This window comes from Kitasatospora sp. NPDC092948, assembly GCF_044754805.1.
GTDB lineage: Bacteria > Actinomycetota > Actinomycetes > Streptomycetales > Streptomycetaceae > Kitasatospora.
Window position 1 is genome coordinate 177,539 of record NZ_JBIVPU010000010.1, and the last position, 103,128, is coordinate 280,666.

The following is a 103,128-nucleotide window of genomic DNA, read 5'->3' on the forward strand; positions in this document are numbered from 1 at the left end:
CGCCCGAACGCCCGTACCGGCGAACGCCGAGCAAAATGCCCACCCGCCCACGGTGCCGCGCAGACACTTCGGCGCCGGCCGAACGGTCCCCGGCCACCGGCCCACCCGGCCGACCTTGCCGGACCAGCCCGCACCCCCAGCCCCAGCGGGCCACACGGCACCCCCACTTCGCGCCCGAACGCCCGTACCGGCGAACGCCGAGCAAAATGCCCACCCGCCCACGGTGCCGCGCAGACACTTCGGCGCCGGCCGAACGGTCCCCGGCCTACGGTCGGTGCCATGAACAACGGCAGCACGTCCCTGGCACACCGCGTGGTGGAGCCGCACATCCTCTACTTCGGCACCCCGGTGGTGCTGCTGAGCACGGTCGACGGCGACGGCGCGGTCAACCTGGCGCCGATCTCCTCCGCGTGGGCACTGGACCGCACCGTGGTGCTGGGCCTCGGGCCGAGCGGCCAGAGCTCCCGTAACCTCGCCGCCTGCCCGGAGCTGGTGCTCAACGTGCCGGGGCCGGAGCTGTGGCGGCAGGTGGAGCTGCTCGGAGGCGCCACCGGCCGGCCGGACGCGGCGCACTTCGTCCGCGACAAGTTCGGGTACGCGGGGCTGACGCCGCAGCCCGCGGAGCTGGTCGCGCCGCCGCGGGTCGCCGAGTGCCCGCTCCAGCTGGAGGCCCGGGTCGCGGACCTGCGGCGGGACGCCACCGGCGAGTTCCTGGTGGCCGAGGTGCAGGTGCTGCGGGTGCACGCGGCCGAGTCGATCACCGTGCCCGGCACCGACTACGTGGAGCCGGCCGCGTGGAGCCCGCTGGTGTACAACTTCCGGCACTACTTCGGGCTGGGCTCGGAACTCGGCCACTCCGCGCGCAGCCGCACCCCGCGCACCGCCTGACGGACGGTCAGCGCCCGGCCTGCTCGCCGGCCGCCCACAGGTGGCGGATGTGGCCGAGGTGGCGGGTCATGCACTCCTCGGCGGCCTTGGCGTCGCCGGTGAGCAGCACGTCCAGCAGTTCGAGGTGCTCCTCGGCGGAGGAGACCAGTTCGCCGCGCTGGTCGAGCCGGTTGAGGCCGTACAGGCGGGAGCGCTTGCGCAGGTCGCCGACGGTCTCCACCAGGCGGGTGTTACCGGCGAGCGAGAGCAGGTCCAGGTGGAACTGGCGGTCGGCCTCCAGGTAGCCGATCAGGTCGTGCTTGCGGGCGGCGGCGACGATCGCCTCGGCCTGCGGGCGCAGCGCCTCCAGTTGTTCGGCGGTAGCGGTGCGGGCGACCCGGCCGACGGTCGGGACCTCGATCAGCGCGCGGATCTCGGTGAACTCGTCGAGGTCGCGGTCGCTCAGCTCGGTGACCCGGAAGCCCTTGTTACGGACGGCCTCGACCAGGCCCTCGCGGGCCAGGTCGAGCATCGCCTCCCGGACGGGGGTCGCGGAGACTCCGAAGTCGGCGGCCAGCGCCGGCGCGGAGTAGACCACGCCGGGGCGCAGCTCACCGGAGATCAGGGCGGCGCGCAGGGCGTGGGCGACCTGGTCGCGCAGCCGCTCCTGGACGGAGATGAGGTTGCGGGGCTTCAGGTCGGACATGGCGGTTCCTCCGGGGGTTTCAGCAGAACCCCATTGTACAATGTCACGTTGCGGAGAGTGAACGCCTTGATCCGCTTTCGCCGGAATCCGCGAGTCCGTACTGGGCCGCCGCCACTGCCAGATCCTGCCAGGCCATGCCGACGCTCTTGAAGAACCTGGGCCGATCATGGCGGACAACCGCCCTGCCGGTCACCAGTTCCGACAGATTGACCATCCGGTTCTCCGCCGCCCCGGCCATCAGCAGGTCCCCGGCCTCCCGCCGGGCCACCGCCCGCGCCTCCACGAAAAGGTCGGCGCGGCCCACCAGGTGGGCGTCCACCTCGCGGGCGTCCGGCTCGTGCGAGCCGACCGCCGCGACCACCGCGCCGTCCGGCACCGACCGCCCGTCGAACAGCGGGGTGCGCGCCGTGGTGCAGCACACCACCAGGTCCGCCCCGGCCACCTCGGCCGCGCCGCCGACCGCCGCGTCCAGGCCCAACCCGTCGGCGTACCGCACCAGTTCGGCCGCCGGGCCGGGTCGGCGGGCGACCACCGTCAGGCGTTCCAGCGGCAGCACCGCGCGCAGCGCCGCGACGTGCCCGAACGCCTGCGGGCCCGCGCCGAACACCACCAGGTGCGCGGCTTTCGGCCCCGCGAGGGCGCGCAGCGCGAGCGCGGTGACGGCGGGCGTGCGCAGCGCGGTGAGCGCCGCACCGTCCAGCAGGGCCAGCGGTTGCAGGGTCGGCCCGTCCAGCAGCAGATAGCTGCCGGTGATCCGGGGCAGGCCGACGGCCGGGTTGGCGGGCGCCACCCCGGCGATCTTCACGCCCGCGTACCCGCCGGTGGCGGCGGGCATCAGCAGCAACTCCCCCGCCGGCACGGGCACCGCGGACCGCTGCGGGCAGTTCTCCACGTCCAGCCCGTCCAGCAGCGCGCGCTCCAGCGCCTCGACGGCGGCAAGGTGGTCGAGCGTCAACTCCAAGGCACCCTTCACGGCAGGCTCGGTCACAGCAGGCTCGGTCACAGCAGGCTCGGTCACAGCAAGAACCCCGCACCGAGGGTGTCGTCACTGTCCAGCACGAACCGGTGCTCGCCGGTACGGTGCGCACTGCCGGTGACTTCGGTGATCGCGCCGTCCGGCCGCTGCTCGCGGACCCGGCCGGTGAAGACCGTGCCGATGATCGAGTCGTGCCGCAGCGTCTGCTCCGGGCGGAGCGTCCCCTCGTCGGCGAGCAGTGCCAGCCGGGCGGAGGTGCCGGACCCGCACGGCGAGCGGTCGATCTGGCCGTCCGCGAACACGGTGACGTTCCGCTGGTGCGGGCCTGCCGGCGTGTCGGGCAGTTCGTCGTACAGGATGACGCCGTAGACGCCGTCCCGGTACTCGGCGAGCTCCGGGTGCTCCTCCAGCGCGGCCCTGATCTCCCGCCCGGCGGCGGTCAGTTCGGGCAGCTGCTCCGGGGCGACGGCCAGGCCGAGGGCGCCGGCCGGCAGCGAGGCGTAGACCGCGCCGGAGTGCGCGAGGTCGACCGCCACCGGCCCGCGGGAGGTGGCCAGTTCGACCTTCCGCGCCAGCACCCGGGTGGGCACGTTCCGGAACGTCACGGCGGTGGTGCGGCCGCCGCGCCGGTGCACCGTCGCGGTCACCCGCCCCGACGGGACGTCGATCCGCACCAGCGCCGTCCCGTCCTCGGGCGCCGGCACCTGCCCGGTGTCCACCGCCCATGCCCCGAGCGCCATCGTCCCGTGCCCGCACGCCGTCGAGTACCCGTCCTTGTGCCAGAACAGCACCCCGAAGTCCGCCTCCCCGTCGTCGGCCGGAACGACGAACCCGCCGTACATCCCCGCGTGCCCCCGCGGCTCCCGGGTCAACAGCCGCCGCACATCGTCCAACGCGCTGCGCCGCGGCGACGTCGCCGTCCCACCCGCGCCAATGGCGATCGCCCGCCGCTCGGCGACGCTGTCCCCGGGGACGGGCGGCAGGCCTCCGGTGACGATCCGGAACGGCTCACCGGCGGTGTGGTAGTCGGTGGTGGTGATGTTCATCAGGACTCCATGACGAGACGCACGCTGACAGAGGAACAGAACGAGGACGCCGCACCGGCGGTACGAGACTTCGCGGCTGACGGAGAACCGGACGACCCGCACCGGCGCGACGCCACCCCGTCACCGCCCCACCGCCCCGCCGCCGCCCCGCCGGGGCTCAGTACGCCTCGGCCGGCAGCACGCTGACGGTCCGGGAGGCGGTGTAGAAGTCCAGCACCGCCTGGCCCTGCTCCCGGGAACCGTACGACGCGGCCTTCGCCCCGCCGAACGGCAGGTGGTAGTCCACGCCGCTGGAGGGCGCGTTGATCCGGATCATGCCCGCGTCCAGCCGGTCCGCGGCGGCCAGGGCGGTGTCCAGGCTGCGCGAGTGGACGGAGGTGGAGAGGCTGTGCCGGGTCCCGTTGGCCAGGGCGATCGCCTCGTCCAGGTCGGCGGCGGGCAGCAGCACCGCGACCGGGCCGAAGAACTCCTCGTTCGCCAGCGGGTGTTCGGCCGGGACGCCGGCCAGCAGGGTCGGTTCCAGGTACCAGCCGGCCAGGTCCGCGGGCCGGGCGCCGCCGGCCAGCACCGTCGCGCCGGCGGCCGTCGCCCCGGAGATCGCCTCGGTGAGCCGGGTCAGCGCCTGACGGTTGATCACCGGCCCGCACGCGGTGGCCGCCAGCGCCGGATCGGCGGCCGGGAGCTGCGCGAGCGCCTTGGCCAGGGCCTCCGCGAGCGGCTGGTACGCGTCGCCGACGGCGATCACCCGGCTGGTCGCGGTGCACTTCTGCCCCGCGTAGCCGGCGATCGCCGAGGCCAGGTGGGCGGCGGCCTGCGCGATGTCGGCGTCGGGGAGCACGAGCGCGGCGTTCAGGCCGCCCATCTCGGCCTGCACGGGGACGCCCCGCCCGGCGGCCGCCGCGACCACCTGCCGGCCGACGGCGGTCGAGCCGGTGAAGGACACCACGTCGGTGCCCGCGACCAGCGCCGCGCCCTCCTCGCCGCCGCCGGGAACCACCGTCAGCACCCCGTCCGGCAGGCCGGCCAGCTCGGCGAGGCGCAGCGCGCACGCGGTCGCCTCGGGGGCGGGCTTGAGCACCACGGTGTTGCCGACGGCCAGCGCGGGCGCGGCCTTCCAGGTCGGGATCGCCAGCGGGAAGTTCCACGGCGTCACCAGCCCGGCGACGCCGTACGGCCGGCGCCGGGTCAGCAGCAGGCCCTGCCCGGCGGCCGGTTCGTGCACCTCGCCGGACGCGGCGAACGGCGCCTGCGCGTAGTACCGCCAGATCGCGACGGTCCGCGCGACCTCGCCGCGCGCCTCCGCGAGCGGCTTGCCGACCTCACGCACCGTCAGCGCGACCAGTTCCTCGGCCGCCGCCTCCACGGCCGCCGCGGCCCGCCCGAGCGCCGCCGACCGCCCCGCCGCTCCGAGCGCCCACCACTCCCGCTGCGCGACCCGCGCCCGCGCGATCGCCTCCTCGACCCCGCCGGCCCCCGCGGCGGGGGCGGAGACCACCAGGTCGTCGGGGTCGGCAGGGTTGTACGAGTCGACAGTGACCACGAGCAAAACACCTTTCACAACAACAGGATTGACGGACAGTCAGAGTTGAAACCCGGCCGGGAACGGATCCGTCGGGTCGAGGAAGTACTGCGCCGTCCCGGTCAGCCAGGCCCGCCCGGTGACGGTCGGCACCACGGCGGGCAGGCCGGCCACCGAAGTCTCCTCCACCAGGCGGCCGATGAACGTCGTGCCCAGGAAGGAGTCGTTGCGGAAGTCCGCGCCGAGCGCCAGCTCGCCCCGCGCGTGCAGCTGGGCCATCCGCGCCGAGGTGCCCGTCCCGCACGGGGAGCGGTCGAACCAGCCGGGGTGGATGGCCATCGCGTGCCGGGAGTGGGCGGCGTCGGAGCCGGGGGCGAGCAGCTGGACGTGGTGGCAGCTGTGGATGGACGGGTTCTCGGGGTGCACGGGGCGGTGCTCCGGCGAGGCGTTGATCGCGTCCATCATGGCGAGCCCGGCCGCCAGGATGTCGTCCTTGCGCTCCCGTTCGAACGGCAGCCCGAACTGTTCCAGCGGCAGGATCGCGTAGTAGTTGCCGCCGTACGCCAGGTCGTACGTCACCGTGCCGTACCCGGGTACGTCGAGCTTGCGGTCGAGGGCGACCGCGTACGAGGCGACGTTGCGGATGGTGACGCCGACCGCCGCGCCGTCCTGCACCTGGACGTCCGCGACGACCAGGCCGGCGGGGGTGTCCAGGCGGACGGTGGTGACGGGTTCGACCACCGGGACCATGCCGGTCTCGACCAGGACGGTGGCGACGCCGATGGTGCCGTGGCCGCACATCGGCAGCAGGCCGGACACCTCGATGTACAGCACGCCGAAGTCGGCGTCCGGCCGGGTGGGCGGCTGGAGGATGGCGCCGCTCATCGCGGCGTGGCCGCGCGGTTCGTACATCAGCAGGGTGCGGAAGTGGTCCAGGTGCTGCTGGAAGTGGGTGCGCCGCTCGGCCATGGTGGCGCCGGGGACGGTGCCGAAGCCGCCGGTGATCACCCGGGTGGGCATGCCCTCGGTGTGCGAGTCGACGGCGTGGAAGACGTGGCGGGTCCGCATCGCGGGTCCTCTCCTGACGGCTGGTGGTCCGGCCCCGGACCGGGCGCCCCCGAGGTCGCCGGTCCGGGGCCGGGGCTTTTTCGGACTACCGGTGGCCCTCGGCGAGCGCCTTCTCGGTGGCGGCGCGCACCGCGGCGTCGATCCCGGGGCGCAGCGGCAGGCGCGGCGCGCGGGTGGGTCCGCCGGTGCGGCCGGCCAGGTCCATGGAGAGCTTGATGGCCTGGACGAACTCGGTCTTGGAGTCCCAGCGCAGCAGCGGGTGCAGCGACTTGTAGAGCGGCAGCGCGGTGGCCAGGTCGCCGGCGACGGCGGCGTGGTACAGCTCGGCGCTGGTGGCGGGCAGCGCGTTGGGGTACCCGGCGATCCAGCCGACCGCGCCGGCGAGGGCGAGCTCCAGCAGGACGTCGTCGGCGCCGATCAGCAGGTCGAGGCCGGGGGCGAGTTCGGCGATCTCGTAGGCGCGGCGGACGTCGCCGGAGAACTCCTTGACGGCGACGATGTGCCCGGCGGCGTGCAGGTCGGCGAGCAGCGCGGGGACCAGGTCGACCTTGGTGTCGATCGGGTTGTTGTACGCGACGATCGGCAGGCCGGCCCGGGCGACCTCGGCGTAGTGGGCGCGGACGGCGTCCTGGTCGGCGCGGTAGGCGTTCGGCGGGAGCAGCAGCACGGAGCCGGCGCCGGCCTCGGCGGCCTGTTCGGCCCAGCGGCGGGATTCGGCGCTGCCGTACGCGGCGACGCCGGGCATCACGCGCGCACCGTCGCCGGCGGCCTCGACGGCGGTGGTGACCACCTTGGCGCGCTCTTCGGGGGTGAGGGTCTGGTACTCGCCGAGCGAGCCGTTGGGGACGACGCCGTCGCAGCCGTTGTCGATCAGCCACCGGACGTGCTCGGCGTAGGCGTCGTAGTCCACGCTGCCGTCCTGGTGGAACGGCAGGGTGGTGGCGACCATGATGCCGCGCCAGGGGCGGGCGGGGTCGTGGGCGGTGCGAGTCACGGGGATCTCCCTCGATATGATGTGTGACATTTTATAAGTGGTCGACGGGGGCGCACAAGGCCCCACCGGGCTCTACTCGGAGAGCCCCACCGCCTCGTCCTGCTGCGCCAGTTGGGCCAGCGGGACGGGGCAGGACAGCGGCCGGCTGTCGGGCCGGCCGAGCGGCCCGCCGGACAGGCAGGCCACCGCGGGCCCGCACATCCGGCCCTGGCACCAGCCCATGCCGGCCCGGGTCAGCAGTTTGACGGTCCGCGCGTCGGTCGCACCGAGCTCGGTGACGGCCTCCCGGACGGCCCGCGCCGGGACTTCCTCGCACCGGCAGACGTCGGTGTCGTCGGTCACCCAGCCCGTCCAGTCCGGCCCGGGCGCGTGCGCGGCGGCCATCAGCCCGGCGAACCTCCGCCGCTGCCGACGCACCGTCAACTGCCGTGCCGGAGCGGCCTTCCCGGCCACCGAGTGGGCGGCCAGCACGCCCTCGGCGAGCGCCAGGTCCGCGCCGCCGACACCGCAGGTCTCCCCCGCCGCCCACAGCCCGGGCACGCTGGTGCGCTGCTGGGCGTCCACCCGCAGCGCGGCCGTGCCGTCGGCGGTGGCGACGGTCTCCGCGCCGAGCTCGACGGCCAGGTCGATCTGCGGGACCAGCCCGTGGCCGACGGCCAGCGCATCGCAGGCGATCCGCCGCTCCGTCCCCGGCACCGGCTTCCACCGGGCGTCCAGCCGGGCCACGGTGACGGCCGTGATCCGGTCGGTGCCGTGCGCCTCGACGACCGCGGCACGGCGGCGCAGCCGCACCCCGTGCCGCAGCAGCCGGGCCGCGTGCTCGGCGCCCTCGGCCAGCTTCGCGGCGTTGCCGGCCAGCACCGGCAGCCCACGGGCGTACCCGAGGTAGTCGGTCGCCTCCACGATCGCGGGAATCCGCGCCCCGGCGGCGGCCAGCGAGGACGCGGCGGCCAGCAGCAGCGGGCCGCTGCCCGCCACCACGACCCGCCGGCCCGGCAGCACCAGCCCGGACTTCAGCATCGCCTGCGCCCCGCCTGCGGTCACCACCCCGGGCAACGTCCAGCCGGGGAAAGGCAGTTGACGCTCGTACGCGCCGGTGGCCAGCAGCAGGCAGCGGGCCACGACGGTGGCCCGGTCGCCGGCCTCCGGGCCACGGGTCGCGTGCAGGGTCCAGTCCTCGCCCCGCTCCACCGCCCACACGTGGTGCCCGGACAGGTGGTCGACCAGCGGCGCCGACGCCAGCCGCTCGCGCAGCCCGGCGAACGCCCGCCACCCGTGGTGCAGTTTCTCCGGCCGCGCCGCACCCAGTTCGGGCGCCGGGTGCCGGTAGTACTGCCCACCGGGCCTCGCCCCCGCGTCCACCAGCGCGACCCGCAGGCCGAACCCGGCTGCGGCGTCCGCGGCAGCCAGCCCGGCGGGGCCCGCACCGATCACCGCGAGGTCGTACCGCACCTGCTCAGACCGCGAGTTCGTCATGCCCGTGCCCCTCCTGGGTGGTGACGACGTCGCCGTCCTCGGCGACCACCAGACACAGCCGCTGATTGGGACGCCCGTTGACGGTCGCCAGGCAGTCGAAGCACTGCCCGATCCCGCAGAACGCCCCGCGCGGCCGCCCACCCACCCGGGTCGTACGCCACGCCACCACGCCGTCGGCCCACAGCGCCGCCGCCAACGTCTGCCCGGGCAACGCGGACACCGCCCGCCCGTCGAACACGATCACCCGCGCCGGGCCGGGCTCGGCCCCCACCAGATCGAGCGGATCCACGCTCACACCTCCCTGACAACACTGACCAGCCACATCCGAGACCCCCGACCGAACACCGCACACGCACCCCGCAGCACCGAAGCCGCGCGCGCCCGGCGCGAAGCGCCGACGGGCACACCCGCCGGCCACCAGCTGCCCCGACCGGCACCGCCCCGGCAGCGGGCCACACACCGTCGGCCGACACCCCGCGCCGCACCGCACCGCAGGCCCGACGCACAGCGCCGATACTCGTCGCCCGGCCGCCGAAGGACCGATCGACCCGCCACCCGCCCGCTGCCCTCGCGCGCACCCGACCCACAGCACCGACTGCCCCACCGAAGCCGCGCGCCCGGCGCGAAGCGCCGACGGGCCCACCGCACTTCCCGCCACCGCCCGGGCAGCAGTCCCACCGACAGCCGCAGGCTGCCTCGACCGGCATCGCGCCGCAGGCCCGGCAACGGACCCAACCACCGTCCCGCCACCCGCCGCCGCCCTCGCGCGCACCCGACCCACAGCACGGCCCGACCCCCGCACCTACTCCTCGCCCGTCTCGTCGAACCGCTCCGGCCGGAACGGCGACAGGTCGAACTCCGCCTCTGCACCCACCAGTTGACGGGCGATCAACATCCCGGTGGCCGGCGCCAGCCCGATCCCCGCCCCCTCGTGGCCGCACGCGTGGTACAGACCGGGTACCCGAGCGTCGTGGCCGATCGCGGGCAGGTGGTCGGGCAGATACGGGCGAAAGCCCCGGTACGCGCGTTGGACGAGGGTCGTCCGCAGCACCGGGAACAGCGCCGCGGCCTGCGCGGCCAACCGGTGCAGCACCTCGGGCCGCAGCGTCCGGTCGAAGCCGACCCGCTCCCGGCTGGCGCCGATCAGCACCGGACCGGCGGGGGTGCCCTCGACGACCGCGGAGGACTGGAGGTCCGCCGAGCCGGAGGCGACGTCGGCGACGTAGTCGGCGGCGTACACCTTGCGGCGGACGATGCGCGGCAGCGGCTCGGTGACCAGCACGAAGCCGCGCCGCGGGAGCACCGGCAGCCGGACCCCGGCCAGCTCGGCCACCGCGCCGCCCCAGGTGCCGGCCGCGTTGACGACCGCGGGCGCGGCCAGCTCCCGGCGCGTGGTGACCACACCCGTGACCGCCCCGTCGGAGCCTCGTCGCACCGCCGTGACGGCCTCGTCCAGGTACCGCTCGGCGCCGGAGGCGCGCAGCAGGTGGGCGGCGGCCAGCGCGGGCTGGACCTGCGCGTCCTGCGGGTACAGCACGCCGCCGGGCAGACCCTCGGCGAGGTGCGGCTCCAGCTCGCGCAACGCCTCCGCGGCGACCGGAACGGCCTCCACCCCGGCCGCCCGCTGCTTCCGCGCGAAGCCGTTCAGGGCGTCCAGCCCGGCCGGCGCGGAGGCGACCACCAGCCCGCCCTTGGGCTCGTACTCGACGCGGTCGCCGAACTCCTCGGCCAGCTCCCGCCACAGCGCGGTGGACAGCAGCGCCAGCTCCAGCTCGGGCCCGGGTTCCTTGTCGGAGACCAGCAGGTTGCCCTCGCCGGCGCCGGTGGTCCCGCCGGCCACCGGGCCGCGGTCGACGACGGCGACCCGCAGTCCGGCCCGGGCCGCGTAGTAGGCGCACGCGGCGCCGACCACGCCGGCGCCGACCACCACGACGTCGTAGGAGGTTCGCTTCAGCACCTCAGTAATATGTCACATGTCCAGAAGCACCGACAAGCCCCCCACCAGCCCCGATCCCCCGCACCCAAAGAACCGGACGACCCCCGCACCCGAAGAACCGGACAGCCCCCCACGCCCGAAGTGCCGGACAGCCCCGATCCCCCGCACCCGAAGAACCGGACCGCACCGGAACCGTCGCACCGCCCGGCACCGAGAACGCCGAACGGCCCCGGACCGTCAGGTCCGGGGCCGTCGACAGAGCGGCGGTTCCCGCGAATCAGGTGATGTCGTCGATCTGGTCGCGACGTCCGGCCTGCACCGGCTCGACCGCGCCCACCGTCTCGGCGTCCTCGACGGCATCCACCGTCAGGTCGACCTGGGAGGCCTCCTCGTCGTCCAGCAGGGCGTCCGGGTTGCGGGCCAGCTTGCGCCGGTCGTTGAGCAGCGCGATCCCGGCCGCCAGGAAGTACAGCAGCCAGAGCGGCGCGGCCAGCGCCAGCATCGACAGCGGGTCGGTGGACGGGGTGGCGAACGCCGCGAACACGGTGATGCCCATCACGAAGCCCCGCCACCAGCCCAGCAGCCGCTTGCCGGAGAGGATGCCGATCAGGTTCAGCATCACCAGGAACAGCGGCAGCTCGAAGCCCAGGCCGAACACCAGCACCATGCGGGTGATCAGGTCGAGGTACGTCTCCACCGGCACGATCGCCTTGACGCCGTCCGCGATGAAGCTGATCAGCATCATCGCCGTGGTCGGCATGATCACGTACGCGAGCACCGCGCCGGCCAGGAACAGCGGCGTGCCGAGCGCCAGGAACGTGACCGAGTAGCGCTTCTCGTGCTGGTGCAGGCCGGGTGCCACGAACTTCCACAGCTGGTACAGCCAGACCGGGGTGGCGGCCACCACACCGGCGGTGAGGCTGACCTTCAGCGCGACGGTGAACGGCGTCGTCAGACCGATGGTGGAGATCTCCACGCAGTGCTTGAGGCCGGCGGGCAGCGTCCCGCCCGGCTCGCACGCCGGCAGCGGCTTGATCAGGAAGTCCACCAGCTGCCGGTGGTAGAACGCCGCGACGATCGTGAGCACGATGATCGCCAGCACCGATTTGACCAGCCGGTTGCGCAGCTCGCGCAGATGGTCGGCCAGCGCCATCCGCCCCTCAGGGTCCTTGGGCGCTTTGGTCGTCTTGCTCAACCCGGTCCTCGAATCGTGCGCTCGTCGGTAGTGGTCGAAGTGGTGCAGGCCGTACGGTTCAGCCGGCCCGGTCGGTGCGGGAGGATCCGGAGGCGCCGGGAGCGGACTTGACCACCCGCTCCGGCTCCGTGGCGGGGGCCGCGGGCGGAGCCGCCGGAGCCTGGGCGCCGGCCGCGAACTCGCCGCGCAGCGCCTTGCCCTCGCTCTTGAGAATCCGCAGGGACCGCCCGATCCCCCGTGCCACGTCGGGCAGCCGCTTGCCGCCGAACAGCAGCACGGCGAACACCACGACGATCAGCAGCGAGGCGGGAGACAGAATCCGCATCGGAGCACCGCCTTCCTTGTCCGGGACGTCCGGGAGGTCCGGGAGGCAGAGCTCCCCCCTGCGGGCGATGGTAGCCGCTCGGAGTGTCGCGGCGGGAACCCGGTCCCCGACGATCGGCGACCGGGCCCGCACGCTCAGCTCTTCTCGGCCGCCCGCTGCAACGCGGCGACCGCGCCGTCCACCTCGCGGGTCAGCGCCCGGGCGTCCAGCCAGAGCCGGACGGCGAGCACGCCGAGCACCAGCAGCCCGGCGGTGGACAGCAGGACGGCGCCGACCAGGGTCCAGTTCATGTGCGTGCGGAACCTTTCAGAACTCCGACTACCCCTCGACCGGCAGCAGCCGCATGGTGTGCACGCCGGCTGCGGTGAGCGCGGCGACGATCCGCTCCCCGGCGATCTTGCGGACGGACGCGCCGCAGGCCGGGCAGGTGAAGCTGTAGAAGGTGCGCTCCCGGCTGGCGCCGAGCGCCAGCCGGAACTCGGGGGCCGGGAGCTCGACCTTCTCCCGGCACTGCGAGCAGTACACCTTGAATCTGGTGCCCTCGGTCACGTGGTTCAGACCTGTCCGTCCCGGTAGTGCTCCAGCGCGGCCAGCGCGGCGGTGCGGGCCTGTTCGGCGAGCTGCGGCGGCGCGGTGATCCGGCCGTCCCGGCCGAGCCGCAGCGCGAGGGTGCGCAGGCCGGACGGCTCGGCGGAGCGCAGGGTGATCCGCAGGCCGCCGTCGGGCAGCTCCTCGGCGCTGTCGTGGGTGTAGTACTCGGCGACCCAGCGGCCGCCGGGGCCGACCTCGACCACCACCTGCGGGTCGTCCGCGTCGGGCGCGACCATGCCTGCGGACAGGTCGCGCGGCTGGAGGCGGGGCGGGTTGGCGGGCTCCTCGAGGACCTTGATCTCGGCGATCCGGTCGAGCCGGAAGGTGCGCCGGTCCTCGGAGGTGCGGCACCAGCCCTCCAGGTACGTGTGGCCCTCGGTGACCAGCCGGATCGGGTCGACCTCGCGCTCGGTGAGCTCGCCGCGGCCGTGCGACCAGTAGCGCAGCCAGATCAGCCGGCCCTCGCTGAGCGCCCGGTCGATGTCGGCGAAGACGGTGCCCTCGGCCTCGAAGGTGACGCCGATCCGGGCGGCGGACTCGGCGCTCTCGCCGGCCGCGTCCTCGATCTTGGCGACGGCCCGGGTGAGCGCCTGCCGGTCCCGTTCGCGCAGGCCGGGCAGGCCGGCCACGGCGCGGGCGGCGACCAGCAGCGCGGTGGCCTCGTCGGCGGCCAGCCGCAGCGGCTGGGCGACGTCGTCCACGTTGTGCCACCAGATCCGCTCGCCGTCGGTGTCGATGTCGAGCAGGTCGCCGCCGCGGAACGACGTGCCGCACATCGGCAGCACGTTGAGGTCGCCGATCAGTTCGCGCTCGGTGATCCCGAACGCCCGGGCCACCTCGGCGACCTCGGCCCCGGGCCGCTCGCGCAGGTAGGTGACCAGCGACAGCATCCGCCGCGTCTGGTCGATCGCATTACTCACGCCTGCACCTCCGCGAGACCGGCGACGGCGCGCAGCCGGTCGATGACGTCGGCCCGCAGGTCCTCGGGGCCGATCACGATGACGTCGGGACCGTACTCGGCCAGGTCGGCGCCCAGGCCGTTGCCGTACGGGATGTCCAGCTCGTCCCAGTCGGCGTCCACCGGCCGGGTGTCCAGCGCACGCTGGCGCAGCGGGTAGGCGGCGCCCCGGCGGACCCGGACGGCGGCGACGGCGGTCGCGCCCTCGCCGGCGAACCGGGCGACCACCGCGCGCACGTCGACGTGCTCGGGGACGTCGCCGGTGAACGCGCCGGCCCGGGAGCGGACCTTGCCGGTGATCCGGGACAGCCGGAACACCCGGGCGGAGCCGCGGTCGCGGTCGAAGCCGGCCAGGTACCAGTGGCCGCGCCAGCACTCCAGCGCCCACGGCTCGACCGAGCGCGGCCCGGCGGTCGCGGCGCCGGCCTTGCGGTAGTCGAAGGTGACGGGCCGCCGGTCGCGGGCGGCGACCAGCAGCGGCTCGAACGCGGCCTCCCGGCCGGGGATCCGCGGCTCCAGCGCGCCGTGCTCGCGCTCCTCGGCGAACGGGACGCCGGCGGCCCGCAGCTTCTGCAGGGCGCCGCTGGCCGCGCCGGACATCTTGGCCTGCTGCCAGACCCGGGCGGCGAGGGTGAGCGCGGCGGCCTCCTCGGCGTCCAGGGCGATCTCGGGGAGGCGGTTGCGGTCGCGGCGGGCGAGGTAGCCCACTTCGCCGTCGAGCGCGTTCTCGTCCACGTCGATGATCAGGCCGAGTTCGCGCAGGTCGTCCTTGTCGCGCTCGAACATCCGGTTGAAGGCGTCCTCGGAGCCCTGTTGCCAGGCCTCCCGGTACGCCTCGACGGACTCGCGCAGCTCTTTCTTGGAGAGCGGACGCCTGGTGTTCATCAGGCACAGGGCGAGGTTCATCAGCCGCTCTGCCTTGGCGATCGCCATCGCTGACCTTTCCTCCGATCGGGGGTGACCCGCCTGACCGTACCGGTCCGGACACGCTGGGCGAAAGCCGAACCCCCGGCTCCGAGCGGAACCGGGGGTTCGGTGGTGCGTCCGAGGTCAGACGCCCAGCAGGTCCACCACGAAGATCAGGGTGGAGCCGGCCGGGATCAGCGGGCTCGGGGACTGGTTCCCGTAGGCCAGGGCCGGCGGGATGATCAGCTCGCGGCGGCCGCCGACGCGCATGCCCTCGACGCCCCGGTCCCAGCCCTTGATGACGCGGCCCGCGCCCAGCGGGAAGCGGAAGGTCTGGCCGCGGTTCCAGGACGCGTCGAACTCCTCGCCGGAGGCGAAGGTGACACCGACGTAGTGGACCTCGACGACCGCTCCGGCCTTGGCCTCGGCGCCGTCGCCGACCACGATGTCGCGGATCTGGAGCTCGGTCGGGGCGTCGCCGCCCGGGAAGTCGATCTCCGGCTTGGTCAGGCTCACTGTTGCTCTTCTCGTTCGGTTGCGTGAACGCTGCTCATCCTAGACAACGGCGGCAGCCGGTCAGTCCTCGCCGCCGACGCCGGCGTCCAGGATGTCGATCACGAACACCAGGGTGGAGTTCGCCGGAATGCCGTTGCTGGCCTGGTCCTTGTACGCCAGCGAGGCGGGGATGACCAGTTCGATGCGGCTGCCGATGTTCTGGCCGACGACGCCCTTGTCCCAGCCCTCGATGACGCTGCCGGCGCCGGTGGCGAAGGTGAACGCCTGGCCGCGGTCGAGCGAGGAGTCGAACTTCTTGCCGTCCTTGTACAGCGCGCCGGTGTACTGGACGACGACCTTCTCACCGGTCTCGACCTTGCGGCCCTTGCCCTGGATCAGGACGTGCGACTTCAGCTCGGTCGGGTCGGCGACGCCGGGGACGGGCGTGATGTCGAACGGCTTCTTGCCGTTGTCCTTGACCTGCGGCATGTCGGCCGGCGGGGCGGTCATCTCGCCGCTGAGCACCGCGTCGGGCGCGGTGGCCTGCCGGATGTCGAGCACGAAGACCAGGCTGTCGGTGGCGGCGATGCCGAGCTGGCTGTTGCCCTGCGCGCCGAACGCGGCGGCGGGCGGGGCGACCACCAGCACCCGGCTGCCGGCCTTGTGGCCGGAGACGGCCTTGTCCAGCGCGGGGATCAGCTTGCCGGCCTCGGCCTGGTACAGCTGCGGCTTGCCGCCCTGGTCGCCGTACGAGCCGGGGATCTCCTTACCGGTGTTCCAGTCCATCGCGGTGTAGTCGACGGACACCCAGTTGCCCTTTTCGACCTTCGGGCCGGTGCCCGCGGACAGCTCCTTGACCACGAACGTGCCGTCCGGCTGGTCCTGCGGCACGGTGATGGTCGCCTTGGAGCCGAAGTCGCCGGCCACCGTGGGCAGCGCCTTGGCGCTGTCCTTGATCGGCGGCACCGGGTCCTGGGTGGGCGTGTCGGTGGCGGCGGGCTTCGCCGCGTCCGACTTGGAGGCGGGCTTGCCGCTGTCCTTGTTGACCTCGTACATGGTGATCCCGGAACCGATCAGCAGGACCACGAGGATCGTGCCGAGGATCGCACCGAGGCGGCCGGAGCTGCCCGGGTCCTCGTTGTAGCCGGCCTCCGACGGGTCGACCTTGCGCTGCGTGGAGGCGAAGACCTGCTGCGCCTCGGTGCTGCCGACCGCCGGGGTGGGCTCGTACGCGGGCGCGTCCCCGTACCCGGGGGCCGTGCCCGCGGTGGCCGGCGGCGTCCAGCCGGCCTGGGACAGCACCTCCGGGGACACCACGATCGACTCGCGGCCTCCCGGACGCTGCTGCCCGGTGTTGTCGGCCTCGCCCGGGCTCGACGGCTTCTCAGACATGACTCCCCAATTCATCTCGCCCGACGACGCGTGTACCACTGGTTGCGGGGCAGCAGTATGTCAGGTCGGCATGAGAGCCGGTCGGTCCGGTACTGGCCCCGCGTCCAGGCAGTGATCAGACAGCTTCCAGGATGTCGATCACGAACACCAGGGTGGAGTTCGCCGGGATCGCGCCACTGGCCTTGTCGCCGTAGCCCAGCGACGGCGGGACGACCAGCATCACCCGGCTGCCGACGGTCTTGCCGACCAGCCCCTGGTCCCAGCCCTTGATCAGACTTCCGGTGCCGACCTGCAGCGCCTGCGCCCCGCCGTGGTTCCACGAGGAGTCGAACTGCTTGCCGTCGGCCCAGGTCACGCCGGTGTACTGGACCACCAGGGTCTGGCCGGACTTCACCTCGGGCCCGTTGCCCTTGATCAGCACGTACTGCTGCAGGTCCGCGGGCGGCTGCTCGCCGGAGGGGACGGTGATGGTGGGCGCGGCCTTGCCGTTGTCCTTGACCTGCGGGGCGTTCGACGGCGGCTCGGTGACCTGCCCGGAGACGGTCGAGTCCTGCGGCACCGACTGCATGAGGTCGAGCACGAACACCACGGTGTCGTCCTTGCCGACGCCGAGCGCCGTCGAGCCCTGGCTGCCGAACCCGGCGGCCGGCGGGGCCACCACCACCAGCCGGCTGCCGACCTTCTTGCCCTCCACGCTCACGTCGAACGCCGGCACCAGCTGCCCGCTGCCCGCCTGGTACAGCTGCGGCTTGCCGCCGGAGTCGTAGGAACTGGTCAGGTCCTTGCCGCTGGTCCAGTCCTTGGCGGTGTAGTTGACGGTCACCCAGTCGTTCTTGTTGACCGTCGCCCCGGTGCCCTCGGTCTCGGTGTTCACCACGAACTGCCCGCTCGGCTGGCCGCCGGGCAGCGTGATCGTCGCCTTCGAGCCGAACTCCCCACTGATCGTGGGCATCGGCGAGGCGGACGCCACCGGGCTCGGCACCTCCATCGGCGAGGCGGTCGACGAGGGCGTCTCCCCGGCGGACTTGCCGGAACCGCCGCCGCACGCGGTCAGCAGCACGGCAGCGAGGGGCACGGAGAGCAGGCAGGCGATTCGACGCATGAGGTCAGCGTATGGCCGGATTCGTCCGGTCCGTCGGAGGCACTCGGGCGCGCCTCCGACGGACCGTCAACGCGTCGCTCACATTCCGGCGATCAGCTTCTCCACCCGCTCGTCCACCGACCGGAACGGGTCCTTGCACAGCACGGTGCGCTGCGCCTGGTCGTTCAGCTTCAGGTGCACCCAGTCGACGGTGAAGTCGCGGCGCTGCTCCTGGGCGCGCCGGATGAAGTCGCCGCGCAGCCGGGCCCGGGTGGTCTGCGGGGGCACCGACTTGCCCTGGAAGGTGAGCAGGTCGTTGGTGACCCGCTGCGCCTTGCCGTTCTTCTGCAGCAGGTAGAACAGCCCGCGGCGGCGGTGGATGTCGTGGTACGCGAGGTCGATCTGGGCGACCCGCGGGTTGGACATGGTCATCTGGTGCTTGGCGCGGTACTTCTCGATCAGCTGGTACTTCATGATCCAGTCGATTTCGGTGCCGACCTTGCCGAGATCCTCGGTGCGCACCGCCTCCAGGGTGCGGCCCCACAGGTCGAGGACGCGGGCCACGGTGCCCTCGTTGAGGCCCTTGCGGTCGGCGAACTCCAGCGCCTTGGTGTAGTACTCCTCCTGGATCTCCAGGGCGCTGGCCTCCCGGCCGTTGGCGAGCCGGACCTGGTGGGTGCCCGTCAGGTCGTGGCTGACCTCGCGGATCGCCCGGATCGGGTTCTCCAGCGTCAGGTCGCGCATCACCACGCCGGCCTCGATCAGCCTCAGCACCAGGTCGGTGGCGCCGACCTTGAGCAGCGTGGTGGTCTCCGACATGTTGGAGTCGCCGACGATGACGTGCAGGCGGCGGTAGCGCTCGGCGTCGGCGTGCGGCTCGTCGCGGGTGTTGATGATGGGGCGGGAGCGGGTGGTCGCGGAGCTGACGCCCTCCCAGATGTGCTCGGCGCGCTGGCTGACGCAGTAGACCGCCCCGCGCGGGGTCTGCAGGACCTTGCCGGCGCCGCAGATCAGCTGGCGCGTCACCAGGAACGGGATCAGCACGTCCGCCAGCCGGGAGAACTCGCCGTGCCGGGCCACCAGGTAGTTCTCGTGGCAGCCGTAGGAGTTCCCGGCGGAGTCGGTGTTGTTCTTGAAGAGGTAGACGTCGCCGGCGATGCCTTCCTCGTGCAGCCGCCGCTCGGCGTCCACCAGCAGCCCTTCGAGGATCCGCTCGCCGGACTTGTCGTGGGTGACCAGCTCGACCACGTCGTCGCACTCGGGGGTGGCGTACTCGGGGTGGGAGCCGACGTCGAGGTAGAGGCGGGCGCCGTTCTTCAGGAAGACGTTGCTGCTGCGGCCCCAGGAGACGACACGGCGGAAGAGGTAGCGGGCGACTTCGTCCGGCGACAGGCGGCGCTGGCCGCGGAAGGTGCAGGTGACGCCGTACTCGTTCTCGATCCCGAAAATTCGGCGGTCCATATGGCGACTCTTCTCTGTGGGAAGCTCCGTGAAACCCTTCGGTGCGGTGATGGATCGTCAGGCGGCCCGCCCGGCAGGGGGCGGGCCGTCGGACGCGGTCATTCGGTGTCGGACGCCTCGTCCTCGTCCGCGGCGGCGCTCTCGTCGCCGCTGAGCAGCCTGGTCAGCTGGCTGCCCAGGATGCGCTTGAACTTGCGCTGCTGGACCCGCTGGCGGTCGAGGACGGCGACCTCCAGCTGTTCGGGCGTCAGGGTGCGCGGGGTGCCGCCGTTGGGGTCGCGGGCCAGGCCGTCGACGGCCAGCTTCAGCGCCTCGGCGAGGGACAGGCCGGCCCGGTGGCGCTGGCCGAGGTAGTTGCCGATGGAGTCGGCGTTGCCGCCGACCACGACGGCGTTCTTCTCGTCGACCACCGAGCCGTCGGGGGTGAGCCGGTAGATCTGGTCGTCGGCGTCGGTGCGGCCGACCTCGGCGACGATCAGCTCGACCTCGTAGGGCTTCTCCCCGACCGAGGAGAAGATGGTGCCCAGGGTCTGGGCGTACACGTTGGCCAGGCCGCGGGCGGTGACGTCGGCCCGGTCGTAGGAGTAGCCGCGCAGGTCGGCGTAGCGCACGCCGCCGATCCGCAGGTTCTCGAACTCGTTGTAGCGGCCGACCGCGGCGAACGCGATCTTGTCGTAGATCTCGGAGACCTTGTGCAGGGCGCGGGAGGTGTTCTCCGCGACGAACACGATGCCGTCGGCGTAGGTGAGCACGACCACGCTGCGTCCGCGGGCGATGCCCTTGCGGGCGTACTCCGCGCGGTCCGCCATGGCCTGCTGGGGCGAGACGTAGAACGGCGTGGACACCGCCGGTCTCCCTTCGGGTGGTTGAGGCGGATTCAGAGCAGCGGGGCCTGCGGGCCGTTGGGGTTCTCGCGCCGCTGGTCGGTGATGGAGACCGCGATCGCGGTGACCTCTTCCTCGCCGAGCCGGCGGAAGCCGTCCTCGGTGATCAGCGTGACGATCGGGAAGATCTTGCGGGCGAGGTCCGGGCCGCCGGTCGCCGAGTCGTCGTCGGCGGCGTCGTACAGCGCCTGGACGGTGAGGGTGGCGGCCTGTTCGGCGGTCATCCCCTCCCGGTAGAGCTTCTTCATCGCGCCGCGGGCGAAGACCGAGCCGGAGCCGGTGGCGGCGAAGCCCGCCCGCTCCTCGGAGCGGCCGCCGGTGACGTCGTAGGTGAAGATCCGGCCGCGGCCGAGGTCGAGGTCGTAGCCGGCGAAGACCGGGACCACGGCGAGGCCCTGCATGGCCATCGCCAGGTTGGACCGGATCATGGTGGTGAGCCGGTTGGCCTTGCCCTCGAAGGAGAGCACGGTGCCCTCGATCTTCTCGTAGTGCTCCAGTTCCAGCTGGAACAGGCGCACCATCTCGATCGCCAGGCCGGCGGTGCCGGCGATGCCGACCGCGCTGTACTCGTCGGCCGGGAAGACCTTCTCCATGTCGCGCTGGGCGATGACGTTGCCCATGGTGGCCCGGCGGTCGCCGGCGAGCACCACGCCGCCGTCGAAGACCGCGGACACGATGGTGGTGCCGTGCGGCGCCTCGATCGTCAGGCCCTCGGGCAGCTGCCGCCGGCCGGGGAGCAGCTGCGGCGCGTGGCTGTCGAGGAAGTCGATGAACGAGGAGGAACCGGGGGTGAGGAAGGCAGCCGGTAGACGCCCGGTGCCACTGAGGTTGGCTTCCACACGTGTCCTTCCAGATCGAAGATCCAAAGTTGGAGTTGTGCCCCGGACCCTACCCGTTCCGGGGGCCGGATCCACGTTTTCGGTCCCGGAGGACAGAGAAGGCGAGGCCGCAGGCGCGCTCAGGGCACACCTGCGGCGCTCGCCGTGCTCTATTCCGGTGGAAAGGGGTTGCCCCCTCTCACTCGCCGCCCTTCTGCACGAATCCGCGCACGAAATCCTCGGCGTTGGATTCCAGGACTTCGTCGATTTCGTCCAGTACTGCGTCGACGTCGTCGCTGAGCTTTTCCTGACGCTCCTTGAGGTCGTCCGAGGCCTGGGTTTCCGCGGCCTGCTCCTCGACCTCCTCGGAGGAGCGGCTGGCCCGCTGCTGGCCGCCGCCGGTGTCCTTCTCCGCCATTTTCCTCACCCCGCTCGCTCGGTGTTCCCGTACAACGCTCGCTGCTCACCTGAATGATTCCCCGTCCGGGAATGTTCACCCGTGGTGATCGAAAAGTTACCCGCCGGAGAGGACCCGCACCAGGTCTTCCGCGGTGCGGCACCGGTCGAGCAGTTCCTTGACGTGCGCCTTGGTGCCGCGCAGCGGCTCCATGGTGGGCACGCGCTGGAGGCTGTCGTGCCCGGGCAGGTCGAAGATGACCGAGTCCCAGGACGCGGCGGCCACGTGGTCGGCGTACTGCTCCAGGCAGCGGCCGCGGAAGTAGGCCCGGGTGTCGTCGGGCGGCTGGGAGACGGCGCGGCGGACTTCGTCCTCGGTGAGCAGGCGCTCCATCCGGCCGCGGGCCTCCAGGCGGTTGTACAGGCCCTTGTCGGGGCGTACGTCGCTGTACTGGAGGTCGACCAGCTGGAGGCGCGGGCTGTCCCAGTTCAGGGCGTCGCGCTGGCGGTAGCCCTCCAGGATCTCCTTCTTGGCGACCCAGTCGAGCTGTCGGGACAGGCTCATCGGGTCGCGCTCCAGCCGGCCGAGCACGTCCTCCCAGCGGGCCAGCACGTCCGTGGTCTGGTCGTCGGCGTCCTGCCCGAAGCGGTCCTCGACGTACTTGCGGGCCAGTTCGTAGTACTCCATCTGCAACTGGACGGCGGTGAGCTTGCGCCCGGAGCGCAGCGACACCAGGTGCTTCAGGTCCGGGTCGTGGGAGATCCGGTGCAGGGTGCGCACCGGCTGGTCGACGGCGAGGTCGACGGCGATGAAGCCGTCCTCGATCATCGACAGGACCAGCGCGGTGGTGCCGAGCTTGAGGTAGGTGGAGATCTCGGAGAGGTTGGCGTCGCCGATGATGACGTGCAGCCGGCGGTACTTCTCGGCGTCGGCGTGCGGCTCGTCGCGGGTGTTGATGATGGGGCGCTTGAGGGTGGTCTCCAGGCCGACCTCGACCTCGAAGTAGTCGGCGCGCTGGCTGATCTGGAAGCCGTGCCCGCCGCCCTCCTGCCCGATCCCGACCCGGCCGGCGCCGCACACCACCTGGCGGGAGACGAAGAACGGCGTGAGGTGGCGGACGATGTCGGCGAACGGGGTGGCCCGCTGCATCAGGTAGTTCTCGTGGGTGCCGTAGGAGGCGCCCTTGTTGTCGGTGTTGTTCTTGTAGAGCAGGATCCGCTGCCCGTTGGGCAGCTCCAGCGCGCGGGCGGCGGCCTCGGCCATGATGCGCTCGCCGGCCTTGTCCCAGAGCACCGCGTCGCGCGGGTTGGTGACTTCGGGTGACGAGTACTCGGGGTGGGCGTGGTCGACGTAGAACCGGGCGCCGTTGGTGAGGATGACGTTGGCCAGGCCGATGTCCTCGTCGGTGAGCTGGCTGGCGTCCGCCACGTCCCGGGCCAGGTCGAAGCCCCGGGCGTCGCGCAGCGGATTCTCCTCCTCGAAGTCCCAGCGGGCGCGGCGCGCCCGGTGCATCGCCGCCGCGTAGGCGTTGACGATCTGGGACGAGGTGAGCATGGCGTTGGCGTTGGGGTGCCCGGGTACGGAGATTCCGTACTCGGTCTCGATCCCCATCACGCGCCGTACGGTCATGCGGCCCTCCAGACCCTGTCGGTACTGCCGGTGCAGACGCGCCGTCCGGCTGCGGAACTGTGCCGAGCACCGCAGCCGGACGGGTGGTTCGCGTACTACAGGTACTGCCCCGTGTTGGCGACAGTGTCGATGGAGCGACCGGACTCGGCGCCCTGCTTGCCGGTGACCAGGGTGCGGATGAACACGATCCGCTCGCCCTTCTTGCCGGAGATGCGGGCCCAGTCGTCCGGGTTGGTGGTGTTGGGCAGGTCCTCGTTCTCCTTGAACTCGTCCACGCAGGCGGCGAGCAGGTGGGAGACCCGCAGGCCGCGCTGGCCGTGGTCGAGGAAGTCCTTGATCGCCATCTTCTTCGCCCGGTCGACGATGTTCTGGATCATCGCGCCGGAGTTGAAGTCCTTGAAGAACAGCACTTCCTTGTCGCCGTTGGCGTAGGTGACCTCCAGGAAGCGGTTCTCCTCCGTCTCGGAGTACATCCGCTCGACCACCGACTGGATCATGGCGTCGACGGTGGCGGGCACCGAGCCGTCGTGCTCCTTGAGGTCGTCGGGGTGGAAGGGCAGCGAGTCCTTGAGGTACTTGGAGAAGATGTCCTTCGCCGCCTCGGCGTCCGGCCGCTCGATCTTGATCTTGACGTCCAGGCGGCCGGGCCGCAGGATCGCCGGGTCGATCATGTCCTCGCGGTTGGAGGCGCCGATCACGATGACGTTCTCCAGGCCCTCCACGCCGTCGATCTCCGCCAGCAGCTGCGGGACGATGGTGTTCTCCACGTCCGAGCTGACGCCGGAGCCGCGGGTGCGGAACAGCGACTCCATCTCGTCGAAGAACACGATGACCGGCGTGCCCTCGCCGGCCTTCTCCCGGGCCCGCTGGAAAACCAGGCGGATCTGCCGCTCGGTCTCGCCCACGTACTTGTTGAGCAGCTCGGGGCCCTTGATGTTCAGGAAGTAGCTCTTGCCCTGCGGCCGGCCCGTCACCTCGGCGACCTTCTTGGCCAGCGAGTTGGCCACCGCCTTGGCGATCAACGTCTTGCCGCAGCCGGGCGGGCCGTACAGCAGCACGCCCTTGGGCGGACGCAGCTCGAACTCCTTGAACAGGTCGGCGTGCAGGTAGGGCAGCTCCACCGCGTCCCGGATCTGCTCGATCTGGTTGGACAGGCCGCCGATCTGCCGGTAGTCGATGTCCGGGACCTCCTCGAGGACCAGTTCCTCGACCTCGGACTTCGGAACCACCTCGTACACGTACCCGGAGCGCGGCTCCAGCAGCAGCGCGTCGCCGGCCCGCAGCGTCAGCTCGCGGAGCGGCTCGGCGAGGCGCACCACCCGTTCCTCGTCGGTGTGCCCGACCACCAGTGCCCGGTCGCCGCCCTCCAGCACCTCCTTGAGCGTGACGATCTCGCCGATCCGCTCGAACTCCATCGCCTCGACGACGTTCAGCGCCTCGTTGAGCATCACCTCCTGGCCGCGGCGCAGCTCGTCCAGCTCCACGCCGGGGCTGACGTTGACCCGGAGCTTGCGGCCGCCGGTGAAGATGTCGGCGGTGCCGTCCTCGTTCTTCTCGAGGAAGACGCCGAACCCGGCGGGCGGCTGGGCGAGCCGGTCCACCTCCTCCTTGAGGGCCACGATCTGGTCGCGGGCCTCGCGCAGGGTGGCGACGAGCCTCTCGTTCTGGGCGGTCACACCGGCCAGGTTGGTCTGCAGCTCGACGATCCGCTCCTCAAGCACCCTTGAGCTGCGCGGAGAATCGGCGAGCCGGCGTCGAAGCACAGCGATCTCCTGCTCGAGGTAGGAGACCTGCGCGGCCTCGTCGGACCCCCGTGCGGGCCTGCCGGCGCTGCGGTCGTAGTCGTCATCGTGGGCTGCCACGGTCCTCACCTCCTCCTGGGGGAGCTGGACGACCCAAACCTACCTGGGACCAGGGTCATGTAAACCCCTAGATCAGAAAGATGGATCGGGCGTGTCCGATGTTCGCCCTGCGCGCTTCCCCTCTGACAGAGGAGATGCCCACCGCTCAACGGTTCAAAGCAGCGCGCATGTATCGTGACAGGAATGTCCCCGAATGCGGGGCAACCGGAGCAGAAACGGCAGGGGCAATGGCGGGGACGGGCGAGGCACTCGAAGTCTGGATCGACCAGGATCTGTGCACCGGTGACGGGATCTGCGCGCAGTACGCGCCCGAGGTCTTCGAACTCGACATCGACGGGCTCGCCTATGTGAAGGGCGAGGACGACGAGTTGCGCCAGCAGCCCGGCGAGACGGTGCCCGTTCCGCTGACGCTCCTGAAGGACGTGGTCGACTCGGTGAAGGACTGCCCGGGCGACTGCATCCACGTCCGCCGGGCCGCCGACGGCGTCGAGGTGTACGGCCCGGACGCGGACTGACGATCCGTCAGGCGGTGTGGGCGGGAGTCCGGGTCTCGGTCTTCGCCCACCCGCGGGCGGACTGCGTCCACACCAGCTCCACCGCGACGTCCGGCGAGAACCGCGGCACGTCGTCGGAGGAGTAGCCGCGAGCCGCTCCGCGGATCGACCCGTCGGAACGGATCGCCAACTCGGTGAGCGTGTAGCCGTCCCGGTCCGCGAGCAACTCGACCGGCTTGCCGGCGCCCTCCACCACGAACACCTGGTCCGGCGGCGTCCCCATGTCGGCCTGACAGTGCGCGGCGAGAACCCCCAGCGCCTTCCCGTTCACCACCGCCGACGCCTTCAGGCTCACCGCGGTCGGGAACGGCCCGCACTCCATGGGCAGTTGGACCTTCTCCAGGTCCACCTCCGGCACCACGGCGTCAACTTCCTGATGCGCCGTCACCACCGCCCCGGTCGCCGACGTCGCCCCCAACGCCCCACCCACCACAGCGGCGCACCCCGCCGCGACCAGCACCCAGTGCTTCAACCCCGACCCTGCATGCACCACAGACTCCCCTTCCGGTGTGGGCATTTTCGCACACGGGGGAACAGTGGCTCGCTGGCGGGTGGGCCCGAAAACAGGGGCGCGGGAAATCGGCAGCGGATGCACAAACAGGGGCGCGGGGAACTGCGCGAAGCGGAAGGCGCCCATCCGCAAGGTCGCGTCGCGGGCAATGACTTGCCGTTGATCGCGACCTTGCTGAAGTGCACTTCTTGCTCGCGCAGTTCCCCGCGCCCCTGCTTTCGCGCCCACCTGCCGGCGCTACGAATCAGCTCAGGTCGCGACCATCGTGCGAAGCCGCTTCCCGCTGGGCCTTGCGCACGGCGGCCCGCTCCGCGAGCGTCAGCTCGGGCTCGGCCACGTCGTAGTCCTCGCCGTAGGCGCCCTTCGCGGGGCGGCGGCGGCGCAGCGGGGGCTCGACTCCGTCGGCCAGGCGGCGGGCGGTGAGGAGGAAGCCGGTGTGGCCGATCATGCGGTGGTCGGGGCGGACCGCGAGGCCTTCGAGGTGCCAGGTGCGGACCATGGTCTCCCAGGCCTGCGGCTCGGTGAAGGTGCCGTGTTCGCGCAGCGCCTCGACGGTGCGGGACATCTGCGTGGTGGTGGCCACGTAGCAGCAGATGAGGCCGCCGGGGACGAGCGCCTTGGAGGCGACGTCCAGGCACTCCCAGGGGGCGAGCATGTCGAGGATGACGCGGTCGACGTCGGTCTCGACCAGGTTGTCCTGGAGGTCGCCGACGGTGAGCTTCCACGCGGGGTGCGGGCCGCCGAAGTAGCGTTCGACGTTGCCGCGGGCGATGTCCGCGAAGTCCTCACGCCGCTCGTAGGAGGCGAGCATGCCGGTGTCGCCGACGGCGCGCAGCAGGTAGGTGGACAGGGCGCCGGATCCGACGCCCGCCTCCACCACCCTCGCGCCGGCGAAGATGTCGGCCATGGCCAGGATCTGCCCCGCGTCCTTGGGGTAGATCACGGCTGCGCCGCGCGGCATGGAGAGGACGTAGTCGGGGAGCAGGGGGCGCAGCGCGAGGTACGGGACGTTGCCCGTCGTGCGGACGACCGTGCCCTCGGGAGCGCCGATCAGCTCGTCGTGCGGGAACGCACCCTTGTGGGTGTGGAACTGGTTCCCGGCCTGGAGCGTGAACGTGTAGTGGCGGCCCTTGGGGTCGGTCAGCTGGACCTGGTCCCCGACCTTGAAGGGCCCGCGTCGGCGGGCGGCACCGGTCGGTTCGGACATGGGGGCCATCCTACGGGAGCCGGAGGGCTCCCCCGACCACATGATCGGTTCAGACTGTCGGGCGGCCGAGGAGCGCGGCGGTGAGGCGGCGTTCGAGGTCGGTGAGGGAGAGCACGCCGTAGACGCTGCCGTCGGCGCGGACCACCAGGTATTCGGAGGCGGGGGCGCGGCGCAGGGTCTCCAGGATCTGTTCGCCGGCCAGGTCGACGGGGACGGTGTGGCCGGGTTCGAGGTCGCGGGCGACGGCGGAGACGGCGACCCAGGGGCGGCGGTGTTCGGGGATGCCGGCGACCGCCGACTCCTTGACCAGGGCGGTGGGTTCGCCGCGGCCGTCGACCACCACGATGGCGCCGGCGTGGGCCTCGTGGGCCCGGCGGAGCGCTTCGCCGAGGGGGGTGTCGGAGGTGACGTCGATGCTGCGGCGGGCCAGGTCGCGGACCTTGAGGTCGGGCAGGATCTCCTTGAGGCGGGCGTTGCGCAGGGAGTTGCCGGCGCCCTGCCAGATGATGAAGCCGAGGATCGCGGCGAGCACGCCGTCGAGCATGGCTTCGCCGGTGGAGCGTTCGGCGTTCTGCGAGGCGCCGACGACGGGCAGCACCAGGACGACGGCGACGGCCAGGGCGCGGCCGGTCCAGACGGCGGCCAGGGTGCCCTTCATGGGGTTGCCGGTGACGGCCCAGACGACGGCGCGCAGCATCCGTCCGCCGTCCAGCGGGAGGCCGGGCAGCAGGTTGAAGGCGGCGACCACCAGGTTGGAGATCATCAGGCCGGCCAGCAGCACGCCGGGGACGGTGGCGGGTTCGACGGCGCGGAAGCCGGCCCAGAACACGCCGGCCAGCACCAGTGAGAGCAGCGGGCCGACCAGGGCGAGCCAGAACTCGCGCCAGGGCCGGTCGGCCTCCTTCTCGATCTCGGAGACGCCGCCGAGGAACTGGAGCTGGATGCGCCGCACGCCGAGCTTGTAGCGCAGGCCGACCAGGGTGTGGGCGAGTTCGTGGACCAGCACCGAGGCGTAGAAGGCGACGGCGAAGGAGAAGGCGAGCAGGTAGCGGGTGGCGCCGAGGCCGGGCAGCACGTCGCCGAGCCGGCTGCCGAAGATCCAGGTGATCAGTGCGGCGACCAGGAACCAGGACGGGGTGACGTAGACCGGCACGCCGAGCGGGCGGCCCATCAGGATGCCGCCGCGGGGCGGTTCGCCGCCCTCCGGCGGGCCCGGCGTCCCCGGCGTCCGCCCCTTGGTGTCGTTCACCGTGCTCCCTCCACCCTCCGCCGACTCTCTGCGCCTCGTACGCTACGTGATCTCCCGCCCGCTGCGGCGGCGCACCCCGCTCTCCTTTCCCATACCCACCTCTTCGACCGAGCTGTCGGTGCGGTGCAATAGGGTCGGGGCATGCAGCAGACCGACCCCACGCCCACTGCCCGTCCGGCGGCCCCGCCGACCGGGCTGTCGCCGTCGAGGGCCGGTGACTTCATGACCTGCCCGCTGCTGTACCGGCTGCGGGTGATCGACCGGCTCCCGGAGCCGCCGAGTCCGGCGGCGACCCGGGGGACGCTGGTGCACGCCGTGCTGGAGCGGCTGTTCGACCATCCGCCGGCCGAGCGCACCCCCGAGCGGGCCCGGGGGCTGCTCGCCCCGCAGTGGGAGCGGCTGCTCGGAGAACGGCCGGAGCTGGCCGGACTGTTCCCGGACGCGCCGGAGCAGTTGGCCGGCTGGCTGGGCGACGCCGAGAAGCTGGTGGAGAAGTGGTTCCGGCTGGAGGACCCGACCCGGCTGCACCCGGTGGAGCGGGAGCTCTACGTGGAGACCGCGCTGGCCTCGGGCCTGCTGCTGCGCGGCTACATCGACCGGGTGGACGTCGCGCCGTCCGGCGAGGTCCGGCTGGTGGACTACAAGACCGGCCGGGCGCCCTCGCGGGACTTCGAGGGCAAGGCGATGTTCCAGATGAAGTTCTACGCCCTGGTGGTGTGGCGCTGGAAGGGCGTGCTCCCCAAGCGGCTGCAGCTGGTGTATCTCGGCGGCGGCGGCGATGTGGTGACGTACGACCCGGACCAGGCCGATCTGCTGGCGGTGGAGCGGAAGCTGGAGGCGCTGTGGGAGGCGATCTCGGCGGCGGTGGCCACCGGCGAGTTCCCGGCGACCCGCAACCGGCTGTGCGACTGGTGCGACCACAAGTCCAGCTGTCCGGAGTTCGGCGGCACTCCCCCGCCGTACCCGCTGCCCCTGGCCACTCTGACCAATCCCCGCAAGGAGTCGTAGGTGACGATCCGTGTGCTGCTGGTGGACGACCAGCCGCTGCTCCGTACCGGTTTCCGGATGATCCTGGAGGCGGAGTCCGATCTGGTGGTGGTCGGCGAGGCGGGCGACGGCCAGCAGGCGCTGGACCAGGTCCGCGCGCTGCAGCCGGACGTGGTGCTGATGGACATCCGGATGCCGCGGATGGACGGCGTGGAGGCGACCCGCCGGATCGCCGGCCCGGACCGCAGCGGTCCGGCGAAGGTGCTGGTGCTGACCACCTTCGACCTCGACGAGTACGTGGTGGAGGCGCTGCGCGCGGGCGCCAGCGGCTTCCTGTTGAAGGACGTGCCGGCCGAGGAACTGGTGCAGGCGATCCGGGTGGTGGCGGACGGCGCGGCGATGCTCGCCCCGTCGGTGACCCGCCGTCTGCTGGACATGTACGCCACCAAGCTGCCGTCGGGCGACGAGGCCCCGCCGCAGGCGCTGACGGTGCTGACCGAGCGCGAGGTGGAGGTGCTGCGGCTGGTGGCCCGCGGGCTGTCGAACGCGGAGATCGCCGCCGAGCTGTTCGTCTCCGAGACGACGGTGAAGACCCATGTCGGCCATGTGCTGACCAAGCTGCAGCTGCGGGACCGGGTGCAGGCGGCGGTGTACGCGTACGAGAGCGGCCTGGTGCGCCCCGGCGCGATGTAGCGGCCGGCGCGGCCCCTCACGGGCCCCGGAACGGCCGACGGCCCGTCACCCCCGGTGGGGTGGCGGGCCGTTGTGCTGCCGGGCGAATCGTTACTTCTTGTTGCGGCCGATCAGCCAGAACCGGAAGCGGCTGGTGTTGTCCACGGTGGTGTCGACGCCGGTGACGCCGTTCTTGTACACGTAGAAGGACTTGTTCTGGTACAGCGGGACCATCGGCACCGCGTCGGCCAGCCGGTTCTGGATGATCGCGTAGGCGCCGCCGCCGGTGCGGTCGGTCATCTTGATCGAGTCCGGCACCAGCTTGGTGCTGATCTGCGGGTCGTCCCAGTTGTTGTGGAACGCGCCGCCGCCGACCACCAGCGGGGAGATGTAGTCGTCCGCGTCGACGTAGTCGGGGGTCCAGCCGATCAGGTAGGCCTGGTAGCTGTCGTTCGACCAGTTGGCGATGAAGGTGTCCCAGTCGGGTTCCTGCTGGACCGTCACCTGGAACAGACCGCTGGCCTCCAGCTGCTTCTTGACGTTCTCCAGCTCGGCGGCGCCGGCCCGGGAGCGCGACCAGGTCAGGTTGATCTTGACCGGGGTGGTGATGTGCGCGTCGGTCAGGTACTTCTTGGCCTTGGCGACGTCCGGCTCGCCGTACTTGTCGAAGAAGGCGGTGTTGTGGCCGACCACGCCGGCCGGGACGACCGAGTACAGCGGCAGCACGGTGCCCGCGTAGACGTCGTGGGCGAGCGCCTTGCGGTCGATCAGCTGGGCCATGGCCTGCCGGACCGCCTGCTTGCCGCCGACGTCGTCCTTGGTGTTGAACACCAGGTAGAAGGTCTCGCCGCTGTCGCCCTCGGCGACCCGCAGGTTGCCCTTGCCGGACTGGTCGTCGTTCTTGATCTGCGCCGCCGTGGCGGGGTCGAGGCTGTTGTCCGCCACGTCCACCTCGCCCTTTTCGACAGCGGCCTTCAGATCGTCCGTCTTCTCGTAGTAGCGGACGGTGAACTTGCTGTTCTCGGGCTTGGTGGCGGCGCCGTGGTAGGTCGGGTTCGGCGACAGCGTGACCTTGCTGGGGCTGGTGCCGCGGTTCTCGATCGCGTCGATCCGGTACGCCCCGGAGCCGACCAGCTTGTCGTTGGGGAGCAGCTTGTCAGCCGGGAAGACCTGGTGGTCGACTATCGCGCCGGCCGGCGAGGCCAGCTTGGCCGGGAGCACCGCGTCGGGGGTCTCCAGGTGGAAGACGACGTCGAGTTCGCCGGTGGCCTCCACCGACTTGATGGTCGACAGCAGCGGCACCGGACCGGCCGGGTCGTTGATCTTCTTGGTGCGGTCGATCGAGTACTTGACGTCCTCGGCCGTCACCGGGTGCCCGTTGGTGAACTTCAGCCCAGCCTTCAGCGTGCACTTGTACGTCATCGTGTCGTTGCCAGTGAACTGGCAGGACTCGGCGGCGTCCGGCTGCGGCACGGTCGCGCCGGGCGGGAAGGACAGCAGCGACTGGAAGGAGTTGTTCAGTACCAGCCAGGAGCCGATCTGGTAGGCGCCGGCCGGGTCGAACACGGTGGCCCCGTTGGTGGTGCCCAGGGTGATCGCGGCGCCGTTGCCGTCGCCGCCACCGGCGACCTTCTCCACGGAGGCGCAGCCGGCCGCCGTGGTGACGACGAGCGCGGCGCAGCTGAGCACGGCCAGGCGGTTGGGCGTAGTCATGCGGGGTGGTCTTCCTTACTGCGTGCGGCCGGCTCGCCCCGGAGGCACCCGAGTCCGGCCGCCGGGGTGGGGCGGCAGGGCGCAGGCCGGTACGACCGCGCGGGCACCCGGGTACCGGATTCGACGGTGGAGGGCGGCGGCGCGGTAGGGCGTTCTGATCGGTTGTAGCGTGCCACATCGCACCGGGTCGGTCACCGACTGTTCGAACAATGGGTGGTCAATGGGGGGAAGACCACACCCGAAGGACCGACGAGTTGTCAGCCAATGCCCGATTTCATACCCGCTGCCGGATACGGTCCGCGTACCCACGGACGCGGAGGGGAACCGGAAAACCGCACAGAGGAGACGAAGATCACACCCGGGTGCCGGCCAGGGTGCGCAGCAGGTCGAGGTCGACCTGTTCGAGCGAGGGCAGCACCAGGCGGCCGGGGCCGGGCTCGATGGCGGCGATGGAGGGTACCGCGATGACGGGGCAGCCGGCCGCCTCCGCGGCGGCGACGCCGGTCGGGGTGTCCTCGACCACCACGCAGCGGGCCGGGTCGGCGCCGAGGCGGGCGGCGGCGGTCAGGTACGGGTCGGGGAACGGCTTGGTGCGCGGCACCTCGTCGCCGGCCACCGTGAAGGCGAAGTTCTGCGGGCCCAGGCTGCGCAGCACGATGTCGATGATGTGCCGGTGCGAGGCGGACACCAGGGCGGCCGGAATGCCGTGCGCGGCAAGGGTGTTGAGCAGCCGCTCGGCGCCGGGCATCAGCGGGACGCCGCCGTCCAGCAGGTCCACGAAGCGCTGGTTGATCTGGGCCCCGAGGTCGGCGGGGCGGATGTTCGCGCCGGTGCGGGTGAGCAGGTAGTCGATGACGCGGGTCATCGGGCCGCCGACCACGTGGGTGCGGTCCTCGGGGGTGAGCCGGTGGCCGAGTTCGGCGAACAGGTCGACCTCGGCCTGCCACCAGAAGTCCTCGGTGTCGACCAGGGTGCCGTCCATGTCGAGCAGGACGGCCTGCAGGCCGCCGTCGTCGCCGTCTCCGCCGACACGGATCGGGGTCGAGACCGTCGTCATGCGCGCCGTCCTTCCGGGTGGTCGTCCGGAGCGCACTGCGTCCGGGGATGGCACAGGCCGGCCCGCTGGTGAGCGGACCGGCCCGTTCAGGATCATCAAGAATACGCCTGCCGGTGCGGATTGCGTCGGGCCCCGGCGAGGCGAACGGATGATCCGTGGTTGAAGTTCTGCTGCGGCGCCCCGGGGCGCCTACCGGGCGTTGAAGTACTTGGCCTCGGGGTGGTGCAGCACGATGGCGTCCGTGGACTGCTCGGGGTGCAGCTGGTACTCCTCGGAGAGGATCACGCCGACCCGCTCGGGCTTGAGCAGTTCGGCGATCTTGGCGCGGTCCTCCAGGTTCGGGCAGGCGCCGTAGCCGAGCGAGAAGCGCGCGCCGCGGTACTTGAGCGCGAACATGTCCTTCACGTCCTGCGGGTCCTCGTCGCCGAAGCCGAGCTCGTAGCGGACCCGGGCGTGCCAGAACTCGGCCAGCGCCTCGGCCAACTGCACGGACAGGCCGTGGAGTTCGAGGTAGTCGCGGTAGGAGTTGCCGGCGAACAGCTCGTTGGCGGCCTCGGAGATCCGGTTGCCCATGGTGACCACCTGGAGGCCCACCACGTCGCGCTCGCCGCTCTCCTCCGGGCGGAAGAAGTCGGCCAGGCAGAGGCGGCGGCCGCGGCGCTGGCGGGGGAAGGTGAACCGGGTCAGCTCGGTGTCGTCCTCGCCGTAGACGATCAGGTCGTCGCCCTTGGAGTTGGCCCGGTAGTAGCCGTGGACGACGGCGGGCTCCAGCCAGCCCTCGGTCTGCAGGCGGTCCAGCCAGCCGCGCAGCCGCGGGCGGCCCTCGGTCTCCACCAGCTCCTCGTACGAGGGCCCGCCGGAGCGGCCGCCCTTGAGGCCCCACTGGCCCTTGAAGAGGGCGTCCTCGTCGAGCCAGGAGGCGTAGTCCTGGAACGGGATGCCCTTGATGATCCGGTCGCCCCAGAACGGCGGGGTGGGCACCGGGTTGTCGATCGCCACGTCGGAGCGGATCTGCCCGAGGTTGACCTCCTCCGGCTCCTCGATCTCGACCCGGGCGTGCCGGCGCTGCCGCAGCTCGGGCAGCACCACGCCGGGCACGCCGCGCTTGACGCCGATCAGGGCGTCCATCAGCCGCAGGCCCTCGAAGGCGTCGCGGGCGTAGCGGACCTCGCCGTCGTAGACCTCGTGCAGGTCCTGCTCGACGTAGGCGCGGGTGAGGGCGGCGCCGCCGAGGATCACCGGGAAGTCGGCGGCCAGGCCGCGCTGGTTGAGCTCCTCCAGGTTCTCCTTCATGATCACCGTGGACTTGACCAGCAGGCCGGACATGCCGATCACGTCGGCCTTGTGCTCCTGCGCGGCCTCGACGATCGCCGAGACGGGCTGCTTGATGCCCAGGTTGACCACGTTGTAGCCGTTGTTCGACAGGATGATGTCGACCAGGTTCTTGCCGATGTCGTGGACGTCGCCCTTGACGGTGGCGAGCACGATGGTGCCCTTGCCCTCGCTGTCGGACTTCTCCATGTGCGGCTCCAGGTGGGCCACCGCGGCCTTCATCACCTCGGCGGACTGCAGCACGAACGGCAGCTGCATCTCGCCGGAGCCGAACAGCTCGCCGACCACCTTCATGCCGGACAGCAGCGTGTCGTTGATGATCTCCAGCGCCGGACGCTCCGTCAGCGCGGCCTCCAGGTCGGCCTCCAGGCCGTTGCGCTCGCCGTCGATGATGCGGCGCTGCAGGCGCTCCTCGAGCGGGAGCGCGGCGAGCTCCTCGGCCTTGGACGCGGCGCTGGAGGCGGCGGAGACGCCCTCGAACAGCTGGAGCAGCTTCTGCAGCGGGTCGTAGCCCTCGCTGCGGCGGTCGTACACGAGGTCCAGGGCGGTCTGCCGGCGGTCCTCGGGGATGCGGTTCATCGGCAGGATCTTCGCGGCGTGCACGATCGCCGAGTCCAGGCCGGCCTCCACGCACTCGTGCAGGAAGACCGAGTTGACGACCTGCCGGGCGGCCGGGTTCAGGCCGAAGGAGATGTTGGACAGGCCCAGGGTGGTCTGCACGTTCGGGCGGCGGCGCTTGAGCTCGCGGATCGCCTCGATGGTCTCGATGCCGTCGCGGCGGGACTCCTCCTGGCCGGTGGCCAGGGTGAAGGTCAGGCAGTCCACCAGGATCGAGGACTCCTCGACGCCGTACTCGGTGGTGAGCTGGTCGATCAGCCGCTCGGCGATCGCGACCTTCGTCTCGGCGGTGCGGGCCTGGCCCTGTTCGTCGATGGTCAGGGCGATCAGGCCGGCGCCGTGCTCGCGGGCCAGCCCCGCGATCTTCCCGAAGCGGGTGTCGGGGCCGTCGCCGTCCTCGTAGTTGACGGAGTTCAGCACCGCGCGCCCGCCCAGCATCTCCAGGCCGGCCCGCAGCACGGGCGGCTCGGTGGAGTCCAGCACGATCGGCAGGGTGGAGGCGGTCGCCAGCCGGCCGGCGATCTCCTTCATGTCGGCGACGCCGTCCCGGCCGACGTAGTCCACGCACAGGTCGAGCAGGTGCGCGCCCTCGCGGATCTGGTCGCGGGCGATCTCCACACAGGTCTGCCAGTCCGCGGCGAGCATCGCCTCGCGGAACTTCTTCGACCCGTTGGCGTTGGTGCGCTCGCCGATCGCCAGGTACGAGGTGTCCTGCCGGAACGGCACCGCCTGGTACAGCGAGGCGGCGGACGGCTCGGGCCTCGGGTCGCGCGGGGTGATCGGCAGGCCCTGCACCCGCTCGACCACCTGGCGCAGGTGCTCGGGGGTGGTGCCGCAGCAGCCGCCGACCAGCGACAGGCCGTAGTCCTGGACGAAGGCCTCGTGCGCGTCGGCGAGTTCGGCCGGGCTGAGCGGGTAGTGCGCGCCGTCCTTGGTGAGCACCGGCAGGCCGGCGTTCGGCATGCAGGACAGGCCGACCTTGGCGTTCTTCGCCAGGTAGCGCAGGTGCTCGCTCATCTCGGCGGGGCCGGTGGCGCAGTTCATGCCGATGAAGTCGACGCCGAGCGGCTCCAGCGCGGTCAGCGCGGCGCCGATCTCCGAGCCCAGCAGCATGGTGCCGGTGGTCTCCACCGTGACCTGCGCGAGTACCGGCAGGTCCAGGCCGGCCTCGGCGAGGGCGTCCTTGCAGCCGAGCACCGACGCCTTGGTCTGCAGCAGGTCCTGGCTGGTCTCGACCAGCAGCGCGTCGGCGCCGCCCGCGATCAGGCCGGCCGCGTTCAGCCGGAAGCCCTCGCGGACCGTCTCGAAGGTGATGTGACCGAGCGTCGGCAGCTTGGTGCCGGGGCCGATCGAGCCGAGCACCCAGCGGACGCGGCCGTCCTGGGCGGTGTACTCGTCGGCGACCTCGCGGGCGATCCGGGCGCCGGCCTCGGACAGTTCGAAGATCCGCTCCGGGATGTCGTACTCGCCGAGCGCGGAGTGGTTGGCGCCGAAGGTGTTGGTCTCCACGCAGTCCACGCCGACCGCGAAGTAGGCGTCGTGCACCGAGCGGACGATGTCCGGGCGGGTCACGTTGAGGATCTCGTTGCAGCCCTCCAGCTGCTGGAAGTCCTCCATCGTCGGCTCCTGCGCCTGGAGCATCGTTCCCATCGCTCCGTCGGCCACCACCACCCGGGTGGCGAGCGCCTCGCGCAACGCGGTGGCGCGGTCCTGGTGGGCGGACGTGGATACAACGGTGGCCATGAGGCTGCTCCCTGGTTGCGACGGCTGTCGGCTATGCGGCCCCACCTTCACCGGGGGCGCACCCGGCCAGGGTATCCGCCCGACGGCTGTGCCATGGAACCCATTTCGCATCCTGGGCGTCCCTGTCCACCGGAAGGGAGCCCGATCATGCCCGTTTCACCGCATCCGAGCAGGTGGCATCACCGCATCCGCGCCCTGGCGGTGTCCGCATTACGGACCGGGCCCGCCCGGGCGCGTCGCCGCTGGGGGCTGCGCACCCGATGGACCCGGCGCCGCCGGGTGCTGACCGCCTGCGCGCTGCTGGCGACCCTGCTGGTGCTGCCGGTGCTGGGCGCGGCGCTCGCGCTGCGCTGGTGCTACTCGGGCGACCCGTCGGCGGACGCCCGGACCCGCGGCCGGGACGCGATCTGGCTGGGCCACGCCTGGGTGGACGGGCGGCGCACCGACGCGGACCTGTCGGTGCTGGCGGGGCGGGTGCGCGGCACCGGCATCCACGACCTGTACGTGCACACCGGGCCGCTGGAGCACGACGGTTCGCTCGATCCGAAGCTGGCCCCGGGCGTCGCGGACTTCCTCGGCCGGGCCCGGGCGGCGATGCCGGGGGTGCGGATCCAGTCCTGGCTGGGCGACGTGGTGGCGCCGGAGAAGGAGGGCCTGCACCTGGACCGGCCGGACGTCCGGGACCGGATCACGGCCTCCGCGGGGCAGGTCCTCGACCTGGGCTTCGACGGCGTCCACTTCGACCTGGAGCCGGTGCACAACGGCTCCCCGGGCTTCCTGGCGCTGCTCGACCAGGTGCACGCGCTGACCGCCGCCCGCTCCGCCCCGCTGTCGATCGCGGCCCCGCAGATCGAGCCCGTGCCGATGGTCGGGCGGGTCAGTTTCGCGCTGACCGACCACGGCAAGTGGTGGAGCGCCGGGTACTTCGCGCAGGCCGCGGGGCGGGTCGACCAGGTCGCGGTGATGTCGTACGACACCTCGATGCCGGTGGAGTCGCTGTACGGCGGCTACGTCGCCCGGCAGACCGCGCTGGCGCTGGCCAACACCCCGCCGGACGTCGACCTGCTGATGGGCCTGCCCGCGTACTGGGACGACACCCCGACCCACCGCGGCGACGCCGAGACGGTCCGCGCGGCGGTCCGCGGCGCCCGGCTCGCGCTCGGCACCGACACCCGGCAGAACTTCGGCCTGGCGCTGTACGTGGACTTCGCGGCGACCCCGGACCACTGGGCGGCGTACCGCGACGGCTGGTGCATCTAGGCCCGCTCTTCCGGGTCTTGCCGGATCGGCGCGCGGCGGCGGGCGCCCGGCGAGATCCGGAAAGAGCGGGCCCGGCGGGGCCCTGACCTGGGGTGATCCGGCGGCAGGCCCCCTGGCCGCCGGGGGGTGCGGGCGGACCTCCTAGCATCGGTTCGGCTCCGCCGCGTGGGGACGGGGCCGGCACTCAGGAGGAACGTTCATGCAAGCCCGGAAGATCGGCGCGGCCGCGGCCGCCGCGGTGGCGGTCCTCGCCGCCCGCGACCTGCTCCAGAAGAAGCACGCCCTGCTGCGGAACTTCCCCGTGCTCGGGCACGCCCGGTACGCGCTGGAGACGATCGGGCCGGAGCTGCGGCAGTACATCGTCACCTCCAACGAGGAGGAGCGGCCGTTCAGCCGGGACCAGCGGACCTGGATCTACGCCTCCGCCAAGGAGGAGAACAACTACTTCGGCTTCGGCACCGAGGTGGACGTCGCGCAGGCGCAGGGCCGCGCCTACCTGAAGCAGCGCACCTTCGCCGGGCCGCTGCCGGACGGGCACGACCCGCAGGCCGCGCTGCCGTCGGCCAAGGTGCTGGGCGGTCCGCGCGGGCGGGCCAGGGCGTTCCGCCCGGGCAGCATCGTGAACATCTCCGCGATGAGCTTCGGCTCGCTGTCGGGGGCGGCCATCACGGCGCTCAACCAGGGCGCGGCGCAGGCCGGCGCGATGCACAACACCGGCGAGGGCGGCCTGTCGCCGTACCACCGCAGCGGCGCCGACCTGGTGCTGCAGCTCGGCACCTCGTACTTCGGCTGCCGCAACGAGGACGGCACCTTCAACCTCGACAAGCTGAAGGACGTGGTCGCCGGCGCGCCCGTCAAGGCGATCGAGATCAAGCTGTCGCAGGGCGCCAAGCCGGGCCTGGGCGGCATGCTGCCGGGCGCGAAGGTGACGCCGGAGATCGCGAAGATCCGCGGCATCCCGGTCGGCCAGGACTGTGCCTCGCCGTCGCGGCACTCCGCGTTCGGCGACGTGGACTCGATGCTGGACTTCGTCGAGCTGCTGGCCGCCGAGACCGGCCTGCCGGTCGGCATCAAGAGCGCCGTCGGCGAGCTGGACTTCTGGCAGGAGCTGGCCGCGCTGATGGCGCGCGGCGACCGCGGCGTGGACTTCGTGACGGTGGACGGCGGCGAGGGCGGCACCGGCGCCGCGCCGCGGATGTTCGCGGACTCGGTGTCACTGCCGTTCCGGATGGGTTTCTCCCGGGTCTACGGCACCTTCGCGGAGCTGGGGCTGACCGACGAGCTGACGTTCATCGGCTCCGGCAAGCTCGGCCTGCCGGAGAACGCGGCGGTGGCGTTCGCGCTGGGCGCCGACATGATCAACGTGGCGCGCGAGGCGATGCTGTCGATCGGCTGCATCCAGGCCCAGAAGTGCCACACCGACAAGTGCCCGACCGGCATCGCCACCCAGAACCCGTGGCTGGCCCGCGGCGTCGACCCGGCGTCCAAGTCCACCCGGGCCGCGGTCTACCTGCGCACCCTGCGCAAGGAGCTGACCAAGGTCTCCTCCGCGCTGGGCGTCGCCCACCCGTCGCTGATCACCGCCGACGACATCGAGGTGCTGAACGGCGACTACGAGGCCCGCACGCTGGCCGGCGTGTACGGCTACAAGGAGGGCTGGGGGCAGCTCGGCCCGGAGCTCGCCGCGGAGATCACCGCCCTGATGACCGGCCGCCCGTCCGCCTGACGAACCGTCGAGGGGGCGGAGCCGCACCGGCTCCGCCCCCTCGTCCCGGTCAGCGCAGGTCGAACACCAGCCGGGCCGTGACCTTGCCGGCCAGCACGTCCTCGATGCAGGCGTTCACGTCCTCCAGCTTCCGGGTCTCCCGGATCACCTTGGTCCGGCCCAGCTGGTGCAGCCGGAACACCTCGGCCAGGTCCTGCCGGGTGCCGACGATCGAGCCGATCACCCTGGTGCCGTTCAGCACCGTCTCGAACACCGGCAGCGTCAGCTCGCCCTCGGCGGGCAGCGCGACCAGCACCAGGGTGCCGCCGCGGCGGAGCGCGTCGTAGGCGGCGCGGAAGGAGGCGTTGCTGACGGCCAGCGAGACGGCGGCGTCGGCGCCGCCGAGCCTGTGCACCTCGTGGGCGACGTCCTGGGTCCGGGCGTCGATCACGTGGTCGGCGCCGAGTTCCCTGGCGAGCTTCAGCTTGTCGTCGGTGATGTCCACCGCGACGGTCTCCGCGCCGAAGATCCGCGCGTACTGGAGCGCCAGGTGGCCGAGGCCGCCGATGCCGGAGATCAGCACCCGGGTGCCGGGGCGGGCGCCGGACAGCTTGACGGCCTTGTACGTGGTGACGCCCGCGCAGGACAGCGGGGCGGCGTCCATCGGGTCCACGCCGTCGGGGACCGGCACCACGTAGTCGCCGTGCGCGAGGGCGTACTCGGCGTAGGCCCCGTCCACCGAGTAGCCGGAGTTGTGCTGGGACAGGCAGAGCGTCTCCCAGCCGGTGACGCAGTAGTCGCAGCGCCCGCAGGCGTCGGCCAGCCACGGGATGGCGACCCGTTCGCCCTCCTTGACGTGCCGGACGTTCGCGCCGGCCGCCTCCACGATGCCGACGCCCTCGTGGCCGGGCACGAACGGCGGGGACGGCTTGACCGGCCAGTCGCCGTGCGCGGCGTGGATGTCGGTGTGGCACAGGCCGGAGCTCTCGATCCGCACCAGCACCTGGTGCGGCGCCGGGGTCGGCACCTCGCGTTCCTCGATCTCCAGCGGCTCGGTGAAGTCCCGGACCACAGCTGCCTTCATGGCCTTCTCTCCTCGCAGAGCAGGTAAATCCGACAAAAGGGATATCTCTGCGCCCAGCCTGCTGGCTCCGCCGGTGAACCGCGAACGGGCGCGCCGACCGCTCCGGAGATCACGCTCCCGCCCGACCCGCGGGACTGACGGTGCGTCAGGGTAGCGTTGACCAAAGCCCGTCATTTCCAGACGGGTTGGGCATTTCGTGTGCCCGTCGAACACACCCCGGGTACGGAGGACCGACATGACCCGCACACTCCTGCGCGCCGCCGGGACCGGACTGGCCCTGCTCACCGCCGGCCTGCTCCTGGTCGGCTGCGAGCCCGCCAAGCACGCCAAGGCCGCACCGCCGCCCAGCCCCTCGCCCACCACGACCTCCCCCGCCACCCCGTCCGCCGCCGTCTCCCCCTCCCCCGCCGGGCTCGACGACTCGTACTTCGCCGAGGGCGCCTGCGCCCGCGCCCTCGACCCGGGCAGCACCACCTCCCGCTACGAGATGGTGCCGTGCGACAGCCCGAGCGCCGAGGCCAAGGTCATCAAGCGCAGCGGCACCCTGACCGGCGTCGCCGCCGCCCTCCCGCACGGCGCGGAGTGCCCCGACGGCACCGACGCCGTCCTCGACCTCACCCAGAACGCCCTGACCTACGTGTCGGGCAACCGCAGCGCCTGGGCCTGCCTGCGCAACCTGCACGACCCGCACCCGGGCGACCCCGGCGGTGGCGGCGGGGTCGGCATCGTCGTCGGCGACTGCGTCTACGCCACCAAGAGCGCGAGCGGCTCCGACACCGTCGCCGAGACCCGCTGCGACGGCAAGGGCGACCACAAGCCCGAGTACAAGGTCGACAAGGAGTACGTCAAGCAGACCGTCCACCTCTCCACCGAGACCGAGCCGGGCTGCCCCGACCGGGCCACCGTCACCTTCACCATCCCGGCCCCGCCCGGCGCCCTCGCCATGAACCCCACCGTCGCCTGCGCCGAACCCCTCGACTGACGCCTGTCCCGCGAAGGCCTCCGGCCGACGGCGCGACGCCTTGCGCGTCCGCTCACGGCGTTACGCTTGGGCCTCTTGCCCGGCCACGGGCGGCATTCAAAGCCCGTAGGCTGGGCAGGTAGGGACCTGGGGGCGGCAGTGCCCCCGCCACGGACGGAGGGAGATGCCGGGTGATCGAGCTGGAAGACCTGCCCGAGTTGATCGACCCGGTGATGATCTGCGCCTTCGAGGGCTGGAACGACGCGGGCGACGCGGCCTCCGCCGCGCTCGGACACCTCGACGAGACCTGGGGCGGCAAGGTGTTCGCCGCACTCGACGCCGAGGACTACTACGACTTCCAGGTCAACCGGCCCACCATCTGGCTCGACGGCGGCGTCCGCCGGATCACCTGGCCCACCACCCGCCTCTCGGTGGTCCGGATCACCGAACCCAAGCCGCGCGACCTGGTGCTGGTGCGCGGCATCGAGCCCAGCATGCGCTGGCGCTCCTACTGCAACGAACTGCTCGGCTTCGCCCACGAGTTGGGCGTCGAACTGGTCGTCGTGCTGGGCGCCCTGCTGGGCGACACCCCGCACACCCGGCCGGTCCCGGTCTCCGGCGTCACCTCGGACTCCACGGTGGCCCGCAGCCTCGACCTGGAGGAGAGCCGCTACGAGGGCCCCACCGGCATCGTCGGCGTCCTCCAGGAGGCCTGCGCCCACGCCGGCGTCCCCGCCGTCACCTTCTGGGCCGCCGTCCCGCACTACGTCTCCCAGCCGCCCAACCCCAAGGCCACCCTGGCCCTGATCAACAAGCTGGAAGACCTCCTCGACCTGCGCATCCCCCCGGGCGAACTCGCCGACGACGCCCGCGCCTGGCAGCTCGGCGTCGACCAGCTCGCCGCAGAGGACACCGAAGTCGCCGAATACGTCCAGCAGTTGGAAGAGGCCCAGGACACCGCGGAGCTGCCGGAGGCCTCCGGGGACGCGATCGCCCGCGAATTCGAGCGCTACCTGCGACGCCGCGAGAACCAGGGCCCGAAGGGCGAGAAGCCCATCACGGGGCACGCGACGGAGCGCCCCAAGGACGAGGACGACGAGTAGTCCCCGACGAGGCCCAGGGACGCGGGGGGACTGCGCGCAGGGGAACGCAGCACGTCCGCAAGATCGCTTCGCAGGGCAGTGACCTGCACGTGATCGCGACCTTGCGGACGTGACATGCGCTTGTCGCGCAGTTAAAGGGCGACGCCCAGGAGCGCGTCCACCGCCCGCGAGACCAGCCCGGGGGCCGAGATGTCCTCGCCGCCCTCCGCGTGAGCGGTCGCGGCCCAGCGGTCCACCGCCGCGAGCGCCGCCGGGGCGTCGAGGTCGTTGGCGAGGGCCTCCCGGATCTCCGCGAGCAGCGCACTCGCCGAGGGGCCGTCCGGGCGGGAGACCGCGGCGCGCCACGTCGCGAGGCGGGTGAGGGCGGTGTCGAGGTCGTCGGCCGTCCACTCCCAGTCGCTGCGGTAGTGGTGGGCGAGCAGCGCGAGCCTGATCGCGGCGGGGTCGACGCCGTCGCGGCGCAGGGCCGAGACGAACACCAGGTTGCCGCGCGACTTGGACATCTTGTGGCCGTCGAGGCCGACCATCCCGGCGTGCACGTAGGCACGGGCGTAGGGGTGGGCGCCGAGGGCGACCTGGGCGTGCGAGGCGCCCATCTCGTGGTGCGGGAAGGACAGGTCGCTGCCGCCGCCCTGGAGGTCGAACTCCATGCCGAGGAACTTGAGCGCGATGGCGACGCACTCGATGTGCCAGCCGGGCCGGCCGTGGCCGAGCTCGGTGTCCCAGGCGGGTTCGCCGGGCCGGGCGGCGAGCCAGAGCAGCGCGTCCAGCGGGTTCTTCTTGCCGGGGCGCTCGGGGTCTCCGCCGCGTTCGGCGAAGATCGGCAGCATCTGCTCGCGGGTGAGACCGGAGACCTCGCCGAAGTGCGGGTCGGACTCGACGGAGAAGTAGATGTCGCCGTCGACCTCGTACGCGGCGCCGGAGGCGAGCAGCTGCTGCACCAGCGGGACGATCCACGGGATGGATTCGACGGCACCGATGTAGTGCGCGGGCGGGAGCATCCGCAGCGCGGTCATGTCCTCGCGGAACAGCGCGGTCTCGCGGGCGGCGAGCTCGGTCCAGTCCTCGCCGGTGGCGACGGCGCGCTCCAGGAGCGGGTCGTCGACGTCGGTGACGTTCTGGACGTACAGGACGTCGTGGCCGGCGTCCTTCCAGACCCGCTGGACCAGGTCGAAGGTGTTGTAGGTGGCTGCGTGGCCCAGGTGGGTCGCGTCGTAGGGAGTGATGCCGCAGACGTAGAGCCGGGCGGTCGAGCCGGTGGGGACGACCTCTCGGACACTGCTCGTGGCGGTGTCGTAAATGCGCAGGGGAAGCCCCTGACCGGGCAGGGCGGGAACCTCGGAGGTGGGCCAGGCATGCATGGCACCGACTCTAACCGTGCACTGATTTGAAAGACCAACCTGTCGGCATGATCGGCTTGATTCCGATCATTCTCTGTTTCGGATCGGTATCAGACCGGCGGCCAGGGAATAGACGGCCAGTCAGCCGACGGCAGCGGATGCCGTCCGGAGGCCAGCAGCGCGCGGGTCCGGGCCCTCAGCGCGTCGAGTTCGACGGGGGTCAGGTGCGGGCGCAGCCGGGCCCCGAGGGCGCCGTCGAGGTCGGTGGCGAGCCTGCCGAGGACGTCGAGGGCCTCGGCGGTGAGCGGCCGGTCGGCCCATCCCCACAGCAGGGTGCGGAGTTTGGGCTCGGTGTGGAAGGTGACGCCGTGGTCGATGCCGTAGATCCGGCCGTCGGCGGCGGGCAGCCAGTGGCCGCCCTTGCGGTCGGCGTTGTTGAGGACGGCGTCCAGCACGGCGAGCCGGCGCAGCCGCTCGTCGTCGCGGTGCACCAGCCAGGCCTGGCGTCCGGCGTCGAGTTCGGCGCGGACGATCGGCAGCCAGCCGTCGGCGGGCCCGTCCAGCGGCTGGAGGTCGAGGAGTTCGGGGGCGTCCGGGTCGGGTTCGATCCACAGCTGGACCATGCCGGGCCCGGCCGGGCCCTCGCGGAGCACGGTCGGCGGGATCAACTGCCAGCCGGTGGCGGCGGCGAGCTCGTGCGCGGCGGTCTCCCGGCCGGCCAGGGTGCCGTCGGGGAAGTCCCACAGCGGGCGTTCACCGGCGACGGGCTTGTACACGCACGGGGCGGTGACGCCGTCCAGCGTGGCCGTGCAGTACAGGACGGCGTTGGAGGCGTCGGTGACCCGGCCGTGGACGGCCAGCGTGCCCTCGCGCAGCAGGGCGAGGGCGGCGGGGGTGTCGGCGGCCAGCGCGGCGCTGGTGACGGGGTCGGTGCCGGGGGCTTCCACGGCCGGCTGCTCGCTCAGCGCCGGTAACCGTTCGCGCGGGGGCACAGGTGGCCCTCGGGGTCCAGCGGCAGGTTGCAGAACGGGCAGGGCTTGCGGCCGGCCGCGACCAGGTCGAGGGCGCGCTTGGCGAACACCCGGGCCATCGCGCCGCTGAGCCGCACCCGCAGCAGGTCGGGCCCGTTCTCGTCGTCGAAGACCTCGATCTCGTTCTCGTCCTCGGGCTCCTCGACGAACGCCTGCGCCTCGACCACCAGGCACTCCTCGCGGGCGTCCCAGGCGAGCGCCATGGTGCCGACCCGGAACTCCTGCTCCAACGGCAGGTCGAGCGGGGCCGCGTCGAGCAGTTCGACGGGCGCGGCGGCCGGGATCGGGGCCTCGCCGCCGCTGCGCCGCAGCGCCTCGTCGAGGACTTCCTCGATGCGCTCGGCAAGGGCGGCGACCTGCGCCTTCTCCACCAGCACGCTGGTGATCCGGCCACGCGAGGAGGCCTGCAGGTAGAACGCCCGGGCGCCGGGCTGGCCGACGGTGCCGGCCACGAACCGCTCGGGCTGGTCGTAGAAGTGGACCTGACGGGACACGCTGCTCGCTCCGGTACGGGGGTGTGCGGTCTTCTCGATCTCACCCTACGGCCAAACGGGCCTGCCGTGGGATACGGATGGCCCGGTTTCCGACCGGAGCGCGAGTACGGGTCGACCACGGACGGGTCGGGATCGGGCCGCCGACCGGCCCGGACGTGCCTGTGTCGCGCCTCCGGGCCCTGGGCGGGCGGGAGTTGGCGCTGCGCGGGCGGGCCCGCTCGGGCGGTGATGCCCGGGCGGTGGTGCCCGGGCGGCGATGCCCGCGCGGTGGCGCCCGGCTGGATGCCCCGGCGGCGGGGCTCAGGCGGTGGTGCTTTGAACTGCGGTGCTACGAACTACGGCGCTACGAACTGCGGGGCTGTGAACTTCGGGTCTCAGGCGGTGCTGCCCGTCTCGCCGCCGACCACCGCGTCGTCGCCGGCCGAGTGGCCGTGCGGGCGCGGGGCGAGCGAGGACAGGCTGCCGGTGTCGCCGAGGCGCAGCACGTACGGGCGGTTCGGGGTGTAGCGGATCGCCGTCACCGAGCACGGTTCGACCGAGATCCGCTGGAAGTGGTCCAGGTGCAGGCCGAGCGCGTCCGCGACGATCGCCTTGATCACGTCGCCGTGGCTGGCGACCGCCCAGAGCGCGTCCGGGCCGTGCTCGACGGCGATCTTCTCGTTCCACTCGCGGACGGCGTCGACGGTGCGGTGGCTGAGCGTGCGCAGCGACTCACCGCCGGGGAAGGCGGCGGCGGAGGCGTGGTCCTGGACGGTGCGCCACAGCGGCTCGTCGGCGAGCTCGGACAGCGGGCGGCCGGTCCAGTCGCCGTAGTGGCACTCGCCGAGCCGCTCGTCCTGGTCGGGCGGGCCGAGTTCGGGGCGGGCGGCGACCAGCGGTTCGAGGGTCTGGAGGCAGCGCTCCAGCGGGCTGCTGACCAGCCGGACGATCGGCAGTCCGGCCAACCGCTCCGGCAGGGCGGCGGCCTGGGCGCGACCGGTGTCGTCCAGGTCGACGCCGGGGGTCCAGCCGGCCAGGATTCCGGCCGAGTTGGCGGTGGAGCGGCCGTGGCGCACGAGCAGCAGGGTGGGCATACCGCAAGCCTACGGGGTGATCCCCTCCCGATGGGCCGGGGGTTCGGGTCACAATGGCGGGCATGATCGTGGATTGCGGCACTTATCGGGCCGGGCAGCGCACCGAGGGCCCCGAGGATTTCTCGGACGCCCTGGACGCGGTCCGGGCAGCGGGCGACGGCTTCGTGTGGATCGGCCTGGCGGACCCGACGACGGCCGAATTCGACCACGCCGCCGACGAGTTCGGCCTGCACCCGCTGGCGGTGGAGGATGCGGTGACGGCGCATCAGCGCCCGAAGCTGGACATCTACCAGGACTCGGTGTTCACCGTCCTGAAGACCGCCGGGTACCACCCGCAGGACGAGTCGGTCTCGATAGGCGAGCTGATGATCTTCCTGGGCGACTCGTACGTGATGACGGTCCGGCACGGACCGGAGAGCCCGCTCAAGGACCTGCGGTCCCGCCTGGAGAAGCAGCCCGAACTGCTCGCGCACGGCCCCGCCGCGGTGCTCTACGCGATCTTCGACATGGTGGTCGACCAGTACCTCGACGTGGCCACCGAGCTCCAGACCGACCTGGACGAGCTGGAGGCCGAGATCTTCTCCCCCGGCCGGGTCCGCGGCGCCGCCGAACGCATCTACGGCTTCAAGCGGCAGGTGGTGAACTTCCGCAAGGCCGCCTTCCCGCTGATGGAGCCCGCCCTCCGCCTCTCCCGGACCGGCGCCGGTCCGGGCTCCACCGAGGTCAAGGTGCCCTTCGTGGCCGCCGAACTGCGTCCCTACTTCCGGGACGTCGCCGACCACCTGGCCAAGGTCAACGAAGCGGTGGAGAGCCTGGACCGCCTGCTCACCGACATCCTCTCCGCCAACCTCGCCCAGGTCAGCGTCCAGCAGAACGACGACATGCGGAAGATCTCCGCCTGGGCCGCCCTGGCCGCCGTCCCCACCATGATCGCCGGCATCTACGGCATGAACTTCGAACACATGCCGGAACTCAGCCAGGTCTGGGGCTACCCGGCGGCCCTGTCCCTGATGGGCGGCGCCTGCGCCGTCCTCTACCGCCTGTTCAAACGCGCGGGCTGGCTGTAGCACCGCGGCAGTCGGCGTTCCGGGACCGCCCGCGGCAGCACGGAGACCGGGTTCGGGAACGGCGACGGCCGGCCCGGACAGCCGGGTCGGACAGCCGGGTCGGACAGCCGGGTCGGGCACCATCACCACCGACCCGGCCTGCGCTGCCGGTCACCGCGACGGCGACCGGCCCGCACGTTCGCGACGCGCGGGCCGGGCACGGATGCTGACGAGTGGTCAGGACTGCTGCTGCCGCCGGCGGCGCGCGGCGACCAGGGCGGTGCCGAGGGCCACGGCGGAGGCGCCGACTGCGGTGATCGCGCCGAGCGGGGCGTCCGCGCCGGTGAAGGCGAGGGTGCCCGAGGTGGTGCCGCCGGTCTGGGCGGCGGTCGTCGTCGTGGTGGTGGTGCCGGTCGTGTTCGAGGCCGGGGTGACGGTGGCGCCCGCGCCGCCGCCGTCAGTGCCCGTGCCGCCGCCAGTGCCGTTGCCGGTGCTGCCGCCGTTGCCGCCCTGCGGCTGCTGGGCGTTGGCGGTGTCCCGGGCCTGGGCCTCGGCCAGGCCGGTGCGCAGGAACGCGCGCAGCGACTCGGAGGTGTACGAGTCCATCACCGCGCCGGCCGCCTTGCAGACCTCGGGACCGCCCACCGACATCGCCTGCGAGATCCGCAGCCGGGCCTCGTCGTCGCTGATGCCGTCCAGGGCGTCCAGGAACGCCTTCGCGCCGTCCGCCCCGAGCACCTGCTCGGCCACCTCGTCGAGCGTGCCGCTGCCGCCCGGCCGGATCAGCGCGCCGAGCACCTTCTTCCAGTTGGCGTTGTTGAATTCCGGCACCTCGACCTCGATGAACCCCACGAGAGCCTGCCCGCGATCGCCGGCCGCCAGCACCTGCTGGGCCCGCGCCGCCAGCGCCGGGCCGGAGGCCGGGCTGTTCGCGATCCGGGTGGCTTCCTGGGTGTACTGCGCCTTGACGGCGGGCCAGGTGACGTCGAGGAAGTGGTCGAGGTCCGCGTCCGTGCCGTCGAAGACGTTCTGGAGGGTCTGCCACAGCTGGCCGCGGCGGTCGGTCATGCTCATGATCCGGGAGGCGAAGAGCCGCTTCTCGTCCTGGACGATCCTCGCCATCTCGACGTCCAGAAAGTGCCGGACGTCCTCGACGGTGCCGCTCAGCGCCGCATTGGCGTGCTCGTAGAAGTACGGGTTGTGCCCCGGCTCCGCGATCACCCGGGCCAGCCGCGCCCGCAGCTCGGCCTCCTCCTGCGCCGAACCGGTGCCCGCGTCCGCGTCCGTGGCGGGGGCCTCGGTCGCGGGGGTCTCGGTCACCGGGGCGTCCGTGGCCGGGGTCTCGGCCGCCGGGGTCTCGGCCGCCGGGACGTCGGTCACCGGCGCGTCCGGCTGGGACTGGCCGGTGGGGGTGGGCGTGGGCGCGGTGTCGGCCAGGGCCGGCGTGGCGCCGAGGACGGCCGGGGCGGAGACGGCGGCGACGAACACGGCAGCGGCGATCGAACGACGGAGGCTCAAGAATCCCTCTGGGTGCAGAACGGAGACTGCCGCGAAATCGCGGCCGGTCGGAGTGTCGGGGTGTGGAAGCCGTGCGGTGGCCGCCGCAGGAAGCGGCCACCGCACGCAGGTTGGCGGAGCGTCAGGACTGCTGCTGCCGCCGGCGGGCGACCAGCACGGTGGCAGCGCCGAGGGCGACCGCGGCGGCACCGGAGGCGGCGAGGGTGCCCAGCGGGGCGTCGACACCGGTGAAAGCGAGGACGCCCGTCGCGGTGGTGCCGGTGCCGGTCGTGCCGGTGCCGGCCTGGGTGGTCGTCGTGATGGTGGTCGTGTCGGAGGCCTGGGTGACGGTGGTGCCGGCCTGCCCGCCGCCCTCGGCGGGGGTCTCGGTCCCCGCCTCTCCACCCTCCGACGGGTGGGCGTTGGCGGTGTCCCGGGCCTGGGCCTCGGCCAGGCCGGTGAGCAGGAAGGTGCGCATGTAGCCGAGGTCGGACGAGTCCAGGGCCACGTTCGCGGCCTTGCGGACTTCGGACCCGCCGAGCGCCATGGCCTGGGTGATCCGAAGACGCGCCTCGGTCTCGCCGAAGGCGTCCAGGCCGGCCAGGAACGCCTTGAGGTCGTCCGCGTCCAGGGCCTGGGCAGCAGCCTCGGTGAGGCTCAGCGAGCTGCCCGGCCGCTCCAGCGTGCGAAGCACCTTGAGCCAGCGCTCGCTGTTGACCAACTCCGGCCACTCGACCTCCAGGAACTGGTCGATCGCCGCGTCCCCGCCCTCCAGCGCCTTCAGCGCGGCCTTCCCGAGCAGCGTGTCCTGCCCCGCTGCGCTGAGGATGCGCGAGACCTCGACACGCTTGTCGTCCCGAATGATCTGCGCCATCTCGACGTCCAGGAAGTGCCGGAGGTCCTCGACCGTGCCGTCCAGCGCCTTGCTGGCGTGCTCGTAGAAGTACTGGCTGTGGCCCGGCTCCGCCATCAGTCGCAGCACCCGTACCCGCAGGTCGTCCCACTCCTGCGAGCCGCCGGGCACGGGAGCGGGCTCCGCCGGGGCCGGCTCCGCAGGCGTCGTCCCGGCCGGCTCTGAGCCACCCGTCGCAGGCGCACCGGCCCCCGGGTCCGTCGCCGGGGCCTCCGCAGCCGGGGTCTCCACAGCCGGAGCGTCCGCGGCCGGGGCGTCCGTGGCCGGGGTCTCGATGGCCGGGGCGTCCGGCTGGGACTGGCCGGCCGGGAGGGGCTCGGCGGCGATCGCCTGCGCGGCGCCGAAGGCGGTGGGCGCGGAGACGGCCGCCACGAAAACGGCAGCAGCGATCGAACGACGGATACTCAAGACTCCCCCAGAAAAAGGACATTCACGCACAGACAGTCACCACGGCGGACTCACGCGGCGACGAACGCGAGTGATCGTATCGGAACTGAATACCTCGTCAAAACCTTTTCTTTCCCACCACTTTTGACGATGTCCGACCACGTGGGACGAGTAGCCACCCGGCACCGGCGGTTCGCCGCACAGCGGCACTGTACCCATGCGCCGATTCCGCACATGCCAAGACATCCCCGCGCTCCCCGCCTCACGACACGTGAGGGCATCGAGCGGCCGGCCGCCCATCACACGCAAGGTGCCGGCCATCAGGCCGCCCACGGACATCGCACGCGAGATGCGGCTGAGCCTCTACGGACCCTCAGCGTCAGGGACATAGGCGTCAACAACATCGCCGATTGCGCTTGCTACTGCTCCAACAGGGCGGTTCGTGATTGTTTGACCGCTTCTACTGTCACCTGATGGTGTGGGGAGGAGCGGAGTCCGCCCGTCCGGGGGCGGTGCCCTGTCGGGGTGGTGGCGTGAGTGAATCCAAGCCCTGCCCGAGCGACTTGACGGACGTGCAGTGGTCGTTTGTCGAGCCGCTGCTGACTGCGTGGACGGGCCGGCGCCGGTCGGTGAGCGGCCATCAGGGCGTCTATTCGATGCGGGAGATCGTGAACGCGATCCTCCACCGGGGCCGGACCGGCTGCCGGTGGGCCTGCCTCCCGCACGACCTGCCGCCGAGGAGTGCGACGTACTACTGGTTCGCAGTGCGGCGGGACGACGGGAGCGACCGGGTCGTCCATGAACTCCTGCGCTGCCAGGTCCGTGAGCGGGCCCGCCGGTCAGAGGACCCGGCGCTGGTGGTGCTGGACACGCAGAGTGTCCACGCGGCCGCCGGGGTCCCCGCCTCCACGACCGGCCGGGACCCGGCGAAACAAGTGCCGGGCCGCAAGCGGGCCCTGGCCGTGGACGTCCTCGGCCTGTCCATCGCCGTCATTGTCTTGGCCCAGGTCATGGCCGCCGCCTCACCGGCGCGAACACATCCGCCCGGCGCGACCCGAAAGCGGTGACGGCGTGAACATCCAACCCCTGCTCGACACACTCGACCTCCAGGAGAACGCCGCCCACTACGTGGCCGACGACCTCCGCGTGCAGATCGAGGAACTGCACGGCCGACTCCGGGAGACGCAGACTCTGCTCGAACACCTTGCGATCACCCGCAAGACCGTCATCGCTCTCGCCGACCGCCTCCCGACCCACCCCTCCCCGCCCAACCTGCCGAACCACCCGGACCACCCGGGCATCCCCGCCGTTCTCAACGACGCCACCAACCCCCTCCGGGCCCGCGACGTCCGCGAAGCCCTCGACCACGAACCCCCGCCGAAGAACATCGAAGGCACCCGAGCCAAACTGAAACGCCTCCCCAAGCTCGACATCCTCACCGAGATCGACACCGGCACCTTCACCACGGAGCAGTAGCCACCCGCACGCCCGCCACCGGCGTCCCGCTCCAACCTCACCCCGAACCGGACACCAACTCACGAACCACCCTCTGAGCTTGTTCTTTAACCTCAGTGGGCTTCAGAGCAGTCCGCTACGACCCAGGTAGCGGTGATGTCGTTGCACGTAACGATGACCGACCCGGGCCGGAAGGCCATCTCGTGAGTGCAGCCTTGGTCGTGCGGAAGGATCTCGTCCAGGATCAGCGTACCGAGGTCGTCCCAGGTCGAGGGCTCGTTCGGAGTCTTGATCTGGACGGCCGCCACTCCCGAATAGCGGACGACCAGGTCCTCGTCGTGCTTCCAACAGTTGTGACGGAGGCGGAGGTCGAGGGTTTTACCGCCGTGGAAGAAGGTGGCCTGGTGGAGCGTCAGGTCCTTCACGCAGCGCCGTCCGGTGAAGTCGTAGTGGCCCGGGTCGGTGGCGAATGCCTTGGCGCCCGGGGGCAGGCTGGTGCTCAGCGCAGGCAGAAGCTCAAGGTAGGGGCCAGGGTTGAGGACTCCGGTCAGTTCGCCGACTCGGGCATCGAGATCGACATACTTCATTGCTCACTCCTGCGATGGTCCAGTGGCCAGTCCTTGGGCCGCATCAGGGTGGCATGCCGGCTCATGGCTTAGGGATTCATACGACGCCGGAGCGGCCTCGGGGTGATCATGTGCGCTGTCGAGGCGCCATTGATCAACCGCGAGGCCGTGAAGGTGAGTCTGCTGGACGATGATTCGCGGGTTGAGTCCCTGGCCGTGTTGTCCGGGTTCAGGGCCGACTTCTGCGACTGCCCGACCGCCCGGGCGGACTCGCTGTTCGAACTCGCCGACGCCCTGCTGTGCGCTGACGGCCCGGTGAAACCCCTGGTCGACCTGACGCTGACCGCCGAGCACCGGCGCGGTCATGGCGCTCTCTACGATGGGCTGAACTGCGGCCGGATCGAGGCCGACCGACTGCGTGCCGAGCTGGCCGGTCTGCCGGTCCCCCGGACGGATGACGGGCGGATCGTGCTGGCGGTGGACGTCAGCCCGTGGCTGCGTTCCGACGCGCCGACCAGTGCGGAGCGTCTCTACTGCCACGTCTACGGGCGGGCGAAGAGCGTTTCGCAGTTCATCCCGGGCTGGCCCTACTCCTTCGTGGTCGCGCTGGAGTCCGGCCGCACGTCCTGGACCGGGGTGCTGGACGCGGTCCGGCTCGGTCCTGCGGACGACGCCACCGCAGTAACGGCCGATCAACTGCGGGCAGTGGTCGAGCGCCTGATCACGGCTGGGCACTGGGCCGAGGACGAGCCGGACATTCTGATCGTCATGTACGCCGGATACGACGTGACCCGGCTCGCCTACGTGCTGGCGGACCTGCCCGTCGAAGTACTCGGCCGGATCCGCTCGGACCGGGTGCTGCGACTGCCGAAGCCGCCCCGGGCGCCGGGCACCAACGGCCGCCCGCCCAAGCACGGACCCGAGTTCGCGCTTGCCAAGCCCGCCACCTGGCCCGAACCAGCACACACCACCACGACCGAGACCGCCCGATACGGCACAGCCACCGCCCAGAGTTGGGATCGGCTTCATCCTCGGCTCACCCACCGCACCTGCTGGCTCGACCACGACGGTGAACTACCCGTTGTAGAGGTCACGTTGGTCCGCCTGAAGGTCGACCACCTGCCCGGCGACCGCGCACCCGACCCGGTGTGGCTGTGGTCCTCGGCCACCGGCACCACCGCTGCCGACATCGACCGCTGGTGGCGCTCCTACCTCCGCAGATTCGATCTCGAACACACCTTCCGGCTGTTCAAGCAGACCCTCGGCTGGACCCGGCCCAAGATCCGCACGCCCGACGCTGCCGACCGCTGGACCTGGATCGTCATCGCCGCCCACACCCAACTTCGCCTCGCCCGTCGGCTCGCCGAGGATCTCCGCCGCCCCGAGAGAAACCCGCGACACCTGGCCGGCTCACACCGGCAAGGGTCCGGCGCGACTTCCGAAACATCCGCCCGGCGACCTCTCTCCCCGCCAGCGCGCCGAAACCGGGGAAAGCCGGCCCCGGCAGACCGCCCGGTTCGAAGAACCGTCGACCCGCCACACGCTACGACGTGGGCAAAACAGTCAAGAGCGACCTCACGATGGCCGAACACCAAGACCGGAGAGGTTAAAGAACAAACTGAGGAGCTGACAGAGAACTCTGGGAGGGCATGTCCCCTGCTCTGGCGGCTCGTTGAACGGGCATGGGTAAGGGGAACGGTCCTCCGCGGGTGGCGTCGGATGACCTGTGGGGGCGGATCGAACCGCTGTTGCCGGTCAGGCAGCGCCGGTCTCGCAATGCCGGTCGGCTGCCGCTGGACGACCGCGGGTGTCTGCAGGGCATCCTGTTCGTGCTGCACACCGGTACCCAGTGGGAGAGGCTGCCGCAGGAGCTGGGATTCGGATCCGGGATGACCTGCTGGCGACGGATTCGGGACTGGCACGAGGCCGGCGTCCGGGACCGGCTGCACCAAGTGCTGCTGACCGAGTTGCACCGCGCCAGGAAACCGGACTGGTCCCGGGCGGTGATCGACGGCTCGCACCACCAGGCCCGCCGGGGCGGCCCAAAACGGGCCCGAGCCCGATCGACCGCGCCCGGCCGGGCTCCAAGCACCACGTCATCACCGACGCGCACGGCGCCCCGCTCGCCATCACCCTGACCGGCGGCAACCGGCACGACGTCACCCAACTCCTGCCCCTGCCGGACGCGATCCCACGCATCCGAGGCACCAGGGGCCGCCCACGCCATCGCCCCGGCAGTTGTTGGCCGACCGGGGCTACGACGACGACAAGTACCGCCGTCTGCTGCGGAAACGCGGCATCAAGCCGGTGATCGCCCGCCGGGGCGTACCCCACGGCTCCGGACCGGGGACCGTCCGCCGAGTCGTCGAGCGCACGAATGCCTGGATCCACGACTTCCGCCCGCCACATATCCGCTGGGACATCCACGACTACATCCACGAGGCGTTCCTGAAGCTCGTCTGCTGCGTGATCACCTGCTGGCGCGTCCAGGCATTGTGTTAGCTCCTCTAAGCGCACCGAGCGCGACGCGAGATCCGCCGCCGGCAAGATCGCCCCCACTCAGGGCCGGCACGGCGACCTTCGGCCCACCCTGATGCCACAGGCAGCATGCAGAACTGCGGCGCGATCGTCGACCGGACGACCCGGCACTCGCCAGCCATCCTCAAGTGGATCGCTTCCACAGCAGGAACATGGAAACCGACGTGTACGCACTGCTGATCCGACCGGGACCCGTACCCCGCGACGCAAGGCCCGCTCCAGCCCTGGTCGCGTTCGACCTACCGGCACCCTCCACAGTCCCCGGCGAACTCTTGGGACGACTGGGTCCCACCCCGCATGATCCATCGTTGTACGGGGAGACCTTCACCCTTCACCCTTAAAGACGATTATCCGATTTATAAAAGTTGAAGTTCCCCCTTTCGCTTGCTCGAACATAACACTTCCATATGGTCGCGTGTTCGATATAGCAGTCAGGTTTCAACCAAGTACGCGAACGGCACTCACGCGACGCACAGGTGTGGATATCATTCCGGAGGAGGGGTCCTGCCGGGGAGCCGAGTCAGGCGCCGGCGCTGCCCGGGATGCGCAAGACGGCCAGGCGGGCGGGGTCATTAACGCCGCGATCGCAAACCGACACAACCGTGACAGACACCCCCCTGCCCCCTTGAGGATCCATGGAGCGGTCCGCTTTTTCGAGCCGCCCTGATCCACCACCGCCCTAAGCAGAGGAAGAAACCCATGCCTCACGTCATCTCAACCATCAATTTGAAGGGCGGAGTTGGCAAGACCACGACGACGGTCGCATTGGCCGAGTTCCTCTCCACCGAGTTCAAAAAGCGCGTCCTGGTTATCGATCTCGACCCGCAGACCAATCTCACCACGGCGCTGATCGGTGAGGCGAAATGGAAGTCCCTGAACGACAAGGGCCACACGCTTGCCACCCTGTTCAGGGATGCGCTGCGCCCGGAGAACGAACCTGAGATTTTTGACCTCAAGAGGACACTTCAGTGCTGGGTCTCACCCGTGAGCGAGGTCGGGCGGGTGGACCTGCTCCCGTCCTCCCTCGACCTCATCGAAATCCAGGAAAAGCTGGGGTCGATGTCGCGCGGGCCCTTCTTCTCGAACAACCCGACCGATCTGCTCCGCAGGGCCGTGAAGCCAATCATGAAGAACTACGACTATGTCCTCGTCGACTGTCCGCCGAATCTCGGAATTGTCACACTGAACGGCCTCCGAATCTCCGACGGATACATCATTCCGACGATCCCGGATATGCTTTCCACTTATGGAATCCCGCAGATTCAGCAGCGGGTAAAGGCATTTGCCGACAGCGTTGGTGACGACATTTCCGAGATCGGCATCGTGGTGACAAAATTCCGGAAGGCGTCCACCGTTCACGTGAACACGATCCGGAGGCTGGAGGAGGATCCGGAGCTTCCTGTCGTATTGTCGTCATACATTCCGGAAGCCAACCAAATCGCCGCATCGGCCGAGCATGTAAAGACTGGCACACTGCGTCAGAAGTATGGATATCAGGGCCAGTACAGCATCTTTCGCTCCATGGCCAAGGAGTTCATCGAGCTGGTTGAGGAGTGCGCGTGACCGGGAATTCTGAGCTCGTCAAAACGGAGAGCAGCTTCCCGAATGAGGCTGACGCCGAAAATCCCATGCCGATCGGAAACGAACCACAATCTCCTGCCGGAGACATTGTGCGTGCGGGCAACGCCTTGCTGGCGCTCAGCATGGCAAATCCGAGCCTCGCCGAAAGGATCTCCCGAGTGGTCGAGGTCGTGGCACTGGAAGCCACTCGAACGTCACGGTTTTCGCGCGCATTGGACATGGCGCTTTCGGAGGCCTCGGCCGCAGCATCCACCGAGAGTCGGAAGCCGCGGCCGAGCCGGCGCGCACGAGGGGTCATCGACCCGTTCTCCACGTATTCTGATTCCGGGAAGCAAGGCCTTCAAGCGCAGCTCGAAAAACTCGATCTTGACCAACTTCGAGACATCGTCGCCGAACACGGCATGGACCACGATCGGCTCGCGATGAAGTGGAAGGACCTCACGCGTCTCCGGGAGCGAATCGTCGAACGCGTCGAAGCCCGAGCCGCAAAGGGATCAGCATTTCGCGGGCGTCCTGGACCCGGCTCGACACATCCGGCACCTGCACGCGCCCAGGACGACCGCATCGACCCGCTACGCGAGGCCGGCGCGCTCCAGGGCGTCGACTCCGGTGCGCAGGGCGGTGATCCGCTCGGCCAAGGTCCAGCCTGACGGGGCGAGGGTCAGCGTGGTGACGCCGGCGGCGGCGTAGGCCTGCATGCGGTCGGCGATGCGGGCGGTGTCGCCGAGGAGGGAGGTGGCGTCGATGAAGTCGTGCGGGACGGCGGCGGCGGCGCCGGGCTTGTCGTGGGCGAGGTAGCGGGTCTGGACTTCGTCGGCGGCCTGCTCGAAGCCCATCCGGCGGGCGAGCTGGCTGTAGAAGTTCTTCTCCTTGCTGCCCATGCCGCCGAGGTAGAGGGCGGTGTAGTCGCGCAGGGTGTCGGCGGCGGCGTGGACGTCGTCGCCGACCGCGATGTTGACGGTGGGGCAGAGGTCGAAGCCGTCCAGCGTGCGGCCGGCCTTGGCGCGGCCGGCGGCGAGGGCGTCGACGGAGAGCGCGGCGTGTTCGGGGGCGAAGAACAGGCCGAGCCAGCCGTCGGCGATCTCGCCGGTGAGTTCGAGGTTCTTCGGGCCCATCGAGGCGATGTAGATCGGCAGGTGTTCGCGCACCGGGTGGACGGTGAGCTTGAGCGCCTTGCCGGGCCCGCCGGGCAGCGGCAGCGTCCAGTTGGCGCCGTCGTGGACGAGGCGCTCGCGGGACATCGCCTTGCGGATGATCTCCACGTATTCGCGGGTGCGGGCCAGTGGCTTGTCGAACTTGACGCCGTACCAGCCTTCGGAGACCTGCGGGCCGGAGACGCCGAGGCCGAGCCGGAAGCGGCCGCCGGAGAGGGTGTCGAGGGTGGCGGCGGTCATCGCGGTCATCGCGGGGGTGCGGGCCGGGATCTGGAAGATCGCGGAGCCGACGTCGATCCGCTCGGTCTTCGCCGCGACGTACGACAGCACGGTGGCGGCGTCCGATCCGTACGCCTCGGCGGCCCAGCAGACGGAGTAGCCGAGCCGGTCGGCCTCCTGGGCGACGGCGATGTTGTCGGCGTCCAGGCCGAGTCCCCAGTAGCCGAGGTTGATCCCGAGTCGCATGTGCCCACTGCCTTCCAGTCCGGTGGTGCGGTGAGAGTAGCCCCCGTCTCGACCGCCATGCTACTGACCGGTAGCCGTGTCGTCCGCCACACCGCCATGACATGCTGCCCCGATGCCGAAGAAGCGACCGCCCGCCACGACCTTCGCCGACCTGGTGGCGGCCATACCGGCACCCCCGGAGGACGAGCCCGAGGTCCACCACAGCCCGATGCCCGTCACCGACGGCGGCTTCACCGACGCCGACGGCTGCCACTGGCGCCTGGTCCGCGGGCCGCTGGACCCGCGCCGCGCCAAGCGGCTGGCCGTCACCGCCGACGTCATGACGGTGGGCACCGACTACGACGACCGGCTCCGGCAGTGGCTCCCCCGCGTCCTCCCCCGGGACGCCCGCCCGGCCGCCTGGCTGGAGGCCCGCGCCGGGTTCGACCCGGGCGCGGACCCGCACCACGTGCCGTACGAGTTCGCCGGCGCCGACGGCCGCGTCCTGCTGTTCGTCGAGACGCACTGCTGAGCCCGCCGGCCGGGCGGGTCGTCCCGGGCAACCGCCGGTTTCGCCGCTAATCTCGCAGCACGTGGGGGGCACCGCTCCCGACCTGTGCCGTCCCGCACGGCGCAGCAGGGTTGACGGAGGGCGCGATGGAACAGCGACAGCTCGGCCGTACCGGCCTGCGGGTCTCCCGACTCGGCCTGGGCACCCTCACCTGGGGCCGGGACACCGACGAGCACGAGGCTGCCGAGCAGTTGAAGGCCTTCGTGGACGCCGGCGGCACCCTGGTGGACACCGCGGACGTGTACGCCGACGGCGGCGCCGAGTACCTGCTGTCCCGGCTGACGGACGGTCTGATCCCGCGCTCCGAGCTGGTGATCGCCACCAAGGCCGGCACGCTGCCCGGCTCCCGCCGCCACGACGCCTCCCGCGGCCATCTGTTGAACGCCCTGGACGCGTCGCTGCGCCGGCTCGGCACCGACCACGTCGACCTGTGGCAGGTGCACGCGTACGACCCGGCCACGCCCGACGAGGAGACCCTGCACGCCCTCGATCTGGCGGTGGCGTCCGGCCGCGCCCGGTACGCCGGGGTGTGCCAGTACAGCGGCTGGCAGCTCGCCAAGTCCGCGGCCTGGCAGCGCGCTTCGCCCGGCCGCACCCCGCTGGCCGCCGTCCAGTTGGAGTACTCGCTGCTGCAACGCGGCATCGAACGCGAGGCGCTGCCCGCCGCGTTGGACGCCGGCGTGGGTCTGCTGGCCTGCTCGCCGCTCGGCCGGGGCGTGCTCACCGGCAAGTACCGGCACGGCGTGCCGGCGGAGTCGCGCGGCGCCGCCCCGCACCCCGCGAGCGCGGTCCAGCCGTACCTGGGCGAGGCGTCCCGCCGGATCGTGGACGCGCTCGCCACCGCCGCCGACGGCCTGGCCTCCACCCCGTTGAAGGTCGCCCTCGCCTGGGTGCGCGACCGTCCCGGCGTGTCGGCCGCCCTGCTGGGCGCCCGCACCGCCGCCCAGCTGCAGTCCTCACTGTCGGTGGAGGCCCTTACGCTTCCGGGTGAGATCCGCGCTGCCCTGGACGACGTGTCGGCCCCGGTGCACCGCTACCCGGACCAGGGCTGGACGGAGCTGTAGCACCGTCCGGCCCGTTGAAGGAGCCTTCCGCATGACCACCCCCGAGGAGAGCCCGGCCCCGGCCGCCGAGCAGCACGCCGGTACCGTCGCCGCCCTCGCCGAAGCGATCCGCGCGGTCGGCCGGAGCGGCCAGAGCGGCCAGAGTGGCCAGAGCGATCCTGACGCTTCGTCGGCCGACGCGCCGACCGCCGACGGCCCGACCTCCGACGCCCAGCGGCAGGCCGCGTTGGCGGCCGTCGCCGAGGTGCTGGCGGCCGGCGGCGCGCCCGCGCAGCTCGTGCCCGTCGCGGTCGCCGAGCTCGGCGAGGGCGCGGCCGAGCAGCTGCGCGAGGACCCGTGGGCGGTGCTGTCGCTGCCCGGCGTCCGCCCCGAGCACGCCGACGGCTTCGCCCGCGGGTTGCTCGGCCCCGCCGCGCAGCCCGGCGACCCGCGGCGCGCCCAGGCGCTGGTGGCCTGGCTGCTGGAGCAGGCCGCGCTGCGCGGGCACTCCGCGCAGGAGCTCGGCGAGGTGTCCGAGGCGCTGCGCGCCCAGCACGTCCCCGATCCGGCGGGCGCGCTCCAGGCGGTGCTGGAGGACGGGCGGGTGATGCCGTTCCAGGAGGAGCTGCCGATGCCGCCCGGCAGCCACGACGAGGACGAGGAGCCGCCCGTCCGCACCCTGCTCGCCCTGGAGCGCCTCGCGCTGGCGGAGGAGAGCCTCGGCGAGGGCCTGGTCCGGCTGCTGTCCACCTTCGCGCCGGGCGAGGACGGCGACGCTGCGGGCGAGGAGCCGGGAGGGGAACCGAACGAGGAGCCGGGCGGGGAGTCGGACGAGGAACCGGGCGGGGAGGAGGCGACGGCTGACGGGACGGCCGGCGGGACGGCTGTTGACGAGGCTGCTGCTGACGGGCCGGAGGCCGACGGGACGGCGGCCGACGGGACGGCGATCGACCGGCCGTCGGCCGATGCCGCCCCCGTCCAGCCCGGCCCCGCGGCCTGGGAGGCGGCGGCCGCGGCCGCCCCGTCCCGGTCCGCGCAGGAGCTGGTGCGTACCGCCGCCGGGTCCGGCCTGGTGCTGCACACCGGCGGCGAGGCGGCCCGCGCCGAACCGGCCGCGCTGCTGCACGCCGCCGCCGGGCTCGGCCTGCGGGTGTGGGCGGCGACCTGGACCGGCCAGGGCCGCGACTCGCTGGCCGCGCTGCTGCCGGACGGCTCCCCCGCCGCCGGGCGGATCGGCACCCTCGCCGAGCTGCTGTACGGCCCGGCGCTGCCGCGCGCGGTGGACGGCACCCTGCCGCTGGACGTGCTGGTGGTGCTGGACGCCCCGCTGCTCGACGTGGAGACCGCCGCCACCCTGCTGGAGGCGGTCGCGGACGGCACCCGGCTGGTGCTGTCCGGAGACCCGGGCGGCCTGTGGTCGGCCGGTCCGGGCCGGTTCTTCGCCGACCTGCTGGCCGCCAAGGCGTGCCCGGCGGTGGCGTCCCGGACGCCGGACTTCGGGCCGATCGGCGAGCTGGTCTCGGGCATCGGCATCGGCGAGCTCCAGTCGGTCGACGCCCCCGACAAGGAGGTGGTGATCCTCACCGCGAAGGACGGCGGCGAAGCCGTGCACCGCGCCGTGCAGTTGCTCACCGACTCCATCCCGCGCGCCCTGTCGATCCCCGCCGAGCAGACGGTGCTGCTGACGCCCGGTCACGCCGGCCCGGCGGGCACCCGGGCGCTGAACGCCGCCGCGAAGGCCAGGCTGAACCCCGGCCCGGGCCGCTTCGGCGGCTTCGACCCGGGCGACCGGGTGGTGCACTCCCCCGCGCTGGGCGTCAACCTGCCCGGCCGGGTGCTGGACGGCGACGCGAGCGGCCTGCACCTGGAGCTGGCCGACGGCGGGCGGCTCACGCTCAGCCCGCAGCAGGCCGCGAAGCTGCGCCACGGCTGGGCGATGACGGCCCATCAGGCGGTCGGCCGGCGCTGGCCGGCGGTGGTCGTGGTGCTGCCGGAGGACGCGGCCGGCCGGCTGACCAGGCAGTGGGTGTACTCGGCGTTCGGCCGGGCCGAGCGGCACCTCTCGGTCGTCCACGCGGCCGGCCCGGCGCTCGCCCAGGCCGTCGCCGAGCGCCCCGCGGCAGCCCGCACCACCCGCCTGCGGTCGGTCCTCAGCGACCAGTGACCGAGTGCACGACGAAGGGCCCGGGAAGGCAGGTGTGCCGTCCCGGGCCCTCTCGTTGTCGACGTCCGGTCGCTTCTGGCGTCCGGCCGGTGGTGGCGTCCGGCGGTTCCGTGGTGGCGTCCGGTGGTTCGGTGGCGCCGGACGGGCGGGTGGTGGGTCAGTCGTCCAGCTCGTCGTCGTAGACCTCGCTGACGTCGAAGCGGCAGATCAGCAGCTCCGGGTCGGCGCCGTCGAACGGCTCGGGGAGCCACTCGCCGGGCTCGGCCGGGTCGGTGGCCGACACCCACAGCGTGGAGTCGCCCTCCTCCAGGCCGAACTCCTCGGCCCGGGCGGCGATCTCGTCCGGCTCGTACTCGCCGAACAGCACGCCGATCGCCGCCGTCACCTCGGACTCGCCGCCCCCGCCGGGGGTGAGCGTCCCGTCGACCCGCTCGGCCTGGGCGCGCAGGCGCTTCGGGTCGGCGATCAGGTAGTCACGGCGGATCAACACGCTGATCGCCTCGGGCTGTTCGGGCCCCTGGTAGCCGTTCCCGGTCTCGTCGCCCGGGATCTCGAACGGGGTGACCTCGTCGTAGACCTCGTACAGGATCTGGTCGTAGGCAATGGCGGCCGCCGCGAGCTCCTCGTACGCGTGGACGACGACCGGATCGCCGGGCTCGGTGGAGCTGGAGACGGCCTGCAGGTGGCGGTCAATGGCGGCCTTGACCGCCTCTGCGGCGGCCCGTACCTCGGTGATGGTCAGCTGCGCGGCATCAGACATGGTGCAGACGCTATCCCCACCTGGCGACGACACGCACAGCGGTTGTCACCTCCAGCCCCGAAAACCGGGCAAGTTCACCCTGGATGTCCGTTCCGCCCCCTTCTGTCACCGCGCTTCCCCGGGGCGCGCCGGCCGCCCGACCCGCCCGAACCCGCCCGAACCCTCCGGATCCGCAGCCGGATCCGCAGCCTGGTCCGCAGCCGGGTCGAACGCGCATCGGCGCGGCCCGCGACGGGTATCCGTACCGGAAGGGAAAACTGATTGACGGTCAGCTCCGGCCCCGGGAAGGCTCGTCCTGCCGCCCGGAACGGAGCGGACCCGAACCGGCCACCGGTCGGCGGCGCGCCGTAGGCTTGCAGGCAGCACAGCAGCGGAGGAGAAGTCTTGATCCCTACCAAACCGGTCCGGCTTCCGGAGTACGAGTACCAGTCGCTTCGTCTGCCGCGCGGTACCTCCCGCAACGCCGCGCGCCAGTTGCTCACCGACCATGCCGAGTACGGACAGTGGGAGCTCGACCGGCTCCGGCTGTACCCCGACGGCAGCCGAACGGTCCGACTGAAGCGGCGCATCATCCGGCAGGTCCGCTCCACCTGGTAGCGCGCGTGCCCGCGCCCGGGCCGCCCCCTCGCGTGATGCGACGGGGCGGCCCGGGCGCGGGCGTTTCTACGGCCTCGGCCGGCCGAGTTGTGCTGCCGGGGCCTCAGCCACGGGCGACGGCCTCAGCGGCGGCCTCAGCGGCGGCCTCAGCGGCGGGCGAGGGCCCGGGAGCGGCGGTACAGCACGCCGCCGCCGAGCATCAGCAGCAGGCCGGCGGGGGCGAGGATCTCCAGGCCGTCCGCACCGGTGGAGGCCAGCTGCCGGCCGGTGTCCGCGACGGAGTGGGAGTCGGCGACCTGGGTCGGGGTGGACGCCTGCCCGCCGACCGGGACGACGGTGCGCTCCGTGCCGGGCGGGGTGACCGGCGGCGCGACCGGCGGGGTCTCGGGCGGCGTGCACTCGCCGCCGGGCGGGGTGCACCCCGGCGGCGGGGTCTCGCCGACCGGGACGGGCGGCTGCGGCGGCGTGACCTCGTTGCCGCAGTTGTTGCCGAACGCCGGGTTGCCGAGGCCGATCACGTCGATCGTGTTGCCGCACGCGTTGACCGGTACGTCGACCGGCGCCTGCGCCTGGTTCCCCGAGATCACGCCCGGCGAGTGGCTGGCCGTGCCGCCGGCCGAGGCGCCCGTCCCGGACGTCCCGCCCGCCGACGTCCCCGTCGGGCCGGAGCCGGTGCCGCTTCCGCCCGTGCCGCTTCCGCCCGTGCCGCTTCCGCCGGAGCCGGTGCCGCCGCTGTCCGAACCCGTGGCGCCGGAGCCCGGGATGGTCGAACCGCCGTGGCCGGGGGTGGTCGAGCCGGTGGAGCCCGGGGTGGTGCCGGTCGAGCTCGACGGGCTGTGGTTCGCGCAGTTGTTGCCGTACGCCGGGTTGAGCAGGCCGATCACGTTGATGGTGTTGCCGCACGCATTCACGGGGAGCTCCACAGGGACCTGCACCGCGTTGCCCGAGCCGACGCCCGGCGAGTTCGCGGCCACGCCGTGAGCGTCGGCGGTGGCGTGGGCGTAGCCCGCGGTCGAGGCCAGCACGCTGCCGGTGGCCATGGCCGTGAGGAGGCCTTTCCTGGCGACCTGTCGCATTGACTCCCCTTGTTTCCTTGTCCGGTGGACTGATGAACCGACTTCCGATGACTTCCGCATTCCGCGAGCCGGGACCGCTCATCGATCCGATAGTCGGAATTCCTTGCCGCGATTGCGGCAGCACTACGTTCAACGACCCCCGGTGGTGAAGGTTGAGCCAGTTGCAGTCAGTTCATCCGATCGGGTGAGGTCTGCCATATTCCGGGAACCACGACGTTCACCCGGACGAGAAAGCCCCCACCCGCCTTCCGCCGCCCGTGCGGGCATGCGAAAAGCCCCCGTACGACCCGGAGGTCGTACGGGGGCCCGGATTCAGGGAATCCGTCAGACGTTCGCGCAGCTGTTGCCGAAGGCCGGGTTCAGCAGGCCGATCACGCTGATCGTGTTGCCACAGACGTTGACGGGGACGTGCACCGGGATCTGGATCAGGTTGCCGGACAGCACACCCGGGGAGCCGACCGCAGCGCCTTCGGCGTGCGCGCCGTGCGCCGAGGCGACACCCGCGCCGGCGAGCAGCAGACCACCGGTGGCGGCGGCAACGGCAGCGATCTTCTTGGCCTTCATCTGTTCTGTTCCTCCTGGTCGTTTCCAGCCCGTTCCCCCGGGCTGCACACGGATGAACGAAGGCCCGGCACCCGGGATGCGGGGCCGGGCCGACATTCACCCGTTGAAGCGATCAAGCGAACAGCTGATCGGCATCTCTCACGCTCGACTGCTTCTCATATTTCCTAGATGTACAGATTTCCCCCAGGCCCTTGGGCGCTCAGACCATCAGGCCCTCGGACCCTCAGGCCCTTGGGCGCTCGGGCCGAAGGCGCGGCCGACCCTCAGGCCAGGTCGATGAAGCGGTCCAGCACCCGGACGCCGAACTTCAGGCCGTCCACCGGCACCCGCTCGTCCACGCCGTGGAACATGCCGGCGAAGTCCAGCTCGGGCGGGAGCTGGAGCGGGGCGAAGCCGAAGCAGCGGATGCCCAGGTCCTGGAAGGACTTGGCGTCGGTGCCGCCGGACAGGCAGTAGGGGACGGCCCGGGCGATCGGGTCCTCGGCGCGCAGCGCGGTCTGCATGGCCTCGACCAGGGCACCGTCGAAGCTGGTCTCCAGCGCCTTGTCGTAGTGCAGGCTCTCCCGCTTCACCCGGGGGCCGAGCACGCTGTCCAGCTCGGCCAGGAACTCTTCCTCGTAGCCGGGCAGGAAGCGGCCGTCCACGTGCGCGGTGGCCTGGCCGGGGATCACGTTCACCTTGTAGCCGGCCCCGAGCATGGTGGGCTGGGCGGTGTTGCGCAGGGTGGTGCCGATCATCTTGGCGATGCCGCCGAGCACCCGAAGGGTCTCGTCCATGTCCTCCGGGTCGAGCCGGACGCCGAGGGCGTCCGAGAGCTCGTCCAGGAACGCCCGGACGGTCTTGGTGATCCGCAGCGGGAACTGGTGCCGACCGAGCCGGGCCACCGCCTCGCACAGTTCGGTGATCGCGTTGTCGTCGTTCTCCATCGAGCCGTGCCCGGCCCGGCCCTCGACGGTCAGGCGCATCCAGTGCATGCCCTTCTCCGCCGTCTCGACCAGGTACAGCCGGGCCTGGTCGTTGACGGTGAAGGAGAAGCCGCCGACCTCGCCGATCGCCTCGGTGACGCCCTCGAACAGCTCGGGGTGACGGTCCACCAGGAACCGGGCGCCGTAGGTGCCGCCGGCCTCCTCGTCGGCGAGGAACGCCAGCACCAGGTCGCGCGGGGGCTTGCGGCCGGTGCGCAGCCGGTCGCGGACCACCGCGAGGGTCATCGCGTCCATGTCCTTCATGTCGACCGCGCCGCGGCCCCACACACAGCCGTCGGTGATCTCGCCGGAGAAGGGGTGGACCGTCCAGTCGTCGGCGTTCGCCGGCACCACGTCGGTGTGGCCGTGGATCAGCAGCCCGGGGCGGGAGCGGTCCTCGCCCTCGATCCGCACCACGGTGGAGGCCCGGCCCTTGGCCGACTCGAAGATCTGCGGCTCCAGCCCGAACTCGGCGAGCTGTTCGGCGACGTACTCGGCCGCCTTCCGCTCCCCCGGGCCCGAGCCGTCGCCGTAGTTGCTGGTGTCGATCCGAATCAGGTCGCGGCAGATCTCGGCGACCTCCGACTCGGCCGTCACCGCGCGCTCGCTGCCCACACTCATCGCTCCCACCTAGTCTCGGCCCGCCCGGCGCGGCTGCGGCCCGCGCCGGCCCCGGCCCGGCCGGGAGCCGCGGGCGCCATTCCGCCATCCTCCCCCAGCACCGGCCCCACCCCAAGGGCGCAGCCCCCGACACCCCCCGCTTTCGAAGCCCGACCCACCCCGCAGCCCCCGGTTTTGGGTCTATCAGTCGATCTTTGCTACTGTTGTCCATGTCGCCGCGGGGAACACCCCGCGAAGACAACACCCGGTCCGGGTGGCGGAATGGCAGACGCGCTAGCTTGAGGTGCTAGTGCCCTTTATCGGGCGTGGGGGTTCAAGTCCCCCCTCGGACACCAGTGGTGAAACCGCCGGTCAGCGAAGCTGACCGGCGGTTTCGTGTTTCCGCCGGGCCTTGGTCAGTCGCCCATGAAGACGACGCGGCGGGTCTTGCCGGTGGCTCCGGTGGTGGGCTGGGCGGTGCTGCGGCCGGCTGGGACGGCGCGGTCTCGGCCCCAGGCGCGGATCTCTTCGATCTGTTCGGGGTTGGTGCGGCTCAGTGGGCTGGTGTTGGAGAAGGTGTCGAGGACGAAGGACGGCTGCAGGGCGTCGGCGCCGCCGTTGAGGTGGACCTCGGCGCCGACCTCGTGGAGGGCGGCCTGGATGTCGGAGCCGGCGAAGCCCTCGGAGAGGTCGACGAGGCGGTCCACCTGGTCCGGGTCGGGCGCGGCCTTGACGTACTTGCGGTAGTACAGCTCGATGATCTCCCGGCGGTCCTGGGCGTCGGGGAGGTCGACGAAGAACAGTTCGTCGAACCGGCCCTTGCGGAGCAGTTCGGGCGGCAGGGTGCGGACGTCGTTCGCGGTGGCGACGACGAATGCGCGCGACTCGGACTCCTGGAGCCAGAACAAGAACTGACCGATGATGCGCTGCTGGACGCCGGAGATGTCGTGGCTGCCGGCCAGGCCCTTCTCGATCTCGTCGATCCACAGGATGCACGGCGCGACCCGGTCGGCGGTCTCCAGTGCCTCCCGCATCCGGCCCTCGGACTCACCGAGGAACCGGCCGTGGATGCTCGCCATGTCGAGCCGGTAGAGCGGGAGTTGCCATTGGGAGGCGATGGCCTTGGCGGACAGCGACTTGCCGCAGCCGGGCACGCCGACCAGCAGGACGCCGCGGGGCGGGCGCAGGTCGGTGTTGCGCAGGTCGGCGTGCATCAGCTTGTTCTTGCGGGCCAGCCAGTCGCGGAGGCTGCTGAGTCCGCCGACGGAGTAGTCGGACTCCTTGAGCTGGACGCGTTCCAGGCCGGCCAGGTTGCTGAAGATCCGGTCCTTGGCGCGGGCCAGGGCGAGGACGTCGTCGCGGGTGACCTCGCCCTTGGCGACCAGGGTGGCCATCAGGTTGACGGCTTCGGCCTCGGTCACGCCGAGCAGGAACTCCGAGGCGCGGCGGGCGTCGTCCTCGGTCCAGGCGATCGGCACCACGCCCTGGTGGTCGTCGAGGAAGGCGCGGACGGTGCCGAACATCTCGTCGGCGTCCGGCAGGTCGAGTGCCAGGCTCATGCCGAGCCGTTGGAGTCCGCTCCAGATCGGGCTGTCGGTGATCAGCACGATGCTGCCGGCGTTGGCGTCGGCGAGGCGGGCGAGTTCGGCGACGTGCCGGGTGAAGTGGCTGTCGTCCTCCAGCCCGTCGGGGTCGACCAGGATCAGCGTGGCCTGCGGGCGGCTGATGAACTGGGCGGCGGCGAACTCCATCGCGCCCGTGAGCGAGCGGTCCTCCTGGACGCTGGCGTTGGAGCGCAGGTCGCGCAGTCCGGTGGCGCGGGTGTAGATCCAGAACGGCTGGCTGCTGCGGCGGGAGCGGGTCGCCACTTCCTTGACCAGGCGCAGGGCGCGCTGCTGCTCGATGGTGCGGAAGCCGATCACCGGCACGCGTGCGGTCAGGTAGTTGTCGAGGTCGTCACGGGTATCGGCGTAGTTGGACATCGGGTCCTCGGGTCTAGGTTCAGCAGTTCAGCGGTTCAGCAGGCAGCGGGCGGCGGGCGGCGGGCGACACGGTCGGGTCGGCGCGACGCACAGCGGGCAGCAGAAAGCAGGAAGCAGGAAGCAGGAAGCAGGAAGCCGGAGCGGTCAGCCCGGGAGGACGCGGCGGCGGGGCGCGTTCAGCGGGTCGTAGGCCCAGCCACCGGTGTCGGCCGGGGGCGGGGCGGCGAGGACGGCGGTGAGTGGGTTGTCGCGCAGGGTGCGGCGGCGGTTCTCGATCTGCTGCGGGTCGTCGCCGCGGGCCGCCCGGCGGGCGAGGCCGCGTTCCAGTTCCTGTTGGAGGTCGCGGATCGCCTCGGCCACCGTGTCGGTGAGCCTGCCGCGCAGGTCGGCGGGCAGGCGCGGGTGGGCGGCGAGGGCCTGGATCCGGTGCAGGCCGGTGCGGGCCTGGGCGAGGGCGCGGCCGGCGGCGAACTCGTCGTCGGCCGCGTTCATGGCCGTGACCATGGCGTCCGCCCAGGACTGCAGGACCAGGTCGAGAGCGCGTTGGATCCGCTCCATCAGGCGTTGCCAGGTGTCGGCCGGGAAGTCGGTGCGTGCCAGGGCGGGCAGGTCGATGCCGTCGACCGGCCGCGCCGTCGACCAGTGTTCCAGGTAGTCCGCCCAGGCCTGGTAGGGGCCGCCGAGCGGACCGTGCGGGGTCACGGCTCGGTCCGGGGGCGCCGGACCACAACTTCGCCGGGCGGGGTCGGCTCCCAGTCCGGCAGGCCTTCCACGATGCGGCGCTGCCGACTGGTGGCCCGCGCGGCGGCAGGCTTCGCGGCGGACGCCCACGGAGTAGCGGCGGCAGGACGCCGAGGCGGCGGGACGGGCGACTGAGCGGGGTTCATCTCACTCCCGGGAACGGTACGACGGCGGGCTTCGCGGCGGACGCCCACGAAGTGGCCGCGGCAGAACGCCGAGGCGGCGGGACGGGCGACTGAACGGGGGCACACTTAGCTCCCGGGAACAGTGCGACGGCGGGCTTCGCGGCGGACGCCCACGAAGTGGCCGCGGCAGAACGCCGAGGCGGCGGGACGGGCGACTGAGCGGGATTCACTTCGCTCCCGGGAAGGGCGCGGCGGCGGGCTTGACGGTGCGCCCGTCGAAGGGGTTCTGGGCGTGGTGGGCGGTGGCCAGTGCGGCGATGAACTCGCGGGTGGCGGCGTCGACCTGGTCCGCCGTGCGGTACGCGGTGCGCCAGTCGGTGAGTTCCGCGCTGGCGCCGCGCAAGCGGTGCAGGGACTCGTCCTTGGCGTTCTCCAGCAGTTTCCTGGTCGACTCCACCGCCTTCCGGGCGGCTTCGGAGCGGCTGTACACGATCGCTCCCCAGACGCCGCCGACGAGCGCGCCGAGGACCAGCCCGGCTCCGATGTTCGCCGAGCCGATGAGCAGCAGGACGAGGACGACGACGCCGCCGATCGTCAGCAGTTGACGCTTCATCGGGTAGGCCATCGAGGCCAGGAATCCGTTGGTGTGCTGGTCCCAGTGCTGCGCCAGCGACTGTTCCAGGGCGGGCAGCGGGGTGTTGAACGAGGCCGTCCACTGCGGCAGTTGGAAGACCTTCGCGCCGGCGCTGTGGTTCATCGTGAAGGTGGCCTGGACGTCCTGGGGTTCGGCCATGCGGTAGTCCCGGCCGAAGCCCGCGTGGGCGTCGGCGAACCACTCGCGGCAGGCCGCGACCGCCAGTTGTCGGGTGGCCGGCGAGGCGCCGATGGCGGTCGGGTTGAGCGCCGCGGTGGACTGGATGGTGAGGAAGTCGAGGGTCTCCTCCAGTGATGCGGCGTCGACGTCGACGGCGTGCCGGGCGGCGTCCAGGTCGCCGCCCTGGTCGACCACCGCCTGGTTGAACGCCAGGTCGCGGCGGAGCGGCAGCTCTTCGAGGTCGTACTCGGACACCAGCTGGTCGAGGATGTCGTCGACGGCGTCCTCCAGCCGTTCCGACGGCGTGGGTTCGCGGTCGAACATCTCGGTGTACTTGGTGAGGACGACCTGCTGCGCCCGGGCGGAGGCCAGTACGGCGTCCAGCTGCGGCCACTGCGGGGACACTCCGGCGAGGCGGGGGAACTCGGCCGCGGCGGAGGGCGTGCGCAGGCTGTCGAGTTCGGCCCGCCAGCGCCGGACCTGGGCGTCGCGGATGGTGTCGTCGCCGTCGAGCAGGGTCTTGCGCCACCGGCCGAAGGTCTCGTCGAGCAGTTCGCGGCCGGCCGGGCCGAACGCGCCCTGCGAGACGGACTCCAGGATGACGGCGAACTCGCGGCCGAGCGCGGCCGGGTCCTGGGCGATCAGGTAGTGCCGCAGCCAGCGCACCGCCACGGCCTGGCGGCCCTGCCGGCGCAGCACCAGGGCGAAGAACAGCGAGGTGCGGCCCGGGGAGCGGCGGTAGGCCTCGTCGACGGCCCGTTCGGCGAGGTCGCGGTCGTCGGCGGCCCAGGCGGCGAGGGCGACCAGGGTGGGGGCGAGCCAGTAGCGGGGGGTCTGGATCATCAGCTGTTCGCTGACCGCGACCACGGTGGCTTCGGACACCAGGCCGAGGTCGAAGGCCTGGAGCATGCCGACGGCGGTGCGCCGGACGACCTTGTGGTGGCCGAACTCGTGGTCGACCCGGTCCTGGATGACGCCGATCCTGGTCTCGGCGCGCTGCACGTTGGCGGTGAGCTCGAACTGCCGGGCGAAGGCCAGGAAGTCGTTGCGCAGCTGCTGGAGTTCGGTCTGTGTCTGCTGCTGGGCGATGCCGACGGCGGTCACCTGGCCGGACACCTGGCCGACCTGCTCCCCGAGCCGGGCCACCATGCGGTCGACCTGCGCCACCTGTCTGCGCAGGGTGTGGTCAACCTCGGTCATGCGGATCTCCGTTCATGGGCGTGCGGGTTCACGGTCGGACCACGGTGCCGTCGGGGAGGACGGGCAGTACGAGGCCGCTGTCGTACACCTCGACGTAGGCGTAGGCGCCGGTGCGCACCAGCATCCGGGCGGCGGCGAAAGGGCTGGGCATCGGGTCGCCGGGGGCGAAGTGCGTCACGATGGTGTGGAACAGGCTGAGTTGGTGGTCGACGAACGGCGGGCCGAGGTAGCAGGTGCCGAGGAATCCGAGCGGGAAGTCGCCGAACTCGTCGGTGTAGTTCTCCTTCAGCCACTCGGCGAGGTCGCGGCCGGCCGTGGGGCTGAGCCCGGCGTCGAGTCGGCGCATCGCGCTCAGGAACTCCGCCGGGCGCCGGCGCAGTCGGTCGCCGGTGACGCCGTGGTGCTGCGGGCGCCGGTCTGCGGCCGGGCCGCGCGCCGCGGTGCGGCCGGGTTCGGCGGCCGGGCCGGGGCGGACGACGCGGCGCGGTTGCTCGACAGAACCCATGAGTCCCCCGTTCGGTCATGAGGTGGCTGCTGCTGGTGGTGCGGTGACGATCTGTGAGACGACTGCTTGTGAGGTGACCGCGCGTGGAGTGACGGCTCGTGGCGTGACGCCGGGCTCACTCGGCGCGGTCGAGAAAGGAAGGATAGTGATCGCCCCTCCATGATGCGAAGGCGGGGAGGCGAATGCGCCGGGGCGGCCGGGAGTCGACCCGGATCCGCCCGGAGATCGCCCTGTGGGGCGTTCCGGAGCGACCGGAGCGGCTGGAAGACTCGGTCCCATGGCGAAGGTGTATGCACTGCTGGTCGGAGTGAACGAGTATGCGGCGCGCTACCGGCCGTTGGAAGGCTGCGTCAACGACGTTGCGGCGGCGGAGCGTTGGCTGTCCGAGCGGGTTCCCGGCGTGGAGCTGCGGACGCTGCTGGACGGCCGGGCCACCGTGCGGGCGGTCGTCGACGGCGTCCGCGGGCATCTGGGGCAGGCGGGGCCGCAGGACACCGCACTGCTCTGGTTCTCCGGCCACGGCACCGAGTTCGCGGCGACGGCCGAGCAGTTGCGGCTGGAGCCGACCGGCCGCTGCCAGGCGCTGGTGTGCCATGACGGGCCGCTGCTGGACAAGGAGTTGCGGGTCGTCCTGGACGGGGTGGCGGCGGGCGGCGGGCATGTGGTCGCGGTGCTCGACTGCTGTTTCTCCGGCGGCGCGACCCGGGATGCCCGCGGCGTCGCCCGGTATCTGCCGCCGGATCCGTCCTGGGGTGCGCCGGTGCCCGCCCGGGACGTCGCGGAGCCGGTGGCAGCCCGGGACGTCGCGGAGCCGGTGGCCGGCCCCGAGCACGTCCTGCTGGCGGCCAGCCGGCTGAACCAACTCGCGTACGAGGACTGGTTCGACGGGCGCAAGCACGGTGTGTTCACGCGCGCCCTGCTGGGTGCGCTCGGCGAGCAGGGCGGTCCGGAGCTGAGCTACCGGCAGTTGATGGCGGGGGTGGCCTGCCGGGTCCAGGGCGCGGGCGATCGGCAGCATCCGGTGCTGGCCCCGTCGGCGGTGGGCGGCCCGGCCGACCGGCCGTTCCTCGGCGGGGCGGTCCGCCCGCCCGGCCCCCATCTGCTGCGGCACGGCGCGGCGGGCTGGGAGGTGGACTGCGGCAGCGCGCACGGCCTGCGCGGCGGCCCGGACGTCGACGGCACCGAGTTCACGGTCGTACCGGAGTCGGCCGGCACCGAGTTCGCCGTCACGCCGGACGTCAACGGCACCGAGTTCGCGGTCGCACCGGAACCGGGCGGCACCGAGTTCGCCGTCACGCCGGACGTCAACGGCACCGAGTTCGCGGTCGCACCGGAACCGGGCGGCACCGAGTTCGCCGTCGCACCGGAACCGGGCGGCACCGAGTTCGCCGTCGCACCGGAGTCGGCCGGTGCCGAGCGACTCCTTACGGCCCGCGAGGTCCGGGTCGACCGGACGTTGGTCGATCCGTCGGGCTGGACGCCCGATCCGGCGCGCACGTATCCGGTGTCGCTCTCGGCGCTCGCCCTGCCGCCCGTCGCCGTGCTGGTCGAGTCCGACGAAGAGCCTTCGAGGGCACGGGAGTTGGCCGAGGTGCTGCGGGCGGCACGGACGCCGCTGCTGCGGGTCGCGGACGGCGCCGGGGAGCTGTCCGGAACGCTGCTGCGGGTGGTGCTGCGGGGGCGGCGGGCCGAGGTGCTGCTGCGCGACGGTTCGCCTGCGGTGCCGGCGCTGCCGTTCGGCGGGCCGGGCGATGCCCGGCGGATCGTCGACTGCCTGACGCATCTGGCGCATTGGCACCAGTTGCGGGACCTGGCGGCCCCCGGCGCGTCGCTCGCCTCGCAGGTGCGGATCGAGGTGGCGTCGTGGGACGGCGGCGAGCCGATCGGGCCGGACGGCTCGGGCGAGATCCGCTGCCACTACACCCGGGGGCGGGGCGGGTGGCAGGCGCCGCAGGTGTCGGTGCGGATCCGCAACCGTTCTGCCGGGCGGCCGCTGTGGTGCGTGCTGCTGAACCTGACCGAGGGGTATGCGAGCCGCTCGACGCTGTTCCCGGGCGGGTTCGTCGGTCCGGGCCTGGTCGGCGAGGCGCTGGACGGCGACCCCGTCCAGCTTTTCCTCCCGCCGGGTCGGGCGGTGCGACCCGGAGCCTCCACCCGGGACTGGCTCAAGCTGATCGTGGCGGAGGGCGAACTCAACACCGTGCCCTACCAGTTCGGCCCCTGGGACGCGGAGCGGGCGGTCGCGCGGAAGGACCGCCCCGGGTCTGACGGGGTGTTCCGTCCGCTGCCTCCGGGCGGCAGCCGGGACATGGGGGCCGGCCCCCGCCCGGGCCGGTGGGCGGCGCTCACCCTGCCGCTGCGGACGGTCGTTCCCGAGTGACCTGTGCATCACTGCCCGAGGTGGGTGAAGCCGGCCCAGGCCGACAGGTCGTCCGGGTCGACCGCGGCGGCCCTGTCGGCCATCGGGCCGGGCAGGTCGGCGGGCAGCACCCGGCCGGGGTCGATCATCCACAGCTGGGCCCGGCGCAGCGCCCGGCCCGGCAACTCGACCTCCCGGCGCAGGAAGTGGTGCGTCATGAACATCAGCACCGAGGTGGCGTCGTCGGGCACCGGCCACAGTGAGCCGACCACGGACCGGGCGCCGGCCACCAGGAAGGCGGTGGCCAGGCTGTACGACTCGTTGTGGCCGCGGCCGGAGATGTGGCTGCGGCAGGCGGCGAGGAGCACCAGTTCGAGGCCGCCGCCGCGACCGGCCGCCTCGGTCAGCTCTTCGGCGGCCAACTCGCCGCCGCTGAGCGACAGATAGGAGCTGTGCCGCTCGTTGACGGCGACGTTCGCGTGGCAGGCGAGGTGCAGCACGCCGCCGGGGGTGTCGCGGCGCAGCCAGCCGAGCACGCCGTCGGGGGTGCCCGGGCCGTCGGCCCGGCCGGCCGGGCGGCGGCCGAGGTAGCTGCCGTGCGGGTAGAAGGTGCGTTGCACCGCGTCGGCCTCCTCGCCGGCGTGCCACAGGTCTCCGGTGGGGTTGCCGACGATCAGGGCGCTGCCGGTGTGCGGGGCGGCGGGCCGGGCGGCGACCTCGCACAGCAGCCGGGCGGATGCGGCGTACGAGATCTCGGCCCGCTCGACGGCGTACCGGCGGGCGCCGGGGGCGTGCGGCTCCGACCAGGCCGCATGCCAGGGGACGGTGCCGAGCGTGCCCATCGGGACCAGGATCAGCGACGGCGGGCGGGTCCGGCCGGGCGGTGGGACCAGCAGTTCCAGCAGTGGCTTCATCGCCGCGTACCAGGCCCAGGAGCAGAGCCGGTCGAGCTGTCGGCGCAGCGGTACGTCCGGCGGGTCGGCGGGGCCGGTGCTGTGCGGCACCGGGCCCATGTCGCGGACGCTCGGCCCGCCCGGCCGGTAGTCCCGCAGCGGTCCCGCGTCCTCCTTCAGCAGTGGCAGCGGCAGCCAGTGCACCCCGCCGTCGGCGGCGACCAGGACGGCCGCGCCGCCGCGTTCGTCGGAGGCGGGCACCAGGTACACCAGGGCGTCGGCGCGGAGGCTGCGCAGGGCGGCGGCGATCTCGTCGGGGGTCGGCGGGTCGAGCAGCCGGGACGGGAGGGTGTCGGCGGTGCGGTCGGCGGTCAGCGCGGTCAGGACCCGGCGGCGCAGTTCGCTGGGGACGGGCGCGGCGGTGTCGGCCGGGCCGTCGGCGCCGGCGGAGCGCCACTCGTCGGCGAGGTCGGAGCGGCCGGCGGCGGTCAGCAGGTCGGGCAGCGACATCGAGGTGGTGGCGGCGTGCAGCACCAGGCCGCGGCAGGCGTCCAGGGCCTGGACGGCGTCCTCGGGGACGTCGTCGGCCAGGCACCAGGCGGCGACTTCGAGGGCGCACTCGGTGGCTTCCCGGGCGGCTTCGGCGGCGTGGCCGGTGCCGGACTGGAGCAGGGCGGCCCAGGTGTGCCCGCGCAGCGACTCCAGTCCGGCGTGGCGGCCGTGGCGGCGGTCGTCGCGGGCGGGGTCGGCGCGCAGCCGGTAGGCCCGGGCGAGGCTCAGGCCGATCGTCGCCCACAGCCGGTGTTCGGGGCCGGCGGCGGTGCGGGCGGCCTGTTCCATCAGGGCGATGCCGGTCTCCAGTTCGCGCCGGTCCTGTAGGCGGGAGGCTTTCGCGCAGTGGCCGTTGGCCAGGCAGGAGGCGTACCGGAGCCAGTCGTCGCTGCCTTCGTCGACCAGGGTGAGCGCTTCGCGGAGCAGTTCCATGGCGGCTTCGAGGCCGCGCAGGTCGTCGCGGTCGAAGGCCCGGACGCAGCGGGCGATGCCGGCGTCGCCGAGCACCCAGGCGTGGCGGTTGCGGGGCAGTCGGGCGGCCAGGCGGCGCAGTTCGGTGCCGCTCGGCGCGTTGTGCGGTTCGGTGGACGGCGGCGCGCCGGCGGCGCGGGCGAGTTGGTCGCGGGCGGTGCGGGTGTTCTCGACCATCGTCCAGATCTCGCCGCGCGCCGGGCTGTCCGGGTTGAGCTCGGCGTACGCGCGGGTGAGTCGGGCGAGGCAGCGGTCGGTGCCGTGCAGGTCGCCGCGGCGGGCGTGCTGGAGCGCTTCCAGGCCTGCCAGTTGGGCGTCCAGGAGGAGTTGCAGGTACGGGCCGCTGCCGGCCTGGTCGCGGACGTCGGCGATGGCGGTGGCGGCGGCCGCGATCTCGTCGTAGCCGCCGAGCATCTGGCCGCGCTGGCCGAGTGCCAGCGAGCGCAGGACTTTCACGCCGTCGGTCAGTCGCTGGTCCCGCCCGTCGGCGATGGCCCCGGCCGTGTCGAGGTACTGGAGCGCCTCCTCGAGGCCCGAGCCGTCCCCGGCGGCCCCGTCGTGCAGTTTCAGGGTGCCGGCGACGACGTGCAGCGCGCTCAGCCCGACCGGGTCGTCCTGACGGGCTTTCAGTCCGGCCCGGAGCAGGGCGTCCTTCTGCTCGGCGGTGACGTGGGTTCCGTGCGGGTCCAGTGTCGGCACCATGCTGAGCAGGAATGCGGCCGTCTCCTCGGACTGCCGGCCGGCCGGGTCGAGGTCGAGCCACTGGCGGTACATCCGGTCGAACTGGAGCGGCAGTTGGCGGGAGTCGGCGACTTCGTTGACCAGGCCGTTGAACTCGTCGTCGCCGAGGTTGAGGAAGGCCTCGCCCTGTTCGACGCCGTGCAGGGTCTCCATGACGGCCCGGAAGGCGTCCTGGAACAGCGCGTCGGACTCCGGGTCCGGCGCCGCGATTCCCCGCTGGACGGCTTCGTGCCGGGCCCAGGCGTGGAACGAGACGGCCGTCCGGTGGAATTCGACGGGCCGGCCGTCCGCCTCGCGCAGCGCCAGCCCGCTGCCGGCGAGTACGGCCGGCAGGCGGTGCGGGTCGGCGTCCGTCCGGTAGCGGGCCTGTTGGAGCGCGGCCACCAGGAGGCCGAGCGAGCCGGGCGAGCCGTCCCGGTCGGGTCGCCAGCGGTCCAGGGCGTGCTGCATCAGGCCGAGGGCCCGGTCGCGGTCGGCGTCGTCGGCGCGTTCGGTGGCGCGCTGGTAGATCAGCCGGCCGAAGCTCTCCAGGATCGGCGGGGACAGTTCGTCGAGGGCGTCGGGTTCCGCCAGCAGCGGCTCCAACTCGGCGACGCCGGGGCCGACCTGGGTGGCGTCGTCCCATTCCCACCACAGCACGGCCCGGATGTGGACCATCCGGGCCGCCGCTTCGCGTCCCCACCAGGGGCGTTCGGCCGTCGGCCCGCCGGCCGCGACCAGGGCCCGGCCGAACTCGGCGCGGGCGTCGGTCAGCAGGTCGCGGTCGACGGCCTGCCGGCCGTGCACCATCAGGGCGGTGGCGAGTCCGTAGTGCAGCAGCGCGACGTCGCTGTCCGGGGCGGGGGCGGCGAGGGCCTCGCGGTAGTGGCGGGCCGAGGCCTCCGCGTCCGGCAGGTCGCCAGCGATCCGGTGGCGCTCGTGGTGCAGCCCGCCGAGTTCGCCGTGCAGTTCGGCGGCCACGGCGCTGCCCGGCTCCTGGTCGGCCAGTGCGGCCCCGTGCAGGCGGACCGCTTCGGTGAGCAACTCCCGCCGCACGTCGGCGGGCTGGTCGGCGGCATCGCTCCACCGGAGCAGGCCGAGCCTCGTGAGCAGGTAGCGGCCGAGCACCCCGAGGTGGGCGAACGGCGAGTCGTCGGCCAGCCCGGCGAGCCCCGCGCGCAGCAGGGCATGGGCCCGCTCGGCCAGGTCGTGGTCCGGGCCGAGGTCGTACTTCAGCAGCAGGACGTGGGCGTGCACGATCCGCCAGGCGTCCCAGATCTCCTCGCCGCCGGGCCGGGCGAACGCCCGCGCGAAGCAGTCGTCGGCCAGCTCCAGCTCGGCTGCGGCGTTCCGGCGCAGGTACAGCTCGTAGCTCCGGTCCGCGGCGGTCGCCCACTTCGCCGGCCCGTCCGGGTCGTCGCCGTCCGCCAGTTCGGCGAGCAACTCCGCGCGCAGGGCGCGCAGTTCGTCGTCCGACGGCTCGCCCTCGTCCGGGCTCACGGCGCGACCCGGGCGTGGTAGGGCTGGAGCAGCTCGTCGAGCCGGGCCGCGCCGTCCGGGGTGTCGAAGTCGACGGCCGGGGTGCCGGTCTCCTCCAGCACGGCCGCCTCGCAGCGGTCGCCGAACAGCACCACGACCCGGTCGCCGGGTTCGCGCTTGGACGGCCAGACGAAGCCCTGCGCCCAGGGGGCGGTGTGGGCGCGGATCCAGTGGCCCCAGTCCCGGGTGAACGGGTACTCGGCGGCCTCGGCCTGCACCAGCCAGGAGTCCTGGGCGACGGCGGCGAGGTCCCGGCCGGTCATCAGCGACACCAGGTCGAGGTCGGCGGTCGGCCGGAGGAAGGACAGCCGGCGTCCGCGGACGGCCGCGCGCGGCACCAGCCGCGGCGCGCCGGCCGGGTCGAACGGCACGGAGCGCAGCACCGACTCGCAGACGGCCGACTCCGGGGTGGACGCGGCGTACAGGAAGCCGAACCGGTCGCACCGGGTCGCGTCGAAGCGGCCGCCGCCGTACAGGCAGTGCGCCGGGTTGGGGTTGAACTCGGCGGCGCCCCGCCGGGACGCGTGCAGCCGGTACAGCGGGGTTCCGGCGGGCAGCGTCACCCTGGTGGGCGCGCCGGGGAGTTCGGCCGGGGTCCGGGTGTTCACCATCGCGCTACTCCCCCTCCGCCAGATACCGTGCGGCGTCGACGAGTTGACCCTCCCGGCCGGTGCCGAGCAGGTCTGCGGGCGGGACGCCCAGCCAGGCGTTGGGCGACAGCCACCAGTCGGCGGCGCCCCACGGGTCGCGCCGGGCGTCGAGCACGGCGTTGGCCTCCAGGACGGCGGGCAGCGGGCGGCCGCCCGCGCCGAACTGGAAGCTCGGCCAGCTGCGCCGCCCGTTCGCCCCGGTCAGCGCCACCGGCCCGGGGGCGTCCGGGTCGCCGCCCAGCAGACGCAGCTCGGTGTCGTCCAACGCCGGTGCGGCGAGCAGCCGTTCGCGGACCGGGCCGAGCACCGGGCCGACCATGCGGTGGCCGTCGAGGACGAGGACCAGCAGGTCGTCGGCGCGGAAGCCGAGGTGCGGCAGGTCCTCGGCCGTCCCGGCGAACCGGCCGCCGGCCTCGCCGTCGCCGTTGCCGTCGCCGTTGCCGTCGCCGTCGCCGTCCGACGGCCGGTCCGGTGCGCCGCGGAGTGCCTCCAGCAGCAGCGCGGCGGCCTCCTCGACGGCGCGCAGCTGCTCCGCCCCGCCCCGGTTCGACCGCACGTCCCGCAGCAGCGAGGCGAGTCGGCGGAGTGCCGCGGGACTCAGCAGCGGCGCCAGCCGGTCCCAGTCGGCGGCGGCAGCGGCGAGCACGCCGTAGGGGTTCATCGGTTCCCTCCCTCGTCGGCGGACCACGCGGCGAGCTGTCGTTCGACCAGGTCCGCCACCTCGGTCCGGCGGACCACCAGGTGCAGCTCCCACCGTGCGCCGCGGGCCAGTTCGGCGTCGACGGCGGCCCAGAGCATGCCGAGGCTGACGTCGTGGGTCAGGCCGCCGCGTCCCGAGCCGAGCAGGGGCAGGCAGAGCGAGCGCAGCGGCCGGTCGAACCGGGCGTGTTCCTCGGCGAGCAGGGCGAACACCCGGGCGGCCGCCCGGGTCACGTCGGCCGGCAGCACCTGGTAGTCGTTGGTGCCGGGGCGGGGCACGGCGACGGCGGCGTGGTAGATCCGCCGGACGCCCTGCTCGGCGAGCGCGCCGGATCCGGTGGCGGCCACCGTTCCCGGCAGGACCTGCCGCCCGGGCGCGCCGTGCCGGGCCGTCCACTGCCGCAGCTCGTCGTGGATCACGTCCTCGACGACCTCGCCGGTCGGGGAGCGCCGCGCTCCGGCCCGCCGGAGGGACGCCGCCACCGAGGACTTGTACACCTCGGGCAGCGCCAGGTAGGTGTTGGCGGGCGAGACCACCACGTCCACGTCGCGCAGCAGGTCGACGGGGTGGACGTGCAGCGTCACCGGGACGGTCCGGGCTCCGGAGCGCACCCGCAGGTCGCGGTGCCCGGCGGCCGGCGGCGCGGCCGGCGTGGCCGGTCGGGCGGGCCCGGGCCGGGCCGTCAGGGCGACGAGCTGCTCGGCGACCTCGCCGAGCACCAGCGCCTCCTGGTGTTTGCGGAACCGTTCCACGCTGACGCCGTACACGCCGGCGGCGCGTCTGCGCCGGTCGGCGGGCGGCCAGTCCCGGGTGCCCGGGGCGAGGCCGAGGCTGTACTCGGCGGAGGTGCGCAGCGTGCCGGGCTCGATCCGCAGCACGGCTTGCCGCAGGATCCGTTCGATGCCGGCGGGCGTCGATTCCTGCGCGGAGCCGCGGCCGGCGGCGGCCGCGGCCCGGGCCAGCGCGGGCAGGTCCAGCTCCCGCAGCCGCATCAGGCCGAGTCGCCGCACCTCCCGTACCTCCTTCAGGACTGACGCATGGTCAGGTACGTCGATCGGCGGCATGCCGGACAGGATGGCACCGCGTCGACGACCGCGACAACCGCTTTCGCCCTGCCCATTCAACCGGCCCGCCCGGGCGGTTCCGGGTCGCCCGCCGGGCGCCTTCGGGGCGCCGGGCGGGCGACCGGGACGGCAGCCGGGCGGGTGACCGGGACGGCGCCCGGTGGGGCGTCAGGCGGGGCGTCAGGAGACGTTGAGCGTGATGTCGTCGAGGACGAAGGAGGTCTGCTTGGTGTAGTCCTCGGCGCCGGTGAACTTCAGCGTGACGGCCTGGCCGGCGTAGGCGGCGAGGTTGAAGGTGCGCTGCTGGTAGCCGGTGGCGGCGTTGACGTTGGAGTAGGTGGCCAGGGTGGCGCCGTTGGCGGTGACGGTGAGGGTGTCGAAGACGGTGGTGGGGGACGACGCGGTGTCGATGTGCAGCCAGAAGCTCAGGTTGTAGCTGGAGCAGCCGGTCGGCAGGGTGACGGTCTGCGCGAGGGTGTCGGTGTTGGTGGCGCCGTAGCCGTCCAGCCAGGCGTCGTAGGTGCCGGAGTGGGCGGGCTCGCTGCTGCTGCTGTTGATGGTGGAGGCGCCGCCGCTGTTGGTCTCGGTCCAGCCGGAGGTGCTGCCGGTCTCGAAGCCCGGGTTGGTGATCAGCTGGGCGGCGGTGCAGGTGGTGCCGCCGCTCGCGGTGACCGTCCAGGTGAAGGCGGCGGTGGCGGACGGGCCGGTGGAGTCGGTCGCGGTGACGGTGACGGTGGAGCTGCCGGCGGTGGTGGGGGTGCCGCTGATCAGGCCGGTGGCGGGGTTGACGGTCAGTCCGGCGGGCAGGCCGGTGGCGGCGTAGGACAGGGTGCCGCCGGCCGTGTCGGTGGCGGTCAGCTGGAGGCTGGTCGCGGTGCCGGCGGTGGCGGTGCGGGCGCCCGGGTTGGTGAGGGTGACCGAGCCGGTGTTGCCGGTGGAGCCGCCGCCCTGGGCGAGCCACGCGGTGGCGTTCAGGGCGAGCGCGGCGTCGGTGCCGGCCGGGTCGTCCCAGCCGTTGTAGAGGGTGTTGCCGGGCTGGCCGGTGCCGTCGTCGATCGGCGAGGAGTCGCCCCAGATCGCCACCCGGCCCTTGCCGAAGGTCGAGGTGGCGAACGCCGCGCCGGTGTTGCCGCTGTAACCGGTGCGGTAGACGAGGCCCTTGACGTTCGGGTTGTCGGCGGGCTTGAGGGTGAAGGTGGTGCCGTTGCGGATGATCGAGCCGGTGACGGTGCCGAACGGGCCGTTGATCACCGGGTCGGTGGTGGAGGAGATCGCCCGCGGGTTGTCGGTGGTGATGTTCAGCAGGTCGACGGAGAACCCGAACGGGTCGTTGTTGTTGACGCCGTTGCTGGTCAGCAGGTCGTTGATGATGGCCGGGGAGTCCCAGCCGTCGTTGTTGCGGTCGCTCTGGGTGTGGTCGGAGATCAGGAACAGGCCGCCGCCGTTCTGGACGAACGTCATCACGGCGGTCTTCTCGGCGGCGCTGAGGCGGATGTTGGGCTCGGGGATCACGAACTCGTCGAAGTTGGCGAGGTCGAGGGCACCACCGGTGCCGTAGGTGATGGTGTTGCCGGCGGGCAGCGTCTTCAGGCTGTAGTTGCCGGTCTTCTGCAGGGCCACGCCCCACGCCGAGAGGGCGCCCGTCCAGCTGGTCTCGGTGGTCGGGTTGGCGTTCTGCGCCAGCGGGTCGGGCTGGCTGGTGGAGATGATCCAGTCCGCGTTGCCCGCGGTCTCCGCCTTGGTGTTGTCGAACAGCACCCGCTTCGGGGTGGCGGCAGCTGCTGCGGCGGCGCTCCCGGGGGTGGCCGCGGTGGCGTGCTGCGGGACGGCGCTCGCGCCGGCGGCGGCCACCAGTGCGGCGGCGGCGAGCGCCAATGGGCGGGCGGCCTTCCACGTGCTGATCATCTGTCAATCTCCTTGGACCACGGGAACCATGGGGTACACGAGAGTGCGCTACGCGCGTAGGCGGGCACACGCTGCCATGGTGGGGTAAGCGGAGCTTGAACGGAACATGTCGAGAATGCGCTGTCCGCAATCACCCGATCCGTCCCTGCGTGACAGTGATCACGTGGCAATCGCGACAGCCCCGAGCCCGGAACGTCGAACAGGACGGCGTTCCGGGCTCGGGGTGCTTCGGGATCTGGGTGTGGCGGCGCGTCGGGCGGCGGTACGCCGGGCTGCGGCGCGTAGGGCTGCGATGCGTCAGGCGGCGATGCGTCAGGCGTTCGCGGCGGCCAGCAGGGCCGGGACCGGGCGCGGGTGACTCTCGGCGTCGATGGCGACGAACGTGAGCCGGCCGGTGGCGACCCGGGTGACCGGGCCGGTGGCGTTCCAGCGCTCGGCGGTGACGGTGACGTGGACGGTCATCGAGGTGCGGCCGGCCCGTTCGAGTTCGGCGTGCGCGGTCAGCAGGTCGCCGGCCCGGACGGGGGCCAGGAACGCCATGCCGTCCACCGCGGCGGTGACCGCCGGGCCTTCGGCGTGCCGGGCGGCGGCAGCGGCAGCGGCGTCGTCGATGAGCTTCATCACCACGCCGCCGTGGATGGTGCCGTACAGGTTGGTGTCGTGCTCGCTCATGATGTGCGCGAGGGTGACCTGGGACGCCTGCGCAGGTTTTGCGGCGGCCATCACAGGTGCGACGGTCTGATCTGCCACGGGAACTCTCCTTCGCGAGTCGCGGCTCGGACGATCCGCGGCGCCGGTGGGCGCTGCGGGCGGCGGCAGGTCTTCGGACTCGCGGGCATCTCCCGTTGGAGGGCCTGTCTACTGGCCGTCGCTTCCCGGGCCGGTCGGGCCCAGTGCGTGTGACGGCGGTCGTTCCCGCTCACCGCTGCGAGGCAGTCCTGGACTCGCACCAGGTTCCCTCTTGCAACGCGCCCACCCTGGCTCGGACGGGGGCGAACCGCTGCCCGACCAGCCTATATCCCCCGTTCGAGTGCTCCCGACGACGGTCCCGCCACGCGCTGCCGCGAGCACCGCGACCACGGACCCGCACGACGGGACGGGCCCGAGCGCAACCCGCTGCGCGGCGCCAGGGGGTGTCCGGCACGGACAGGGCCAGGCGCAGCACGAACGTCCCCGCTCGGCGCCGGGCCGGCGGGCCTCGCGCCGTGCGGACGGGTGCCGGGTCAGTCTGCTGCGCGATGCCAGGGGGTGCTCGGGGTGTTCGGCACCGACGGGGCCGGGCGCGGCGCGAAGGTCCCATCCCCGGTCCGCCGCCGGGCGGCGAGAAGAGTCCACGCGCGGTCGACGCAAGGCGCGGCGCGAAGACCCCGTCCCGATCCGCAGCAAGACGCCGGGTCCGCAGCACGAACGTCCCCGCCCGCCGCCCCGCGCGGCGCCGGGTCGGCGGGGGGAGCGCCGTGCGGGTGGGTGCTGGGTCAGTCGGTTGCGTGGTGCCAGGGGGCGTCGGCGCGGGTGGGTGTCGGGTGGGCGGTCAGGCGCAGTGCGTAGGTCTCGTCGGCGACGGGGCCGAGGTACGTGTGTCCGGTGAGGTGGCACCAGGCGGGGAGGTCGAGCGGGGCGGCCGGGTCGGTGGCGTGGACGTGCACGACGGTGCCGGCGGGGGTGTCGGCGACGGCGGCGCGCAGGCGCAGCAGCAGGGTGACGCAGAGCAGTCCGCGGCCGTCGACGGTGAGCCCGGGGGTCCGAGGGTCCGTCATCGCCGGCTCCGGGTGGCCGCGCTGGCGAGGGAGGGGAGGATCAGCAGGGCGAGCAGGCCGCCGCCGACGGCGAGGACGGGGTAGCCGGCCAGGTCGACGACGGTGCCGGAGGCGAGGCCGCCGGTGGCGCCGGAGGCGGCGATGGCGACGTCGACGCCGCCCTGGGTCTTGGCGCGGGTGGCGAGCGGAACGGCTTCGGTGAGGATCGCGGTGCCGGAGACCAGGCCGAAGTTCCAGCCGAGGCCGAGCAGGACGAGCGCGAGGGAGACCAGCGGGACGGAGCCCCCGGGGACGACGGCGGCGATCAGGCCGGCCACGAGCAGGGTGAGGCCGGCGGCGGCGCCGACGGCGAGCGGGCCGTACCGGTCGACCAGGCGTCCGGTGAGCGGGGACGGCAGGTACATCGCGGCGACGTGCAGCGAGATGACCAGCCCGGACGCGGTGGTGCTCCGTCCGGCGTCGTGCATGTGGACGGGCGTCATGGTCATCACGGCGACCATGACCAGCTGGGTGACCACCATCACCTGCGCGCCGAGCAGCACCCGGTTGCGGGTGCGGGCGGCGGCCTGCGGGTCGGCCGCGGGGTGGTCGGCCGCGGTCTCGGCGGTCGGGGCCGCGGCGGCGCGGGCGAGCAGCAGCGGGTCGGGGCGCAGCCGGGTGCCGAGGACGAGTGCGGCGGCGGCGTAGGCCAGGCCGGCCAGCAGGAACGGTCCGGCGAGGCGGGGCAGGTGCAGGGCGTGGGCGAGGGCGCCGGTGGGGGCGGCGAGGTTGGGTCCGAGGACGCCACCGACGGTGGTGGCGACCAGCACGGTGGAGATCGCCCGGGCCCGGTGGCCGGGGGCGGCGAGGTCGGCCCCGGCGTAGCGGGCCTGGAGGTTGGTGGCGGTGCCGGCGCCGTAGACGAACAGGGCGAGGAACAGCAGGGCGGGGCTGTCGAGCGCGGCCGCGGCGATCACGCCGACGCTGCCGACGGCGCCGGCGGCGTAGCCGGCGGCGAGCCCGGGGCGGCGGCCGCGGGCGGCGGATATTCGGCTGACCACGATCGCGGCGAGCGCGCTGCCGGCGGTGAACAGCGCGCTGGGCAGCCCGGCCAGTGCGCTGCTGCCGAGCATGTCCTTGGCGAGCAGCGCCCCGACGGTGATCCCGGCGGCCAGTCCGGCCCCGCTGAGGATCTGGGAGGCGACCAGGACCCTCAGGATGTGGCGCTGGACGGCCGGGTCGGTGGCGGGGTCGATGGTTGGCGGCGCGGGGGTGACGGTGTCGAGCTTCACGGTTCTTCTCAATCCTCCAACGTTTCGTGGAATACCATAGAGGGCCGTCGACGCCGCCCCGGAGCCGCACCCCACCGCCCCTGTTCCACCCCCTGCTCCGTCGACGGCGCGCGCCGAACGAGCGCCCGGCGCGCGGCGGTGGAGGGGGAGCGCTGACGGGGTGAGGCGAGCGCCCCCCGTGCGAGTGATGAAAGGGGCTCGATGGGCCGAGCGCACGTCAACCGGGGTGGTGCGCTGCCACGCTGAGCCGGTGATTTCTCGACGCGGACTTCTCTTTGCCTCCGGCGGCGCGGTGACGGCCGCCGCCCTGGTCGGCCCCGGAGCCGGCCCTTCCCATGCGGCGGGCGAGGCCCCGCCGGACCCGGCGCGGCGGGAGGCGGCGCTGATCATGGCGCGCCGGATCCTGCTGACCGACGCCGACCACAACGACCTGACACTGGAGTACCTGAAGCTGCTGACGGGCCGTCAGCGCCTGAAGAAGACCACCGAGCGCGACGTGATCGTGGTCGGCGCCGGCGTGGCCGGCATGGTGTGCGCCCGCCTGCTTCAGGCGGCCGGGCACAAGGTCCGGGTGCTGGAGGCGAACCGCAGCCGGGTCGGCGGCCGGGTGAAGACCTTCCGCGGCGACGTCTGGCAGGACCCGCGGCTGCACGCCGAGGCAGGCGCGATGCGCATCCCGTCCAGCCACGTGCTGACGCTCGCGCTCGCCGACCACCTGAAGGTGCCCCGCCGCCCGTTCGACCTGGTGGACGTCCCCCCGGTGCCGGACCAGGTCTCCCAGGACTCCAAGGTGACGTACACGTCGTGGACGGGCGAGGAGTTCAGCAGCGGCGAAGCCCCGGTGTACGTCGCGCCGAAGGGCCTCGGCAGCCGGTTCGTGTTCGTCAACGGACAGACCGTCACCAAGGCCGCCTACAGCGCGAACCCGGGCCCGATCAACAAGACCTTCGGCTGGGACAGCAACCAGACCACCTCGGCGGCCTTCGACAAGGCCCTCGACACGGCCCGCGCCTACACCATGACGAAGAACCCCGACGGGACGTGGACCGACAAGCCGATCGCCGAGCGGGTCAACGGCATGGCCGACCTGCTGGACAAGATGGACGGCTACTCGCTGCTGCGCTACCTCCAGGAGGGCGAGGGCTGGAGCGACGCCCAGATCCAGGCGGTCGGCACGCTGGAGAACCTCACCAGCCGGCTGTCGTACGGCTTCCTGCACTCGGTGTTCGACGCCGGTGACATCAACCCGTCGGTCACCTACTTCGAGTTCTCCGCGGGCACCGACGCGCTCACCGAGGCACTCGCCAAGGGCCTGCCGATCGAGCGCGACCGGGTCCTCACCCGGGTCCGCACGGACGACCACGGCGTGACGCTCACCACCGAGCCCGAGACCGGCCCGGAGGACGAGGCCTGCGACGGCGCGATCGGCGGCGAGGCCCACGAGTACCGGGCCGACATGGTGGTGCTGGCGGTGCCGTTCGCGGCGCTGCGGCACGTCGAGTTCGCACCGCTGCTCCCCTACGGCAAGCGCCGGGCGATCAACGAGCTCTGGCACGACATCGCGCACAAGGTGCTGCTGGAGTTCACCGAGCGCTGGTGGGAGTGGGACGAGGCCACCTGGCGGGAGAAGCTCGGCAACGACTACAAGCCCGGCCCGCACGGCGACGCGGTGGCCGCGGTCGGCGGCGGCTGCATCTCCGACGAGGCCAGCCGGTTCGTCTACTTCCCCTCCCACCCCAGCGACGGCGGCGCGCCCGGCGGCGTCGTGCTGGCCGCCTACAACTGGGCGGAGGACGCGCTGCGCTTCGACGCCCTCACCCCCGCCGACCGGCACACCGAGGCCCTGGAGCACCTGGCCGACCTGTACGGCGACCGGATCCGGCGCTACGCCACCGACCGGCACGTCTCGCAGTCCTGGCTGCGCAACCGCTGGGCGCTGGGCGAGGCCGTCGTCGAGACGCCCGGCCAACTGCTCAGCCTCGGCCCGCACGTGGCGACCCCCGTCGAAGGGAAGCTGTTCTTCGCCGGCGACCACTGCGAGCCGCGCTACCACGCGTGGATCGCCGGCGCGATCGCCTCCGGCACGGAGGCCGCCCTCCAGGTCGCCAACACCTGACCGCCCGTACGACCCGCTCCGCACGGCCCGCTCCGCACGGCCCGGCCCGTACGACCCACTGCCCGACCCGCTCCGACCGCCGCCGGTACCCGATGCTCCGTCAGCCGGGTGCCGGCGGCGGCCGTTTGCGCCGCCGGCGGGCACGGAGGCGGAGCTGTCCGCGGCCCACCGTGCCCGACTGCCCGTGGCTGCCGTGCCCGACTGCCCGACTGCCCGTGGCTGCCGTGCCCGACTGCCCGTCAGCCGCCGTGTCCCGGTGGGCCGGGGGCGGTCGCACCGATACCATCGGCGCATGCGCGACACCGGTGGGGACCAGCGGCGCTCCGTGCTGCTGGCGTTCCGCTCGGCGGTGGCACTGCACCGGCTGCTGGACGTGCTGCCGGTGTTCGAGGGCGACGGCCGGATCTCCCGCTGGTTCACCCTGGTGCCCGGCTCCCGGTTCGACCTGGAGGCGCTGGCCGCGCTGGACCGCTCCGGCGCCCGGGTGATCGACTTCGAGCAGGCCACCGACCGGCGCTTCGACCTGATCCTGACCACCAGCCCGAAGGGCGCGCTGGCCAGCCTGTCCGGCCGGGCCCGGGCCCTGCTGCCGCACGGCGCGGGCTTCAACAAGGCGCTGCACGACGAGGGTTCGCCCGAGTTGCCGAGCGGCCTCGATCCGGCGTTCCTGCTCTCCGACGGCGCGCCGTGGGCCGATCTGCACGGGCTGGGCCACGCCGAACAGCTGTCCCGGCTGGCCGAGTTCTGCCCGCCGGCCGCCACCCGCGCCATCGTCGTCGGCGACCCGACACTGGACCGGATGCTGGAGTCCGACCCCCGCCGCGAGGCCTACCGGGCGGCGCTCGACCTCGGGGACCGCACCCTGCTGGCGGTGCTCTCGACCTGGGGCCCGGAGAGTCTGCTCGTCCAACGCCCCGAGCTGCCAGGAGAGTTGGTGCTCGGCCTGCCGGTGGACCGGTATCGGGTCGCGCTGCTGGTGCACCCCAACGAGGTGGGCGAGCGCAGTCGTCTCGACGTCGCCGAGCAGTTCCGCCCCGAGCTGCGGGCCGGCCTGCTGCTGCCTTCCCCGCACCAGGACTGGGCGGCGGTCCTGGTCGCCGCCGACGCGGTGATCAGCGACCACGGCTCGACCGCGCTGTACGCCGCCGCGCTCGGCCGCCCGGTGCTGAACGCCTACGACGGCGGCCGGGAGCTGATCGCCGGCACCCCGATGGCCCGGCTGCTGGCCGCCGCGCCGCGCTTCACCGGCCTGGACACCGTCCGCGACCTCGCACCGGCCACCGCTCCCCCGGGCCCGGCCGCCGACGCGTTCGACCGGCCCGGGCAGGCGCTCGGTCTGCTGCGCACCGAGCTGTACCGGCTGCTCGACCTGACGCCCCCTCGGCAGGCGGTGCTGGCCCAGCCGTTGCCGCTGCCGTCGGTGCCCCGCTCGGCCGCGCCGACGCTGGCGGTGCGGGCCGAGGTGGACGGGCGCCGGGTGCGGGTGGAGCGGTTCCCCGCCGCGACCGAACTGCCGATCCACCACCTGTCCGCGGAGCATCCGGTGGCCGCGCTGGCCCAGGTGCGCAGCGCCGCCGTGCTGTGGCGACGCCCGGGCTCCGGCCGCTGGACGGTGTCCGGCTGGACGGCCCACGTGCTCGCCGAACTGCCTGCCTGCCTCACCGCCGCGGCCGTCCTGTCCGCCGACCGCGTCGTGCTGCGGCACCGCCACCGCGGCCCGTTCACCGTGCAGGTCGCCCCCGGCCGGGACGACGGCCGGATCCACCGCATCGACCCGACCGCCGCCGTCTCCGCCGTCCACGCCTGGCTCGGCGACCGCGCCGCGACCGTCCCGCCGGCCGACGGCCCCGTCGAACTCGACTGCGTGCTGGCCCCGTTCACCACCCGCCTCACCGTGCGCCCGGCCCGCGCCGAGGAGCTCGACGCGGAACTGTGACCGCCCCCGGCCCGGTCGGCGCCCTGCGTTGAGCCCCCTGTCGGCGCCCGGCGCTCAACCCCGGTCGGCGCCCGGCGCTCAGTCCTGGTCGGTGTCCGGTACGCCGCCGTGCGCGGCGCGCAGTTCGGCGGCCCTGGCGCGGTGCCGGGCGGCGTCCTGGGGGCGGCCGGTGTGTTCGGCGAGGGTGGCGAGGTCGGTGCGGATGCGGGCCTCGTCGAAGGTGGACGCGCGGTCCTCGGCGTCCTCCAGCGCGGCGGCCAGGTGCGGCTCGGCGTCGGTGAACCGGCCGGCCCGCAGCAGGGCCTGGCCGAGGCCGAAGCGGGCGCGGGCGGAGATGCGCTGACGGCCGGTCATGCCGGCGAACGCCCGGTACGCCCGGGCGAACAGGTCCGCGGCGTCCGGCTGGTCGGCGGCGGCAGCGGCCTTGGCGCACTGGTAGGTCTGCAGCGCCGCGCCGTACTCGTTGCCGACCGCCCGGTGGATCGTGCGGGCCTCGTCGAAGGCGGCGCGGGCGGCGGCGAACCGCTCGCGGGCGGTGTCGGCGTCCCCGCGCTCGGCGGCCCATTGACCTTCGGCGAGGGCGAGTTGGCCGTGGAAGTCGACGGCAGAGGCGGCCAGTCGACGGTCGGCGAAGTCGTCGCCGAGCAGCTCGGCGAGCGCGCCGGCCCGGTCGAGGACGTCGGCGGCCTCCTCGAATCGGGCGGTCTCCCACAGCGGCCGGGCCAGCAGGCAGCGGGTGCGGATCCGGGCGGGAGTGCTGTCGGCGCGGTCGGCGGCGGCCACGGCCGCGCCGAAGGCGTCGATGGCGTCGGCGTGCCGGGGGTGGTCGAGGAAGTGCGTCCACAGCGATTCGGCGAGCGCCACGGCGTCCTGGTCGCGGCCGCTGTCGTGGGCCAGCGCCACCGCGCCGTACAGCGCCTGCCGGTTGGCCTCCATCCAGTGCAGCGCCTGGGACTTGGCGGTGCCGAGGTCGGCGTCGGGGACGCCCGGAAGCGGCGGCGCCTCGGGTTCGACGGTGAGGCGGCGGCCGGCCATCAGCAGGTCGGCGCGGGCGGTCTGGCGGCGCAGCCAGTGCAGGACGCGGCGCCGGGCCCCGTCGCGTTCGACGCCCTCGGGGTCGGCCTGCCGGGACCGGCGGACGGCGTGGCCGCGGACCAGGGCGTGCTGGCGGTAGCCGCCGGCGCGGTGGTCGAGCAGTCCGGCGGCGACCAGGTCGGCGAGCGCGTCCTCGGTGTCCGCCAGGCCGCGGCCGAGCAGCGCGGCGGCGGTGTACTCGGTGACGAACTGGCCGGGGCACTCCGCCAGGGTGCGGTACAACTGGGCTGCGGTGCTGCCGAGTTCGGCGTAGGCGGCGTCCCAGACGGCCTCCACCGGCCGGCTGCCCTGCTGGTGGAGTTCGGCGGTGAGGCGTTCGGCGAGGGCGGCCAGGCTGCGGTGCGGGAGGCGGCGGGCGAGCTCGCCGGCCACCTCCGCGGCCTTGGGCAGCCCGGCGCAGGCGGTGGCCAGGGTGCGCACGGCGTCGGGGTCGGCGGCCGCCCAGCGCTGTTCGCCGAACAGCAGGCGCAGCAGTTCGGTGGTGTGGCCGGTGCTCAGCGGGGCGAGGGTCAGCTCCAGCGCGGCGGCGTCGCCCAGGTCGTACAGCCGGCCGTGGCTGGTGACCAGGGCCAGGCTGGCGGCGGCGGCCGGCAGCAGCGGCTGGACCTCGGCGCCGGTGCGGGCGTTGTCGATCAGCAGCAGACGGCGTCCACCGCGCGTCCGGGCCCAGTACTGGCGGGCCAGCGAACGGAAGTCCGGCCCCAGCCAGGCCCGTTCGACGCCCAGGCCGGACAGCAGGTCGGCGAGCACCGCGGCCAGGTCGACCGCGCCGTCGCGCCGGTACTCGTCCAGGTCGACGTAGTGGGCGCCGTCCGGGTAGCGGTCGGCGAGGCGGTGGCCGACCCGCAGGCAGAGCGCGGTCTTGCCGATTCCGCCGAAGCCGCTGATCGCCACCACCTGCGGCGTGCCCTCGTTCGCGCCGTCCGCCCCGCGGAACTCGGCGATGCGCCGCTGCTCCTCGGTCCGGTCGACGAAGTGGGCGCGCTCGGGCGGCAGTTCGAAGGCCGGCCGGTGGACGGCGGGGGCGGCCTGGTGGATGTTCACGGTGTCGACGTGCTGCGCCTGCACCACGGTGTCCACCCGGGCGTGGTCGCCCACCACGTTGCGCGTCTGTTCGGTCACCCGCCAACCCTACGCGGCGGCAGGGGCGGCGGCCGGAAGACCGGGAATCCCGGGCGGGTGGGCGCGCCGGGCCCTCCTCCGCGAATCGTCCGACGGTCGGGCCGATGTTGCGTGGTCGGCCGAGGCGCGGCGGGCCCGGACGGGGGCCGCACGACCCGGGAGCACGGTCCCGTGTCCGGCGCCGACCCGGAGCACGTTCCCGGTGCGGTTTCGTCCTCCGCGTCGACGGATTGACGGACCGTCACATGGTCCTCTTGGAGGGCGCCGAGAAGAGCTCCGGCGCTGTATCCAGGGGGGTTTCCCGTGAACGAACACGCACCGCAGCAGCACCGTCCGAACCGCCTCCGCATGCGCCGGCACGGGGTGGCGGCGACGGTGACCGCCGTGGCCGCCGCCGTGGTGGCCGGCGTCCTGGCACCGGCCACGGCCTCCGCCGCCCCGCGGCCGGACGTCGTGCAGCAGCGCCTCGACGCGCTGGTGAAGGCCGACGGGGTGCCCGCCGCCCTCGCCACCGTCAAGGGCCGCGACGGCCGCGCCCGCACCTACACCGCCGGGGTCGGCGACCTGGCCACCGGTGCCAAGGTCCCGGTCGACGGACAGGTGAGGATCGGCAGCAACACCAAGGCGTTCACCGCCGTCGTCGTCCTGCAGCTGGTCGCCGAGGGCAAGGTCGGCCTGGACGCGACCGTGGACACCTACCTGCCCGGCCTGGTGCGCGGCGACGGCATCGACGGCCGCAACATCACGGTCCGCCAGTTGCTCCAGCACACCAGCGGCCTGCCCGAGTACATGGACCCCGCCGGCATCCTCGACAACCCCAGGCGGTACGTCGAGCCGCGCGAACTCCTCGACGCCGCGCTGTCCCAGAAGGCCCACTTCGCGCCCGGTGCCCAGTGGGAGTACAACAACACGAACTACCTGCTGGCGGGCATGATCGTGCAGAAGGTCACCGGCCGCCCGATCGGCGAGGAGATCACCAAGCGCGTCATCGAACGGATCGGCCTGCGCCACACCTACTTCCCCGTCCCCGGGGACATGACGATCCACGAGGCCCACCCCAAGGGCTACATGCGCGCCGCCGACGGGTCGTTGCGCGACTTCACCGAGCTGGACCCGTCCTGGGGCTGGGCAGCGGGCGCGATGGTCTCGACCAACACCGATCTGACCCGGTTCTACGAGGCGCTGCTCGGCGGCCGGCTGCTGCCCGCGGCCCAGCTCGCCCAGATGCGCACCACCGTCCCCGCCGAGCTGCTCGGCTCCGGGGTCCGCTACGGCCTCGGCCTGGTGAGCCGCCCGCTCTCGTGCGGCGGGCTCTCCTGGGGACACGGCGGGGCGATCCCCGGCTACGAGACCTTCGGCGGCACCACCGACGACGGCCGCACCGCGAGCATCACCGTGACCGCGTTCCCGGGCAACGACGACACCAGCGCGCACGCGGACCAGGCGGTGGACGCGGCGCTCTGCCGCTGACCGCCCCTCGGGTGGCCGGTCCTCGGCGCCGGCCACCCGGCCGCACCACCCCCGTCGTCCCTTCCGAGCAGTGGAGTCCCGATGAACGAACACACCCCGCAGCGCACGCCGCAGCACGCCCCGCAGCACATGCCGCGCCGTACCCGCATGGTGCGGTACGCCACGGCGGCCACGGCCGTCGCCGGGCTGGCGCTGACCGCCGTCGCCCCGACCGCCGCCTCCGCCGCCCCGCGGCCGGACGTCGTGCAGCAGCGCCTCGACGCGCTGGTGAAGGCCGACGGGGTGCCCGCCGCCCTCGCCACCGTCAAGGGCCGCGACGGCCGTACCCGCACCTACACCGCCGGGGTCGGCGACCTGGCCACCGGTGCCAAGGTCCCGGTCGACGGCCAGATCCGGGCAGGCAGCAACACCAAGGCGTTCACCGCCGTCGTCGTCCTGCAGCTGGTCGCCGAGGGCAAGGTCGGCCTGGACGCGACCGTGGACACCTACCTGCCCGGTCTCCTGCGCGGCGACGGCATCGACGGCCGCAACATCACGGTCCGTCAACTGCTCCAGCACACCAGCGGCCTGCCCGACTACCTGGACGCCCCCGAGCTGACCGACTTCACCACCATCCAGTACCGCTACTTCGAACCGCGCGAACTCCTCGACGGGGCACTGGCCCAGAAGGCTCTGTTCGCCCCCGGAACGGACTGGATGTACAGCAACACCAACTACGTGGTGGCCGGCCTGCTGATCCAGAAGGTCACCGGCCGCCCCTACGGCGAGGAGGTCACCAAGCGCGTCATCGACCGGATCGGCCTGCGCCACACCTACGTCCCGGCCACCGGGGAGACCGCCCTCCGCGAGCCCCACCCGCACGCCTACCTGAACACCGGCCCGGGCGGGCCCCGGATCGACTACACCGAGATGGACTCCTCGATGGCCTGGTCCGCAGGGGCAGTCGTCTCCACCAACACCGACCTCAACACCTTCTACAGCGCGCTCCTGACGGGCCGTCTGCTGCCCGCCGCCCAGCTCGCCGAGATGCGCACCACCGTCCCCGCCGAACTCATCGGCCCCGGCGTCCGCTACGGCCTGGGGATCGAGAGCAAGCCGCTGAGCTGCGGAGGCCTCGTCTGGGGCCACGGCGGCACCGCCCCGGCCCACCGGAACCGCGGCGGCGTCACCGAGGACGGCCGCGCCGTCAGCATCACCGTCACCACCGTCCCGGGCGAGCCCGCCGCCACTCACGTGACCGACGCGGTCGACGCGGCCCTCTGCCAGTGACGCCCGCCGGGGCCGGAGCGCAGCGTCTGCCTTCTCGGCCGCCCGCTTGGCCGTCCGCTCGGTCGTCAACCCGGTCGTCCACGGGTTCGGGCGAGGACGGCGGCGAGGTCAAGTCCGGCTAGTTCCGGGGGAAGGAGAGCATGCGCCAGTCGTAGCTCTCCGCGGCGGCGCGCCAGACGTCGAGCGAAATCGGCGGCACGGTGCGGTTGCTGGCCGATCCGGTCGGGTCGGCGGCGTCGTGCAGCCCGTTGAACTCCGTGAACTCCAGCACGGTGCCGTCGTCCCGCCAGAGCCTGACCCGGTAGCTGCGCAGGCCGGGGACGATGGCATCGTTCTCCTCCACCATCTCCCAGGAACCGTCGGCCAGGAACCCGAACTGGCAGCCCTGGACGGTGCGCGCCCCGTTGCTCATGACGGTCTCCGCGCACTGGAACGGCGGCTCGGCCGGCGCGTTCCCGTCCTTCGGGAAGACGGCCTCGGAGCGGCTCATCGTCACCTCCACGGTGGCGGCCTCGCCGGTGCCGTCGACGTACTTCATCACCACCCCCACGGTGCCGGCGGGCAGCGGCCCGGGAAGGTCCTCGGGTGTCTTGAGGTACTGCACGTCCGTCGGCAGCACGGCGACGAGCGTCCTGTACACCTGGGCGGGCGTGAACGGCGTCGCGCTGTCGGGCGACGGGGTGCCGGCGGCCCTCGACCGGCCGACCGCGGGCACCGCGGGCAGGTTCAGCATCGGTGTGCGGACGGGCGTGGGAGTCGACTCCGCCCGGCCGGTCGGCTCCACCGAACCGCTCGGCTCCACCGAACCGGTCGAGGCGACGCCCGCACCGGCCGGGCCGGTGGTGTGGGCGGGCATCCGCGAGGCGGTGGCGGACAGTCCGAGGTTCGCGCCGACCGCCCCCAGCACGACGACGGTGAGCGCGGCGCCCGCGACCCGCAGCCTCCGGGCCAGCCGGAGCCTGCGGCCTCTGCGCTTGCTCTCGGCGACGATCACGGCGACCGGGACGCTCAGTTCCGTGACGCTCTCCTCCATCATCCGGGAGAGCTCCAGGTCCAGGTCCAATGTCCGATGCCTTCCGTACTGGCAGGTGAATGTCGCGGGGTGGCGCAGGGACGGCCGAAGCCGAAGGACAGCCGGAACGACCGGAACCGCCGGTCGGTCCTGTCGGTCCAGTCGGTCCTGTCAGTCCTGGAACAGCAGTGCGCGGTCCGGTCCGAGGATGACACGAAGGCGGGTCATCGAGCGGGAGTTGAGACTCTTCACGGCGCTGACGGTGATGCCCATCGCCTCCGCGGTCTCCTCCAGGCTGTAGTCCTCCAGGTAGCGCAGCACCACCGCCGCCCGGTTGCGGGGCGGCAGTTGGCGCAGCGCCGCAACCAAGGTGATCCGCAGCGCGGCGGAGCTGCCCTCGCGGACGCCGACCACCGGCTCGTCGGGGAACTCGGAGACCGCGACCTCGGTGGAGCGGCGCAGCCGACGGTGCGACAGGTAGCAGCGCAGCAGCACCTTCCGGGCGTACGCGTCGATCCCCGCCTCGCCGTCGGCCCTCCGCAGCCGGCCCCAGACCGGATACATCTTCGACAGTGCGGTCTGCACCAGGTCCTGCGCCTGGTGCCAGTCCCCGCACATCAGGTAGGCGATGTGGAACAGGCGGCGTGCCCGGCTGGCCGCGAACTCGTCGAAGTCGAGTCCCTCGGTCATGTGGTCCCCCGGTCGGAAGTGTTTCGTCAACGTGCTCAATACACGTTGCGCCGAGGCGGTTTGGTCACACCCTTCAAGATCAAGATTGGGTAACGGCGGACGGCCCGGCGAGTTCAGCGGCCGCGCGGAGCAGGTCGAGGACGGCGCAGCCCGGGTAGTCGCCGAAGTCCGGGTACGCGTCGCGGTGGTAGCAGTTCCAGTAGCTGCGCACCCGTGCCGCGGTGAGGGCGAAGAAGGCCGGGTTGTCGGCGAGGAACCGTCCGTGGGCCAGGCCCGCTTCGGTGCCCGGCGCGACGCGGTCGGCCAGGCTCCGGTGGATCGTCACCAGGATCGGCAGCACGTACTCGCCCGCCAGCTGGACGACGAACGGGACGACCCAGGGGTCGGTGGCGTCGACGAACTGCTCCAGGTGGCGCTGGCGGATCCACCCGTCGCCGTGCCGACTGTAGAGGCAGTGCAGCACCTTTCGCTGACGCGGCGTCAACGCCTGCACCGCCTCGGCGGGCGGCTCGTCGTGGTGGATCCGGGCGGGGATCGCCACCGGCCGGCCGGACACCAGGACACCGAACGGGTTGCCGGCCCGATGGCGGGTGTGCGGCATGACGGTCACCACGGCGTGGACGTCCTCGGCCAGTTCGGGCGGGAACGCGGCGAGGAGCTCCGTGCGGGAGGTGGCGAGCAGCGGGTCCTCGTCGGCCGGGGCCGGCTGGCCGGGTCGGCCGACGAGCGGCGGGCCCATCAGGCCGGGGTGGTGCCGGCGTATGCAGTCGAGCGCCGTCCACACGTCGACGGGCAGGACGGCGGCCCGGATCCGGGCGGTGCCGACGTCGCCCCTGCGGCTGTGGCGGGCCATCCAGGTGCCGTACCTCGACGGCCTGGGCGGGAAGGTCGCGCCGTAGTGTCCGGTCAGCTCGATCCACCTCTGGTGGCCGATCTCCCAGACCTCCGCCGACCGGATCTCCGCCCAGTGGATCCGGCCCAGTTGCCTGCACTCCAACCCGTCGGCGTCCAGCACCAGTTCGGGGCCCCACAGGATCAGAGAGATCGGCAGCACCACGGCCCCCAGGCCGAAGAACAGGATGCAGATCGCATTGAGGCCCACCGATTCGCCCGTCACGACGAGCAGCACGCCGGCCGCGACGAACGCCAGGCAGCCCGCCACCAGACGGACCGTTTTGGCACGGGAGGTGCGGTAGACGGTGGGGGGAAGCGGGGGAAGCGCAGCGGGCGCGTTGCTGACCACGCGGACAAGGTAGTGACAGACGGCGCGGCCCGGCGAGGGGATTCGCTGGGACTCGCTCCGCCTTTCGATCCCCTCCTGCAACAACCCCCGGCCGCCGGGGTTCAGTTCGGGGGCAGGACCGTCAGGCCTGGGCAGTACCGGCGCATCTCCTCGACGAGCTCCGCCGCGCCCACCGGCAGGCCCATGACCGAGATGACGCCCGACTTCAGGCCCGTCCGGCGGTCGGTGGTGACGGCCAGGCGCACCGCCCGGGGCGCACGGGGCGGGAAGGGCGCGCCGTCGTGGCCGCTCACCTTGATCACCTCCGTACGGGCGAAGGCCGCGGTGCGCACCGAGGAGATCTCATCCCAGCGGATCCGGCCGAGCCGATAGTGCTCCAACCCGTCGGCGTCCAGCACCAGTTCGGGCTGCTGTCGGAGCACCCTGCTCAGCGTCACCCCACCGAGCAGCCCGGCGCAGATCAGGCTGAGCGCCCCAAGGGCCCGGACCGCGAGGGCCTCCTTCGTCACCACCATCGGCACGGCGCCGACGAAGATGAACCCGAACAGGATCAGCAGTCCCGACACCTTCCGACGCACGAGCGGGTAGGCGGTGGACGGCGGCGCGGCGGACTCCCTGTTGATCACGCGCACACCGTAGCGGTCGACACCCTCGCCCCGCACTCGCCCCGCACTCGCCCCGCACTCGCCTCGCCTTCTCCGAACCGCCCCACCTTCTCCGAGTAGCCCCGGCGTCCCGTCCACCCCGCCGGGGGCGGCACACTGGACCTCATGGACCATCCGGAGCACAACGAGAGCGAGGGCGGCGAGCCCGCCTGCTGGCTGCACTTGGTCTGCGAGGAGTGCGGCAAGGTACGGGAGGGCGGGCGGTGCCCGGTCTGCGACGCCGAGCCGCCCGGGACTTCCCTCAACACCGGCCCGCCGCAGGGCGGTTGACCTAGCCGCAGGGCGGTTGACCACGCCGCGGGGGTGGCTGACCGCACCGCAGGGCGGTTGACCTCGCCGCGCGGGCGGCTCAGCGGAGCAGGCCGTGCAGCAGCAGCTCCGACAGGTGCCCGTACGCCTCGGCGTCGGCCAGGCCGGTGGTCTCGGCGACCTGGCGCTGCTGGATGCGGACCATCACCGAGCTGATCACGTCCGCCGCGAACGCCACATGGGTTTCGCGGAAAGCGCCTTCCGCGACCCCGTCGTCAATCAGGCGTTGAATCTGCCGGGCGGCGGCGCGGGTGTTGCGGCCGTACACCTCGGCGGCGGGTTCGAAGGCCGCCAGGTCGTCGAAGAACCGGGCCGAGCCGGGGGCAAGTTCGGCGGAGACGGCGCGCAGGTACGCCGCCAGCCGGGCGGCCGGGTCGCTCTCGGCGGCCAGCGCGGCCTCCACCCGGGCGGTGGCGTTGCGGAAGAAGTCCACCACGGCCGCTCGGACCAGCTGCTCCTTGGAGTCGGCCAGCCCGTACAGGGTGCGCTTGGAGCAGTGCAGCCGGGCAGCGAGGTCGTCCAGCGTGAAGTGGGCGAACCCTTCGGCGACGAAGAGTGCGACGAGTTCCTCGAAGAGGGCGCTGCGGCGGGCGGCGCCCCGTCCGCTGGGCTGGGGTGCGGCGGCGCTGTCGATCACCCGGCCAGTATGACAGTCGGCCTCTCCGTGGCCGCCGATCCGGCCGCGTCCCCACTCCCCCGCGCACTCTGCTCTCCCCCGGACCGCCCCGCCGCCCGCGCCCTCGGGCCGCCCGTTCCCGCCCCCGTCCCCGTCCTCTCCCGCCCTTTTCCGGCCTTTTCCCTGTTCGCCGCCCCGAGGCCCCCCACGGCCACCGCCACTGCGCTACTCTTCCCGGTACTGACGTACCGCTTTGCGTACCGCTTGGAGCCGAACATGGCCGTGGATCGCCTGCTTCCCACCGAGGAAGCCGCGGACCTGATCGCACTGACCCGCGATCTCGCCGACAAGGAACTCGCCCCGAAGGTCGAGTCCCACGAGAAGCAGGAGCTGTACCCGGAGGGGCTGTTCGCGCTGCTCGGCCAGGCCGGCCTGCTCGGACTGCCGTACTCGGAGGAGTTCGGCGGCGGCGGGCAGCCCTACGAGGTGTACCTCCAGGTGCTGGAGGAGCTGGCGTCGCGCTGGGCGGCCGTCGCGGTCGCCACCAGCGTGCACACGCTGGCCTGCCACCCGCTGAACGCCTTCGGCACGCCCGAGCAGAAGGAGCAGTGGCTGCCCCGGATGCTGGCCGGCGAACTGATCGGCGGCTACAGCCTGTCCGAGCCGAACGCGGGCTCCGACGCCGCCGCGCTGACCTGCAAGGCGGAGCCGGTCGACGGCGGGTACCGGATCACCGGCACCAAGGCGTGGATCACCCACGGCGGCAAGGCCGACTTCTACGCCCTGTTCGCCCGTACCGCGCCCGGCGCGCACGGCATCTCGTGCTTCCTGGCGCCCGGCCAGGTCGAGGGCCTGACCTTCGGCGCGCCGGAGGAGAAGATGGGCCTCAACGGCGTGCCGACCACGGCCGCCTACTGGGACGGCGCGCTGCTCGGGCCCGAGCGCCTGATCGGCACCGAGGGGCAGGGCCTGCCGATCGCGTTCTCCGCCCTCGACTCCGGCCGGCTCGGCATCGCCGCCTGCGCCACCGGCCTCGCCCAGGCCGCGCTGGACACCGCCGTGGCGTACGCCAACGAGCGCACCACCTTCGGCCGCAGGATCGTCGACCACCAGGGCCTGGGCTTCCTGCTCGCCGACATGGCCGCCGCCGTCGACTCCTCCCGCGCCACCTACCTGGACGCGGCCCGCCGCCGCGACCTCGGCCGCCCGTTCAGCCGGCAGGCCAGCGTGGCCAAGCTGATCGCCACCGACGCCGCGATGAAGGTCACCACCGACGCGGTGCAGGTGCTCGGCGGCTACGGCTACACCCGGGACTTCCCGGTCGAGCGGTACATGCGCGAGGCGAAGATCATGCAGATCTTCGAGGGCACCAACCAGATCCAGCGCCTGGTGATCAGCCGCCAGTTCGCCCGCTGACCCTCCCGTCTCCCGACGCTCCGTCATCAACCCTTTCGGGGCCGCCGTTCCCGGCCCCGAACGCCCCGAACACCACTCGGAAAGGGCTTTCCAGCATGCAGCTCACCGGTACCGCCGCCCTGGTCACGGGTGCCGCCTCCGGCCTCGGCGCGGCCACCGCCGCCCACCTGGCCGGCCTCGGCGCCCACGTCTACGGCCTGGACCTGCCCAAGGCCGTGGAGTCCGCCCCGACCCCGCCCGAGGGCGTCACCCTGCTCGGCGCGGACGTCACCGAGGAACAGCCCGTGCGCGACGCGCTGGCCAAGATCGCCTTCGCCGGCCACCAGCTGCGCCTGGTCGTCAACTGCGCGGGCATCGCCCCGTCCGCCCGGATCGTCGGCCGCCGCGGCCCGCACGACCTCGACCTGTTCCGCACCGTGCTGAACGTCAACCTGATCGGCACCTTCAACGTCATGCGACTCGCCGCCGAGGCGATGTCCGGCCAGGAGCCCGACGACGCCGGCCAGCGCGGACTGGTCGTCAACACCGCCTCCATCGCCGCGTTCGAGGGCCAGGTCGGCCAGATCGCCTACGCCGCGTCCAAGGCGGGCGTCGCCGGCATGACCATCACGGCCGCCCGCGATCTCGCCCAGTTCGGCATCCGCGTCGTCACCATCGCCCCCGGCATCGTCGACACCCCGATGATGGCGAGCTTCTCCGACGAGATCCGCGCCGGCCTCGCCGCCACCGTCACCTTCCCCCAGCGCCTCGCCCACCCCGAGGAGTACGCCCGTCTGGTCGCCATGGTCGCCGACCACGACTACCTCAACGGCGAGACCATCCGCATGGACGGCGCCCTCCGGATGTCCGCCCGCTGAGCACTCCACTCGGCCACCCACCACCGGGCCGCCCTCCTCGCGAGGGCGGCCCGCGCTGCGTCGCCCCGCCCGCCACCGGCTGGCCGAATGGGGTGACTTTCGCCAAAGATCGTTGTCCTCGACGGGCGACCGGGGCACGCTTTGCGCTGGGTACGAACTTCCGCCGGTGAAAGGTACGCAGCCGTGAACGATCCGCTTCAGGTCACCTCGTTGAGCCTCAGGCCGGCCAGCGCGTTCAGCTACGACCTCGGGATCCACGGAACGTTCACATTGAACTTCAGCATCCCGGGCGTGACGCCCAGCAGCGTGGTGATGGTGTCGATGACGGAGATCAACGCGAACGGCCAGCCCTTCGTCGGCGACGCGACCGTGACGGTGCACAACGTCGCCCCCGGCAACGGCAACGTGCGGCTGCGGGCCGAGGTCGACTGGGACTCCGACCTGTCAGTGCGGGTGTATTTCCTCGTCAACTGACCTCTGGCCCGACCACTGTCAGTCCGGGCCGGGTTCTCGTCGTTCTCGTCGTTCTCGTCGTTCTCGTCGTTCTCGTCGTTCTCGTCGTTCTCGTAGGTGATCCACCCGGCGTCGACCGCCCACATGCGGATGCCGCACTCGGCGAGTTCGGCCGCGCCGGTGCGGGTGAACATGCGAATTACCCCGAGCAACGGCCCGACCAACGGGAAACCGCTTTCCGTACGCCCGCTCACAGCTCGGCTGGGCGCAGGGAAAGCGGTTTCCGTTCGCCACCCCGGAATGACAGAGCGTCAGCCTTGGCGGAGTTCCGGGAAGTCACCGTCCAGGCACTCGCCGGGGTGCAGCCGCCGACCGGCACCACATACGCCTCCGGGGCGGTTGGCCACAGCGGGTCGGGCGAGGAATTGCCGGGCACCGACCGAAGAGCGGCGGCCTGAACGGCACCACACGATACCGCCCGTGACCGATGGTCAGCCGAATGGCAGCCGCGCCGGAGCATTCGCGGCGGCCGGACAACGAGGCGGACAGCGCCGGGCGGCGAGGCCATTGCTCGGCAGGTCATCGCCTGAACGAGGGCGGTACGCCTGCGCGATCCGGTCGGCGTGAGCGGGTCGCTCAACCATCGCCCTGACCTGCCCAAAGACCGGCGGTCGGCCCCGGCTGCCGATCCGCCGGCCCGGCTCGGACGGCAGCCAGGGCCGCAACAGCTCACGGGGGCGAGCGCGGGCGGCAGGTCCATTCCCGCGATATTGAACATCAACAGGACTTCTTGACAGCGAAGTTGAGCATCCATCAATCTTGCTCGACCGCCGAGGAGCCCCGTCCGCCCATGTCCCACACCTGCGGCATGGCCATCGCCTGACGGCCTGTCACTCATAAGCAATAACTGCGCTCAAATAAATGGCAGTTGATGCGCTATATGAGCTCGGCCAGGTGGATCGGCACCAACGGGGGCGGTGCGACGAAGAGCCCATTAGGGGGCGCTATGTCAATTTTCACCCCATACGCCGCCCATGTGCTGACATGTCGTGAGCTCTGAATTACCGGTCTCAGGCGATTAGTTGACATGATCCATCCTCCTCCTTGAAGATCATGTTCCACTTGTGAAGTCTCTTAAATCCAGAGGATTCAGCGTGGCACGAAGGTCTGTACGCGGGGGGTGGGGGCGCGGTCTGACCGCCGCTCTGCTCTCTGCGGGTGTGGCGGTGGGGGCGATCGGCATACCGGCCGCGGCCCCCGCGGTGGCGGCCGATTCGGCGGTACCCGAGGCGGGTTCGACGGTGTCGGTGCCGTCACAGGAGACGGCGGAGACGCTGGCGGTCGCGGAGGCGCGGCGGACCGGGAAGCCGGTGGAGGTCGAGGCGCTGCGGGGTGAGAGCTCCGATGTGGTGGC

At 72.5% G+C, this 103,128-nt stretch carries 86 protein-coding genes, 1 tRNA gene, 4 pseudogenes and 1 riboswitch; of the genes and pseudogenes, 30 read left to right on the forward strand and 61 right to left on the reverse strand.

What is annotated here, in order from left to right; translation table 11 throughout:
• Window positions 1–279: 279 nt before the first annotated feature.
• Entirely contained in the window at window positions 280–888 is a 609-nt protein-coding gene (locus ACIQF6_RS26395; protein WP_400899202.1) for a flavin reductase family protein, read from the forward strand.
• A gap of 7 nt (window positions 889–895) precedes the next feature.
• Here ACIQF6_RS26395 and ACIQF6_RS26400 read toward each other — a convergent pair whose 3' ends face one another.
• From ACIQF6_RS26400 to arc, 24 genes are all read right to left on the reverse strand, one after another.
• Window positions 896–1,573 (reverse strand): GntR family transcriptional regulator, encoded by a 678-nt coding sequence (locus ACIQF6_RS26400; protein WP_400899204.1) that lies wholly within the window; start codon window positions 1,571–1,573, stop codon window positions 896–898.
• Between the two features lie 43 nt (window positions 1,574–1,616).
• A complete protein-coding gene (locus tag ACIQF6_RS26405; protein WP_400899206.1) occupies window positions 1,617–2,561 on the reverse strand; it encodes an ornithine cyclodeaminase family protein in 945 nt (314 codons plus the stop codon).
• Window positions 2,562–2,587: 26 nt separating this feature from the next.
• Window positions 2,588–3,595, reverse strand: a complete 1,008-nt coding sequence (locus ACIQF6_RS26410) for a proline racemase family protein (RefSeq protein ID WP_400899208.1) — start codon at window positions 3,593–3,595, stop codon at window positions 2,588–2,590.
• Between the two features lie 157 nt (window positions 3,596–3,752).
• Window positions 3,753–5,135 (reverse strand): aldehyde dehydrogenase family protein, encoded by a 1,383-nt coding sequence (locus ACIQF6_RS26415; protein ID WP_400899210.1) that lies wholly within the window; start codon window positions 5,133–5,135, stop codon window positions 3,753–3,755.
• Window positions 5,136–5,174: 39 nt separating this feature from the next.
• Entirely contained in the window at window positions 5,175–6,182 is a 1,008-nt protein-coding gene (locus tag ACIQF6_RS26420) for a proline racemase family protein (protein ID WP_400899212.1), read from the reverse strand.
• Between the two features lie 85 nt (window positions 6,183–6,267).
• Window positions 6,268–7,131, reverse strand: a complete 864-nt coding sequence (locus ACIQF6_RS26425; RefSeq protein ID WP_400899378.1) for a dihydrodipicolinate synthase family protein — start codon at window positions 7,129–7,131, stop codon at window positions 6,268–6,270.
• Between the two features lie 117 nt (window positions 7,132–7,248).
• Window positions 7,249–8,652, reverse strand: coding sequence for an NAD(P)/FAD-dependent oxidoreductase (locus ACIQF6_RS26430; protein WP_400899214.1), 1,404 nt, complete (start codon window positions 8,650–8,652; stop codon window positions 7,249–7,251).
• Window positions 8,633–8,941, reverse strand: a complete 309-nt coding sequence (locus ACIQF6_RS26435) for a (2Fe-2S)-binding protein (RefSeq protein ID WP_400899216.1) — start codon at window positions 8,939–8,941, stop codon at window positions 8,633–8,635. The genes ACIQF6_RS26430 and ACIQF6_RS26435 overlap by 20 nt, the downstream gene beginning before the upstream one ends.
• Before the next feature lie 513 nt (window positions 8,942–9,454).
• The gene (locus ACIQF6_RS26440; RefSeq protein ID WP_400899218.1) at window positions 9,455–10,609 is read right to left on the reverse strand and encodes an NAD(P)/FAD-dependent oxidoreductase; all 1,155 of its coding nucleotides are present in this window, start codon (window positions 10,607–10,609) and stop codon (window positions 9,455–9,457) included.
• Window positions 10,610–10,865: 256 nt separating this feature from the next.
• Window positions 10,866–11,741, reverse strand: a complete 876-nt coding sequence (gene tatC / locus ACIQF6_RS26445) for a twin-arginine translocase subunit TatC (RefSeq protein WP_400899380.1) — start codon at window positions 11,739–11,741, stop codon at window positions 10,866–10,868.
• A 100-nt stretch (window positions 11,742–11,841) separates the two neighbouring features.
• The gene (gene tatA, locus ACIQF6_RS26450; protein ID WP_400899220.1) at window positions 11,842–12,108 is read right to left on the reverse strand and encodes a Sec-independent protein translocase subunit TatA; all 267 of its coding nucleotides are present in this window, start codon (window positions 12,106–12,108) and stop codon (window positions 11,842–11,844) included.
• Window positions 12,109–12,242: 134 nt separating this feature from the next.
• Window positions 12,243–12,398 (reverse strand): hypothetical protein, encoded by a 156-nt coding sequence (locus ACIQF6_RS26455; protein WP_400899222.1) that lies wholly within the window; start codon window positions 12,396–12,398, stop codon window positions 12,243–12,245.
• A 28-nt stretch (window positions 12,399–12,426) separates the two neighbouring features.
• Complete coding sequence (locus ACIQF6_RS26460; RefSeq protein ID WP_400899224.1) at window positions 12,427–12,657, reverse strand: hypothetical protein; 231 nt, start codon at window positions 12,655–12,657, stop codon at window positions 12,427–12,429.
• A gap of 5 nt (window positions 12,658–12,662) precedes the next feature.
• The gene (locus tag ACIQF6_RS26465) at window positions 12,663–13,589 is read right to left on the reverse strand and encodes a helix-turn-helix transcriptional regulator (RefSeq protein ID WP_400899381.1); all 927 of its coding nucleotides are present in this window, start codon (window positions 13,587–13,589) and stop codon (window positions 12,663–12,665) included.
• A gap of 26 nt (window positions 13,590–13,615) precedes the next feature.
• On the reverse strand, window positions 13,616–14,590 hold the full coding sequence (locus ACIQF6_RS26470; RefSeq protein ID WP_400899226.1) for a helix-turn-helix transcriptional regulator: 975 nt from the start codon (window positions 14,588–14,590) through the stop codon (window positions 13,616–13,618).
• 117 nt (window positions 14,591–14,707) lie between these two features.
• A complete protein-coding gene (locus tag ACIQF6_RS26475; protein WP_400899228.1) occupies window positions 14,708–15,079 on the reverse strand; it encodes an FKBP-type peptidyl-prolyl cis-trans isomerase in 372 nt (123 codons plus the stop codon).
• Between the two features lie 60 nt (window positions 15,080–15,139).
• Window positions 15,140–16,450: an FKBP-type peptidyl-prolyl cis-trans isomerase gene (locus ACIQF6_RS26480; RefSeq protein ID WP_400899230.1), complete on the reverse strand. Its 1,311-nt coding sequence runs from the start codon at window positions 16,448–16,450 to the stop codon at window positions 15,140–15,142.
• Window positions 16,451–16,565: 115 nt separating this feature from the next.
• Window positions 16,566–17,552, reverse strand: coding sequence for an FKBP-type peptidyl-prolyl cis-trans isomerase (locus ACIQF6_RS26485; protein ID WP_400899232.1), 987 nt, complete (start codon window positions 17,550–17,552; stop codon window positions 16,566–16,568).
• A gap of 78 nt (window positions 17,553–17,630) precedes the next feature.
• Window positions 17,631–18,992, reverse strand: coding sequence for a Pup--protein ligase (gene pafA / locus ACIQF6_RS26490; protein WP_400899234.1), 1,362 nt, complete (start codon window positions 18,990–18,992; stop codon window positions 17,631–17,633).
• A 98-nt stretch (window positions 18,993–19,090) separates the two neighbouring features.
• Window positions 19,091–19,837 carry a proteasome subunit alpha gene (gene prcA, locus ACIQF6_RS26495; protein ID WP_400899236.1) on the reverse strand — a complete coding sequence of 249 codons (747 nt, stop codon included), beginning with the start codon at window positions 19,835–19,837 and terminating at the stop codon, window positions 19,091–19,093.
• A gap of 32 nt (window positions 19,838–19,869) precedes the next feature.
• Entirely contained in the window at window positions 19,870–20,715 is an 846-nt protein-coding gene (prcB, locus tag ACIQF6_RS26500; RefSeq protein WP_400899238.1) for a proteasome subunit beta, read from the reverse strand.
• A gap of 178 nt (window positions 20,716–20,893) precedes the next feature.
• Window positions 20,894–21,112: a ubiquitin-like protein Pup gene (locus tag ACIQF6_RS26505; RefSeq protein WP_035868822.1), complete on the reverse strand. Its 219-nt coding sequence runs from the start codon at window positions 21,110–21,112 to the stop codon at window positions 20,894–20,896.
• Window positions 21,113–21,208: 96 nt separating this feature from the next.
• Complete coding sequence (dop, locus tag ACIQF6_RS26510) at window positions 21,209–22,720, reverse strand: depupylase/deamidase Dop (protein ID WP_400899241.1); 1,512 nt, start codon at window positions 22,718–22,720, stop codon at window positions 21,209–21,211.
• A 95-nt stretch (window positions 22,721–22,815) separates the two neighbouring features.
• Window positions 22,816–24,582, reverse strand: coding sequence for a proteasome ATPase (gene arc, locus ACIQF6_RS26515; protein WP_400899243.1), 1,767 nt, complete (start codon window positions 24,580–24,582; stop codon window positions 22,816–22,818).
• Between the two features lie 227 nt (window positions 24,583–24,809).
• On the opposite strand from arc, the gene ACIQF6_RS26520 reads away from it, so the two are divergent.
• A complete protein-coding gene (locus ACIQF6_RS26520) occupies window positions 24,810–25,097 on the forward strand; it encodes a ferredoxin (RefSeq protein ID WP_400899245.1) in 288 nt (95 codons plus the stop codon).
• A gap of 7 nt (window positions 25,098–25,104) precedes the next feature.
• On the opposite strand, the gene ACIQF6_RS26525 is transcribed toward ACIQF6_RS26520, so the two are convergent.
• From ACIQF6_RS26525 to ACIQF6_RS26535, 3 genes are all read right to left on the reverse strand, one after another.
• Window positions 25,105–25,626: a hypothetical protein gene (locus ACIQF6_RS26525; protein ID WP_400899247.1), complete on the reverse strand. Its 522-nt coding sequence runs from the start codon at window positions 25,624–25,626 to the stop codon at window positions 25,105–25,107.
• A gap of 265 nt (window positions 25,627–25,891) precedes the next feature.
• Window positions 25,892–26,854 carry a tRNA (adenine-N1)-methyltransferase gene (locus ACIQF6_RS26530; RefSeq protein ID WP_400899249.1) on the reverse strand — a complete coding sequence of 321 codons (963 nt, stop codon included), beginning with the start codon at window positions 26,852–26,854 and terminating at the stop codon, window positions 25,892–25,894.
• A 49-nt stretch (window positions 26,855–26,903) separates the two neighbouring features.
• Window positions 26,904–28,103 (reverse strand): site-2 protease family protein, encoded by a 1,200-nt coding sequence (locus tag ACIQF6_RS26535; RefSeq protein WP_400899251.1) that lies wholly within the window; start codon window positions 28,101–28,103, stop codon window positions 26,904–26,906.
• A gap of 141 nt (window positions 28,104–28,244) precedes the next feature.
• Between ACIQF6_RS26535 and ACIQF6_RS26540 the strand changes: the two genes are divergently transcribed.
• Together ACIQF6_RS26540 and ACIQF6_RS26545 are read left to right on the forward strand one after the other, a co-directional pair.
• On the forward strand, window positions 28,245–29,111 hold the full coding sequence (locus tag ACIQF6_RS26540; RefSeq protein ID WP_400899253.1) for a RecB family exonuclease: 867 nt from the start codon (window positions 28,245–28,247) through the stop codon (window positions 29,109–29,111).
• Window positions 29,112–29,783, forward strand: coding sequence for a response regulator transcription factor (locus tag ACIQF6_RS26545; RefSeq protein WP_043911498.1), 672 nt, complete (start codon window positions 29,112–29,114; stop codon window positions 29,781–29,783).
• A 90-nt stretch (window positions 29,784–29,873) separates the two neighbouring features.
• Here ACIQF6_RS26545 and ACIQF6_RS26550 read toward each other — a convergent pair whose 3' ends face one another.
• The 3 genes from ACIQF6_RS26550 to metH form a co-directional block, all read right to left on the reverse strand.
• Window positions 29,874–31,475 (reverse strand): ABC transporter substrate-binding protein, encoded by a 1,602-nt coding sequence (locus ACIQF6_RS26550; RefSeq protein WP_400899256.1) that lies wholly within the window; start codon window positions 31,473–31,475, stop codon window positions 29,874–29,876.
• A gap of 352 nt (window positions 31,476–31,827) precedes the next feature.
• Window positions 31,828–32,532 carry an HAD family hydrolase gene (locus tag ACIQF6_RS26555; protein WP_400899258.1) on the reverse strand — a complete coding sequence of 235 codons (705 nt, stop codon included), beginning with the start codon at window positions 32,530–32,532 and terminating at the stop codon, window positions 31,828–31,830.
• Between the two features lie 189 nt (window positions 32,533–32,721).
• Window positions 32,722–36,225 carry a methionine synthase gene (gene metH, locus ACIQF6_RS26560; protein ID WP_400899260.1) on the reverse strand — a complete coding sequence of 1,168 codons (3,504 nt, stop codon included), beginning with the start codon at window positions 36,223–36,225 and terminating at the stop codon, window positions 32,722–32,724.
• A gap of 147 nt (window positions 36,226–36,372) precedes the next feature.
• On the opposite strand from metH, the gene ACIQF6_RS26565 reads away from it, so the two are divergent.
• Both ACIQF6_RS26565 and ACIQF6_RS26570 read left to right on the forward strand, forming a co-directional pair.
• On the forward strand, window positions 36,373–37,485 hold the full coding sequence (locus ACIQF6_RS26565) for a hypothetical protein (protein ID WP_400899262.1): 1,113 nt from the start codon (window positions 36,373–36,375) through the stop codon (window positions 37,483–37,485).
• A 199-nt stretch (window positions 37,486–37,684) separates the two neighbouring features.
• Entirely contained in the window at window positions 37,685–39,211 is a 1,527-nt protein-coding gene (locus ACIQF6_RS26570) for an FMN-binding glutamate synthase family protein (RefSeq protein WP_400899264.1), read from the forward strand.
• Between the two features lie 49 nt (window positions 39,212–39,260).
• Here the strand turns inward: ACIQF6_RS26570 and adhP are convergent, their stop codons facing one another.
• Entirely contained in the window at window positions 39,261–40,274 is a 1,014-nt protein-coding gene (adhP, locus tag ACIQF6_RS26575; protein WP_400899266.1) for an alcohol dehydrogenase AdhP, read from the reverse strand.
• Between the two features lie 235 nt (window positions 40,275–40,509).
• Here adhP and ACIQF6_RS26580 point away from each other — a divergent pair, with 235 nt between their 5' ends.
• Window positions 40,510–41,256, forward strand: coding sequence for a hypothetical protein (locus tag ACIQF6_RS26580; protein WP_400899268.1), 747 nt, complete (start codon window positions 40,510–40,512; stop codon window positions 41,254–41,256).
• A 170-nt stretch (window positions 41,257–41,426) separates the two neighbouring features.
• Complete coding sequence (locus ACIQF6_RS26585; RefSeq protein WP_400899270.1) at window positions 41,427–42,338, forward strand: PAC2 family protein; 912 nt, start codon at window positions 41,427–41,429, stop codon at window positions 42,336–42,338.
• Window positions 42,339–42,469: 131 nt separating this feature from the next.
• Here ACIQF6_RS26585 and mshC read toward each other — a convergent pair whose 3' ends face one another.
• From mshC to ACIQF6_RS26605, 4 genes are all read right to left on the reverse strand, one after another.
• A complete protein-coding gene (mshC, locus tag ACIQF6_RS26590; protein ID WP_400899272.1) occupies window positions 42,470–43,699 on the reverse strand; it encodes a cysteine--1-D-myo-inosityl 2-amino-2-deoxy-alpha-D-glucopyranoside ligase in 1,230 nt (409 codons plus the stop codon).
• Between the two features lie 89 nt (window positions 43,700–43,788).
• A complete protein-coding gene (locus ACIQF6_RS26595; RefSeq protein ID WP_400899274.1) occupies window positions 43,789–44,625 on the reverse strand; it encodes an SCO1664 family protein in 837 nt (278 codons plus the stop codon).
• Between the two features lie 14 nt (window positions 44,626–44,639).
• On the reverse strand, window positions 44,640–45,203 hold the full coding sequence (locus ACIQF6_RS26600; RefSeq protein ID WP_400899276.1) for a DUF3090 domain-containing protein: 564 nt from the start codon (window positions 45,201–45,203) through the stop codon (window positions 44,640–44,642).
• Window positions 45,204–45,577: 374 nt separating this feature from the next.
• Window positions 45,578–46,276 (reverse strand): histidine phosphatase family protein, encoded by a 699-nt coding sequence (locus ACIQF6_RS26605; RefSeq protein WP_400899278.1) that lies wholly within the window; start codon window positions 46,274–46,276, stop codon window positions 45,578–45,580.
• Between the two features lie 62 nt (window positions 46,277–46,338).
• Here ACIQF6_RS26605 and ACIQF6_RS26610 point away from each other — a divergent pair, with 62 nt between their 5' ends.
• The gene (locus tag ACIQF6_RS26610; RefSeq protein ID WP_400899280.1) at window positions 46,339–47,343 is read left to right on the forward strand and encodes a magnesium and cobalt transport protein CorA; all 1,005 of its coding nucleotides are present in this window, start codon (window positions 46,339–46,341) and stop codon (window positions 47,341–47,343) included.
• A gap of 216 nt (window positions 47,344–47,559) precedes the next feature.
• Here ACIQF6_RS26610 and ACIQF6_RS26615 read toward each other — a convergent pair whose 3' ends face one another.
• The gene (locus tag ACIQF6_RS26615; RefSeq protein WP_400899282.1) at window positions 47,560–48,840 is read right to left on the reverse strand and encodes a hypothetical protein; all 1,281 of its coding nucleotides are present in this window, start codon (window positions 48,838–48,840) and stop codon (window positions 47,560–47,562) included.
• A gap of 121 nt (window positions 48,841–48,961) precedes the next feature.
• The gene (locus ACIQF6_RS26620; RefSeq protein WP_400899284.1) at window positions 48,962–50,140 is read right to left on the reverse strand and encodes an ALF repeat-containing protein; all 1,179 of its coding nucleotides are present in this window, start codon (window positions 50,138–50,140) and stop codon (window positions 48,962–48,964) included.
• A gap of 512 nt (window positions 50,141–50,652) precedes the next feature.
• Between ACIQF6_RS26620 and ACIQF6_RS26625 the strand changes: the two are divergent.
• Window positions 50,653–51,123: pseudogene (locus ACIQF6_RS26625) on the forward strand (transposase); the annotation flags it as partial.
• Between the two features lie 67 nt (window positions 51,124–51,190).
• Entirely contained in the window at window positions 51,191–51,595 is a 405-nt protein-coding gene (locus tag ACIQF6_RS26630) for a hypothetical protein (protein ID WP_400899286.1), read from the forward strand.
• Between the two features lie 92 nt (window positions 51,596–51,687).
• Here ACIQF6_RS26630 and ACIQF6_RS26635 read toward each other — a convergent pair whose 3' ends face one another.
• Window positions 51,688–52,161, reverse strand: coding sequence for a hypothetical protein (locus ACIQF6_RS26635; RefSeq protein WP_400899288.1), 474 nt, complete (start codon window positions 52,159–52,161; stop codon window positions 51,688–51,690).
• Window positions 52,162–52,314: 153 nt separating this feature from the next.
• On the opposite strand from ACIQF6_RS26635, the pseudogene ACIQF6_RS26640 reads away from it, so the two are divergent.
• From ACIQF6_RS26640 to ACIQF6_RS26655, 4 genes and pseudogenes are all read left to right on the forward strand, one after another.
• A pseudogene (locus ACIQF6_RS26640) lies at window positions 52,315–53,750 on the forward strand (NF041680 family putative transposase).
• Between the two features lie 72 nt (window positions 53,751–53,822).
• A pseudogene (locus ACIQF6_RS26645) lies at window positions 53,823–54,642 on the forward strand (IS5 family transposase).
• Between the two features lie 735 nt (window positions 54,643–55,377).
• Entirely contained in the window at window positions 55,378–56,241 is an 864-nt protein-coding gene (locus ACIQF6_RS26650; protein WP_400899290.1) for a ParA family protein, read from the forward strand.
• Window positions 56,238–56,909: a hypothetical protein gene (locus ACIQF6_RS26655; protein WP_400899292.1), complete on the forward strand. Its 672-nt coding sequence runs from the start codon at window positions 56,238–56,240 to the stop codon at window positions 56,907–56,909. The genes ACIQF6_RS26650 and ACIQF6_RS26655 overlap by 4 nt, the downstream gene beginning before the upstream one ends.
• Here ACIQF6_RS26655 and ACIQF6_RS26660 read toward each other — a convergent pair.
• Window positions 56,832–57,878, reverse strand: a complete 1,047-nt coding sequence (locus ACIQF6_RS26660) for an LLM class F420-dependent oxidoreductase (protein ID WP_400899294.1) — start codon at window positions 57,876–57,878, stop codon at window positions 56,832–56,834. The genes ACIQF6_RS26655 and ACIQF6_RS26660 overlap by 78 nt on opposite strands.
• Window positions 57,879–57,990: 112 nt before the next feature.
• Between ACIQF6_RS26660 and ACIQF6_RS26665 the strand changes: the two genes are divergently transcribed.
• The 3 genes from ACIQF6_RS26665 (at window position 57,991) to ACIQF6_RS26675 (ending at window position 61,635) form a co-directional block, all read left to right on the forward strand.
• A complete protein-coding gene (locus ACIQF6_RS26665) occupies window positions 57,991–58,389 on the forward strand; it encodes a hypothetical protein (RefSeq protein ID WP_400899296.1) in 399 nt (132 codons plus the stop codon).
• A 125-nt stretch (window positions 58,390–58,514) separates the two neighbouring features.
• Entirely contained in the window at window positions 58,515–59,492 is a 978-nt protein-coding gene (locus ACIQF6_RS26670; protein WP_400899298.1) for an aldo/keto reductase, read from the forward strand.
• Between the two features lie 31 nt (window positions 59,493–59,523).
• The gene (locus tag ACIQF6_RS26675) at window positions 59,524–61,635 is read left to right on the forward strand and encodes a helix-hairpin-helix domain-containing protein (protein ID WP_400899300.1); all 2,112 of its coding nucleotides are present in this window, start codon (window positions 59,524–59,526) and stop codon (window positions 61,633–61,635) included.
• A 157-nt stretch (window positions 61,636–61,792) separates the two neighbouring features.
• Here ACIQF6_RS26675 and ACIQF6_RS26680 read toward each other — a convergent pair whose 3' ends face one another.
• On the reverse strand, window positions 61,793–62,395 hold the full coding sequence (locus tag ACIQF6_RS26680) for a hypothetical protein (RefSeq protein ID WP_400899302.1): 603 nt from the start codon (window positions 62,393–62,395) through the stop codon (window positions 61,793–61,795).
• A gap of 387 nt (window positions 62,396–62,782) precedes the next feature.
• Between ACIQF6_RS26680 and ACIQF6_RS26685 the strand changes: the two genes are divergently transcribed.
• Window positions 62,783–62,992 (forward strand): DUF5703 family protein, encoded by a 210-nt coding sequence (locus ACIQF6_RS26685; RefSeq protein ID WP_043912690.1) that lies wholly within the window; start codon window positions 62,783–62,785, stop codon window positions 62,990–62,992.
• Window positions 62,993–63,138: 146 nt separating this feature from the next.
• On the opposite strand, the gene ACIQF6_RS26690 is transcribed toward ACIQF6_RS26685, so the two are convergent.
• The 3 genes from ACIQF6_RS26690 to ACIQF6_RS26700 form a co-directional block, all read right to left on the reverse strand.
• Window positions 63,139–64,032: a chaplin gene (locus tag ACIQF6_RS26690; protein WP_400899304.1), complete on the reverse strand. Its 894-nt coding sequence runs from the start codon at window positions 64,030–64,032 to the stop codon at window positions 63,139–63,141.
• 360 nt (window positions 64,033–64,392) lie between these two features.
• Window positions 64,393–64,632 carry a chaplin gene (locus ACIQF6_RS26695; protein ID WP_400899306.1) on the reverse strand — a complete coding sequence of 80 codons (240 nt, stop codon included), beginning with the start codon at window positions 64,630–64,632 and terminating at the stop codon, window positions 64,393–64,395.
• Between the two features lie 263 nt (window positions 64,633–64,895).
• On the reverse strand, window positions 64,896–66,218 hold the full coding sequence (locus tag ACIQF6_RS26700) for a M20/M25/M40 family metallo-hydrolase (protein ID WP_400899308.1): 1,323 nt from the start codon (window positions 66,216–66,218) through the stop codon (window positions 64,896–64,898).
• Between the two features lie 247 nt (window positions 66,219–66,465).
• Here ACIQF6_RS26700 and ACIQF6_RS26705 point away from each other — a divergent pair.
• Window positions 66,466–66,553 (forward strand) — tRNA-Leu (locus tag ACIQF6_RS26705).
• 60 nt (window positions 66,554–66,613) lie between these two features.
• Here the strand turns inward: ACIQF6_RS26705 and ACIQF6_RS26710 are convergent.
• From ACIQF6_RS26710 to ACIQF6_RS26725, 4 genes are all read right to left on the reverse strand, one after another.
• Entirely contained in the window at window positions 66,614–68,179 is a 1,566-nt protein-coding gene (locus ACIQF6_RS26710; protein WP_400899310.1) for an ATP-binding protein, read from the reverse strand.
• 144 nt (window positions 68,180–68,323) lie between these two features.
• On the reverse strand, window positions 68,324–68,881 hold the full coding sequence (locus tag ACIQF6_RS26715; protein ID WP_400899312.1) for a hypothetical protein: 558 nt from the start codon (window positions 68,879–68,881) through the stop codon (window positions 68,324–68,326).
• A gap of 390 nt (window positions 68,882–69,271) precedes the next feature.
• Window positions 69,272–71,059, reverse strand: coding sequence for a hypothetical protein (locus ACIQF6_RS26720; protein WP_400899314.1), 1,788 nt, complete (start codon window positions 71,057–71,059; stop codon window positions 69,272–69,274).
• Window positions 71,060–71,087: 28 nt separating this feature from the next.
• Window positions 71,088–71,564 carry a hypothetical protein gene (locus ACIQF6_RS26725; RefSeq protein WP_400899316.1) on the reverse strand — a complete coding sequence of 159 codons (477 nt, stop codon included), beginning with the start codon at window positions 71,562–71,564 and terminating at the stop codon, window positions 71,088–71,090.
• Between the two features lie 277 nt (window positions 71,565–71,841).
• Here ACIQF6_RS26725 and ACIQF6_RS26730 point away from each other — a divergent pair, with 277 nt between their 5' ends.
• Window positions 71,842–73,944: a caspase domain-containing protein gene (locus ACIQF6_RS26730; protein ID WP_400899318.1), complete on the forward strand. Its 2,103-nt coding sequence runs from the start codon at window positions 71,842–71,844 to the stop codon at window positions 73,942–73,944.
• Window positions 73,945–73,952: 8 nt separating this feature from the next.
• Here the strand turns inward: ACIQF6_RS26730 and ACIQF6_RS26735 are convergent, their stop codons facing one another.
• The 8 genes from ACIQF6_RS26735 to ACIQF6_RS26770 form a co-directional block, all read right to left on the reverse strand.
• Window positions 73,953–78,059, reverse strand: a complete 4,107-nt coding sequence (locus tag ACIQF6_RS26735) for a CHAT domain-containing protein (protein WP_400899320.1) — start codon at window positions 78,057–78,059, stop codon at window positions 73,953–73,955.
• Window positions 78,056–78,709, reverse strand: coding sequence for an RES family NAD+ phosphorylase (locus tag ACIQF6_RS26740; protein WP_400899322.1), 654 nt, complete (start codon window positions 78,707–78,709; stop codon window positions 78,056–78,058). The genes ACIQF6_RS26735 and ACIQF6_RS26740 overlap by 4 nt, the downstream gene beginning before the upstream one ends.
• A gap of 4 nt (window positions 78,710–78,713) precedes the next feature.
• The gene (locus ACIQF6_RS26745) at window positions 78,714–79,409 is read right to left on the reverse strand and encodes a hypothetical protein (protein WP_400899324.1); all 696 of its coding nucleotides are present in this window, start codon (window positions 79,407–79,409) and stop codon (window positions 78,714–78,716) included.
• Window positions 79,406–80,512: a macro domain-containing protein gene (locus ACIQF6_RS26750; RefSeq protein ID WP_400899326.1), complete on the reverse strand. Its 1,107-nt coding sequence runs from the start codon at window positions 80,510–80,512 to the stop codon at window positions 79,406–79,408. Before ACIQF6_RS26750 ends, ACIQF6_RS26745 begins: the two co-directional genes overlap by 4 nt.
• Before the next feature lie 180 nt (window positions 80,513–80,692).
• Window positions 80,693–82,417, reverse strand: coding sequence for a putative Ig domain-containing protein (locus ACIQF6_RS26755; RefSeq protein ID WP_400899328.1), 1,725 nt, complete (start codon window positions 82,415–82,417; stop codon window positions 80,693–80,695).
• 312 nt (window positions 82,418–82,729) lie between these two features.
• Complete coding sequence (locus tag ACIQF6_RS26760; RefSeq protein ID WP_400899330.1) at window positions 82,730–83,167, reverse strand: acyl-CoA thioesterase; 438 nt, start codon at window positions 83,165–83,167, stop codon at window positions 82,730–82,732.
• Window positions 83,168–83,231: 64 nt separating this feature from the next.
• Window positions 83,232–83,394: riboswitch (cobalamin riboswitch) on the reverse strand.
• Window positions 83,395–83,892: 498 nt separating this feature from the next.
• Window positions 83,893–84,174 (reverse strand): sulfurtransferase TusA family protein, encoded by a 282-nt coding sequence (locus tag ACIQF6_RS26765; RefSeq protein WP_400899332.1) that lies wholly within the window; start codon window positions 84,172–84,174, stop codon window positions 83,893–83,895.
• Window positions 84,171–85,445 (reverse strand): MFS transporter, encoded by a 1,275-nt coding sequence (locus ACIQF6_RS26770; RefSeq protein WP_400899334.1) that lies wholly within the window; start codon window positions 85,443–85,445, stop codon window positions 84,171–84,173. Before ACIQF6_RS26770 ends, ACIQF6_RS26765 begins: the two co-directional genes overlap by 4 nt.
• Before the next feature lie 250 nt (window positions 85,446–85,695).
• Here ACIQF6_RS26770 and ACIQF6_RS26775 point away from each other — a divergent pair, with 250 nt between their 5' ends.
• Both ACIQF6_RS26775 and ACIQF6_RS26780 read left to right on the forward strand, forming a co-directional pair.
• Entirely contained in the window at window positions 85,696–87,561 is a 1,866-nt protein-coding gene (locus tag ACIQF6_RS26775) for an FAD-dependent oxidoreductase (protein WP_400899336.1), read from the forward strand.
• Between the two features lie 292 nt (window positions 87,562–87,853).
• The gene (locus ACIQF6_RS26780; protein WP_400899338.1) at window positions 87,854–89,497 is read left to right on the forward strand and encodes a translation initiation factor 2; all 1,644 of its coding nucleotides are present in this window, start codon (window positions 87,854–87,856) and stop codon (window positions 89,495–89,497) included.
• Window positions 89,498–89,575: 78 nt separating this feature from the next.
• Here ACIQF6_RS26780 and ACIQF6_RS26785 read toward each other — a convergent pair whose 3' ends face one another.
• A complete protein-coding gene (locus ACIQF6_RS26785) occupies window positions 89,576–91,714 on the reverse strand; it encodes a hypothetical protein (protein WP_400899340.1) in 2,139 nt (712 codons plus the stop codon).
• Between the two features lie 303 nt (window positions 91,715–92,017).
• On the opposite strand from ACIQF6_RS26785, the gene ACIQF6_RS26790 reads away from it, so the two are divergent.
• Window positions 92,018–93,184, forward strand: coding sequence for a serine hydrolase domain-containing protein (locus tag ACIQF6_RS26790; protein ID WP_400899342.1), 1,167 nt, complete (start codon window positions 92,018–92,020; stop codon window positions 93,182–93,184).
• Window positions 93,185–93,265: 81 nt separating this feature from the next.
• Complete coding sequence (locus tag ACIQF6_RS26795; protein ID WP_400899344.1) at window positions 93,266–94,453, forward strand: serine hydrolase domain-containing protein; 1,188 nt, start codon at window positions 93,266–93,268, stop codon at window positions 94,451–94,453.
• 118 nt (window positions 94,454–94,571) lie between these two features.
• On the opposite strand, the gene ACIQF6_RS26800 is transcribed toward ACIQF6_RS26795, so the two are convergent.
• The 4 genes from ACIQF6_RS26800 to ACIQF6_RS26815 form a co-directional block, all read right to left on the reverse strand.
• Entirely contained in the window at window positions 94,572–95,516 is a 945-nt protein-coding gene (locus ACIQF6_RS26800; protein WP_400899346.1) for a hypothetical protein, read from the reverse strand.
• A 120-nt stretch (window positions 95,517–95,636) separates the two neighbouring features.
• The gene (locus ACIQF6_RS26805; RefSeq protein WP_400899348.1) at window positions 95,637–96,155 is read right to left on the reverse strand and encodes a SigE family RNA polymerase sigma factor; all 519 of its coding nucleotides are present in this window, start codon (window positions 96,153–96,155) and stop codon (window positions 95,637–95,639) included.
• Window positions 96,156–96,234: 79 nt separating this feature from the next.
• Window positions 96,235–97,398: an STM3941 family protein gene (locus ACIQF6_RS26810; RefSeq protein ID WP_400899350.1), complete on the reverse strand. Its 1,164-nt coding sequence runs from the start codon at window positions 97,396–97,398 to the stop codon at window positions 96,235–96,237.
• A 101-nt stretch (window positions 97,399–97,499) separates the two neighbouring features.
• On the reverse strand, window positions 97,500–98,024 hold the full coding sequence (locus tag ACIQF6_RS26815) for an STM3941 family protein (protein ID WP_400899352.1): 525 nt from the start codon (window positions 98,022–98,024) through the stop codon (window positions 97,500–97,502).
• A gap of 144 nt (window positions 98,025–98,168) precedes the next feature.
• Here ACIQF6_RS26815 and ACIQF6_RS26820 point away from each other — a divergent pair, with 144 nt between their 5' ends.
• A complete protein-coding gene (locus ACIQF6_RS26820) occupies window positions 98,169–98,333 on the forward strand; it encodes a hypothetical protein (protein ID WP_400899354.1) in 165 nt (54 codons plus the stop codon).
• A gap of 79 nt (window positions 98,334–98,412) precedes the next feature.
• Here ACIQF6_RS26820 and ACIQF6_RS26825 read toward each other — a convergent pair whose 3' ends face one another.
• Complete coding sequence (locus ACIQF6_RS26825) at window positions 98,413–99,009, reverse strand: TetR/AcrR family transcriptional regulator (protein WP_400899356.1); 597 nt, start codon at window positions 99,007–99,009, stop codon at window positions 98,413–98,415.
• A gap of 255 nt (window positions 99,010–99,264) precedes the next feature.
• On the opposite strand from ACIQF6_RS26825, the gene ACIQF6_RS26830 reads away from it, so the two are divergent.
• The 4 genes and pseudogenes from ACIQF6_RS26830 to ACIQF6_RS26845 all read left to right on the forward strand — a co-directional run.
• Complete coding sequence (locus ACIQF6_RS26830; RefSeq protein ID WP_400899358.1) at window positions 99,265–100,404, forward strand: acyl-CoA dehydrogenase family protein; 1,140 nt, start codon at window positions 99,265–99,267, stop codon at window positions 100,402–100,404.
• A 95-nt stretch (window positions 100,405–100,499) separates the two neighbouring features.
• Window positions 100,500–101,261 carry an SDR family NAD(P)-dependent oxidoreductase gene (locus tag ACIQF6_RS26835; RefSeq protein WP_400899360.1) on the forward strand — a complete coding sequence of 254 codons (762 nt, stop codon included), beginning with the start codon at window positions 100,500–100,502 and terminating at the stop codon, window positions 101,259–101,261.
• 183 nt (window positions 101,262–101,444) lie between these two features.
• Window positions 101,445–101,735: a hypothetical protein gene (locus ACIQF6_RS26840; RefSeq protein ID WP_400899362.1), complete on the forward strand. Its 291-nt coding sequence runs from the start codon at window positions 101,445–101,447 to the stop codon at window positions 101,733–101,735.
• Window positions 101,736–102,868: 1,133 nt separating this feature from the next.
• A pseudogene (locus ACIQF6_RS26845) lies at window positions 102,869–103,128 on the forward strand (hypothetical protein); the annotation flags it as partial.

Coding starts and splice junctions, on each gene's coding strand:
- ACIQF6_RS26795 (WP_400899344.1), top strand. CDS start 93,266: ATGAACGAACACACCCCGCAGCGCACGCCGCAGCACGCCCCGCAGCAC.
- ACIQF6_RS26695 (WP_400899306.1), bottom strand. CDS start 64,632: ATGAAGGCCAAGAAGATCGCTGCCGTTGCCGCCGCCACCGGTGGTCTG.
- ACIQF6_RS26745 (WP_400899324.1), bottom strand. CDS start 79,409: ATGAACCCCTACGGCGTGCTCGCCGCTGCCGCCGCCGACTGGGACCGG.
- ACIQF6_RS26605 (WP_400899278.1), bottom strand. CDS start 46,276: ATGCCCACCCTGCTGCTCGTGCGCCACGGCCGCTCCACCGCCAACTCG.
- ACIQF6_RS26830 (WP_400899358.1), top strand. CDS start 99,265: ATGGCCGTGGATCGCCTGCTTCCCACCGAGGAAGCCGCGGACCTGATC.
- ACIQF6_RS26765 (WP_400899332.1), bottom strand. CDS start 84,174: ATGACGGACCCTCGGACCCCCGGGCTCACCGTCGACGGCCGCGGACTG.
- ACIQF6_RS26480 (WP_400899230.1), bottom strand. CDS start 16,450: ATGTCTGAGAAGCCGTCGAGCCCGGGCGAGGCCGACAACACCGGGCAG.
- ACIQF6_RS26690 (WP_400899304.1), bottom strand. CDS start 64,032: ATGGCCACCGGCAGCGTGCTGGCCTCGACCGCGGGCTACGCCCACGCC.
- ACIQF6_RS26570 (WP_400899264.1), top strand. CDS start 37,685: ATGCAAGCCCGGAAGATCGGCGCGGCCGCGGCCGCCGCGGTGGCGGTC.
- ACIQF6_RS26550 (WP_400899256.1), bottom strand. CDS start 31,475: ATGACTACGCCCAACCGCCTGGCCGTGCTCAGCTGCGCCGCGCTCGTC.
- ACIQF6_RS26520 (WP_400899245.1), top strand. CDS start 24,810: ATGGCGGGGACGGGCGAGGCACTCGAAGTCTGGATCGACCAGGATCTG.
- ACIQF6_RS26540 (WP_400899253.1), top strand. CDS start 28,245: ATGCAGCAGACCGACCCCACGCCCACTGCCCGTCCGGCGGCCCCGCCG.
- ACIQF6_RS26580 (WP_400899268.1), top strand. CDS start 40,510: ATGACCCGCACACTCCTGCGCGCCGCCGGGACCGGACTGGCCCTGCTC.
- ACIQF6_RS26650 (WP_400899290.1), top strand. CDS start 55,378: ATGCCTCACGTCATCTCAACCATCAATTTGAAGGGCGGAGTTGGCAAG.
- ACIQF6_RS26665 (WP_400899296.1), top strand. CDS start 57,991: ATGCCGAAGAAGCGACCGCCCGCCACGACCTTCGCCGACCTGGTGGCG.
- ACIQF6_RS26470 (WP_400899226.1), bottom strand. CDS start 14,590: ATGGCGATCGCCAAGGCAGAGCGGCTGATGAACCTCGCCCTGTGCCTG.
- tatC (WP_400899380.1), bottom strand. CDS start 11,741: ATGGCGCTGGCCGACCATCTGCGCGAGCTGCGCAACCGGCTGGTCAAA.
- ACIQF6_RS26820 (WP_400899354.1), top strand. CDS start 98,169: ATGGACCATCCGGAGCACAACGAGAGCGAGGGCGGCGAGCCCGCCTGC.
- ACIQF6_RS26395 (WP_400899202.1), top strand. CDS start 280: ATGAACAACGGCAGCACGTCCCTGGCACACCGCGTGGTGGAGCCGCAC.
- ACIQF6_RS26455 (WP_400899222.1), bottom strand. CDS start 12,398: ATGAACTGGACCCTGGTCGGCGCCGTCCTGCTGTCCACCGCCGGGCTG.
- ACIQF6_RS26730 (WP_400899318.1), top strand. CDS start 71,842: ATGGCGAAGGTGTATGCACTGCTGGTCGGAGTGAACGAGTATGCGGCG.
- ACIQF6_RS26420 (WP_400899212.1), bottom strand. CDS start 6,182: ATGCGGACCCGCCACGTCTTCCACGCCGTCGACTCGCACACCGAGGGC.
- ACIQF6_RS26660 (WP_400899294.1), bottom strand. CDS start 57,878: ATGCGACTCGGGATCAACCTCGGCTACTGGGGACTCGGCCTGGACGCC.
- ACIQF6_RS26710 (WP_400899310.1), bottom strand. CDS start 68,179: ATGTCCAACTACGCCGATACCCGTGACGACCTCGACAACTACCTGACC.
- ACIQF6_RS26555 (WP_400899258.1), bottom strand. CDS start 32,532: ATGACGACGGTCTCGACCCCGATCCGTGTCGGCGGAGACGGCGACGAC.
- ACIQF6_RS26400 (WP_400899204.1), bottom strand. CDS start 1,573: ATGTCCGACCTGAAGCCCCGCAACCTCATCTCCGTCCAGGAGCGGCTG.
- ACIQF6_RS26410 (WP_400899208.1), bottom strand. CDS start 3,595: ATGAACATCACCACCACCGACTACCACACCGCCGGTGAGCCGTTCCGG.
- ACIQF6_RS26700 (WP_400899308.1), bottom strand. CDS start 66,218: ATGAGTGTGGGCAGCGAGCGCGCGGTGACGGCCGAGTCGGAGGTCGCC.
- dop (WP_400899241.1), bottom strand. CDS start 22,720: ATGACCGTACGGCGCGTGATGGGGATCGAGACCGAGTACGGAATCTCC.
- ACIQF6_RS26675 (WP_400899300.1), top strand. CDS start 59,524: ATGACCACCCCCGAGGAGAGCCCGGCCCCGGCCGCCGAGCAGCACGCC.
- ACIQF6_RS26530 (WP_400899249.1), bottom strand. CDS start 26,854: ATGTCCGAACCGACCGGTGCCGCCCGCCGACGCGGGCCCTTCAAGGTC.
- ACIQF6_RS26835 (WP_400899360.1), top strand. CDS start 100,500: ATGCAGCTCACCGGTACCGCCGCCCTGGTCACGGGTGCCGCCTCCGGC.
- ACIQF6_RS26755 (WP_400899328.1), bottom strand. CDS start 82,417: ATGATCAGCACGTGGAAGGCCGCCCGCCCATTGGCGCTCGCCGCCGCC.
- ACIQF6_RS26465 (WP_400899381.1), bottom strand. CDS start 13,589: ATGCTGTCGCTGGTCACCTACCTGCGCGAGCGGCCCGGGGCCGAGGTC.
- ACIQF6_RS26430 (WP_400899214.1), bottom strand. CDS start 8,652: ATGACGAACTCGCGGTCTGAGCAGGTGCGGTACGACCTCGCGGTGATC.
- ACIQF6_RS26720 (WP_400899314.1), bottom strand. CDS start 71,059: ATGACCGAGGTTGACCACACCCTGCGCAGACAGGTGGCGCAGGTCGAC.
- tatA (WP_400899220.1), bottom strand. CDS start 12,108: ATGCGGATTCTGTCTCCCGCCTCGCTGCTGATCGTCGTGGTGTTCGCC.
- ACIQF6_RS26750 (WP_400899326.1), bottom strand. CDS start 80,512: ATGCCGCCGATCGACGTACCTGACCATGCGTCAGTCCTGAAGGAGGTA.
- ACIQF6_RS26505 (WP_035868822.1), bottom strand. CDS start 21,112: ATGGCGGAGAAGGACACCGGCGGCGGCCAGCAGCGGGCCAGCCGCTCC.
- mshC (WP_400899272.1), bottom strand. CDS start 43,699: ATGCATGCCTGGCCCACCTCCGAGGTTCCCGCCCTGCCCGGTCAGGGG.
- ACIQF6_RS26805 (WP_400899348.1), bottom strand. CDS start 96,155: ATGACCGAGGGACTCGACTTCGACGAGTTCGCGGCCAGCCGGGCACGC.
- ACIQF6_RS26680 (WP_400899302.1), bottom strand. CDS start 62,395: ATGTCTGATGCCGCGCAGCTGACCATCACCGAGGTACGGGCCGCCGCA.
- ACIQF6_RS26780 (WP_400899338.1), top strand. CDS start 87,854: ATGCGCGACACCGGTGGGGACCAGCGGCGCTCCGTGCTGCTGGCGTTC.
- pafA (WP_400899234.1), bottom strand. CDS start 18,992: ATGGACCGCCGAATTTTCGGGATCGAGAACGAGTACGGCGTCACCTGC.
- ACIQF6_RS26425 (WP_400899378.1), bottom strand. CDS start 7,131: ATGGTCGCCACCACCCTGCCGTTCCACCAGGACGGCAGCGTGGACTAC.
- adhP (WP_400899266.1), bottom strand. CDS start 40,274: ATGAAGGCAGCTGTGGTCCGGGACTTCACCGAGCCGCTGGAGATCGAG.
- ACIQF6_RS26670 (WP_400899298.1), top strand. CDS start 58,515: ATGGAACAGCGACAGCTCGGCCGTACCGGCCTGCGGGTCTCCCGACTC.
- metH (WP_400899260.1), bottom strand. CDS start 36,225: ATGGCCACCGTTGTATCCACGTCCGCCCACCAGGACCGCGCCACCGCG.
- ACIQF6_RS26740 (WP_400899322.1), bottom strand. CDS start 78,709: ATGGTGAACACCCGGACCCCGGCCGAACTCCCCGGCGCGCCCACCAGG.
- ACIQF6_RS26565 (WP_400899262.1), top strand. CDS start 36,373: ATGCCCGTTTCACCGCATCCGAGCAGGTGGCATCACCGCATCCGCGCC.
- ACIQF6_RS26610 (WP_400899280.1), top strand. CDS start 46,339: ATGATCGTGGATTGCGGCACTTATCGGGCCGGGCAGCGCACCGAGGGC.
- ACIQF6_RS26485 (WP_400899232.1), bottom strand. CDS start 17,552: ATGCGTCGAATCGCCTGCCTGCTCTCCGTGCCCCTCGCTGCCGTGCTG.
- ACIQF6_RS26635 (WP_400899288.1), bottom strand. CDS start 52,161: ATGAAGTATGTCGATCTCGATGCCCGAGTCGGCGAACTGACCGGAGTC.
- ACIQF6_RS26725 (WP_400899316.1), bottom strand. CDS start 71,564: ATGGGTTCTGTCGAGCAACCGCGCCGCGTCGTCCGCCCCGGCCCGGCC.